Genomic DNA, 114,901 nt, shown 5'->3' with positions numbered 1-114,901 from the left:
AGCGCCGCGCGACCCGGTACGCGCGCATGTTCGGCAACGAGCCGGGCATCGATCCATACACTCGCACCGTATCGGACGTGTATCAGGACCTGTTCGGCGAAGGCTCCTTCGTCGGCAAGGGCATCTACGACGTGGATGCGTTCGAAGCGGCGCTGGCGGACCGGCTTCCGGACAACCGCATCCTCAGCCACGACCTGTTGGAAGGCTGCTATGCCCGCGCTGGGCTGGCCAGCGACGTGCGCCTGTTCGAGGACTATCCCTCGCGCTACGCCGCCGATGCCAAGCGGCGCTACCGCTGGATACGCGGCGACTGGCAATTGGTGCCCTGGCTGCTGCCGTGGGTGCCGCGCGCGCAAGGCGGCTACGAACGCAATCCGCTGACTTGGCTCTCGCGCGGCAAGCTGCTGGACAACCTGCGCCGCAGCCTGGTGCCGCCGGCGGCGACCGCCTTGCTGCTGATCGGCTGGTTGGCATCGCCCAATCCGCTGGCCTGGACCGCCTGGCTGCTGTGCCTGTGGTTCCTGCCGGTGCTGCTGCCGGCGCTGCGCGATGTGTTGGCGGTGCCACCGGACGTGCCGCTGGAAACGCATGCGGTACGGGTTGGCAAAGCCGCCGTGCGCCAATTGCAACGCGCCGCGGTCGGCTTGGCCTGCCTGCCTTACGAAGCCGTTCTCAGCCTGGGCGCGATCTCGCGCACGCTGTGGCGGTTGACGGTCAGTCGCCGCCATCTGTTGCAATGGAATCCTTCCAGCGAAGTCGAGCGCAGCCTGGGCCGGGTTGCCGACGCCGAACTGCGCAGCATGTGGGCCGCGCCGGTGTTCGCGCTGGCGGTGGCGGCGCTGTTGGCCGCGCTGCGGCCGCAGTCGCTGTGGGTTGCGGCAGGCTTGCTGGGCCTGTGGCTGGTCTCGCCGGCGCTGATGGCGTGGCTCGGTCGGCCGCCGGCGCAGCGTGACGCGGATCTGTCCGCCGCGCAATTGGCCTTCCTCGGCCGGCTGGCGCGCCGCACCTGGAATTTCTTCGAAGTCCACGTGAGTGCGCAGGACCACTGGCTGCCGCCGGACAACGTGCAGGAACACCCCAGCCTGGTGGTGGCGCGGCGCACTTCACCGACCAACATCGGCCTGTCGCTGCTGGCCAATCTGTCGGCGCACGATTTCGGCTACGCGCAGACGGATGCGGTGATGGAACGCACCCACACGACCTTCACCACCCTGGACCAGCTGGCGCGCCATCGCGGGCATTTCCACAACTGGTACGACACCGAGACCTTGCAGCCGCTGCCGCCACGCTACATTTCGACGGTCGACAGCGGCAACCTCGCTGGGCATCTGCTGACCTTGCGCCAGGGCCTGCTCGGCCTCATCGACGCGCCGGTGCTAGCGCCGAGCACGTTCGCGGGTTTGGCCGACACCTTGGGCGTGCTCGAAGAAGTCCGCCGCGGCGCCAGCCGCGTCGACGACGCCCTGGACGAAGCGGTGAGCGAATTTCGCGCCGCGCTCGAGCCGGCATCGGCGCAATCGCCTGGCAGTGTGCGCGATGCGGGGCGAGTCTTGCGGAAACTGACCGAACGCGCCGACGCGGTGTCGGCGGCATGGCCGCAGGCCTCGTCCGCCGACGACGGCCGCTGGGCGGTCGCGCTGGTCGACGCCTGTCGGTCCGCGCTCGCCGAACTGCAGTTCTTCGCGCCCGATTCGGACGCGCGAGCCGAGGGTGCCGACGGCGCCGAGCCACCGATCCCCACGCTGCGCGAACTCGCGACGCGGCCCGCCAGCGCGCAGGTGCAGGCCAGGGCACGCGAACGCATCGAGCGGCTTGAACGCCTCGCGCACGTGGCCGGGCAGTTCTCGCTGATGGAGTACGAGTTCCTGTACGACCGCCCGCGCCGGCTGCTGTCGATCGGCTACAACGTTGACGAACACCGCCTGGACGCCGGTTATTACGATCTGCTGGCCTCGGAAGTGCGGCTGTGCAACTTCGTCGCCATCGCCCAGGGCCAGCTCCCGCAGGAGAGCTGGTTCGCGTTGGGCCGGCTACTGACCGAGGTCAACGGCGACGTTGCGCTGTTGTCGTGGAGTGGTTCGATGTTTGAGTACCTGATGCCGCAGCTGGTGATGCCCAGCTATCCGGACACGCTGCTCGACCAGACTTCGCGCCACGTGGTGGACGCGCAAATCGCCCACGGTGCCGAGCGCGCGGTGCCGTGGGGCGTATCCGAATCGGGCTACAACGCCGTCGATGTGCGCATGAACTATCAGTACCGCGCGTTCGGCATCCCCGGGCTGGGGCTCAAGCGCGGGCTCGACCAGGACCTGGTGATCGCGCCCTACGCCAGCATGCTGGCGTTGATGGTGGCGCCGGAAGCCGCTTGCCAGAACCTGCAACGGCTGACGGAAGCGGGTTTCGCCGGAGAATACGGCCTGTACGAGGCCATCGACTACACCGCCACGCGGGTGCCGCCCGGCCAGGACTGCGTAGTGGTGCGCTCGTTCATGGCCCATCACCAGGGCATGGGGCTGCTGGCGCTGGATCATCTGCTGCGCCAGCAACCCATGCAGCGGCGTTTCGTCGCTGATGCCGAGTTCCAGGCCACGCTGCTGCTATTGCAGGAGCGCATCCCGCATACCGGCGTGTTCCATCCGCACGAATCCGAAAGCACGGGCGCGCGCACCGCCAGCGCCGAGACCGAAACCCAGCTGCGCATCCTGCGCAACCCCAGCGCCGCGCGACCGTCGGTGCAACTGCTGTCCAACGGGCGCTACCACGGCCTGTTGACCAGCGCCGGCGGCGGCTACAGCCGGCACCAGGAGATGGCGGTGACGCGCTGGCGCGAAGACGCGACCCGCGACCACTGGGGCAGCTTCTGTTATTTGCGCGATGTCGCCAGCGGCGAGTTCTGGTCAGCCGCACTGCAGCCCACCTGCGTGCCGGTGGAGCACTACGAGGCGATCTTCTCCGACGCTAAGGCCGAGTTCCGTGGACGCAAGCGCGGCTACGACAGCCATATGGAAATCGCGATATCGGCCGAGGACGACATCGAGTTGCGCCGGCTTCGCCTGACCAACCGCAGCCGGCATGCGCGCACCATCGAAATCACCACCTACGCCGAAGTCGTATTGGCGCCGGCCATCGCCGACGAATTGCATCCGGCCTTCAGCAATCTGTTCGTGCAATCGCAGATCCTGCGGCAAAAGCAGGCGCTACTGTGCACGCGGCGGCCGCGCTCGCACGACGAGACGCCACCGTGGATGTTCCATCTGGTCGCCGTTCATGATGCCGAGATTGGCGCGATCTCCTACGAAACCGACCGCGCGCGCTTCCTCGGCCGCGGCAATACCCCGCGCGCGCCGCGCGCGCTGACCCTCGACGAAGCCTTGTCGGACACTGAAGGTTCGGTGCTGGACCCGATCGTCGCGATCCGCTGCCGGATTGAACTGGCGCCGGGACAGACCGCGATGATCGACATCATCCAGGGCGTGGCCGCGGACCGCGCCGCCTGCGAGGAACTGGTCGACAAATACCGCGACCGCCGCCTGGCCGACCGCGTATTCGACCTGGCCTGGACCCACAGCCAGGTAGTCCGCCGTCAGATCAACGCGTCCCAGGCCGATGCCCAGTTGTACGAGCGTCTGGCGGGCTTGATCGTGTACGCCAATCCCTTGCTGCGCGCCGATCCCGGCGTGCTGTTGCAGAACCAGCGCAGCCAGTCGGGCCTGTGGGGGCATGCGATCTCCGGCGACCTGCCGATCGTGCTGCTGCAGATCGCCGATGCCGACAATATCGAACTGGTGCGGCAGATGGTGCAGGCGCATGCGTACTGGCGGCTCAAGGGGCTGCGCGCCGATCTGGTGATCTGGAACGAGAGCACCGCCGGTTACCGGCAGCAGCTGCAGGACCAGATCTTGGGCATGGTCTCAGCCGATCCGGAGGCCAACATCCTCGAACGACCCGGCGGCATCTTCGTGCGGCCGGCGCAGCAGATCTCGCAGGAAGACCGCATGCTGTTGCAATCGGTGGCGCGGGTGATCGTCAGCGACCAGCGCGGCACCTTGGCCGCGCAGATCGGCCGCCATGTGCCGACTGAGCAGGTCCCGCCTGCGCTGGCGTTCGCCGGCGAAGCCGAGGCGGCGCCGGACCCACAGGACGCGACGGCGATGTGCGGCCTGCCGCCGCCGCGCGAGGATCGCGACGAAGACGATGCGTGGCCGTTCGGCGCGGTTGCCGACGAATTCGTGTTCGACAACGGTATCGGCGCCTTCTCCGCCGATGGCCGCGAGTATGTGATCGTCTCGCGCGAGGGCGCGCCAACGCCGGCGCCCTGGTCGAATGTGCTGGCCAACGCCAAGCTCGGCACCGTGGTCAGCGAGAGTTCGCCGGGCTACACCTGGTTCGAGAACGCGCACGAGTTCCGGCTCACGCCCTGGCACAACGACCCGGTCGCCGACGTCGGCGGCGAGGCGTTTTACCTGCGCGACGAAGACACCGGCCGGACGTGGTCGCCGATGCCGCTGCCGTGCCGGGGCCGCGGCAGCTACCGCACCCGCCACGGTTTCGGCTACACCGTTTACGAGCACGTCGAAGACGGCATCGCCAGCGAGCTGTGGGTGTATGTCGCGGTCGAGGATGCGGTGAAGTACTCGGTGCTCAAGCTACGCAACCTGTCCGGGCGCGCGCGGCGGCTGTCGGCGGTCGCCTACGTGGAATGGGTGCTGGGCGACCTGAGGGCGAAATCCCAGTTGCATGTGGTCAGCGAGCTGCACGTGGACAGCGGGGTGCTGACCGCGCGCAATCCCTACAATACCGAGTTCAACGGCTGCGTCGCCTTCTTCGACACCGACGCCGACGGTTACAGCTATACCGCCGACCGCACCGAATTCCTCGGGCGCAACGGCAGCCTCGGCGATCCTGCGGCCCTGCGCCGCGAACGCCTGTCGGGCCGTCTGGGCGCCGGACTGGACCCGTGCGCGGCGATTCAGGTGCCGATCGCCCTGGCCGATGGCGAGCAGGGTGAAACTGTGTTCCGCCTCGGCGCGGGCAGAAGCTACGCCGAAGCAACGGAACTGGCGGGCAGGGTGCGCGGCACGCTGCACGCGCACGATGCGCTCGATGCCGTGCGCATCCACTGGCACGGCCTGCTCTCGGCCGTGCAGGTGAAAACGCCGGATCCAAGCGTCGATGTGCTGGCCAACGGCTGGTTGCTGTATCAGACCCTGGCCTGCCGTTACCTGGCGCGTAGCGGCTATTACCAGTCCGGTGGCGCCTTCGGCTTCCGCGACCAGTTGCAGGACAGCATGGCGGCGGTGCATGCCGCTGCGGCTTTGAGCCGCGAACATCTGCTGCTATGCGCGGCGCATCAGTTCCCGCACGGCGACGTGCTGCACTGGTGGCATCCGCCGCAGGGCCGCGGTGTGCGCACGCGCTGTTCCGACGATTATCTGTGGTTGCCGATGGCGGCCTGCCGCTACTTGGAAGCGACTGGCGATGCCGGCGTGCTGGACGAGGGGGTGGGCTTCATCGAGGGGCGCCCGGTCAATCCGGACGAAGAGTCGTATTACGACTTGCCGGTCGCGTCCTATCTGCGGCAATCGTTCTACGAGCATTGCGCGCTGGCGGTGCGGCGCGGCTGCGACCTGCTGGGCGAACGCGGACTGCCGCTGATCGGCACTGGCGACTGGAACGACGGCATGAATCGGGTCGGCCACGCCGGGCGCGGCGAAAGCGTCTGGCTGGGTTTCTTCCTGTTCGATGTCTTGCAGCGTTTCGGCGAAGTGGCGCGCTCGCGCGGCGACGACGACTTCGCGCAATACTGCCGAACCCATGCGCAGCGCCTGCGCGAGAACATCGAAGCCCATGCCTGGGACGGGCAGTGGTACCGCCGCGCTTGGTTCGACGACGGGACCCCATTGGGCTCGTCGGCGAACGGCGAGTGCCGGATCGACTCGATCTCGCAGAGCTGGTCGGTGCTGTCCGGCGCGGCCAATCCGGCGCGGGCCTGGCAGGCGATGGACTCGCTCGACCGCCATCTGGTTCGGCGCGATGCGGGCCTGGTGCAACTGCTCGATCCGCCGTTCGACCGCCTCGACCAGAATCCCGGCTACATCCGCGGCTACGTGCCCGGCGTGCGCGAGAACGGCGGGCAGTACACGCATGCCGCGGTGTGGGCGGCGATGGCCTTCGCCGAGCAGGGCGACACCGCGCGCGCCTGGGAACTGGCGCGCATGATCAATCCCATCGGTCATGCGTTGAATGCCGAGGACACCGCGCGCTACAAGGTGGAGCCCTATGTACTGGCCGCCGACGTATACGCCGTGGCGCCGCATGTAGGGCGCGGCGGCTGGACCTGGTACACCGGCTCGGCGGGCTGGATGTACCGTTTGCTGACCGAATCGTTGCTCGGCCTGCAGCGCAGCGGCGGCCGCCTGCGCCTGCGGCCCTGTCTGCCCGCCGATTGGCCCGAGTACCGGATGCTATACCGCTACGGCGCCAGCTTGTATTCGATCCTGGTGCGTCAGGACGGGGCGGCAAACAAGAGCTTGACCCTGGACGGCGTGGAACAGCCGGGGTTCGAATTCGCGCTGGTCGACGATGGCGGCGTCCATCGGGTCGAGGCGCATTGGCCGGGCGCGCCGGCGTGATGACGACGGCGCAACTGGACGCAAGGCTTGATCGTCTGGCGCGGATGCTGCCGCACTGGCTCGAGAACGCGCGGCATCGCGTGCAGTTCTGGCCTCAGTTTCATGCTTTAGCCATGGACATCCTGACGCAGGCCGACGATGGTGACCGCGTGCATGTCTTGCACCGTCTAGACGCGATGCTTCTGGCTAACGGCGTACTCAGGAGGAACGCCGAGTGCAACGAACGAGTGCCGCCGTGCTTGCTATAGACATCAGGTGCGTGCGCTCAATGATCAATAAGCACAGAGCACGAACGACAAGCCTAAGACCGCAGTAGGACTCTACTGCGACTCAGCGTTTAGCCTATCGATGCCAAATGATGGTGGCTACCTAAGACCTGTGTACGATCGTCTCGTCGCATCGAGTGCCCGGAAATTTGCGCAATTTAAGAGCCGCGGTGGCATTTGCCGCCAGTATATGGGGCTGTGCACAGGCGTTTCGAATGCATGTGTTTCCGCTTTACGAGCAGGAATGCTGGGGCAACGATTTTGGTGGAAAAGTTGATGGGGCCATAGTTCTTGCCGCCGGTTTGGCTGCGCGGTGCATACCAATCTTGCGACTGCGAACTTCGTGAGTCACCACATTTAGACTTCGCTCTGACCATGCTTCTCGGCTTTGTTCCAGATGTGCTTGAGCTCTGGGGGATCTGCACGCTTTCAGCAGTTCAGCGGCGAGCCGTCTTGCGGCGGCGCTGACAGCCACCGTTTGGGCGGGCTCGGCTTGCAATGCGGTCGTCACGCTCACCTAACTCCAATAAGAGGATAGTCATAGAGCTGCGGTGCAATGCCGCAATGGCTACTCAAGCCGCGTCGCGCTTTCACCCAGTCTCCGCATTGAGCTCGCGCCTCTGGCAATCAGGGGCTATTGGCTACGGCCATCTCGGATTTGCACCAGCAGGTCCAGCTTAGGAAATTCTCATGAACGCGAATCAAGACTCCAGCCGCCCGGCGCTCAATCTTGCGGATACAGCCGCTACCAACGGTACCTTCAACATCTTCCTGCAGGCCGTCGACAAGGCCGGATTGAAGGAAGTGTTGAGTGGAGTTGGCCCCCACACCGTCCTCGCTCCCACCGATGCGGCATTCGACAAGCTGCCGGTCGGTAGGCTGGACGAGTTGTATCAGCCGGATAACCAAGCGGAACTGGCGGACATCATCAACTACCACGTAATCAGGGGACGCCGTACTTCGTCGGAACTGGGCAAGTGGTCGACGGCGCGGACAGCCCATGGCCAGGAGGCCCCCATCAGTCGAGATGGCGGGAAGGTGACGATCGACGGCGCCAACATCACCATGCAGGATATGGATTCGACTAACGGCATCCTCCATGGTATCGACAAGGTCAATATCCCGGACTCCAAGTCCAACGCATCGATCTAGGTGCGCGGAGTGGCGACGACATCATTGTCGCCGCCACGCGAGCCTGGTTTACAAAAAAGCCGGTGGGCCGAAACAGTCCATATTGGTTGCATCTTCGGTGGCAACGCTCATGAAGACGCACTTCATCCAGCCGCTAGAAGGAGGCGCGCGCACCGACGCCGAAGCGCGAGTCGCTCAAGCGGAGGCCGCCGAGCAAGTAGCGGAGAACGAGGGTTGGCCTTCTGTAGAATCTTGTCAGCCCGATTTGCCTGCGTCGGCCACTCCGTGGCGATAGCGCTGTTAACGCGAGTTTGAGGCGGAGAATAGTGCCAAATGAATGCTATTACAGTAATTTCATTGGTAGGCTTTGTCCTGGCTCTTTCCGCTGAATCAGTGATTCAATTTCGATTCTGGCGGATGATGCAGGACAATCACCCGGCCCAGCTGAAACACTTCAACGAAAGCTTAGGGAATGGATCTGGATACAGGGCGGCGAGGGTGGCCATGTTGTATTTACGAGACCGAAGCTTCCGGCTTAGCTTGAATGGCGCCGGGTCGGGCTATTGCAACGACAATCGGAGGTCGATGATCTTCTCCTACTGGGCCACAGCCATTACGGGGTGCATACTCCTCGTTGCACTGATCGTGTACGGCTGGTAGAGCACCGAATCGCACAAACTGCTGTGGGCCGCCGCCGCCCCCTTTTTTTGTGCATGCCGCTTTATGTAAGCAGCATGCATCAGAAAGACCCGATGTAGATCGAGATCCGCAATCACAGGGCGTCCGCCGCACTAAGTCCAGCAGTGGCGGCGCTGGGTTCAGCGGTTATAGAGCAGTCCCACCGAATGATTAATCCGCGCGAACGTCGGTGAGGTCTCCTTGCATGCCGTATCAGGTCCAGCAGATGGGAGCGCAGCCCGCGCGGTACGCGCGCGACTAGCACGGCCCAATGGCGCTCGAAGTTGGACGCGCGCTCGGCGTCGTGGGCGTCCAAGGTCTCACCGACCTCGAGGACGTCGAGCAGGGCGCCGGTGCGCGCCTTGGCGCGGCGGATCGAGAGGGGGCATGCGGACGGCTCAGGCGTGTGGGATGCGCGGTGACTGGGCATCGAGCGCGGCCGGCGGGGGCGTTGTGGCCTTGGGGACCGGTCCAGCTCGGCCAGGCCGGTGGGACGACCGCGGCGGTAGGGCCGCGGGACGGCCCGGTGTAGGCCAAGCGCGCGTCGACGGACGTGGCCGCAACATTGCGGCCTCAGGATGCGGACATGCCCATCGCTGAAGGGCCGTGTGTAGGGCGCAATGATTGGAGTCGCACTGTGGCGCTTAGACTGCGACCGTTAACGCACGACGTCCGCGCAAACGTCGCCTTCGGTGAGGTAAGAAAAAACCTTATACGCACGGGTAAAGACGGCCACCTTGCAGGAATGCTCCACGCCGCTCTTGCTGCGATAACCCTTCTCGTAGGTCAGTCGCGATTCGCCCTGCATAATGTCGGTGGTGGCTGACGGGGAGCCCCAATGGGCGCGGAACTCGGCCTCGGTACGGCCAACCCAAGCTTCGAGCAGCGCCGCGCCGGCTTGACGACTGCGCGAACTATCGGCCTTTGCGCCGGCGTGGATGCGCGCATAGTCGTAGTCGAAATATGCACGCCCGGAGCAATTTGGCGACGACACCAAGCAACCGGCGCCGTTCGCCGCGGCACACTGGGTCAGCGCGTCCACCCGCGCTGCTTCCGGATAGGGGCTTTCAGCCACGAACGGCGCGCCGCCTTTCTTCGGCCACGCCGCCACCAGACAGCTGTTGCTGTGCGCGGCGATCAGTTTGCACGCCGGCCCGGTGCAGCGCTCTTTTGCGGATTTCTCTGCATCGGCCTGCGACAGTGCATTCGCCGCCGAATACACGATCTTACCGTTGCCGGCCAGCGCGCCGAAGTACTGTCGATCATCGCCAGCAATTTCGAACAAATGCGTACGCTGCTGCGTGCTCATGCCGCCGGTTTGAAGCAAGCCGCCCGCGACGCCCGAGCACAGCGGCTCGCCGCGCAGATTGCAGATCTTGTCAGGGCTTTTGGCATTGCAACCGCTCAGCGCGCCGCGACTGGCGGCGATCTCGTCTTGGCCCACCGCGCTGGCGAACTGCGTGTCGGCATTGAATGCCAGCGCGATGCAGGCGTTGTTCGCGCTCGCCATCAGCGTGCAGCCTTGCCCACCCTGATCGGCGCACTGCTTCAGGGCCGCGCTTTCGGCTTTGCGTTGATTCCCAAGATCGCCGGCGAGGCCAACCTGCGCCAGTCCCGGCGACGCTGCGACAGCGCCCCAACCCTTGCGCGCTTGGGCGCCGGCCTTGGCCTGCATCAATTCCATCGGACTGTCCGGAGGCGGTAACGGCTGATTCTGCGCCGTGGCTTGCATTGCTTGCTGATAGGGGACGACCACGTTCTGCACGAAATTCTGCATGCACTGCTGCTGTTGTTGGCCGCCGGACACCGAGCATTGCGCGCTCGCCTGGACGCTCCAGCCTAGAAAGAGCAAGGCCGGCAGAAGGATTTTTCTCATCGAGTTCATGGGAAGGCCTTTGGGTGGGATAGTTCCATTTATGGTCACGAGCGATTTTCCTGATTGCATCGTCAAGAAAATCGCATGCATCTCGCCATGAACTACGGCATAAGTGATGCGATAACACGCCCGTGCCACTCTGGGTAGGCGCTCTTACCTTCTTAGCTGGAGGTAGGAAATATGGCGAATATACAGAACGTCTGCTATCCGCGCAGCCCTCTGTGCTTAGGCTTCAACTGCGTGACCTGCTCGGCTCATAGTAGCGGCGGATAGATCGCCCATCGCTGCGCCGCCACCTAGACCGCGGCTTCGCCGCATTTGGCGATAGCTCGGAGGCATTGCTCAGCGAATCCGGGGTAATTCCATCAAGAGATGGAGACGCGCGAACGTTGGCGAGGTGTCCCGCGCGTCCCGTTCCACCTGCAGCAGCTGAGCATGCAACCCTGGCGGCGCCCGGGCCACCAGCGCGGCCCAGTGGCGCTCGAATTTGAACGCGCGCTCGGCGTCGTGGGCGTCCCAGGTCTCCGACCTCGACGACGTAAGTAGAGCGGCGGCGCGCGCTTTGGCGCGGCGGACCGAGAGCGGCATCGCGGCGAGCTCAGGGCTGGGGGCTGGGGGCCGCGGGGCGACCGGGCGCGCGTCGCGGCCGGTGGCGGCGGGGCAGCCTCCGCGTGCAGGCGGTCCAGCGCGGCCAGGCCGGCGGGGCGGTCGCGGCGGTAGGGGCGCGGCGTCGGCCAGGCGCACCTCAACCGCGGCCGCGCGCAGGGTCCGCAGCAAGGCGAGGGCGGTGTCGATTCGGGCGAAGCGACGACGAACGCTGCTGCGCTCGGCGGTCAGCACGGCATCGCGCAGGGCTCACTGCACCCACAGAATGTAGCCGTCGAAGCGGCTAGGCAAGATGTAGCCGCGCACGGCGCCGGCAGTTCGATCAGGATGGCCTGGGACAGCGCTTTCATCGTCGCGGGTCCCGACACTCGGCGGTTTGGGAGACGCTACTTCCGACTCTGGCCGCCGGTCGCCGGCTCGGCGAATGCGGGGTGGCTAACGTGGCGGCTGTTGTCGCCGCCGACCTCGTCGGCCACGGGCATTGCCGATTCCTGTGGCTCGACCCCGCCAAAATCCACCCCGTGCTGGCAGGGCGGTAGCCTGCATCGTGCGACTCGGCCCCTTCGTTTCGTCCCTTTTGTTCGGCAATCGGGCGACTACGACGCTCTCAAGGAGTACTTGCTGCAGCGATGAGAACGTCGTGGAAACACAGCTCCTTCGGCGTAGTCGCGTTGATGCTTGCGTAGGCTAGCGGGGTGAGATGCGCGAGTACCATCTTCTATCTACGGCGAGAGCCCTTTTCCGCCGCAATGTTCATACAAGCTTCGTTTCATACAGTGCGGCGTATCCTCCGCGCCCCGTCGCGACGAAGAAGTGCGACCATGAGTGCCGGACATTTGATCGAACTCGGGAACGACATCACTCAGTTGTTGAGGCGCGCTCATCGTTCCGACTGTCGTCGCTTCGCTCATGGCGCGATCGCTCTGTGTGGCGAGCCCGATTTGGGGCTCAACTTCGTCGTGCTTCGCTCGGGCGCCACGCCCGACGAGCTATCGCAAATCATGGATATCGTTCTCGCCCCGTCGATCAGGGTCCTGGTTGTCGTTGAAGAAGACGCGGTGGATGTGCTGGGCTACCTAGCTAAGATTAAGATCTTTTCGACCGGAAGGCTGCCTCTTATGGAGCGCCGCGCTACGCCCGTTAAACATCCATTGGCAACTGAGGTGCGCATCGCTTCATATGAAGAGTGGCCCGCGCTAGCGCCACTAATTGCTGCTTCGTTCGTGCTGAATTCGGCATCGTGTGATTCGGCATTTCCTCCAACGCTCGCGGCGGAGGAGGGGGTCGAGCCGTGGGTATTCGAGCGCTTCGGCAAATTGCTGTCCTGCGCGGTGTTCGTTCGCGACGGCGATCGGGCCGGTCTATATGCGATGGCAACGCATCCGGCGTGGCAGCGTCAGGGTATCGGTCGCGCGTTGCTCAACGCCGCGATGCAGAGCCTTACGCTACGCGGCGTTCAAAGATTCACCGTGGCATCAACACAAAAGGGGCTGCCTTCATATCTGAGCGAGAAGTTCGCGATCGTCGCTAGGCCCCATGTCTTGGCTATTGATTCCAGGAGTCCCATGACTCAAATCCGCCATGGCCGCTATTTCCGCTGATCAGGCCGATGAGCCGGCTGCGACATCGGCTCGATCAAGTCGGCGACGGTGGTCTCGCGTCAAAAATGTATTGCAGACCGGCCAAAACGCGCAGAGGCGGTGCCGACAAGGTTTGCGTTGGCCGGCTACAGGCGATAGACGCGGCTCATCGGATGCAGAATCGCCAGCAGCGCTGCCCGTACATAGACTCCGATGATGACTACAGCGGGCAAGGTTCCGGAGAGGTTAAACAACGACATCGATGGCGTGGTGAATTCTACAAGGATAAGCAGAAGGCAGCCGGCCACGGCGGACAGCGCGGCGGCGGCAGAAATTAGCCAGGAGGCGAACAAGAGCAAGGAAATTCGTCCGTTCTGGCTGATGAGCCGATTCACGATCAATCCGCCCAGGTCTGCCAGTACTTGTTGGCTGAGCCAGAGAAGCAGGCAAGACATGACGGTCCATAGAGCGATCAATGCGGCTTGGCCCCAAGTCGGCGACACAAACTCATTTGCTGCCTCTGTGCCGTGATTGGATTGAAGCGATTCGGCGAACGAAAAGATTCCGATGCTGGTCGCTGGAGCGAGCGGCTTGTTGTCGATCAAGGGATTGCTATCGCGTGCCGTGTCGGTAGCCAGTAGGAAACGCTCAATATTCTCAATCTCCGCTACGTTAAGTTGATTGATGGGCAGGAGGGGCGTCGAGGCGGCCGGCGAAGGGATGGCGCCGCAAAGAGCCAGAAGTAAGCCGCAGATGTGCTTCATGCGATCGCCTTGATAGTCGGTGGTGCGGCAAGTTCGATCCCGCGCGAGATCGAAGACGCCTTGGCCAGCGACTGTGGGGGAAGAATGGATGTGAAGTGTGGGATAGGTAGCCGGGGAACCTGATCGGTGCGACACGCTGGTGCTTGCAAGATCTAGACCGGATCGTTCGAACGACTTGGCCGGATGCATAGCCTGATTCATCCTTCCTCGTGGGTGCGGCCGGCCACGGCGCACTGACGATACGAACATCGGTGTTTCTAGGCTCAAGCTCGCACGCCGTGCGATGCGGCGGCGCAGTGACCGATCAGGCAGGGGCTTCGGATTCTTTTTTGGCATGGCCGGCTCCGACGACTTACCGCGACGCCCAAGCCGTCCTAAGCATGACAACTGGCGTCCGGCGTGTTTTTTGGAGTGGCGTACTTACCGGTTTAACCGCCACCGTGTAATGGTATGGGGTCGCGACCACCCATACATTGCGTAGAGGCAAGCATTGTTAAGCAGGGCGTCGTGTTCGATCCAGTTGAGGCTGGTCAAGCGTTGATAGTGATAAATCCCGGTTCTGCGGTATCCCCGTGAACATAAGATGCACGCTGAGTTTTGTGCCGCCCACCTCTCAGAACTATTGTTCATGATCACCGCAGCCGCAAAGCATGCTGGTCTATTCGGCCGCTTCGGCGTGATGGAAGTGCTGACGTGATAGCACGCCGTGCGAGAGGGTGGTTGCCTTTGTCTGTAGCGGATTAATCGGCGTTAGCTTCGGCTCCCTGCCCGCATGCCGTGCCCCACGATTGGACACAGTGGAGGCATTAGTTTGCTGAATGCCATACAAAAACGCACTGATAACTACAGGTTCGCGCAATGTCCGCATGGTGTACTTCAGCCACCAACCACTGGACGCGTAGGAGCGGAACAATGATTCTGAAGACAGGGCGCATGGCCCTGCTGTGTGCATCGGCGCTATTGCTGATGCTGATGGCGTACGCGGGCGGCGTATGTGCTCAAGGACAGGACGGGTACTGGGAACGTCAACGCGATGAGGATGAGGACGCCAGGCGCGCTGCGGCGGCTGTAGTAGGTGTTGCCGTAACCGCGGGCGTGATCGCCGAAGCGGCGAAGCAGGATGAGTGGGAACGTCGCGAGCGGGAGCGCCGCGAGCGGGATGATGCCAAGAAAGTCGCGGCGGGCGCGGTAGGCATCGCCGTGGTGGCAGGCGTGATCGCCGCCTCAGCCAAACGGGAACGCGAAAACCGCGAGCGTGCCGACTACTGCGCAAGCCGCTACGGGAATTACGACCGCCGCAACGACACCTATCGCGGTTCGGACGGCTATACCTACAACTGCCGCTGACCTAGCCAGCTCATTTAGGGAAACTCATCCCATGAACAAGAAGATTATTCTGGTTGCCCTGTGCGCCGCGCCGCTGCTGGCTCTCGCCGTCAGTTCCGACCCTAAAAAGGCCTATATCGATTTCACCTTCGTTGCGATGGACAGTAACGGTGATGGCCTTATCGACAAGCCCGAGTACGCGAAGTACCAGCAGGCGCGCTTCAGCAAGCAGGCAGATTCTATCGACGCTGCGTTCAAAGAAATGGACAAGGATAAAGACGGAAAAATAAACGAGGATGAGGCGAAGGTGGTGCCTGAGATTGCAAAGTACTTCGCGGGTCTGGACACCGATGGTGATGGATTTCTGTCGCTGAAAGAAATGCAGCAAGCAATGGTCGCTGCGCAAACAGCCGATGCCGCGAAGAACTGAGCAACTCGCCTCGGTCCCCGGCGCATAGCTCTAACAAGGGAGTCCGATTAGATCAAGTAAGTGACCACCTCATCTCTTGCTCCGATCCCGCCGTTGACTTAGGACCACGATACGGAGGATGGGCGGTCATCATCGCGGAGTCTAATGGACCAAGAAGGCGCAGGAAGAAAGAGACGACTGGACTGCCAGCTATGGGGCAGCTTCTAACCCCCCAAGCACTAGAGGGTTCTTGATCGCTGCGACCAGTTGGCCTTTGTAATCGGCCGTTTTATGATGGTGTCAAATGATCGGTCGACTGGGGGCGCTAGGGTTTCGTAGGCCCACGGTTGATGTTCACACCAATAGCGGAACGGCACTCGTGTCTGCGCGCAGGATTCGCCTGCGCGCAGCACTCAAGGCCAAGCTAAGCGCGCCTTCAAGATATAAGTGCTTCATGTTGTGCGTGGCGTTCAATTGGCACCTGGGATCCAGAGCGTCGTGGGGATGCCACGATTTCTTGGCCGCCTGATCTTCAGGCAAGGCTTAATCGCCCAGGTTTGTTAGACGCTCGTCAGTCGGTTAGTACGAACGGCTCTGCGTCAACGCCCTACATCAGCGAGACCGGATCGAGGTTGAGCCCTACAGCCGCATGGGGCGCCGTCCCCCCACGTCCTGATGACTAAGGGGCCGTGCTCAGCGAGCCCGGGGAAGTCCCTGCGAGCGATGGAGCCGCGAGAACGTTGGTGGGGTATGCCGCGCTGCCGTTCCAGCTGCTGCAGATGGGCGCGCAGCCGACGCGGCGCACGGACAACCAACGCGGCCCAATGACCCTCGAAGTTGAAGACGCGCTTGGCGTCGACTCCGTCCCAGGTCTCGCCGAACTCGAGGGCGTCGAGTAGGGCGGCGGCGCGCGCCTTGGCGCGGCAGATCGGCAGGGGCATGTGGGCGGCTCAGGTAGGAATCGCGCGGCGGCCGGGCGTGCGGCGCGGCCGGCGGAGGGGCGGCCTTGGCCAAGCGCACTTCGAGCGCGCACACGCGCGCGATGCGCGGCAAGGTAGGCGGTGTAAGCGGCGTTATCGACGGTGAACGTGCTCGGCGCAAAACTGATACCAGAATCCTCCGGCGTAGCCGGAGGATTTCCCTAGACATTAATCTCAGGGCAACCGGATCGGGCCGAAATCTAAATTAATAAAGGTTTCTACGTGCCCTTCGATGACAACATGAAATCCATCGGAGAAGTCGAGGGTGAACTTCGTGTGCACCTTTACAGGGCCTACCTTAATATCCTCTGTTCTCGATAGCACCCCGTCCTTGAACCGAATTACGACCTTGTCGGGTTCATAGCTTAAAGCTGTAAAGGTAGCTGTCAGGACGTACTCACCATCACTAGGATTGGTCACCTTCACATGCAACGATGTTTTTAACGGTAAGTCTATGTCGAAGTCTAAAGGAAACACGGATTTACCGGTCGATGAATTAGGCGTCGCATCAGAAACTTCGGCCTGAATCTGGGCCGGAATTGAAAGCGTGCCTTTTTCGCGGCGATATTGATCTACGAGTGCTTTTGCAAAAACATCCTCGACCTCTGCGCCTCTCGGGAAATCAGAGTATTCCTCGCGATATTTTTCAATCGCGCCAGTAGAAACGAACCGGGCAAAATCCAATATCGAGTCATTCGAAACGGAGCGATCATCCATTTTGATCTCCAGGCCTTGGGGTTGAGGTTGCGCGCCATCTTGGCCAATCTTTGTGCGCATAGTGATGATATAGCGCGCGTTTATTCAAAGAAGGGCTTCCGATCACATCAAAAGGTGGTAAACACGCGCCTTCAGATCTATGGCGCTATCCATATACTTCCGAGAAAAGAGAATAGTAGTCGCGCACGCGTGATAACTTGCCCGGCATGTCAAGCTTTTCAGGTGCCTGTAAAAATCTTCCACGCGCGCAACATCTTCAGGCGATGGCCCTGTTTCGAGGTCAGGCTCACAGTGCAGTGGGTACTATTTCCCTATCCGACAATCGTATTTCCTTGCACTGAATCGTCCGGGGTTCCATAACTATTCCGCGGGCCGTAAAACGGTGACTCCATTTCGACGTCTAATTCGTCTGGGATGGCGCGTCGCGCGGAGTCGCAGCTTCGCGCCGTCTGACGATGGTTAGTGCGGTGTTCATCGATTGGGCAGCCCCATCGAACGAAGGAGTCGCCCGAACGTCGGTGAGGTGTCCCTTGCCTGCCGTCCCAGGTCCAGCAGATGACCGCGCAACCCGCGCGGCGCCTGGGCCACCAGCACAGCCCAGTGGCGGTCGAAATTGAAGGCACGCTCGGCGTCGGAAACGTCCCAGGTTTCACCCACTTCGAGGGCATCGAGCAGGGCGGCGGCGCGGGCCTTGGCGCGGCGGATCGACAGGGACATCACGGCGGCTCAGGGCTGAGGGCCGCGGAGCGACCTGGCGCGCGGTGGGGGCGGAGCGGCCTCGGCGTGCAGGCGGTCCAGCGCGGCCAGGCCGGCGGGGCGCCCGCGGCGGTAGGGGCGCGCGGGCGGCGCGGCGTCGGCCAGGCGCACCTCGACCGCGGCCGCACGCAGGGTCCGCAGCAGGGCGAGGGCGGTGTCGATGCGGGCGAAGCGGCGGGCGCCGCCGCGTTTGGCGGTCAAGACGGCCTCGTGCAGGCCGTACTGCACCGACAGGACGTAGCCGTCGGTGCGGCCGTGCAGGATATAACCGCGCACAGCGCCGGCGTGGGCGAGTTCGATTAGCGTGGCCTGGGACAGCGCTTTCATCGCCGCGGGCGCCCGACACGATGGGATTCGGGAGACGCTACGCCCGGCTCTGGCCGCAGGCAAGCATGGTCTCGGGGGGGGCGTGGGCGGACATAACGTCAGACTCCGCGCACAGGCGCCGGCGGCGCCCGCGCCGCGCAACCCGGGGCCGGCACCGCGCGATCGCCGATCCACGCACCCACGCCGCGTGGTAGGGGAGTACGAACATCGCGCGGCGCAGCGCGGGTTCAGGCCGCGGGACCGCAGGCGAGTGTGCGGCGCAGCCGGCTAGCCGAGCAGGCTCGCCATCGTCGTTGCGACGACACACCCCACCACAATCCACAACCCCGAGCATCGAGCCGTGGCCATTAACGTCAGCCCGATCGCTGCGATGGCGATATCTACGGGGCCTCGCACGCCCTGTGTCCAGAGCGGATCGTAGAGTGCGGCCGCCAGCAGGCCCACGACCACCGCATTTACGCCGGCCATGGCGCGTGCGGCCCAGGGGCGCCGCGCCAGGCGGGCCCACAGGGGCAGCACGGCCAGAAGCAGCAGAAACCCCGGAAGAAACAGAGACAGCAGCGCAATGGCGGCTGCCACCGGCGTCGGAAGTCCCACCGGGATTTGCGCACCAAGAAAGGCCGACAGCGAGAACATGGGCCCCGGCACCGCCTGCGCGGCACCGTAGCCGGTCAGAAATCGCTCGGAGGCGACCCAGTGGGTGTCGACCAGCGATTGTTGCAGCAACGGCAATACGACGTGGCCGCCTCCGAACACCAAGGCGCCTGCTCGATAAAACGCCGCCGCCACGCCGGGAGCCGTTGGGCCGTGGTCGGCAGGAAGCAGCAAGGCCCCCATCAACCCGGCCGTGAACGTCGCCAGGGCCACGCCTGCCGCGCCATAGCCATAGCGCACGGGAAACACCGCCGTTGTCGGGGCGATCACGTGCCGGCACAGCCACGGCCCCAGCACCCCTCCTAGCGCAATCGCGGCCAGTTGTGCCCAAGCGCTGCCCGTCAGCACGATCAGCGCCACTGCACCGGCCGCCAGCAGCGCTCTCGGCACGTCGGGCGTCAGGTGCCGCACCATGCCGATCAGGCCGTGCGCGACCACGACCACGGCGACCAGCTTCAGGCCGTGGACCGCCGCCCGACCCATGCCCTGGTCGAAATGCGGCGTCAGCGTGGCGAAGCCGAACATCAGCAGTGCGGACGGGAGGGTGAAGGCGAGAAAGGCCGCCAGCGCGCCGGCCCAGCCGGCACGGAACAAGCCGATGGCGAAGCCCATCTGGCTGCTCGCCGGACCCGGCAGGAACTGGCATACCGCGAGCAGTTGCGCAAATTGAGCCTCATCCAACCAGCGCCGACGCTCAACGAACTCCGTGCGAAAGTAGCCCAGGTGCGCGATAGGCCCGCCGAACGAGGTCAGCCCTAGCCGCAGGAACACCTGGAATACGCGCCATGCGCTGTCGTGCTTGTGGGAATCTTCCACCAACGTCAAATAGCCCCTTGTTGCATGCGCCGGGCCAGTGCCTCGGCGCTCTCCTTGCGCTCGCTATACCGGTCCACGAGATAGGGGGCCGATTCGCGTGTGAGCAAGGTGAACTTCACCAGCTCTTCCATTACGTCCACGATGCGGTCGTAGTAGGGCGACGGTTTCATTCGCCCGGCGTCATCGAACTCTTGATAGGCCTTCGCCACCGAAGACTGGTTGGGGATCGTCAGCATCCGCATCCAACGCCCCAGCAAGCGCATCTGGTTGACCGCATTGAAGGATTGGGAACCACCGCAGACCTGCATCACCGCGAGCGTCTTGCCCTGAGTCGGTCGTACCGCCCCGACCGACAGCGGAATCCAATCGATCTGCGTCTTCATCAGGCCGGTCATGGCGCCGTGGCGTTCCGGCGAACTCCACACCATGCCCTCGGCCCATTGCACGAGTTCGTGCAGTTCTTGGACCTTAGGGTGATCGCTGGGCGCATCGTCTACGAGCGGCAAGCCCGAGGGATTGAACATCCGTGTTTCGCCGCCGAGCGCGCGCAGGATGCGGGCTGCTTCCTCGGCCACTAGGCGGCTGTAGGAGCGTTCGCGCAACGAGCCGTAGAGCAGCAGGAAGCGCGGCGCATGGATGGCGCGTACAAGCGAGAACAGGCGTTCGAGATCCGGCTGTGGAAACAGCGTGGCGTCGATGTTCGGCAGATCGATGCGCGCCTCAGACACGACGGCCCTCCGCGTTCACCACGGCCTCGCCGTCTTCCTTATTGAACGCGCCGCGCTGCGGTTGCGGCAGGATATCGAGCACGGCTTCCGACGGCCGGCACAAGCGCGTGCCCAACGGCGTGACCACGATGGGGCGGTTGATGAGGATGGGATGCTGGAGCATGGCGTCGATCAGTTGCTCGTCGCTCCATGTCCGATCGTCCAGGCCGAGTTCGAGATAAGGCGTGCCTTTCTCGCGCAGAACCGCTCGCACCGGAATGCCCATCGCAGCGACCAGGGCTTCCAGCGTGCCGCGGTCGGGTGGCGTTTTCAGGTACTCGACGATGGTCGGCTCGTCGCCACTGTTGCGGATCAACCCCAGGGCATTGCGCGAGGTCCCGCAGTCGGGATTGTGGTAGATGGTGATGTCGCTCATAAGTGCCGAAGTCCGGTTAGGTTGCGGAGCGGCGGCGGTCGTACCAGCCGCGCGATCGGTTGACCACGCGCACCACCAGCAGCATGACCGGCACTTCGATCAGTACGCCGACCACGGTGGCCAAGGCTGCGCCGGAGTGGAAGCCGAACAGGCTGATGGCCGCGGCCACGGCCAGTTCGAAGAAATTGCTTGCGCCGATCAATGCCGAAGGGCCGGCGACACTGTGCTGTTCGCCGGCTTGACGATTGAGCCAGTAGGCCAGGCCGGAATTGAAGAGCACCTGGATCAGGATCGGCACCGCCAGCAGGGCGATCACCAGCGGCTGTCGAAGGATCGCTTCGCCCTGGAACGCGAACAGCAAGACCAGCGTCAGCAACAGCGCCGCAATGGACAGCGGACCGATGCGTGCCAGCGCCCGGTCGAAGGCAGCCTGGCCTCGGCGCAACAGCGCCCGCCGCCAGAGCTGTGCGAAGATCACCGGGACGACGATGTAGAGCAGGACCGAGGTCAGCAGCGTGTCCCACGGTACCGTGATCGACGAAAGGCCCAGCAGCAGGCCGACGATGGGCGCAAAGGCGATCACCATGATGGTGTCGTTGAGCGCCACCTGTGACAGCGTGAACATCGGGTCGCCGCCGGTGAGCCGACTCCAGACGAAGACCATCGCCGTGCACGGGGCCGCGGCCAGGAGGATCAGCCCGGCGATGTAGCTATCGAGTTGGCCGGCCGGCAGCCAGCCGGCGAAGAGGTGGCGGATGAAGATCCACGCCAGCAGCGCCATCGAAAACGGCTTCACCGCCCAATTGACGAACAGCGTGATGCCCATTCCTCGCCAGTGCTGGCGCACCTGGCCCAATGCAGCGAAATCCACCTTGAGCAGCATGGGCACGATCATCACCCAGATCAAAGCGCCCACTGGGAGATTGACCCTGGCGATTTCCAGTCGGCCTATGGCCTGGAACATCGCCGGTGCGAGCTGGCCGGCGGCGATGCCGACGACGATGCACAGGGCGACCCACACGCTCAGGTACCGCTCGAAGCCGCTCATGGCCGGGGCGGGCGAGGCATGGCCGGTGGCTTCGCTGATCGTGGTCATGAGGGATTCCTTATCGATGGCCGATGTCGCGCAGTTCGTGCTGCAGCGACATTGCGTCCAGGTGGTGCAACGGCAGCGACAAGAACAGCTCGATGCGGCGTTTGAGCGTCAGCGCCGCATCCATAAAGGCCTTGCGCCGCCTCTCCTCACTGCCTTCGACGCTGGCCGGATCGGGTACACCCCAGTGCGCCGACACCGGCTTGCCCGGCCACAGCGGGCAGGCTTCGCCCGCGGCGTTGTCGCAGACGGTGATGATGAAATCCATGGCCGGGGCGTCGGCGCCGGCGAACGCGTCCCAAGTCTTGCTCGAGAATCCTTCGGTCGCGCAGCCGAAATTGCGCAGCGTTTCGAGCGCGAGCGGATTCACGCGTCCGGTGGGCTGGCTGCCGGCGCTGTAGCCTTGGATGCGTCCGTTGGAAAGATGGGTTACCAGGCCTTCGGCGAGGATGCTGCGGGCGCTGTTGCCGGTGCACAGGAACAAGAGGTTGTAGGGACGAGGGCTCATGGCGGGCCGAGGTGTTTGCTCCAGCAGGAGGCGGTGGCGGGGCACAGCGAACGGAATTGCGCTGTGGACTGGATCTGCGCCGGCATGTCGCCGCGCTCGGCCGGGACGTAGCCGCGTCGCGAGAAGAACGCCGCCGCGGTTTCGGTCAGCAGGACCAAGCGCAGCAGGACCAAGCGCAGCAGGCCGCGGGCGCGGGCATGCGCCTCCGCGCGCTCGACCAGCGCTTGGCCCAGACCGCGGCCGCGGCCGTTCGCGTCGACGGTCAGGGAGCGCAGCAAGCCGATGTCGCCGCAGGCTTGCACTGCAACCACACCCAATAGCGCTCCATCCAGCTCGGCCACGAGAAAATCGATCGTGTCGACTGCGATGTCTTCGACCGGGAGCGACGAGGCGGCGAGCAGCGCCCGCAGGGCTGGGTGGTCCGCCGCGGTTGCGGGTCGGATCGGGATCACGCGCTGCAGCCCAGGCTGGAGACGCGTACGCGCAAGCGGTTCATCGGCGACTCCTTATCGCTTAGAGGGAGCGCAGGCCGACGCCGTGGCGTCGCACGGTGAACCCGCACAGCAGTTCTCGGTGAGGAAGGACAGTAGGCCGTTCATTGCTTCGTAGTGGGCGGAATAAATGACGAAACGCCCTTCCTGCCGCGACAGCGTCAGTCCGGCGTGAGTCAGTTCCTTCAGATGGAACGACAGCGTGGCCGGACTGATGTCCAACCGTTCGGCGATCTGTCCAGCGGGCAGGCCGTCGTCACCTTGTTCGACCAGTAGGCGGAACACCGAAAGCCGGGTTTCCTGGGCGAGGGCGGCGAGGAGGGTGGCTGCGGATCTAATTTCCATATTCAAACAATAATCAAAATAATAGGTCTGCGCAAGGAAGATGATCGTTTGGCGAGCCGGGGCATAGAGTTCGAATGCCGCCGCTCAACCCTATGGCTGCGTCCTCGCGCCTTTCCGCGACGCTACTCGGCCTCGCCGCCGTGATCCTGGCGGCGGTGGCCTGGAAACCGTGGCACTTGCCACGTCTGTCGGCACCCTCGGAGCTCGTCGACGAGGGGGCGCTCGGCGCGACACTGGGGGCGCAGGGCGCGGACGTCCCGACGGTCAGCGGCTAGGACCGCTTCGGCCTCTACCGGCAGGCACCCAACTATGTCAGCTGCCATGTCGACGGCACCGGCGGCGCCCAGTTGGAAATGCGCCTGGAGGGCCCGCAGGGCGCCGGCATAGCATCGAAGCTCGCTCGTGCGTGATGCCGCAATCGTGCCAGTGGTTAAAGCGGCCCTGCGGCAGCGTGCGTGGGCTAGCATGACGCGAGGCCCCGCGCATCGATGCGCAGGGCGGTGAAACCCCTGACACTCGCTCCGGGACCACCAGTGCGAGGCGCGCTACGGAGTATGCGATGTACGCCAAACGCCGTCAGGTATCGCTGCCTCTTGGGTGGCTAAGGTCAGCGGACCACGAGCACAGGGAGCACGCCAGCGGTAATGACCTTGCTGGTGACCGACCCTAGCAGCAAGCTCTTCAGCGCGGAACGCCCATGTGAGCCCATAACCGCCATGTCGCACTGCTCGCTGCGCGCGAACTTGGAGATGATCGCGGCCGGATCGCCCACCGCGGAACGCTCATCGAACTCGACCTTGGCCCGCTTGAGTGCCGCCCTGGCCTTGCTCAGCGCGTGACGAGCGTTCTCCGCGTGATAGCGCTCGACCTCCTTCGCGCCCAGGCTGACCGCGACGCTGCGCATCAGCGGCGGATCCGCATACAGCAACAGCAGTGGCGGGGGCGTGTCGAATTGAGCGGAAATTTTTGCCGCGTAGCGCACGGCACGCAGCGCGTTGTCGCTGCCATCCACGGCGACCAGGATTTTCATCTGTGTGCTCCGTTTCATGAAAGTAATGCGGATGTGGTTTCAGCGAACCCGCACGCGGTTGTCCACCGACCGAACCCCCGCCGTTAACCACGCCGCGTCCTCCACAGCATTGCGTGCGCGCCAGTCGGCGACTTTGCCCTTTAAGACGACCTGACCACTCTCGTCCACGGCCACGCGGATCCGCGCGGAGTCCATGTCGGCGCGGCGCCGCATTGCATCCTTGATTGCACGCTCTATATCCTGACGCCGGCCGACCTTGCGGATCTCGATCCGGTTATCGATTCCAGACACCCCGGCGAGCCGGCGTAGATCCTGTTCGACCCGGCTGCGCTGATACTGCCAATCCACGTCGCCGATCAGCGCCAAACGACCGTGCTCGACCGTGACCTTGATCGCGTCGCGCGGCAAGGTCGCATCCCAAGCCAAGACGTCCGTCGCGCGCTTGGCCAGCACTTCATCCTCGACACAGGCGGCGCTATCGCAGCGTACCTGAACGTCGACGATTACCCCGCGCACGCCTTTGACGCGCGCGGCGGCGTCCACCAGCGCATGCTTGTCGGCCAGGCTGTGCACGTGGCCGGTGAGGTGGACGATGCGGTCTTCCACGTGGACGCCGATACCACTGGCATCCACCCGCGGATCGAAGCTCATCTCTTGAATGACGTATCGACGCAGTTTCTCGCTGTTCACCGTCGTTCTCCCAGGGAGGTTCGGGACCATTGCGCGCCCACGTTGGGCATCGCGGCTTGATCCAGATCAAGTCGGGGAACGGCAGCAGGTACCTCATCAGCGCGTTTATTGATCCAGATCATGCTGGCTGGCCCCCGCAGGCGTGCAATGCGCTCGAACCGACCGCAGGAGAACCCGCCCATGTACAAGAGCTTGCTGCTTCCGCTGAGCGGCCACGACGGCGACGCCGATGCGCTGTATGTGGCCACCCGCTTGGCCGCCCTGCATGGCGCGCACCTGCAGGTGCTGGAGATGGTCGACCTGCCGCCGCCAATGGTGCATCCGTGGGGCATGATGCCGGACTTGGCCACGGTGCAATCGCACACCGAGTTACGCGAACATGGGCAGAGCCGCCTGGCCGCGTTGCGCGAGCGCTTGTCGATCGAGACCATCCGTTGGGATGCTCGGGTCACCGAAGCTCTCCACCTTAGCGCTCCACGCGTTGCTGCGCATGAGGCATTCGACTGCGATCTGGTCGTGCTCGGCGGTGCGATTGGCGACACTCTTGAGGCGGCGGCGCCGCGCGAGTACTTCGCCGCGGCGCTATTCGAATCCGGCTGTCCGGTGCTGGTGGTGCCGCCGCGGTGTGACCCGGTGGTACCCATGCGCCGCGTCGTGATCGCCTGGCAGCCTACCCGCGAGGCGGCGCGCGCGGTGCGCGACGCGCTGCCCCTGCTGGCGACGGCCAAGTCAGTGGACGTACTGGCGATCGATGATGGCCGCGGTGTCGACGTCGAGCCGTCCGGCCGGCGCCTGATGGAGCATCTACGCCGCCACGGCGTGGATGCCTCGTGGGTCGCGCGCGCCGCGGGCGAGGACAGCGTCGCCTGCCGTGTGTTGGAGTTCGCACGGCTCAACGGAGCGCACTTAGTGATCGCCGGTGGCTACGGCCATTCGCGCCTACGCGAATGGGCGCTGGGCGGCGCCACGCGCGAGCTGTTGATCGCCGCCGACCTTCCGGTGTTGTACGCGCATTGAAATTGAACCGACCGTTGTTTCATCGCCGGAGCCTTGCCATGACGCATTGCCGCCCTAATCGCCCACAGGAATCGCCCGAACTCGCGCTACGCCGGCAATTGCGGTGGATCGAAGACGACGTGGTGTTTTCATTGTTCGACGTCCCGCCGGCGCCTGTCGTGGCCCAGGCCAACGCATCCCACGAACCGGGTCGTGGTGGGCGATGGCTTGCACGCTGCCGCGATTGGTGGCGGCGCCAGCGCCAAGCCCGGACCGACTCCCATCGATTCGAACGTGCTTCCGCGCCGCGCCGGAGACCGACATGACCGCCACTATGCTAGCCGCCGTTGCCTATACGCTGGGCGCACCTTTGCACCTGTCTGAACTGCCCGTGCCCACGCCCGGACGCGGCGAAGTGCTGGTGGAGATCCGCGCCAGCGGCGTGTGCCATACCGACTTGCACGCAGTGCGCGGCGATTGGCCGGTCAAGCCATCGCTCCCGTTTATCCCAGGCCACGAAGGTGCTGGCATTGTGGTTGCGCTCGGCCCGGGCGTGGAACACCTGCGGGTCGGCGATGCGGTCGGCATCGCCTGGCTGCACGATGCCTGCGGTCGCTGCGAGCACTGCATCGCAGGCTGGGAAAGTCTGTGCGAACGCCAGCGCAATAGCGGCTACAGCGTCAACGGCACGTTCGCTCAATATGCGCTGGCCCACGCCGATTACGTCGCGCGTCTGCCGCGCGACTGCGACTTCGCCGCGATCGCCCCGATCCTGTGCGCCGGCGTCACCAGCTACAAGGGCATTCGCGAGACCGACACGCGTCCGGGCCAGTGGTTGCTGGTGTCCGGTATCGGAGGCCTAGGCCATTTGGCGCTGCAGTACGGTCAGGCGATGGGCCTGCGTACGCTGGCCGTTGATGTGAGTGCGGCTAAGCTCGAACTGGCGCATTCGCTCGGCGCTGAAGCCGCGATTGACGCCGCCGCGCCCGACGCGGTGCAGACAGTGCTAGACATCACCGGAGGCGGCGTACACGGCGCGCTGGTCACCGCGATCGCGCCGCCGGCGTTCTCGCAAGCCTTGCGCATGGTGCGCAGGCGCGGCACGGTTAGTTTGGTCGGGCTACCGCCGGGCGAGTTTGCCTCTCCGATCTTCGATGTCGTGCTCAAGCGGATCACCCTGCGCGGCTCCATCGTCGGTGGGCGCCAGGATCTGGCCGAAGCGGTCGCCTTCGCGGTCGACGGCAAGGTCAGAGCCAGCATCGAGCGCTTCCGTCTGAGCGAGGTCAATGCCGTGCTCGGGCGCTTGCAGACCGGCGGCATCGAAGGCCGCGCGGTGCTAGAGCTGGGGGGCTGAGCCCGCGCCATGGCGCCGGTCGCGCTGCCGTCGTTCGTCGGCCTGGGGGTGGCGCTCGCGGTCGGCCTGCTGGTCGGATTGGAGCGCGAGCGCGCCCATCGCGGCCGCTCCGCGCGTCAACTCGCGGGCATACGCAGCTTCGCCCTGAGCGCGTTGATCGGGGCCACTGCGGTGCAACTGGGTCAAGTGGGTTTGCTGGTGGCCGGCGCGACCCTGGGGGCGCTGGTGGTCGCCGGCTACCTCGGCACCCGTCGGCGCGATCCCGGCCTGACCACCGAGGCGGCATGGCTGCTGACGTTCCTGATCGGCGCGCTAGCCATGCGCGAGGCTGCGGTGTCCGCCGCGCTCGGCGTGGCACTGGCGATCTTGCTGGCCGCGCGTGAGCACCTGCACCGCTTCAGCCGCCACTGGATCGGTCACGAGGAACTGCGTGGCCTGCTGCTGTTGGCCGCATGCGCGTTCATCGTCCTACCGCTGTTGCCGGATCGGGCGCTCGATCCGTGGGGCGCGATCAACCCCCATCAGCTGTGGACACTGGCGGTCGGGGTGATGATCGTCAGCGCGGCTGGCTATCTGGCGACGCGCGTGCTCGGCGCGCGCGCGGGGCTGCCGATCGCCGGCCTGGCGGGGGGATTCGTGTCCAGCACCGCCACGGTCGCGGCAATGGCGGAACGCGCGCGCATTCAGCCATCGCTTGCGCCCTTGGCGGCGAGTGCGGCGCTGATGTCCAACATCGCGACCGTGCTGCAACTGGCCCTGGTGCTGGGGCTGTTTTCGCCCGCCCTTCTGGCCTGGGCGGTACCGGCGCTGGCCGGCGCCGGCCTGGGTGCCCTGGCCGCCGCGTGGCTGGCCGCGCGCGCGGTTGCCCCCGACGCCGGTACCGGTGAGGCGGCGGCGGAGCGCCCGTACGATCCCTTGTCAGCGCTGCGGCTGTCGGCGTTGCTGGCCGGGGTTTTGATAGCCGCGTCATTGGCGCGCGCTTGGCTCGGCGCAGAAAGCCTGCCTTGGGTGCTGACCCTGGCCGGTCTGGCCGACGTGCACGCAGCCGCGGCGGCTGCGGCGCAAACGGTCGCGCAGGGCGGCCCGGCCGGTCCGGCTCAGTACGGACTACTCGGCGCGTTCGCGGTCAACGGCGCGGTGAAATGCCTAGTCGCGGTCACGCGCGGCAGCCGCGACTACGCGTGGCGAGTCGCCGTGGGCGTGGCGGCGATGCAAGTGGCGTTCGTCCTGGGCGCCGTCTTGGCAAGTCATTGAAGGCTTAGCTTTTGCGCGAGCGTGCGGCGAGCTCTTCGTAGCGGCGGCGGAATGCGTCAAGGCTCTCCTCATCGAGCTCCTCGATGTCCATGAGCGCGTTGTTGGCCTGTTCGGTCGCGCGGATGAGTTCGTCCAACTTGATCTGGATCGCCTCGGTATCCCGGCTCTGGGTGTTCTGGATTAAGAACACCATTAGGAAGGTGACGATGGTTGTGGCGGTATTGATCACCAGTTGCCATGTATCGGAAAAGCCGAATAGGGGGCCCGATGCCAACCAGGCGGCGATCGTGAGGGCCGCTAGACTGAATGCCGCTGGACGTCCCGCGAACCGCGAGGACAACTTGGCGAGGCGATCGAAAGTGTGGGCGACGGACATGGGAATGCTCCGACTGCGCGTTAGAGATCGATGCGGCGACGGCTAAAGTGGCAATTCGTACACAACCAGGGATGCGTCGCCTGGTTCGGCGCGGACACGAAACCCGAGGTACATCGCCAGTTCCCGCATGTCGGCGTTCTCGGCCATGTCGACCGAGTACATACGTTCGATCCCGCGAGCGCGCGCGATATCGATCAAGTGCCGCATCAGGGCGGTGCCCAGGCCTTGGCCTTGCCACTGATCGGCGACCACCACCGCGCATTCGCAGTTGACCGCGTCCGGATCCGAGCTGAAGCGCGCCGCGCCGACAATGCGCTCCGCATCGGCTTCGCAGGTCACAGCGACCAGCGCCGCGTCGTGGATGGGGTCGATATTCACCAGGCAATCGAGCATCCGCTCGCTGGGCGCGCTTATCTGTCCCAAGAACCGGTGGCGTCGCGACTCATCGGACAGGCCTGCAATGAAAGCGCGTTCGCTCTCTCGGTCCGCCGAAGCAATGGGGCGGATACGCACCTGGCTGCCGTCGCGAAGCGTCTGGCTCCATTGCGGCATCGATGTCGGAACAACGCCATGGACCTCGTTCATGACTGCTTCTCGAAAGGAGGGTGAAAGAAGCTTGATCCCTCTGGGCGCTCAGTTATTGACATGGATCAAGCCCGCCGACGCATGGGTCTGATCCAAGTCAATAAAGTGCCCGGGCGACGAGAATAAGTTCGGCCTGAGTCCGACTGAGGCGACGCCGATGTACAAAGATCTTTTGCTGCCCATGATGTCTGGAAGAATTCCGGACCCCGCGCTACAAGCCGCGCGCACCTTGTGCAAGCAGTGGAACGCCCGCTTGACCGTGCTGGTCGGCGTCAGCCACGCGCAACCCGAACCGATGGCCTGGGAATACTTTTCCGGCAGCTTAGGATTGACGATGCAGGAATGCGCTGAGACTACCGTGCGCGCGATGGCTGAAGCAGCCGACGCCCGGCTGCGCGAAGCCGGTATCGAATACGAAATCTGTCGAACGTCCCTGTCGTGGGCAACCCCTGCGCAAATGTGCATGGAGCACGCACGCTTGGCCGACGTAATCCTGCTCGAAGCCGACCCGCCCGGCGCATTGCACCCACACCGCTTGTTCGGGGAACTGGCCGCCAGCGGCGGCCGCCCGATCCTGTCGTTACCGACCGGTTCGGGAGCGATTGCAATGGAGCGAGCGCTAATTGCTTGGAACGCTACCCGGGAGGCTACGCGCGCGATCCACGACGCGATCCCTTGGCTGCAGCGCATGCGCGCGGTGGAGATTTTGGTGGTCGAAGACGGTCGCTTCCAGGCACACGCCCAGGATGCGCTGATCTGCGCGCACTTGCGAAGGCACGGCGTCGAAACCCAGATCGTTCGCCGCAGCTCATCTGGAGGCGACGCAGGCCAAACAATCCGTGTCTATGCTGCGGAGAGCCGCACCGATCTGATCGTGGCCGGAGCTTACGGACATCCGCGCGTCATGGAAATGGTGTTTGGTGGGGCAACTCGGAGTCTCTTGGCGAATTCGCCAGCGCCCGTCTTCTTCTCCCGCTGACTGCCTGTTGGTACGTTAAATGAAGTCGATATTAGACTGCCGAGAGCTTGTTGGTCGCTTTGAGGTCGTACGGTGCCTGAATGCTTTCGGCCCTGCGTCTTGGCCGTCCTAGCAAGGGGACCTCGGTGATCGGCGTCCGCCTGCTTAGGCCGGCTCTCGGCCCCGGTGCCACCCTGACGCGTCAGCCGGGGCGGGGCGCGGTCATTGGCCAGTCGTAGCCTGGGTCTGCCGTAGGGGGCTGCGGAGGCGGGCCATCATGATCTAAGATATCTGTGGATGATCGTAGGCAACCCTGGGTAATCAAGAGAGTTGGATTCCGGTTGCCCACGCTCCACTAACTCCAAATGGCCCTCATTGACCCTCAATAACCCCCCCACTAGCTCTCGCAGTCGGCGGGGTCGGCGCGAATGGTCGTGGACAGACGCTGGCGCCTGTGGAGTGGCCCCGTCCAGAGCGTCCACAAACCCATGGGCGATTCAGTAGGCGGAGACCAGATTAAGGACACTCTGGAAGGCTTAGGAGATTGTTGGGCTCGTCTCCGTCGTTCTGGGTCTTCAGATACTTTCGCCCATTACGGATGGCTACGATCACCCAGACACTCTGGCCGCCAACAGAGACATAGAACCTCCAACGACCGGCTTCTATTTCGTCGATGGCGTGCTCAAGCGTCCACTTCCAGTTTCCGCCTCCCTCCGCGGGATATCCCCCTATGTGGGTGATACGTTCGTGCGGATTGTGATGTTCGCGTTTATTTATGCACTTGATCTGAGCATCCGTCATTTCGTCCCCCTGTCGGTGCCAAGTGTGGCAATACAGACAACGGCACAGCATGTGGTTATCGGCCATGAGCCTGAACGGTGCGGATCGACGATGCCGTGCGGCAGCAGCAACTCCAGTTCCACCGCGCCGCAACGGCAGGTGGCGCGGTGGACCGGCCCGATCGCCGTGCCGCCGACGGATCGAATGCGTGTCGCGCTCACAGGGCTTTTCCTCGGCCGTGGGAGCGTCGGTTACACGCGCGACGCGTGGCTGCAACGGCCCTGGCATCAGCGCGTCCGCGAGGCCTTGGTCCGCCCCTTGCGTTCGCAACTGTGAGGCGGGCGTACGGTGGCTCGGTGATCGGCTTGCGAGCGCGGTGGATGAGATGCACGCATCGGTCGAAATGCCGATAGTCACTCACCGGTCGCCCATTCCAGGAGTCGCGGCCCGTTACGAAGGCGGCGCCGCGGCAGTCGAGTCTCCGCCGGCGCAACCTGTCATGGATGCAGCGAACGCGACTGCGCGCAGCGCGCATGCACCGACTGCTTGAGTACCGCGAGGGCCACCGCAGTGCGGCGCCGGCTCGGTGCGGCGACGCAATCGGCGGGTATCCGCACCGTCAGGTCGCGCATGTGCGCATCGATCGCGGTGGCTGCGATGCACACATCGGTCGAAATGCCGGTGATGGCCACTTCGCGGCAGCCGCAATGCTCAAGAAGCACCGCCAGCGGCGTGGAATGAAAGGCAGACTGTTTGGGCTTGAGCACGTAGAAGTCGTCCGCCTCCGGCGCCAGCAAGTCCGCTATCGGCGCGCCGCGGCAAGACTCGTGGCGGCAGACCGCGACCAGTTCGCGGAAATCGGCGTGCCACTGGCCGAAGTTGTCGTTGGCGTAGATCACCGGCGCGCCGACGCGGCGGAAGCGACGCTTCAGCGCGGCGATCCGGCGCGCGGCCGGCAGCGCCTGCTTGAGCAGCGCCTGTCCGTCCGCGAAATCGAGGAAGTTGAACATGTCGACGATCAGCAGGGCGATCTGGGGCGGGGCGGCGTTCGTCATCGGTCATCGATTCCGCGACGGCTCGGGCGTTGGCGAAAGCAAGCTTTTGGAAAAGCTGCCTCCGGACAGGTTAGCGCGCCGCGAAGAGTGGGGCGACGGCGCTGGATTCACGCGATCGGAAGAAGTACGGCGTTATTTTCGATGCCCTGTCCATTGGGAGCAATTGACGATGGCCAAGAAACCTACCCGTTCCAAAGGCGGTGCATCGGATCACCTCGTCCAGGCCAGTGCCACTTCGCAGCGGCAGCAGGCCATTCAGGCCGACGTGGAGCGCAAGGACGCCAGGAAGGCGGCGAGCTCGGGCAAGCGGGCGCCGGTCCAGGCCGGGCCTCGGCAACATCCCGAAAACCCGCTGCCCAAGCAGCATCAATCCAAGCCCGGCCACGAGCACCTGCTCAAGCCCGCGCCGGAATTCCTCGCGCGCGACTATCGCGGCAGCGGCAAGCTCGATGGGAAGGTCGCTCTGGTGACGGGCGGCGACTCGGGCATCGGCCGCGCGGTCGCGGTGCTGTACGCGCGCGAAGGCGCGGACGTGGCGATCGTCTACCTGAGCGAGCACCAGGACGCACACGACACCCGCGCCTGCATTGAGGACGAAGGCCGGCGGAGCCTGGCCATCAGCGGCGATGTACGCGATTCGCGGTTCTGCGCGGATGCGGTCGCGCAGGTCGTCGATGCCCTCGGCCGGCTCGACATTCTGGTCAACAACGCCGCGTTCCAGGAGCACAGCGACACCCTCGAGGAGCTCACCGACGCACATCTGCAGGAAACGTTGCAGACCAACATCGCCGGCTACTTTTACATGGCGCGCGCCGCCTTGGCGCACCTGCCGCGCGGCGGCGCCATCATCAACACCGGTTCGGAAACCGGCCTTTTCGGCAACGCGCGTTTACTGGATTACTCGGCCACCAAGGGCGCGATCCACGCCTTCACCAAGTCGCTGGCCAGTCAATTGCTGCCTCGCGGTATCCGAGTCAACGCCGTCGCGCCAGGACCGGTATGGACGCCGCTCAATCCTGCCGACCGCTCGGCGGAAGAAATCGCCAAGTTCGGTCGCGACAGCGACATGGGACGCCCGGCTCAGCCCGAGGAGATTTCGCCCGCCTATGTCTTCCTCGCGTCGGCGGTGATGTCGTCGTATATCAATGGCTTGGTCTTGCCGGTCATGGGAGGACCGAATGGGTAACGACGCGGTCGCGAACAAAGGCGTGTCGACGGGATGCCATTGCTCAGGCAGCCCTCCGCGTAGTCCGATGGCCTGAGCCGGAATGTTCCAGCTCGTTCGCTACCCGCTTCACTTCGGCATTCCAGGTGAACACTTCAGGTTCGATGCGAGACGGCGTCCGTCGAGGTGACGAAAACCTTCGCGTCGCAGCGCGCCAGGTTAAGAACCCTTCGCTCCGTCGCGACGCGCGCTACATGAGCGTTCGACGAATCTTCGCCTCGTGCGGACAATTTGGATCCGCCTGGAGAAAAGCGATGACGAGCAGCAAAGAAGCGCGCGATTTGAATCGCGACCCCATCACCGGCACTCCGGGATCTCATCCGATCGGAGTGGGGGTGGGCGGCGTAGGCGGCGCTGCCGCGGGTATGGTGCTGGGTGCGCTGGGAGGCCCGATCGGTATGCTGATCGGTGGCGGCATCGGCGCGATCGCCGGTGCTTCGGCCGGCAAGGGCGTGGCCGAGAAGATCGACCCCACTGGAGAGGCCGGCTATTGGCGGGACGAGTACACCCGACGTCCTTATTACGATCCCAAGTACGATTACGACCGGGACTACGGCCCGGCCTATGCTTATGGCGCGACCGCGCGCTCGAACCTGGGCGATCGTTCCTGGGACCCGTCTACCGAAGTCGAGCTCGAGCGCGAATGGGCCAAGGCGCGAGGAGACTCCAGGCTCGAATGGAGCGATGCGCGCGCGGCGGTGCAGGACTCCTGGGGCCGGGCCGACCGCACCTACCGCACCTACGAGGCCACGGACCGGTACCACGAGTCCCGTTTCGATCAAGCGCCGTACCGCGACGAAGGCGCGCAATACAGCGACTACCGCCCGGCGTATCGCCTCGGCACGCAGGCGCGGCACCAGTACGCCGATCGCGAATGGGACGATCGTTTGGAGTCCGAACTCGGCGAGCGCTGGAACAACGTCAAAGGCGAATCGCGGCTGGGCTGGGACAAGGCCAAGTCCGCGGCCAAGGATGCGTGGCACAGCGTCGAGCGGGCTCTTCCCGGCGACGCCGACAAAGACGGTCGCTGAGAGCGACTATTAAGCGCCTTCCTTGTCCAGGAAGAGGGCGATGGATGACTGAGCAGGCCCAAGGCGGCATACCGCTTGGGCCTGCTCGCTTTGTGGTCTCTGCATGGGCTCATGGCTGGCCTGCGTTGGGGCGCATGCACGGCTTGTCGGGGCGGCAGCGAATGCAGGGCCCAAGCGAACCATGCGGTTGCTCCACAGCGGTGAAGCGCGAGTACAGCAGTCGATCCATTACAAATGTCAGGCGGGATCGAGGTGCGCATGGATAGGGAGTCGGCAACAATCGGCTTGTCGATTTCAGTCATTACGGTTCAGACGTCGCATGGCTACGATCGGAGGACGAAATGACCAAGCCATCAATCGATATACGCAGCGCCACTCTCGATGAGATGCCACACGCGGTAGCGACGATCGTGGCTGCATTTGTCGCAGACCCGCCCGCGCGATTCGCTTGGCCTTCGGCACACGACTACCTCCAGACCATGCCGTTGGCCACCCGCGAATTCGCGGGCAGTTGTTTCAAGCACGGCACAGCTTACGTATCCCGGGACTTCTGCGGAACCGCGCTCTGGTTGCCTCCGGGAGTTGAGCCCGACGGCGAGACCCTGGAAAAAATGTTCCGCGACACGGCAAAGCGCGAGCACCTCGACGACCTGCTCGCGACGTTCGAGAAGATGGGACAGGCGCATCCTCGAGAAGCTCATTGGTATTTGCCGCAAATCGGCGTCGACCCGCATGCGCAAGGCAAGGGCATTGGAGCGGCGTTGATGCGTCATGCCCTGGCCCGCTGCGACCAGGATCGAGCGTTGGCGTACCTTGAGGCATCGAGACCGCGGAATATCCCGTTCTATCAGCACTACGGTTTCGAGCCGTTGCGCGAAATCCAGGTCGGCGCGGCGCCGCCCGTCACGCCGATGCTTCGCAGACCTCGCCGTTAAGAGGGCCGGCTGGCGCGCTTAGCTGCCGACTGCGCCGAAGCCGCCCAATCATCCGTGCAAGGTGTCGTCGCGTCAGGCGCATGGGCGCATGGAACATACCGCGGCTTCCAGTGAGCGCCCCGAAAATTTCGGAAACCTCATGACGGGCGATCACTCTTTGGCGACGCCGGGTTTCGCGATGTTGGTCTGTGGCCCGTTGTCGGTTCGCAGAGAGCACAAGGCGCATCGCCCAGCGCTGCCGCATCGCTTCCATGAATGATCGACAACAGTCGCCAATGAAGCCGTCGACGCTCCAGGTTGGCGCAAGCTTGCTCGTGCCTACTTCCCCGGGTTGGCAGACTCTACTCAAGGAGCAACGATCATGTTTCTAAAGGCTGGGCGAATGGCGCTGCTGCTGGGCGTGGCGGCTCATCTGTTCATTCTCGCGCCGTACCCGGGCATCGCCCGCGCGCAATGGGACGACGGCGATCGCCGCGATTGGAATCGCGACCGCTATGACTATCCGCGCGAAGACTGGCGCCAGCGAGACAGGGAGCGCAAACGTCGGGAAGAGGCGCAGGCCAACGGCGTCGTGGCAGGCGTTGTCGGAGCGGCAGTGCTGGCGACCGTTATCGCTGCCGCAGCCAAGCGCGACAAGGAGAACCGTTCGCGCGCGGACTATTGCATCAGTCGCTATGGGAACTACAACCGCGCGAACGATACCTATCGGGCGGCGGATGGCTACACCTATCGCTGCGAGTGAATCGGAGGTATGCCGTATGACGGCACGCTGCGATCCACCATTCGCCGCTCCAATCAAAGGAATACACAGAAAATGAAAAATGCAATCGTTCTGGTCGCTCTTTCCACGGTCGCCGCGGTCGCCAATGCCGCGCCTTCCGATCCGAAGCAGGCGTACATCGACGCGACGTTCTCCGCCATGGATGCGAACAAAGATGGCCGCGTCGACAAGAACGAGTACGCGAAGTTCCAGAACTCTCGCTTCAACCAGCAGGCCGAATCCGTCGATGCCGCTTTCAAGGAGATGGACAAGGACGGCGACGGGAAGGTCAGCAAGAAGGAAGCCGCCATCGTGCCGGAGATCGCGAAGTACTTCGATGGCCTGGATAGCGACCGCGATGGGTTCCTTTCGCTGAAGGAAATGCAGCAGGCCATGGTCGCGGCGCAGACTGCCGACGCTTCGAAGAAGTGATCGGCAGGGTTTGAATGGGTGCAGGCATCTCCTGCGAAGGCAACTAGACGCGCGGCCCTTGCAAGCACTCACCGTACATGCGGTCGGCCCGCGATACAGGCTCTTGATCGGCGTTTTCGTCGTTTGCCGACTCTAAAGGTCAGGCGGGGAGCGATCGCATTCATGCGGCAGCGGCCTGAGACCAGGCCGCTGCCAGGTAGGGCGTTTGAATCAAGGCGCGCTCGTCAGCTCCGCCTTATTGGTTTTCTTGTCGTAGATGCAGATCCTCTGGCTCTTCTGCTTTCCGGCGCTGACGGTCACCAGCGCGGCGCCGTAACTCTCGGTGCCGAAGGGGTCGACTATGACGGTTACCTGCGCACTTTCCGGCTGCGGCCCGAGCAAGACGCGGCAGGCCTTGTCGACGTCCTTGCGGAACTCGGCCCATGCGTCGTTGCTGGATGCCGAGGCGTTGGTCGCGAAGAATGCACAGAAGAAGCCTGCGATCAGTAAAGCCTTGTTCATTTCTAATATTCGCTCGTGGGAGTGGGTATGAAGTCGCGAGTCCCCCCATCTGGGAGGCTTGCGTCTGCATTGGGGCGGAAAGCGCGTGGATTGTAGGTGCGACAAGCTGCGATACACATTGCAGGCGACCTTGCTTGTCATCGAGTATTTAGACGTCGTTTACGAAACGGCCCTGTTGGAAAATTGGCCTCAGCGCGTCTGCCCGCACCCGGCTTCGCGTCAAGAGATGAGCGCGCGCTGGCCAGCGGCGACGGCCAGTCCGCGAAGCAGGAACGGCACGCTCGCCCAAGTCGCATTCGCGGGCGACAGAGCAGGCGGTCAGCCGAATTGAACATGGCTGGAGCCGGATCCGGGCCAAATGCAGAAGCTTCACGGCCCCCTGGATGACCCGGGCGGCTGTACTACAAAAAACCCTTCACGCCGCGCGATCCCTTGCGCGTACGGTCCGCTGCGGAACACTGGTGTGGGTGTATCGACACAATGCCGCATCGTGACTGTCGTCACGATTCGATGGGCGCGGAGCCCGATTCTGGCCGTAGCCAAGTCGCTTGAGCGTTAGTCGGTGATGCTTCGCGCGAACTGCGCGAATTCACTCGCGATCACGTTTGGAGGTAGGCATGGGGCAGGGCGGAAGTACGGGACGGCTGACTTTGGATCAGCGTTTGTTGACGTATTCGCATCAGTCGACGGATGCGAGTCCGGAGAAGATCACGCTCTCGGGAATAAAGGACTACATGGGCTCGAACGATGCGTTGAGCGCTGGCCACTACAGCAATCGTAGCGACAAAGTGGAGGCCTACAACACCTTGTCGAGGATCACCGCCGCGTCCGCGATGAGCGATGAGCGCCGATATGACCTGCGCACGCAGGCCTATCGGGATTTCAACCGCAACGGAGCGATGCTGGAAAAAGCGGGGATAGAGCCGCCGCAGCCGCCGCAGAAGGAGCAGGCCGCGACGTCCTCGCAGACGGCGAGCAAACTGCCGGAGGACATTCAGCGCGATCTCAAGACGCTGCTCGCCAACCCGCACAGTTTTCTGTCCTTGAGCGGCAAGGGAATCGAAGCCTACGAGAATTGCCAGCACAAGGACCTGCGCAACGCCATCCATGCCGATCAGACCTTCGTGGAGAAAGGCGCGAAGTACTGGACTCTGCCCGACGACGGCAAGCGCGCGGGAATCGCTGAAAGCTGGTCCGGTCACCTGCAATCGGCCGACGCTCACAACTCGGTCGGCGTCCATGCGACCAACCGCACGCCGATCGACGCGATCCGCGGCGCGCAGGCCCAGCTGACCACGGCGATCAACGGCGGCTACGACATCACCCAGCAGGGTGCGCAGAACGCCTTCTCGCAGGTGGCGCTGGGCGTGAACCTGGCGTTGAACTCAGCGCAGACGCTCGCTGGACGCGGCGCCGATACCGTGACCGAGCAAACCATGCTGCAAAGTCCCGACGGGCACTCCAATCAAGGGCCGACGCGAGGCAAGTAGTCGAATTGCCCCGGAGTTTCGCACTGCGCCGGCGCGGGCGTGCGAAGGAAACGGTCGGCCTTCGTCGGTGGCCGCGGAACGCCTCTCGCCTGTCGGCGGACTCGCGGCCACCCCGATCGCTTCGGGCTCGCGTTACCGATCAGATGCCGCACCGATTGGATGCCGTCCTCGACGCCGCCCTTCGTGTTGTAGCGTTCGCCAGCGAGATCGGTCTCGTGGTTGCCTGTCGCCAACGCAAATCGACTACCTCTGCTGAGCGTCAGCGCCGATTCGATTGTTTCACTCACGGAACTTCACACCCGCTGGTTATGGATGATTTTGCGGGTGAATTCCCGTCGGCGCGAAATAAACGCCGAATTTTGTGAGCGCAATCAAGCACCGATCAAAAAAGTTGGCCGCCGCGTGCGCTCGACAGCGTAGTAGCAGGCGATGAGCCAAGACGCAGATGCTTTCGCCTGAAGCGACGGCGCTTGCGTTGAATCGCGCAGGCGGCCCATCGCCAAAAACGGCAGCGCCCATTCGGGGAGTCCTCGCAATAGTCCTGCACCGCCACGCACGGCGAGGTCGTGCGCGGACCGGTGGAAGAAAACTTTCGTGATCCACAAACCGCTCGACGGCACCGCTCCGGTGAGCATGTGTCATGCGACGCCGTTTCCGCGCAGCTATCGGCATGACCGCCGGTGACGGCTGCAACGGCGCCTCACCCAGTTCGGAAGCCCATCAATACTAAGGAGATTCCATCGTGGCAGGCATCCAATGGTCGGCCCCGCAGTCCCTGGCCTACATCCCCACCGGCAAGCTGGTGACGTTCACGGCGATGCACCAGGCGGAGTACACGCAATACGTCCAGATCATCGACGCCAACAACCGGCCGATCAGTTTCTATTGCCTGGACGGCAGTCAGGCGACGTTTCCGATCTCGGGCAGCGGCGTCAACGTCGGCTTCCTCCAGAACGGCGCCGGCAGGTTCACCATGGCGGCCGGGTTGCAGGTCCAGTTCGGCAGCAGCGGGTCGAAAGTTCCGCTGGTCTCGGCGGGCAATCCGGTCCAGTTCTTCATCAATGGCTCCGTATTCGGCGGGGGCACCTTGTACGTGACCGAAGACGGTGGCGACATGGATTACAACGACACCAGCTTCGTCATCCAGTGGTACGCGTACGTGGGCTGACTGCCTCCATCCCGTTCCCCACCGAGTTGGGAGCGGCCCGATCGCTCATGAATTCCTATGGCTGCCGCGATGGATCGCGTGGATTCGTCACGCGGCGCACCAATGACGGAGTGCGGCAATGAAGACCAGGATCGTTATGTTCGGCGCGCTCGCCAGCGCGCTGGCGATGTCCGCGGCATGCACGAAGACAGAACCCGTAGTCGCCGCTTCATCGATCTCCAAGGACCAGGCAACGCCGTTTCCGGGCGGCACACCGATCACGGCGGCCGACCTGACCGCGACGCCGGCGGCGTTGCCCGCGGCCCCGCCGGCGTACAACTACGACCCCTACAACCCCAACATCACCCACGCGCAATATGCGCGCTTCGCCTGGCGACAGTTCATCCACTTCAATTCCCCGGCGCAGAAGAACGGCGTCGATGCCGCCGGCAAGTCTCCGGTGGTGCGCGGGAGCATCGATCCGACCCGCAACTTCGCCGCGTCCGGCGCCAGCGACTTCTATCAGAGCGGCACGACCGCCGCTTCCAACTTCAGCAGCAACCAGCTGGTCTGGGAAACCTTCGCTCACCGGTCCGAGCTGTTCCCCGCGGGCGCAGCGCCCAGAGGGAACCTGGCCACCCTGGATCCCGAGTACGTTTTCCAAGCGAATCTGAAGGTGGCGTCGACCGATGCCCGCTTCAACAATCTCGACGAAAACAGCCAGATCGGCCAGAACCAGATCTTCTTCCCGAAAAACGGCAACACGCCGTCGGCCGATCCGCAGGACGATCACATCATCCTGTTCCAGGCCAAGGTCAATCCGGTCGAGTACGACTACATAAAATCCATCTACAACGCCGGCAATCCTCCGGCTTCGCTGGAACTGCCGCCCAACGCGACGAACCAGGCGGAGTCCGTGGAGGTCAAGTCGGCCTGGCGGGAAATGACGCCCGCCTTGATCGCATCCGGCCGCTATCACACGGCCGAGGCCTTGTACTACTACAAGGAAAATGGCGTGACCCAGGCGCGGGTGGCGACCTTCGGTCTGGTCGGCCTGCACATCCTGCGCAAGATGGAAAACTACCCGACGTTCGTCTACACCACCTTCGAACAGGTGGACAGCCTGACCACGCCGGACAACAAAGACACCGGGTTGTACCTCATCAACCTCTACAACACGATGCAATACGATTCGTCGGTGCCGTCGGGGACCCGGCCGACCGCCATCCTCAATTCCGGATCCAACCGGACCGCGGTAACGCTGCCGTTGGCGGGCCCGGTGGACAGCGCCCACGGCTACGCCGTCGTTCCCGGGCAATACACCATCCCCGACGGGTTCTCGGGTCCGATCAAGGTCCAGAATCCCCCGGTGGCGACCAGCGCGGTCTATGACGTCAACAACGAAGTCCAGCAAGCCATGGCCGGCTCGCCCGCGTTCAAGGACTCGGTGTGGCGCTACTACCGTCTCGTCGGGCTGCAGGTGTTGCCCACCAACGAGGACAGCTCGGTCACGCCGGCCAAGCCCGATCCGCTGACCCAGGACTTTTACCTGGCGAACATCGTGATCGAGAGCAGCCAGCCCGGCATCCAGTTGTTCAAGGGCGGCGTCAAGGATCCCGATCCCGAACAGAAGCAATTCACCTTGCTGGCCAAGCGCGGGCTGCCGAGCATCCTGGGCGTGAAGAAGCTGCCTCCGAACTCCGACAAGTTGGTGATGGGCGGATGCATGGGCTGCCACGGCAACGCGCAATATCCCAGGAACAGCCAAGGCCAGGGGCCGAGCATCTTCAGCTTCCTGATCAACCAGGACACCCTGACGGGGCAGGGCTTCAGTGCCGACGTGCGCAACGAATCGGCTGTGGAGTTGAGCGCGAAACGTCTGGAATATCTGGTGTATTAGCCAAGGCGCCAGCCCGGAAGCGTTCTCGCTTCCGGGCGATGCGCGGCGATCGCGCGGGGCCCACGCCCCCGGGGCCGCGCAATCTTTCCAGACCGAGAATCCCCGGTCGTCGCGTCGATCACAGAAAGCGCCGCTCGATCCCCTTCAAGGCGGGGTCCTTGCGGCACGCCGACAGCGGCCGCGCCTTGGACGAGAAGATCTCCAGGATGTTCTTTTCCTCGGCGTCGACCCGCACGTTGAAGCACGCGCAGCCATAGCCATGGCGGCCGGCGTTCGTCGCGCGCCACTGTCCCGGCGGATACTCCGGCGGCCAGTCGCCCTTGGCTTGATAGCCGCCCTGGATGGCGATCGTCCATTCGCCGTCGCGATCGTGCAGGGAGGCGTTGCCCGGGGTCGGATTGTCGAACCAGCCGCAACGCAGCTCGGCGCCGGAAGGCGGCGCGGCGGCGACGACGGTGCCGAACGCCAGGAGCAGCGCGGTGGTGGCGGCGATGTTCGTTCGAAGGCTCATGCGGATCGGTCCTGATTGCAGGCGCGATGCCGCGGAGCGGCCGCGCAGACTTCGACGGTCACGGGCCGTCCGAGTACACCGCGGGCAACGTGCGCTTGGCGCCGTCGAGGCGGAGGGTCACGGTCACTTCCTGTTCGATGCCGATGGGCTCGCCGTCTTCCACGCGCTGCTGGATCACCCGTCCGGGCTTCACCTGCATGCGCAAGCCGTCGCCGGCGAACGTTCCCGCCAGCCGCGGCGCGCCCGCGGCGGGCTCCGCGCCGATGCGGCGCAGCCGATACGAGCGTCCGCCCAGGGCCACCTCCACCGGCTCGTCAAGCGATCCGCAGTGATCGGTCACGAACGGGATCGAGTCAAGCTCCCTGGCCGATTCGCCGCAACGCGCACGATAGGCCGGTTGCACCTGCGCTTCGCACAGGCGGACGTGGAGCCGGCGCATCGGTTCGTCCGGCGCGACGCCGATGCGCGCATCCGCGGCGCAGTCGTCGCCGGACACTTCGTTCGGTACCAGCCGGTCGCTGTCGGCCGCGGGAGCCGATGCGCTGCTGTCGGCCGCGTCGGCCTTGCGATCCTTGGCATCGGGCCGCTCCTGCGCGGCGTAGCCGGGTGCGGCGACCGCCAATAACGCCAGTACGGCGATGTGCGCGAAATGCTTCATCGTTGCTTCCTTTCGATGCGGCTTATGACAGCATGGTTCCGCGGCGAAGACCAGGGGACTGGCCGTCGGTTCCGCCTCCGCCGCGAGCGGCACGCCAGCATTCGAGGCAGAGCCTGGGTAGCATCGGCGCTGCCGAAGCGTCCTGCGACCTTCGCCTGGCGCGAGTGCGTCGGCTGTATCGAACCCATTCCCTCCATTGTCGCCCTTCACGATGACTCTATCCGCCGACGCCCGCCAGCGCATCGAAACCCTGTTGCGCGCCCATCGACTCGTCGTTTTCATGAACGCGACGCCCGATGCGCCGGAGCGTTTCTTCTCGCACAAGATCTGCCATCTGCTCGACGGCCTCGGGCTCGACTATGCGCACATCGACGTGTCCCGCGACGCGACGCTTCGCGAACAGATCAAGGCCTACGGCGGCTTGGAGGCCATACCGCAGCTGTATCTCGACGGAAAGCCGCTCGGCGACAGCGACGCGGTCGAGCGCATGGCCGGCACCGACGAACTGCACGCCGCGCTGGGGCTGCCCGCGCCGGATCGCACGCCGCCCACGGTGCGTTTGACCGCGGCCGCCGCCGAGTTCCTACGTGGTGTCGTTCGCGGCAAAGGCGAGGGCACGGTGGTGGACATCGAGGTCGATCCGCAGTTCCGCGGCAGCCTGCGTTTCGGTCCGCGCAGGAAGCACGCCATCGCCGCCGAAGTGGATGGCGTCGCGTTGCAGTTCGATCTCGCCAGCGCGCGCCGCGCCGACGGGCTGTCCATCGACTGGCAGGATGTCGAACGCGGCCCCAGTTTGCTGCTCAGCCATCCGCGCGCGCCCGTGCCCAAGCCGGTGCGCTGGATCTCGCCGGCCGAGGCGGATGCCCGCGTTCGCGCGGGAACGCTGACCGTCGTCGATCTGCGCCGCGAGGACGAACGCGCCCTGGCTCGGCTGTCCTTGCCGTTCCTGTCTCTGGACGAAGGCACGCACGCGATCCGCAACCTACCGCCGCAGGCGCCGCTGGCGGTCCTGTGCCACCGCGGCGACCGGTGCTGGCATGGCGCCCAGCACCTCGTCCAGCTGGGTCATCGCGACGTCTACGCTGTCGAAGGCGGCATCGATGCCTGGGCCGCGGGCGTGGATGCGTCGATACCGCGCTACTGAGCCGGCGGCCGCTTGCCCCTGGCCCGTTGGCGATGCGTTCTCAGCGCATATTTCGCAGCGTGACGGTCGCCGCATTAATCGAAAGTGGGACAACTTGACACCCGGATCGCCGCGCACCACAGTCGGCAGCGTCCAATAGCGCCGCACACGCATGCGGCGCACCGCGCGCATCGGCAACCGACCGCGCGACTGTCGTCATTGTTCTCTGGGGGGAAGGCCGCGCCGCAGCAGGTTTGCCGCGTGGCATGAAAAGGCTGGTGCGTCCGCACCGGCCTCCTTCCCTATCCACCAGGCACCTGGAGAACCAATCTAATGAGCATCAGAGTGGCAGGATTCCTGCTGTCCGGCGTTTTGCTGACGGCCGGGCTGTCGCCCGCGCACGCGCAGAGCGCCAGCTGCACGGGAATCGCCGAATGGAACGCGTCGACCATCTATAGCGCGGGCAACAAGCTGGTCTATCAGGGGCGGCTGTATCAGGCGACCACGTCGATCTGGAACACGCCGCCCACGCACTGTCCCAGTTGCGGCTACTACCAGGACCTGGGCGCCTGCAGCGCGGGCGGCAATACGCCGCCGACAGTGGCGTTGACCGCGCCGGCGAACGGCGCGAGCTTCACCGCGGGCGCCACCATCGCCATCACGGCGAATGCGGCCGACGCCAACGGCAGCGTCGCCCAGGTGCAGTTCTTCCGCGGCGGCACCTCGCTGGGCGTCGATACCACCGCGCCCTACAGCGCGAGCTGGGCCAACGCAGCCGCGGGCAGCTACGCGATCACCGCGGTCGCCACCGACAACGAGGGCGCCACCACCACCTCCGCGGCGGCCAACATCACCGTCAATGCCGGGACGCCCGACACCACCCCGCCCAGCGTGCCGGCCGGACTGGCCGCGGCTTCGGTGACCTCGTCCAGCGTCAATCTGAGCTGGAACGCTTCCACCGACAACGCGGGCGGCAGCGGCGTCGCCGGCTACGACGTCTATCGCAACGGCACGCTGGTCGGCTCGCCCGCCGGCACGTCTTTCAGCGACACCGGCCTGACCGCATCCACGGCCTACAACTACCGCGTGCGCGCGCGCGACAACGCCGGCAACGCCTCGGCGCAAGGCGCGCAGATCAGCGCGACCACCGGCGCCGGCGGCGGCGACAACACGCTGCCGCGGCATGCGCTGGTCGGGTACTGGCACAACTTCACCAATCCGTCCGGTCCCACGATCCCGATCAGCCAGGTCTCCAACGACTTCGACGTCATCGTGGTCGCGTTCGGCGACGACGCGGGCAATGGCGCGGTCAGCTTTACGGTCGATCCGGGCGCCGGCAGCGAGGCGCAGTTCAAGGCCGACGTCGCCGCGGCGCGCGCGAAGGGCAAGAAGGTCGTGCTGTCGCTCGGCGGCCAGAACGGCACGGTGACCTTGAACAACGCGACCCAGGTGGCCAACTTCGTCAACAGCATGGAGGACCTGATCCGCTACTACGGTTTCGATGGCGTCGACATCGACCTGGAAAGCGGCGCGGGCGTCTACCATGGCGCGGCCGTGCAGACCAACCTGGTCACCGCGATCAAGCAGCTCAACACGCGCATCGGCCCGTCGTTCTATCTGTCGATGGCGCCCGAGCACCCGTATGTGCAGGGCGGCTTTACCGCGTACAGCGGGATCTGGGGCGCCTATCTGCCGATCATCGACGGGCTGCGCCAGGAGCTGGACCTGATCCACGTGCAGTACTACAACAACGGCGCGCTCTATACGCCGTACAGCCAGAACGGCTTGGCCGAAGGTTCGGTCGACATGCTGGTCGGCGCCAGCCTGATGCTGATCGAGGGCTTCAGGACCAACAACAACACCGGCGTCGTCTTCAACGGCCTGCGGCCGGACCAGGTCGCGCTCGGACTGCCCTCGGGCCCGTCCTCGGCCAACAGCGGACAGGCGTCGTCGGCCACGATCGCCAATGCCCTGAACTGCCTGACGCGCTTGCAGAACTGCGGAACCATCCGGCCGCAGCAGGCCTATCCGACCTTCCGCGGCGTCATGACCTGGTCGATCAACTGGGACCGGCGCGATGGCTTCAACTTCTCCAAGCCGGTGCGGGCGACGTTGAATACCTTGCCCTGAGGGGCAGCGAAAAGCCGCGAGGCTGCTCGCTTGCCCCGCGACTCCTTACTACCCGGCGCCCTTGATGGGCGCCGGTTTTTTTCGACTCCGCCGACGGCCGTTCCTGCTGGGCGGGTTCGAGACGAGGGCGTTGGGCCATGCGGTCGCGGCCGAGGTGGGGATTGCCGTGGCGATGTCGCTGCTGATCGTGCCCGGTGGTCGCGTTCGCCGCCTTGACGGATGTAACCGCGCCGGATCGCAGTGCGGGCCGCGGCTGAAGCCGAGCCGGCCGCATCGCCGAGAACGCGAACACGCGCAAACTCCGCGGTCCGGTGAGCGGTCAGCGGCATCCGCGTTCGCGCCGGGTTCGCGCCGGCGCGAACGCGCGCGAGGCGGCTACTGCAGCAGCGAATCCTCCCACTGCCGGTCCGTCGCCGACACGGTCGCGGCGTAGGTGCGGTAGTAGCTGCCGTCCCAGGGATCGTTGAAGTAGACGTAGTTGCCGGAGTAGCCGGTCACCACCACGTCGTGGGCGCCGCCGCTGCTCCAGCGCCAGGACATGATGAAGGGCTTGTTCGCGTCGATGCGCGCCTTCAGGTTGGCTTGGCTCAGGTAGCCGTTCTGCTGGTAGAAGCGCTGACTGCCCCAGAAGTAGTTCATCGCATCGTCGACGTCGTAGTTCCAGTTGCCCTGGTTGGCGTAGCTGTTCCAGTAGAAGGTGTTGTTGCCGCAGGCGTAGTTGATGCCGAAGGAATAGTTCGCCATCGAGCACTGGGTGACCCACTTGCCGTGGTAGCTCATGATCATCGAGGCCGACGCCGCCCAGCACCAGTTGCTGTGTTCCTGCTTGTACAGCGGAACGTTGAGCACGCCGGCCGAGGCGGTGCCGAGCGCGGCCAGCGCCAGCAGCGCGGCGGTGGACAGTTTGTTCTTGAGGTTCATCGAAGGACTCCGCAGTTCGGTTCGGTCGGTCAGCGCTGGCCGCGCTGCAGGTTGCCGCGCACGGCCGCTTGCAGCGCCGGCAGCAGGTCTTCGCTGCTCAGCGCCTGCTCGGCGCCGGCCGCGCTCTTGGCGTCGGCGGACAGTGCGAGCGAGCGCCGCGCCGAGGGCATCGGCACGAACCGCGAGCGCTCGCCGGCGCTGCGCACTTCGATCAGGTCGGAGGTGGCTTGGTAGATGCGCACGAAGCGGAACGAGCCGTCGCCGGTGGCCGGCGCGGCCGCGACCAGGTCGGCGGCGAGCGTGGACGCGCCCGCGCCGACGGCCTGCCAGCGGCCGTCGATCCGGTTCATGTCGAGCAGGCCGACCGGCTTTCCGGCGGACAGGATCACGAACTTCCAGGTGTCGGTGCTGCGCGCGAAGCGGCTCAGGTCGGCGTTGCCGTTGGCGTACATCAGCGCGGCCGGATCGACCGTATTGACCTCGAAGCCAGCGCCGAGCGAGAGCGCGCGCAGGTCGCCGTAGGTCGCCGCGGCGATCGGGAAGCCATCGGGCAGCTTGGCGTTGGCGGCATGGCCGCTGCTCATCTCCCGCATCATCGTGCGCAGGCCCTGTTCGGCCGCCACGCGCAGGCCGAGGCTGGACTGGTCGCGCAACGCGACCTTGCCCGCGCCGATGTTTTGCGCGGCCGCCGGCAGCGCCGCCGCCGCGCACAGGCCAAGCGCCACGGCCGGCGCCCACAGCGCCGTCCTCATGTAACCGACTTTCATCATTCGTTCTCCGCCAGGGTTGGGTTTTGTGCGATGCGACAGCGCATCGCCGACGTTCGCCGGCCGCGGCGGCCGAAAGCGTTTCGGCCGCGCGACGGCGTGTCGTAGTCAATTCACCCGGTGCGGAGCGAATTCCCGCCACCGATCGGCGCTTGCTGCATCGCATCAAGAAAATCTGCGATGAACGTTTGCCTTTTGGCTATTCCGACCGCAAAAATCATGCAGCGTGGATTGCGGCCGATGGCACTTTGATCCTCGCGATGCGAAGGCGGGCGACGGCCGCAGGGGGCGGCCGCCGCGGCGCGGGCAACCGCACCAGCCGCCGCGCAGAATCCAACGAGGCGCTTCAACCATGGGCGAAATCACCGTCCTGCTCGGACAGGCGCGCGGTGGCGACGGCGATGCCTGGGACCGGGTGGTGCATCTGCTGTACGCCGATCTCAAGCGGTTGGCGCGGCGCGCCAGCGCGGGTTCGCACGGGCAGGAGGTCACCGCGCTGGTGCACGATTGCTATCTGCGCCTGGACCGCGGCGGCGCCGACGGCATCGAGAGCCGCGCCCACTTCCTGTCGGTCGCGGCGACGGCGATGCGCCAGCTGCTGATCAACCATGCGCGCGACCGCATCGCCGACAAGCGCGGCGGCGCGCACGCGCACACCACCTTGGGCAAGGCCGATCTCGACGCCGCGCGCGCGGCGTACTCGGAGGCCGAGGAAATGGTGATGATCGACGCCGCGCTCAAGCGTCTCGGCGACGCCGACGAGCGCCTGGTGCGGGTACTGGAATGCCGCTTGTTCGCCGGGCTCAGCGAAGAGGAGACGGCGCTCGCGCTGGGCCTGCCGCTGCGCTCGTCGCAACGGCTGTGGCAACAGGCGCGCGAACGCCTGCGTGCGCTGCTCGATGCCTGAACGCAGCGGCATGTCGTTGCGCGACCGGCTGCTGCAACCGCAGGGACCGTTGCGCGGCGCATTGTTCGACGAACTGCTGCGCACGCGTTTCGGCGCCTGCGAACTGCAGCCCGGCGACCGCATCGGCGCGTGGCGGATCGTGCGCGAGCTGGGGCGCGGCGGCATGGGGCTGGTATGCCTGGCCGAGCGCGACGACGGCGAGTTCGATCAGCGCGTCGCGCTGAAACTGCTGCCGGACGCGGCGACCGCGCCGGACAGCGAGGCCTTGTTCCGGCGCGAGCGCCAGTTCCTGGCCGGGTTGTCGCACCCCAACATCGCCCGCCTCGTCGATGGCGGGCATACCGACGACGGCCACCTGTGGTTCGCGATGGAGTACGTCGAAGGCCTGCCGGTAGACCGCCACGCCTGCGCCCACGCGCTGGACGAACGCGCGCGCGTGACCTTGCTGCTGCCGGCGCTGGAAGCGGTCGAGTTCGCCCACGCCAGGCTGCTGATCCATCGCGACATCAAGCCCGGCAACGTGCTGGTCGACGCGCGCGGGCAGGCCCGGCTGCTGGACTTCGGCATCGCCGGGTTGGCCCAGGACAGCGATCCGGCCGCTGCGTTCACCCCCGATTTCGCCAGTCCCGAGCAGCGCGGCCGGCGTGCGGTCGGCACCGCTTCGGACGTGTGGCAGCTCGGGCGCCTGCTCGATGCGGTATTGCGCGCGGGCGATGCCGCGCCGCCATCGCGAGACCTGCAGGCCATCGTCGCGACAGCGATGCGCGAGCGCCCCGAGCGGCGCTATCCGACGGTCGTCGCGCTGAAGAACGAACTGCTGCGCTACCTGCAGCGCCGTCCGGTGCGCGCGCGCGGCGGCGGTCCGGCGTACCGGTTGCGGCGGCTGGCGCAGCGCCATCCGTACGGCACCGCCGGCACCGCGCTGTCCGCGCTGGCGTTGCTCGCGCTGGCGGCCGCGTTCGCCCTGCAGTCCGCGGCCGAACAGCGGCGCCTGCTGCAGGCGCGCGACGAGACCGCGGCGATCAACCGCTTCCTGAGCGAGGACATCCTCGGCGCCAGCGATCCGTTCGAAGGCGACGGAGACAAACGGCCGATCGCGGCGCAACTCGAGGACGGCGTGCAACGCGCGCAGGCGCGCTTTCGCGGCCATCCCGCGGTGGCCGGGCGGGTCGTGCTCGCGCTCGGCAAGAGCCTGCTCGCCCGCGGCCGCTACGATGCGGCCGAGGACGCCGCCGAGCGCGCGGCCGCGTTGCTGGCGTCGGACGCCGATGCGCACAGCGCCGCGGACGCGCAGTTGTTGCGCGCGACCGTGGACATGTACCGCGGACGGCCGCTGCGCGCGCAGCGGCGCCTGGAGCGCCTGCAGGCGAGCTTTCCGTACCGCGCCGGCGCCGATTCGCCATTGGAGTGGCATATCCAGGTCGCGCGCGGCTGGAACGCGATGCTGCGTAGCCGCTTCGGCGAATGCGTGGCGATCTACACCGCCCTGCTGGCGCATCCGGGTGCGATCGGCGAGGGCGACCTGGGCGATGCCTACAACAGCCTGAGCCTGTGCCAGGTCGCCGTCGGCGCGGCCGCACAAGGATTGCGCAGCGGCGAACGCGCCGAGCGCCTGGCCGCCGCCGCCAACGGGCCGCGCAGCGGCAACGCCGCGATCGCCCGCATCCGCATCGCCGTGGCCCTGAGCGCGTTGGGCCGCCATCATGAGGCGACCGCGCGGTTTCGCGACGAGGTCGACGCCTTGATCGGATTGCTCGGCGAGAACCACGGCACCACCGCGACCTATATGGATCACCTGGGCCTGCTTTACCTGTGCGCGGGCGACAACGAGGCCGCGGTCGAGTGGACCGGGCGCGGATTGCGCGCGCGCCAGCGCGTGTTCGGCCCGCAGCATCCATGGACCATCGGCGTGCAGGCGCAATACGCGGTGGCACTGCTGCGCAGCGGCCGGATCGATGCCGCTCGCGGGATCGTGGCGGAGGTGGAGCGCATGCAGGACGCGGTCGACGAGCCGGGATCGCAAGTGGCGATGCATCACGGGCTGGGCGAATGGTATTTGCGCGAGGGCCGGATCGACGCGTCGATCCGCCATTACCGCGCCGCGCGCGAGCTGGCCTCGCGGCCGGGGATGCAGTACCGATGGAACCTGCATGCCATCGATGCGGGCCTGGGCCTGGCGGCCTCGCGCGCGGGCCGCAGCGCGCAGGCGCGGCAGGCGTACCTTCGCTACGACCAGAGTGGGATCTACGACAACCGCTGCGACGGCGGCTTGCGTGCGGAGGCGGACGCCGACCGCCTGAGCTATCCGCGCCGCGACTGAGGTGCAGGATGTTGCGTGATGCCTGAAGCGGTTTCGCATCCGGCGCGGCCGCCTGCCGCGCGCAACTTGTCAGAATGACGCACGAGCCACCGGCTCCAGGCGACCGACGCCGCATCGATCTACGCAGTGCCCCTGATGACGGCGCCGTTGCCTGCCGCCGCGAACATCCGACATCACTGGCGGCAAGCGCCGTGTCGCGTTCGCGGTTGCTTTCCTCGCCGCGGCGGCCGTGGTGTCGCCGGCCGCCGCAACCGCCGCTTCACCAAACAGAGCCGATTCACCCAACAGAGCCCAACCCCATGAAGATCAGCACCCCGGAACGCCGCAATCGTTCGAGCCGCCTGAGCCTGGTCGCGATGCTCGCCTTCGCGTTCGCCGCATCGTTCTCGGCGACCGCCGTCGAACCCGACTGCGAGGACTGCAAGATCACCTACCTGGTCTGCCTGCGCAACGCGCCGCCGCTCGGCCATCTGGTCTGCTCCATCCAGTACAGTCAGTGTTTGGCGGCGCACAATTGCCCGGCGTCGAGTCCCTGAGGCGACCCCGTGCATGCGCGGCGACGGCATCGCGCTGTCGCCGCGCGAACCGGGCGGCAAGATCGGTTGGACGCGGCCCATCCGAATCGGTGGGGCGCACGTACGATCTTCACCAGGCAAGCGTCCTGGCGGCGCCGGCGCCGCACCGGCGCCGATCAGCCCGACGTCATCACAATGGGGGCATGGCATTCGCTGCCGAAATTCGCCGACTTCTTGTCGAGCATCAGGCGCAGTTTCGGGATCTTCAATACCTTGCCGCGCATGCTCGCGATCGGAATGACGCCTTTGGCGGGCGCCTGCGTCGCGCCGAATTGATCGGGCGCGGTGCGTATGTTCCAGACCAGCGTATCGAAGCCGGTACCGAAGGCGAGCAAGTGGTCGAGGGGGACGATCGCCCTGGTGCTGAGATCGCCGTTGTCGAATTTGTCCCAGAACATGATGCTGGTCAGGCTGGAGGTCGAAACCGAAAACCGCTCTTCCGGGTCGGTCGACCGGTAGAAATGGATCCAGCTGCGCTCGGGCTTCTTCAGCGGTTTGCCTATGGCCTGCGCGTCGAACCGGAAGTGAAGGATCGCGGCGACCCTGTCTTCGCGGACGGTTTTCCGCGCGGCCTCGTCGCGCGGCCAGTCGTAGTCGAGCTCCCATTTCAGTGTCATCCCGGGGCCGAACGAAAGGCGCTTTGCGGAGCGCCATTCGTAGCGGTCGCGGGTAGCGGTGGCAGTCCCGTCGCTTACGCTCAGGTCCCGCGTGGCGATCCACTCGCCCTCGGCGTCTTTCTCTGCGGCGATGCAACTGAGCCGCACGCCGGCGTTGGAACCTTGGGCGTGAACCCCGCAGGAAACGGCCGAGATCAGGATGGCGAGAACGGCGGGCTTGAAGCGAGCGGCGGTCATTGTGCGGACGTAGTGGGCCCCGGGTCGGACAAGCCCGGGCCGGACAAGAATGCCCGACCGGATCGCTTCCGCGCCAGACCCGGACGTCCCGACGCAGGCCTGGACGGGCGCTGCGGCATGCAGCCGCGCTTGCGCGCGCTCAGCCGTCGACCGCAGGAAACTGCGTCAGCACCGCGTCGAGCAAGCCCATCCGCAGCCGCACCATATCCTCGTCCACCGCCAACACCTTGGCTCGCCGATGCGGCCGGCGCAGGTGGCGGTAGAGTTCGACCGGGTCGAGATCGATGCGCACGCGCAGCCGGTTGGTCAGGCAGACCTCTTGGGTCTCGCCGTCGCCGATCTGGGCGAAGCACTGGCGGATGCGGCCGCGATACGCTTCGCGGTCGAGCTCCAGCTGGAATTCCACTGGTTCGGCGCGCGCGCCGTGCGTCAGCGCGGGCGCTTCGGGCGTCGCCCGCAACAGCGCCGCCATGCGCTCCAGCCACGCGCCGCCGTCGGCCCGCGCCGACAGCGGCCCGGTCGCCACCGCATGCCAGCAGCGCTCCAGGTGATCGTAGGCGAGGAAGCGGCGGAGGTAGCGCACCACCTCGAACGACGGCGGGATATGCGCGAACAACGCGCTGCCGTCGTGTTCGGCCGTGCTCAGGCGGCCGTGCATCGGCTGCGGCGCGTGCGCGATGGTTCCGCTGAAGACGTGCGCCTAGGCCTGATGGCCGAGGCAGATGCCCAGCACCGGCACGCCGGCGCGGGCGATCGCTTCGTTGCCCACGCCCATGTCCGCCGCGCGCTCGGGGCGCCCGGGTCCGGGCGAGATAACGATCGCGCCGTATGCGCCGGTAACGCGAGCACGGTTGGGTTCTGCCGACGATGGCTGGAAAGACAGCGACGCGATTCGCGCTATCGATTCGCGGTGTTCATCGCATTGGAAGACGCGGCGCGCGTGGAATGCGTCCAGCGTGCGCGCCCGCGACGAATGCGGCGCGCGCCGTCGCTCAATCGAATGTCTGATGGACAGATCGCTTCGTCATCGGGCTGAGCGCCGAGCGAGAAAGCCGAGGGCAGCCGTCGTTTCGGCGACAACGCGATGCCGGAGTGGGCGTCGTGCCGCTCGGGTATCCTGCCGCTCGGGCGACGGCCGGTTCGCGGTGTCGACGCGGCTCGCATCGGCGATCCAGTGTCCCGAAGCGCGGCGGATCGAGATCGCCGGCTTCGACGACCGTTCGCGGGTGGCGGATCGCGCCGCGGCGCCGACGCCCGCATCCGGCGACGGGGCGTTTCGCAAACCGCGGCCGGCGCGACGCGGCCGGCCGCGATCGAACTCAATACACCGGCAGCGCGATCGAACTGGCGGTGTCGGGCGAATGCCAGACCCGTTGCGTCGCCTTGCGATAGTCGCCCGGGCGGGCGAAGTAGACGTTCGGCACGAAGGTCTGCGGGTTGCGGTCGTACAACGGGAACAGCGTCGACTGCACCTGCACCATCACCCGGTGGCCGCGCTGGAACACGTGGTTGGCCTGCGGCAGCGCGAAGCGGTACGGCAGCGGCCGGTCCTGCGCGATGGCCTTGGCGTGCTCGAAGCTCTCGCGATAGCGCCCGCGGAAGATCGCCAGCGCGATGGGCAACTCGTAGCCGCCCATCTCCGGCGCCGAGGCGACCTGATCGGGATAGACATCGATCAGCTTGACCACCCAGTCGCTGTCGCTGCCGCTGGTGGATGCCTGCAGATTTACCTGCGGCGTACCGGCGATGCGCAGCGGCTCGCTCAAGGGCTCGGTGACGAAGGTGAGCACGTCGGGACGGCCGTCGACGAAGCGCTGGTCCTTGACCAGCCAGCTCGTCCACATGTCGCGGTCGCCGAACCGCACCGGTCGCGGCGCGAACGGCACCGGCTTGGCCGGGTCGGAAACGTATTCCTCGAACGCGTCGTCGCCGGCGCGCGGCGGCTGGAACGACAGCTGTCCGCCGGCGCGCAGGTACAAGGCCTTCGCGGTGGATGCGCAGCCCTGCGCGCAACTGCGCGGCCAGTTCGGCAAGCGGTCCCAACGGTCTTCGCCGGTGTTGTAGACCAGCACCGGTGGCGTATCGGCCTTGGGCGCGCCTGCGACCAGGTACTGGTCGAAGAACGGCTTGAGCACGTCGCGGCGGAACTGCAGCGCGGTGTCGCCGTCGAACTTGATCGCGCCGAGGTTGCGCGCGTCGTAGTTGACCTGGCTGTGCCGCCACGGGCCCATCACCAGATAGTTGCGGTCGTTGCCGGTGTCGCGCGGCTCCATCGCCTGGTAAGCGTGGTTCGCGCCCCACATGTCCTCCTGATCCCACAGGCCCTGCAACCACATCGTCGGCACTTTCACCGGCGTAGAGGCGAGCGTGCGGTCGAGCGCCTGTTCCTGCCAGAACGCGTCGTAGGCCGGGTGCTCGGTCAGCTTGCGCCACCACGGCAGCTGTTCCAGGCCGTTGGCGCGGGCGTAGTCGCCGGCCGAGCCGGCGCGCAGGAAGGTGGTGTAGTCGTCGTAGCCGGTGCTGGCGATCGAACCGCCCTTGCCGCGCTTGCTCAGCTGGCCGACGAAGTAGCCGAAGTTGACCTGGCGGAACGCGCCGTAGTTGAGCCAGTCGTCGCCCATCCAGCCGTCGATCATCGGGCTTTGCGGCGCGGCCACTTTCAGCGCCGGATGCGGATCGGTCAGCGCCATCGCCACGGTGAATCCTTCGTACGACGAGCCGAGCATGCCGACGCGGCCGTTGGATTCGGGCACGTGCTTGACCAGCCAGTCGATGGTGTCCCAGGCGTCGGTGGCGTGATCGACCTTGGTCGGGTTCAGCGGGCCGCGCAGCGGCCGCGTCATCACATAGTCGCCGTGCGAGCCGTACTTGCCGCGCACGTCCTGGAACACGCGGATATAGCCGGCCTGGACGAACACTTCGTCGCCCTGCGGCAGAATGTCGAGCATGCGCGGCGAATCCAGGCGCTTGGCGCGACCGGCCGCGTCGTAGGGCGTGCGGGTCAGCAGCATCGGGGCTTTCTTAGCCCCCTTCGGCACCACGATGACCGTATACAGCTGGGTGCCGTCGCGCATCGGGATCATCGCCACGCGCTTGTCGTAGTCCGCGTCCTGGGCGGGCGCGACGAATGGCTTGCCGGTGATGTCGGGCGTCATCGGCGCGGTCTGCGCCTGCGCCTGCGTCGCCATCAGCAAGGTCAGCAGCATCGATGCGGCGAGCGCGCCGCGCTGCGTGGAGAGCCGGTTCTGCATGAAGGTCACCGAGGGTCGGGTGCGTACCGGTCGATTGAACCGGCTGCGCCATCGGCTCACAAGTGCAGGGTCGGGCGGCTTGCGCGGATTGCGTACCGGTAGCCGCCTTCCCGGCCGGCGCGGACGCCGCCACGTGCCGCGCGGCGGCGTCCGGACGCACGCCTCAGACCCCGCCGGCGACTTCGCAGTTGTACATGCAGATGCCGTAGAACTTCTCGCACTTCGCTTCGGTGCCGCCGTTGCGATAGCAGTTGTACAGGCCCCGGGCGCAATCGTTCTCGCAGGTGGAGGCGAACGCCACCGAGCTGAAAGACAGGCCGAACGAAAACACGCACAGGGCGACGAGCCGGATTTTGACGTTCATCGTTGCATTCCTCCATGGCCGCATGGGCGGGCGTTTAACCGCTGCGGTCGGCGATGTCGCGCCGTACCGCCGTGGATCGGAGGCATCGCCTCCGGGATTCGGGGCCTTGCGGTCCCCTTTCCTCAACTCGCAGGAATCCGCGGAAACGGCTCATTCGCTCGCGTCCGCGCCTCGGACGGCTGGCCGAGGCCCCACAGCGCCCGCGCCTCGTCGGCGAGCAGGTCGGGACGCTCCTCGGGCCAGAACAGGCGGCCGCCCTCGACCCGGCGGACGCCGCGCGAGCCGGGCAGGGTGCGGTCGAGCCACTGCGCCCAGCGCATCGGGAACAGCGGGTCGGCATCGCCCCAGAGCATGCGGGTCGGCACGCGGCAGCGGCGCAGCGCCGGTTCGATGGCCAGCAGCGGATTCGGCTCGAACGCGGCCAGGTGACGGTTCAACTGCTGCCTGCGCAGCGGCGAGGCGAGCAGCGGGGCGAGGTAGTACTCGATCGCTTCGTCGCTGAAGCTCGCCGGGTCCGCGTACGCCGATCCGCCGATGCCTTGCGCGGAGCGCGCATAGGCGCGGTCTTGCAGATGGCGTTCCAGTTTCTGGTCGTAGACGCCGTCGCGGGCTTTCTGGATCGAGTTGCGCATCTGCGGCGGCGGGCTGTTCTCGTGCACGTCGCAATTGGTCAGGATGAGGCTGCGCACCCGGCCGGGATGCCGCACCAGCAAGAGCTGGGCGACGGTTCCGCCGCTGTCGTTGGCGATGAGGTCGACCTCGCTCACGGCCAGCTCGTCGAGCAGCGCGGCGAGCATGTCGGACTGCGCCTGGGGCGAGAGATCCTGCTGCGCCGATGCCTCGCTATAGCCCAGGCCGAGCAGGTCCGGGGCGATGCAGCGCCGATGCGGCGACAGCCGCTGCAACGCGCCGCGCCACTGGAAGCCGTTCAACGGGAAGCCGTGGACGAACAGCGCCGCCGGGCCGCTGCCGCGCTCCACGCAGGCGATCCGTCCGAACCGCGTCGGCACCAGGCGCCGCGAGGCATGGAAGGCTGCCGCGTCCAGCTGCGGCGCCCGCTCGCCGCCGCTGCCGTCGCCACCGATGGTCCGGCACCCAGGCAACAGCGCCCACCCGGCCGCCGCGGCGCAGGCGGACAAAAGCGCTCTTCGCTTCATGCCTGTCCTCCGCTCGACGACGATGCCGCGCGCGTGCGGCGCGGCGATCGCGCCACGGTTTTGAACAAGCGCACCGGCTTGCCGGGCGCGCGCGCGATCGTGCCCTTGGCTTCGAGATCGAGCTGCACCGCCTTCAGCCACCACCCGGCCTTGGCGCCGCCGGGGAACAGGGCCTCGGGCAATCGCGCCAGCAAGGCCTCCTTGGCCTCGGCGACGCTCAGGCCCGGCGCCGCCGCGGGCAGCACGGCGAGCAGCGCATCGCGCATCGCCGTGTACTTGGCCCGGTCCACGCGCTGGCGATGGCCGGGAGAGACCGCGTTCTCGATCTCGATCTTGTCGTCGCGCTCAGACATGGAGGTCTCCCGCGACGACGATCTGGGGGACGCGAAAGCCCATCGCGATCCACGCCTTCATCAGTCTGGCGTAGAACGACAGCGATTGGCGCCGCAGGTTGGGGACGTCGTCCGGCAACGCCGACGGGTCTTCCAGGTCGCCGGTCATGGTGCGCATCTGCAGTGGCGGCAGCGCGCCGTCGCGCCACAGGCCGCCGTACAGGCTCAGCCAGTGTCCGCCTTTGAACTCCATGAACACCGGCGTGTTGCAGCACGCGGCGACGACGCGGCGGGTGCCGGCGCCGGGCGCGAGGCGGAATTGCCTGAGCTGCTGCGCGCCGCGCACGAAGCGGACGCGGTCCTTGCGCTGCAGGACGAAGCGGGTCGCGCCGTGCGCGCCGAGCACCGGACGGGCGCCCGGCAGCCGCGCCAGCCGCGCGCCGGCCTCGCGGCAGCTGTCGCAACAGCATTCCACGCTGGCGATGGGAGGGCCTTCGACCTCCACGGCGAATTGGCCGCAGGCGCAGGCGAGGCAGCGGATCGATGACATGGCGGGCCTTTCGTCGTGGGTTCACTGCTTCGACGAACGGGCCCGCGCCATTTCGACACGCCCGGCGCGGAATTTCGCCGCGGCGCGTTTCAGGCGTCGGCCGGCAGCGCGCGCTCGCCGGCGCCGGCCTCGGTGCGGCGGAGCTTGCGCAGGAACGCCTGTCCGCGTCGGCCCGGCGCCATCGCCACGCCGGTGGTGACCAGGAAGAACCGCTCCAGCTCCGGCGACAGGCTGCTGACCACGCAGAAATCGTCGCCTTCGCGGTGGTTGATCGCGTAATACAACGGCAGCCCGCGCGCGCGCAGGTCGGCCACGACCGTGGGCAATAACTGCCGCGGCGCGACCCGCGCCGGTTCGGCGAAATCCCAGGACGCGCGGTGCAGGCGGCGCGGATCGATCTCGCCCCTCGCGCAGTCGCGCAGCCGCGGGTACGGGGCCAGCAGTTCCAGGCTGAGCCGGTCGAGGTCGGCCAGGTGCTCGGTGTCGCGCTTGATGTCCACGCACTGGACCAATTCGCTGAGCGCGCGTAGGGCTGCGTGGCGCGGGTAGGGCGACGCGCCGCAGCCGTGCGAGTACACGACCTCGTCTTCGAGCCGGCGCTCGGCCACGGCGATGAACGCCGGATAGGCCAGGTCGGTGGTGATGTCGATCAGGCGCAGCGCGCAGCCGATCCGCGCTTCGGCGATGCGGTGGGCGCGCGCGAGTTCGTCGGGCAGCGACGCCGGTTCGATCCAGCGTCCGTAGCGGGCGTCGCCGCCGAGATGGTGGGCGATCAGGAATAGCGACCAGGCGTCGCGTTCGACGATCTCGCCGATGCCGTGCAGCGCCGCCTCCTCGAAACTGCCGCCGATCGCGGTGCCGCTGTTGGAGCCGAAACGCAACGCGCTGGCGTAGTCGAAATCGTCGCGAGGATCGGTCGCGCGCGGGCTGCCCGGATAGTCGGGAAAGCTCAGGAACAAGGGCACGGGCAGGGTGTCGTCGCCCCAGTACGCGGTATAGGAACGGCAGGCCAGGCGCCGCTGCGGCTGTTCGGCGAGCGCGGACAGGAACGGCAGCGCGGCGTAGCGCGGGTCTTCGGCGATCGATCCCGCGCTCGGATAGTCCCACTGCTGCGGCAGCGTCGCGGCCTTGCAGTAGTGATGCTCGACCGCTTCGTACACCGCGCCGGTGTAGGCCGCGTCCGGCTCGCCCTTGCCGCCGCCGAACGCGAGCACGCGGCCGTCGCCGTCGAGCAGGAAGCACTTGGCGGTGACCAAGCCATCGCCGAGCCGGTCGGTGTCGATGCACCAGCCGCGGCGCGCGATGCTCGCGCGGATGATGCGGTCGGCGTCCTCGAGGCTGCGCTCGCGTTCGTAGGGAATCATTGCGCGTTCTCCGCTTCGATGCCGACGCGCGTGCGGCGCGCATGCGCGCCGCACGCGCGCGGCGGGCCGCTTACTTGGCGAACTCGTCGAGGAAGGCGCGTTCGTGCGACGTCGGCGTATTGAGCTCGATCATCGCGGCCTTGAACTCGGCGGCCGAGGCGCTGTTGGCGCGCAAGGCCTCGCTGGACGGAATGGCCGATCCCTTCTGCAACACGGTCTTGATTACCGCGGGACGCTCGTTACCCATGGTGCAACTCCCTTTGGTCGAAGGAGACCCAAGGGCGCGCCGCCGGACCCGGCGGCGCCGAGGTTGCGGTTCGTCCTTGTGCCGCAGCCTGCGGCTGCGCATCCAGGCTCCGGTCGCGGCGGGCAATCGTCAGTGATGGCTATCACAAATGCTTCGGCGACCCGCGAATGAGGCGACCGGTGGAGGCGCAGCGTCGTTCGGGCCATCGCGACTCAATGCGGTTCCGCGGCGCGGATCGCGCCGATGATCCGCGCCCGCCGGTTTTTGCGAGTACCGCCATGCCCGCTGCAGCGACAGCCGGGCCGCCGGTGCGACGCAGGCGATGCCAACGGCAACGCGCACGCGGGCGATCGCGCCACCTACCGCATGTTCCACCACAGGAGCGAGCAGCATGAAATGGTTTTCGGCCCCCACCCTGGTCCTGCTGGCGGCGATCGGACTGATCCAGTTGTCCGGCGCCACCGCGCAGGCGGTCACGCCGCCCTTCGTCTTGAATCCGGCGTTGTGCGCGCCGGTCTGCGGCGCCTCGCAACTGGCCGACCGCTCCTGGATCAAGCCGGGGCGCGCGATATATGAAGAGCAGAGCGTCGACGTCGACATCGACGCCGCGGATCTGCTGCAGGCCGGCCAGGAAAGCGTGTTCGTCAGCACCCTGTCCGGCGACCAGGCCTTCACGCCGGCGGGCCAGTTCACCGCCAACGCGACCGGCGGCGGCATCGGCATCGTGCTCGGATCGGCGCAGCCGCCGTACCATCCCAACTGCGTCGGCGCGACCGCGCAGAACCGCCAGTTCGGCATCTTCGGCTACACCTGGGCCGATCCCTGGGCTTCGACGCCGGGCGTGATGGACTGCAAGAACATCCCCAAGGCGGCGCTGTCCCGAGGCACGACGGTGCGCGTGTCCATCGACACCTACTGCGGCCGCGGCCTGGCGCCGGTGTGTTCGGTGACGGCCACGCTGACCAACAAGGCGACCGGCGCGGTGCTGGCGCAGTCGAGCGTGTCCGGCGTCAGGATCAAGAACCCGCTCAACGCGCGAAAGGTCTGGTACGGCGTCAGCAACTTCTATGCCGACGCGCCGAACTATCCGGTGAGCTTCGCTCCGAAAGTGGAGACCTACTACGCGGAGATCGAACCGCAGTGCAATCCGATCTGCCCGTAAGCTCGGTTCCTCCGCGACCGGCGCCGCGCCGCGTCGGCGTCGCGCACGCGGGTTGAACCTCCGCAGCCGGGCCGCGCTGCGCGCGCGCCCCGGCTTCTTCGCTGGCGACGCCGCCTGTCCGGCGCGGGCGCCGCTGCGCTACGACGCCCGCTGCGCTGCGGCGCCGGCCGCGCCGCGGATCACGCCGGCGACGCGCCTTCGGCAGCGGCCTGGGATTGCTCGAACACCTCGCGTTGCGCCGCGAACGCGCGCTGGTAGGCCGGCCGCGCCGTCGCCCGCGCGACGTAGCCGGCGAGGTTGGGATAGGCCTCGACCGTGCCGAAGCGCGCCAGCCGCAGCAGCACGGTGGTCATCAACAGGTCGCCCGCGCTGAAGCCGCCGTCGAGCCAGTCGGCGTCGCCCAGGTGCCGCGACAACTCGCCGAGCCGGCGGTGCACGCGCTCGTCGAGCATCGCCGCGCGCTCCGCGTACCAGCTGCGCTCGCGTTCGAGCACCTCGGTCATCGCGCGTTCGAAGATCGGCGGCTCCACGGTGTTGAGCGCGGCGAACATCCAGGCGATGGCGCGCATGCGCGCGTCCGCGTCGGCCGGCAGCAGGCCGGGGTGGCGCTCGGCCAGGTGCAGCACGATCGCGCCGGATTCGAACAGGGCGAGCCCGCCGTCCTCGTAGGTGGGAATCTGTCCGAACGGATGCAGCGCCAGATGCGCCGGTTGTTTCATCGCGGCGAAGGAGAGCAGGCGCACCCGATAGGGCTGGCCGAGTTCCTCCAGCGCCCAGCGCACGCGCATGTCGCGCGCCAATCCCTTGCCGCGGTCGGGCGAGGTTTCGAAAGCGGTGATGGTCGGGGTCATCTGTGGGCTCCGGTGAGTGCTCGAGGACGGCCGCGCGGTGCGCGGATCATGGGCAGAACGCGGCCAGCCACCGGGTGCCGCGCCGGCCGGCGCGGTGCGCCACGGTCGCAACGGCTGGTTTCGAGGCGCGGCTGTCGGCGGCCATTCGCTATAGCGACGAACGGCGTGCGGCGCAATCGACAACGCACGGCGCCGCGGCCGATGCGCGCCGTCACACCGATCCCTTACCCTGCGGCGATGCAGAACCTCGCCGCGCACGACTACGCCGACGGCCACGTCATCCACCTCGTATCCAAGCTGGAGCCGGCGCCCGGTCAGGCGCCCGCGGCGTTGGGCTTGCCGCGCCGCCTGGGACCGGCGGGGCGGGCGTGGTTCGCGCTCGCCAACACGGTGGTCTCCGCCGCGGCGGCGGGAGCGCTGTTCCTGCTGTGGACGCAACCGACGCCCGGCCTGTGGTTCGAACTGCTGTTCACCGTCATGCTCGTCGGCCTCGCGACCGCGCCGTGGGCGATCCTGGCGGGCTCGATCCGGCAGGCGGACTTCGAGCGCGGCCTGCAGGCGGCCTGGCGCGACATCGCGGGCCGCGCGAGCGCAGTGGAGGCACGGGTGATCGAGCGCGACTGGACGCTGAGCGAGGACGGCTCGGTGGCGTCCTTCGCCCTGACCGTGCGCACCGCCGACGCGGCCTCGCTGCGCGGCCGCTGGCGGCCCGCGGACGCGAGCCACGGCCTGCTGCAGGCGCAGGTGCCCGGCGTCGGCGCCGTGGTGCGGGTGTGGTGGGTCGCGGATGCGCCGGCCGGCGCGCCGCGGGTGATCGAAGCGGCCGATCCTTCGGTCGTGGCCTGAGCGATCCGCCTGCGAGGCCCGCGCCGAAGCGTCGGCATGGATCGGCGGCACGGGTAGGGAGGAAGGCATCTCGATACGTTTGGTTTTCATACAGGGCCGTCTCCGCGCCAGGGGCCGTATTCGATTTCGTGGCGCTGGGATGCTCGCGCCGACGGCTGCAGACCGGGTCGCGCTGGTTGCGACCAGCGCGGCTGCGCGGTCGCGACCGGACTCCGTGGACCTCCACGGACGCCGGTCCGGCAATCAAGCGTGCGCGGGCCCTGGCTCCCGTATCGACGTTCACTCCGATCCAACCGTAGTTCCGCCCCGCAACTTGCGCGCGATCCCGGATCGGCCGGCGCGAAACGCCGACCGCGACGGACGCGGCGCATCCGACGAACCAAAGGAGTTGGTGGCATGCGACAGATCTTCAAAAAGCGCACGGCGTTGAGCCTGGCGACCTTGGCCGTACTGGCCAGCGCGACCGCGCAGGCGCAGCAAGGCGATCCGCTGTACCGGTACCAGTGGCATCTGATGAACTACGGCCAGCAGGTGCTGGGCGACACCCGGCCCGTCTCCGGCATCGACCTGGGCATCGACGACCTGCACGACTACAACATCCGCGGCAAGGGCGTGATCGTCGGCGTGCTCGACGAGGGCACCGAGATCCGCCATCCCGATCTGGCCGCGAACGTGGTGCCGAACGGTTCGTGGAACTTCAACGACGGCAGCCACGACCCGACCCCGACCAACCCCGACGCCGCCCACGGCACCTCGGTCTCCGGCATCATCGCCGCGGTCGGCTGGAACGGCATCGGCGTGCGCGGCGTGGCGCCGAGCGCGCGCCTGAAGAGCTTCAACTTCCTCGACTCCGACGCCAACAACGAGCAGATCCAGTACGCCTGGTGGGACGGCCCGGAATCCAAGGACGTCGCCGTCTCCAACAACAGCTGGGGCAGTACGATCCCGCTGTTCCTGACGGTGGTCTCCGAAAACGAGCTCGCCGCCTGGGAAAACCCGATGTCGGCCACTCGCGGCGGACTCGGTACGGTCTACGTCAAGGCCGCCGGCAACAGCTTCGCCAGCGTGCCGCATCCGCTGTTCGGCGAGCTGTGTCCGGCCAGCGCCGCCCAGGTCGGTTGCAGCCAGTCGATCAACGACACCGAGGCGAACTACTTCAACGTCATCACCGTCGCCGCGGCCAACGCCGCCGGCAAGCGTTCCAGCTACTCCACGCCGGGCGCCTCGGTGTGGGTGTCGGGCCTGGGCGGCGAGTACGGCTGGGAGCGCGCGTCGGTATCGGTCAACGCGCCGGCCGGTTTCGCCGACCGCCAACCGGCGGTGCGCTTCGATCCGGCGATCGTGACCACCGACCTGAGCGGCTGCGTCAACGGCTACAACGCCAACGCGGTGGTGCCGCCGGAGTTCGTGTCCGACCTCAACCTCAACCGCCTGGAGTCGGACCAGTCCGCGATCGACGGCACCTGCAACTACGGCGGCACCATGAACGGCACCTCGGCCGCCGCGCCGACCGTGTCGGGCGTGGTCGCGCTGATGCTGCAGGCCAATCCCAAGCTGAGCTTCCGCGACGTCAAGTACATCCTGGCGACCACCTCGCGGCGCATCGATCCGAACCAGGCGGCGGTGACCAACGCCGACGGCACCGTGCTGTCGGCCGGCTGGACCGTCAACGCCGCCGGCCGCGCCTTCAGCAACTGGTACGGCTACGGCCTGGTCGACGCGACCATGGCGGTGACCCGCGCGACCGGCTTCAAGTCGCTCGGCCGCCTGGTCGACAGCGGTTGGCAGCCGGCACAGGTGGCCGCGGCCCAGCCGATCGGCAACGTCGCCGCGCCCGCGCGCGCCACCGTGCGCATCGCCGGCGGCGCCGGCCGCGTCGAGGCGGTGCAGATCGGCATGGCCTCGGACTACCCGCTGGACTTCCTGGAATCGACGACGCTGCGCGTCAGCCTGATCTCGCCCAGCGGCACCCGCGCCATCGTCGTCCCCGCGGGCGCCGCGTTCGCCGTCGACACCATGACCTTCGACCTCGCCGCGGTCAACGCCTTCATCGACGAAACCGGCAACGGCGACTGGACCCTGGAAGTGGTCGACACCGCGCTCGCGGCCGGCGCCGAAACCAAGGGCAATCTCACCTCGTTCAAGATCCGCGTCCTGGGGCACTGAGCATGAAAATCCAATTCCTTCCGTTGTGCGCCGGCTTGCTGGCGATGAGCGCGATGCCGGCGGCGCTGGCGCAGTCCTACACCAAGCAGGCCGAACTCGACCTGGCCGCGACCGGCGAGACCTTCTCCATCGGCCAGACCCAGTACCGCATCGCGCCCGCGGCCGAGGTCAAGCGCGCCGATGCCGCCACCGATCCGCGTCGCGACGTGATCGTCGGCGAGTACGTGGTCGAGCCCAAGGCCGCCGCGGCCAACGCCCGCAGCAAGCGCGCCGTCGATGCGGTCGCCGGCAACGGCCTGGGCGCCGCGGTCTCGGCCAACGGCCGCGCCGTGGTGGTCGCGCCCGAGCTCAACGTCTACTTCAGCAACGCGAGCGTGGTGGATGCGCTGGTGCGCGAGACCGGCGGCACCTTGCTGTATTCCTCCGCGGCCGGCGGCAAGGCGACGATCGGCTACGCCTCGCTGGCCGAGGCGATGAAGGCGCGCCAGCGCATTCTCGGCAAGGCCGGGGTCAAGGAAGTCAGCCCGCGCCTGGTGCAGCAGCGCAGGGTGGCCTGGTAAGGCACGGGCGCAACGTCCGCGCAGGCCAGGCCTGCGCGGGCCGCCGCAGGGCACGTGATGCGACGGGCGGGACGCAAGCTTCGCGTCGCGCTCGAACAGCGTCGGCGTCGCGTGTCGTTGTTGCGCAAGGCTCCGCGTGCGAACGCGGAGCCTTTTCGTTTGCGCTCGCCGCGCCGGCCGCGGCCAGCGAGCCCGGTCGCGTCCGCGGTCCGATCGCGCGCGCCGTCGTCGCTCAACGCCCCAGTTCGACCAGCAGCGAGCGCAGCAGGCGCGCGTCCGGCATGCGCGCCACGTCGATGCCGGCCGCCTCGAACCACGACGCGTCCGCTTCCGGATGCGGACCGCTCAACACCACCACGCCCCGGCCGAACGAATAGCGCGCCGCGGCGAGATCGCCGTTGGCGTACGTCGCGATCGGCTTGAAGCCCGGGTCCTCGGCCGCGCGCAGCAGATAAGGGCCGTCCTGATAGAAGACCGTTTGCTCGCGGCCTTGCCAGCGCACCGCGACGACCGCGTCGTCGCTGTCGACGACGGCGAAGCCGGGGCGGCCGACTTCCGAATCCAACTCGTGCGGGATCAGGCCGAGGCCGGAGCCGCTGGCCAGATACGCGCCCATGCACAGGCCCAGATAGCGGCCGCCGCGCGCGACGTAATCGTGGATCGCGTCGATGCGCTCGTCGCCGAGGCTGGCGAGCGCGCCGGCGATGTCCTGGCCGCCACCGGGCTGCGCATAGACGTCGTAGCTGGCGAGGTTGCGCGCGGTGATGTCGATGGGTTCGTCCGCGCCGACGAAATCGACGCGGTACTTCGGCCCCAGCCGTTCGATCGCGCGCTTCAGCGTTTCCGAGCAGTTCTCGCACGAGGCCGGCCCGCGATAGACGGCGACCCGGACCGTGCCGCTGTCGGTGCGGTTGGACGCGTCGCCGCGGCCGGCGGCTAACGACGGCAGGGCCAGCGTGCCGGACAAGGCGAGCGCTGCGATCTTCAGGACCAGACCATTCATGCGGTGGCGACACGGCGGGGCGATGGCTCGCATCCTGGCGCTTCGCGGAGCCGTTGCCCGTGCCTGTGGGTACTGGCGTGTATCCGTGTGTAATCGCGCCCGGTCCGGCCGGCCGTGGCGACGCGACAGCCCGCCCAAGCCGCTCGCGCGTGGCGGTCGAAGCCCACGTGGCGCCCGCTCTTTCGCGAACTGGCTCACAGTTATCGATGCATATCGGCATCACGGCCTGATGCATGCCGTTTGCGCGTTTGTTGTGAGTATTGCCGGGCGATAGCATGGCCGTCCCGAGGCCCGGCCGTGTCGCGCCGGGCGCCGCGGCGACCGTGCGCGGCCGCTCGGCCCATTGCGGAGATGCAGTCATGACCAAGTCTTTCGTCGACGAGATCGGCGCCGAACGCGCCCAGGCGCTGGCCAGCAAGGCGGTCGCCGAGGCGATCGCCGAGGCCGATGCGCTGGGCCTGCCGCAGGTGGTGAAGATCGACGGCGTGTGGTGCCGCCGCTACCCGGACGGCCGCATCGAACCGGTCGAGGCGGGGCGCTGAGATGCCCGGCGACGATCTGCCGCGGATGATCGTGTTCGCCGGGCCGAACGGCTCGGGCAAGAGCACCATCACCAAGAGCTGGAGCGAGGAGCCCGGCTTCCCGAAGGACGGGTACATCAACGCCGACGAAATCGCCAAGGGCATGGAGAAGCAGTACCCGGACTACCACGAACGCAATTTCCGCGCCGCCAACATCGCCGAAGAACACCGCAAGCTCGCGCTGGAAAGCGGCAAGCCGTTCGCGTTCGAGACGGTGATGTCGACGCCGGGCAAGCTCGCGCAGTTCGACGAAGCGCGCAACAAGGGCTTCAGCGTCGACCTGGTGTTCGTGACCACCGAGCATTCGGAGATCAACAAGCAGCGCGTGGGCAACCGCGTCGCCGGCGGTGGCCACGGCGTCGACGCGGCCAAGATCGTCGAGCGCTACGAGCGCGCGATGGACCTGTTGCCGGCGGCGGTGGAGAAGGCCAACACCGCGACCATCTACGACAATTCCGGACGCGAGCCGATCGTGGTCGCGAAGAAGCTGGAAAACGGCAAGATGGTGTATCCGCAGGGCGAAAACACCCCGGATTGGGTCAAGGACCGCCTGCAGAAGCCGCTGGAAGCGCGCGACGCCTCGCGCGCCGATCTCGACAAGGAACTGCGCGGACGCGTGCCCGGCGCCGACGTGCGCCCGGCCGACATCAGCGCCGGCCACGAGTACCGCGGCCGCGTCGCCCTGATGACTTCGCAGCACGTGCTGCAGCATGTGTCCGGCACGAACTACGTCCTGCACGACCGCTCGCTGACGCCGGCGGTGGACTTCGCCAAGGCGCAAAAAGATCCCGGCTATCCGGAGATCAATGTCTCCTACAAGTTCGGCGCGGACGGCAAGCATCCGCCGCAGGCGCCCGAGGCGACGCAGGCGCAGGGCCAGCAACAGGCGCAGCAGCAGGCGCCTTCGGGGCAGGAACCGCCGCAGTTGCCGCGTTCGAAGCTGTGACGCATTCGAAGCGGTGAGCCGCCGCGGCGAGCGATGAGCAACGATGAAGCCCCGCGCTGCGGGGCTTCATCGCATTCGCCGGTATTGCCGGGTTGCGCCGGCGGTCGCATGCGCAGAGCTGCACCCTGCGAACGTGATGCGCGACGACAGCGGCGGGCAGCGCCGGCGCGTTACGCGCCGGATGCCTCAGTTCAGCTCGCCGCCCGGCGGCGCGATCCGGAAGCAGGTGCCGCGCTGGATGGTGAAGGAGCCCGACCACAGGCCCCAGCCGACCGGCTGCGGATCGGTGCAGCCGCGGCTGATGTATTGCACGCCGCGCACGTTGCCGGCCGAGTCGGCGTAGGTGCGTATCTCCACGTACGCGCCGGGTTGCGACAACGCGGGTGCCGCGACGCCGGCGATCGCCAGTGCCGCCGCGGCTGCGGCGAACGTCCAATGTTTGTTGCGCTTGCGCATGTGCCTCTCCTTGATGGGCGCCGCGCGAACGAGCGCGGTCGCGGTGGCGGCTCCGGCGCCGCGACGCGGCTGCGTCGCGGCGCGAGGGCCGAAAGCGGGGCGGTACTTGCTGGTTGCGAGGCGTTCGCCGTGTCCGTGCGGCCCGATGCACAGGGCCCGGCCGAGCTTGGTCTGCGCCAGGCGCGCGCTGTCCCGGACTTGCGGATTGGGGCGGAAAACATCGATGCGGCATCCTTGCGGCGAAAGTCGACGACGGCTCGAACGGTCTGGGACGAAGCGCCGTCGCCGAGCGCAGCGGGCGCGATTCGAGCCGGTCGCAACGAATGGACTGCGCGCGACTCGGTGAAGTTCGCGCCGATAGTGCGAACCTGGGGTGCGATCACGTTTTCGTCGTTCAGAGAATTTTGTCGTGATCGGATAACGCCTCGCGACGCGATCGCACATATCGCAAGCGAGCGATGCGATTTGCCGCTGCGCGCGGCGATGGCTCAGGCGTGTTGCGTCGGATGGCGGCGTTCGCCCCGACAGACGTGACGAAGGATGCCTCCGTCGCTCGCGCCTGCAGAATCCAGGCGACCTCGCGCCGAGGAACTACGCTCGGCTCAGCGCCGCGGCGATGCGCGCAGCAGCGGTCGACGCAGCGCGGCGGTCACTGCGCCGGGCATGCGGGATCCTGCCCCGCGTACTTCGCGCAGATCTTCTGCCGGCATTGCAGACCCCTGGCGGTGTTCGCCTTCGGGCATTTGCGCAGGCTCGCCTGCACCGGATTGGCCGGCGCCGCGGGCGCGGCGGTTTCGGCGGCCTTGGCCGACTTGGCGCCGCTCTTGGCGTTGCCGGCGGCGACCGGCTTGGCCGCGGTCTTGCCTGCGGCCGCGGCGCTTTTCGCGGCCACCGCAGAGGCCGCCGCGTTCTTCTTCGCCTCGGCCGCGCTGTCGGCGTTGACCTTGCGGATCAGTTGTTCGAGCGCGTCCTGGTCTTCCTTGGCGTTGCGGTTGCGCGCCTTCGCCTTGCGCTTGCCGCCGGATTCGGCGTCGGTGTCGATGTTGCCCAGCAGCACCGCCATCAGGCCGTCGTCGTTGTTCTTGGTTGCGCCGCGGCGCTTGCCGGCGGCCGACGCAGTACGCGCGGTCGCGACCGGCGGCTTCGCGCCGGCCTTGGGCGGCGTCGCCGATGCGACCTGCCTGGGCGCGTCGGCGGCGGGTTTGGCGGTAGGTTTGGTCGCCGGCTCGCCGGGATCGAAGGGATTGTCGTCGTCGAGCACGATCTTGGCCGGCTCGACGATCGCGGCGGTGCCGGTCGCCGGCAACGCGGGAGCGGGCATCGTCGGGGCGGGGACGGTCGATGCCGATGTCGCGAGCGGCGGCGTCGCCGCTGCGACCGGTCGCGCCGGAGCCGCGCTCGCGGCGGCCGGCTTGTCCGCGCTCGCGACCGTCGGAGCGGAGTCGAACGGTGGGTCTTCGCCGCGCAACAACAGATAGCCGCTGGCGACGAACACCGCGACCAACCCGAAGATCAGCGCCAACCGCTTGCCGCGACGCAGCGGCGCGGGCGCAACGGGCCGCTCTTTGCGGCTTTCCATGTCTGCTAGGATTCGCCCGGTCGGCAACGGCTCGGCGGAGCGGTTTTCCGCTCCCGAGATCAGGCTCGGACGACTCGGCTTACCCTGTTGCCGATCCACATGGACTCCTTTCCATACTCGGCCTGGTCGAAACCGGCTCGCGGGCATTCTCAGCGAACGCCAACGCGGCCGTCAATTCGAGCGCAAACCGGCGCGACGCACCGGCGCTCGCCCCACAATCTCAGGACGAGGCGCGGCGCGTGGTCTGGTTGGCGGTAACAGTTTCGTTCCTGGTTTTCGCGGTCGTCGCGTGGTTGGCGATGTTTCCCGGCGCGCGCGACGAGGCCGGCGGACGCGCCGGGCGGATGCTGCAGCGCGGCAGCGCATTCATCGAACGCCTGCGCCGGCGCGCGTCGCAGCAGACCCGCGAGTCCGGCCAGGAATTGCGCACGAAAAGTGCCGGTTATGCGCGCCGCGTTTCGCGCAGCAAGTACTTCCTGATCGCCGCGGCGGTCATGGTGATCGTGCCGGTGAGCCTGATCCTGGGCCTGCGGCAGAAAGTGATCCTCGATGGCGGCACCGATCCGGTGCCGGTAGCCACCAGTTCGCAGATCCGCGAATTGCTGGAAGGCGAGAATCTGGTGCCGCCGGAACCGCCGCCGCCGGAGGTGTTCGTCGAGGCCGAACGCGAACTCGCGCAGCTTTCGCCGAGCGCGCGCCTGAGCATCGCCGCGCCGGAGGAGATCGTCAGCGCCGACCGCCGCTGGGAGCAGATCGACCGCGATTTCAGGCAGCGCGTGCTGGCGATCTACAAGGTCATGGAAGGGCGCGGCATCAAGATGGTGCTGGTCGAAGGGTTCCGCAGCGCAAAACGCCAAGCCGAACTGGCCGCCGCCGGCAAGGCCACCCGCGCCGGCGCCGGACAGAGTTGCCATCAATACGGCCTGGCCGTGGACAGCGCGCCGATCCGCAACGGCAAGTTGCAGTGGGACATGAACGATCCTTGGACGCGCGATGCGTATCACCTGTACGGCCAACTCGCGCAGGAGGCCGGCCTGGAGTGGGGCGGCAGCTGGCGCAGCATCAAGGACTACGTCCACCTGGAGCAGAAGGACCGTTGCCGCGCCGCCCGGCGCGCGGCCGGGGCGGGCTGAACCGCGCCGACGCCGCGCCTGCGCCGTTGCGCCGGCGCGGACGCCGGGAGGCCGTCCTGGCCGGGGTGTTAAGCCGCTCCACTCCTGCTATCGTCCTCCCTGACATCCGGATCGTCACTCGCCAACAAGGAGCATGGCCATGACCCTCCCCTTCATTCGCGTCGGCGATCGCAGCGATCACCGCGGCTTCGGCGTGGGCGACGGTCGCGGCCTGAACGCGGACGAATCCGCGCTCGCGCGACGTGAAGATGTGATCGTTCGCACAGTGCGGCTTGTCGCCGCGCACGCGCGCGCGGCGACGACCGGCTGATGGGCGCGCCGACACCTTAAGACAGCGGACGGGAGCCTCAAGGATGAGATTCGTGTGCGGCACCGGCTGCGTCGCAAGCGTCGACGGCCCCGGCATCGCCGGCGCCCGGAGCGCGGCGGCATGAAGGCCTTCAAGCTCGTGCTGTGGCTGGCCTTGCTGACCGGCGGGATCTGGTTCGCGGTGGTGCTGGCCTGGCAGGTCAACGACGTGCAGCCGAGCGGATCGGCGCTGGTGCTTTATATGGTCGGCTTGCCCTTGCTCGCGATCGGCGCGGTGCTGGCGGTCGGCTACGGCCTGCGCCGGCGCAAGCAGCGCGCGCAGGATGCGCAAGCCGATGCGGCCACGCCGGCCGCGCGCGCGTCCGCCGACGACGGCGAGCACGCGTCGCGCGCGTACGCGCTGCACCTGCACGCTACGGCCGTGAATCTGATCGTCGGCGCCAGCGCGGAAGCCGCGGCGGCCGCGTTGGTCGAGCCCGAGCGGCCCGGTTTGCATCCGAATCTCAAGGACGACAACGGACTGCCGGTGATGGCGGCGCAGGTGAACGAACTGGACACCGACGCGGTGGCCGAAGCGCTGCAGGCCTTGGCCGGAAGCGAAGCCATCGAGCACGTGTTCGCGCAAGAACATCTGCGCGCGATCGCGCTGCTGGAACCGGTGCTGGAAGAACTGCTGGGCCTGGAGGCCGCGATCGTGGCCGGCGCGGCGCCCGCGGACGCGTCGCCCGCGCTCGTCGCCGGCCGCCGCAGCGAGGCCGCCGCGGCGCCGAAATCGCGCTTGCGCACGCTGATCCTGGTCGCCGACGCGTGGCCGCAGGCGGCGCGCCAGCGGCTCGGCGACTGGGCGCTGGCCAAGGCCGCGGCGCTGGACTTGCCCGAGGAACGGATCGCGGTCGAGGTGGTGCCGGTCGAGCAGGCGATCGATGCCTGGGCGCTGATCGATCGCATCGGCCAGCGGTATCGCGACGAAGTCACGCCCGACCGCCATCTGCTGCTGGCCTGCGCCTCGCAACTGAGCGAGGGCGCGGTCGAAGCGTTGCAAGCCGCGCGCCGGCTGATCGGCCACGACCGCCCGGAAGGGCTGGTCCCCGGCGAAGGCGCGGTGGGCCTGTGGCTCAGCGGTCCGCCGGAGCCCGGCCAGCCGGCTTCGCCCGATGCGCTGGAACTGCGTGCGCTGCAGCGTGGCCATGTCGCCGCCGGCACCTCCAGCCGCAACGCGACCCGGCAGACCTCCGAACTGATGGCGCGCGCGATCGCCGCGGCCGGCCAGGACGCCGACAGCGTCAAGGCGGTGGTCAGCGATGCCGACCAGCGCCCGAGCCGGGCGATCGAGATCGCCAGCGCGATCGCCGCGACCTGTCCCGAACTCGATCCGATCGGCCACAACCTCAGCCTCGGCGTCGCTTGCGGGCATCTGGGCCCGGTCGCGCCGTGGGCGGCGATCGCCGTCGCCGCGGCGCAGGCGCGCAGCGAAGGCGGGCCGGTGCTGGCGATCGGACTGGCCGACGGCGAGGCGCGCGCCGCGCTCGCGGTGATGCCGGTGCCGCCACCAGCGCCATCGCTACCCGCTGAGGCCGAGCGGGCCGGGTAAGCAGTCGACGATACGCAAGCAGTCATTAAACGGACGAAGCATTTGATGAGCAGGCTCAGATATTTCCTCACCGACTATCGGGTGATCGCGGCGCTCGGCGTGTTCAGCGTCGGCGCGGTGGCCTATTTCGGCGCCGACAAGCTCAAGACCATCGGCGGCTGGATCCTGGTGCTGGCCGCGCTCGCGCTGCTGGTGTGGCTGGCGGTCTGGATCGTCCGCCGCGTGCTGGCCGCGCGCGCGGCCAAACAGCTCGACGCGATGGTGCAGCAGCAGGCCGACCAGGCCGTGGCCGCGTCCAAGCCCGCCGCGCGCGCCGACGTGGAGCAACTGCGCGAACGCATGGCCGAGGCGGTCAAGGCGATCAAGTCGTCCAAGCTCGGCCTGCTCAAGGGCAGCGCGGCGCTGTACGAACTGCCGTGGTACACGATCATCGGCAACCCGGCCGCCGGCAAGAGCACCGCGATCCTCAACTCCGGCCTGCGCTTCCCGTTCGAGGACAACCGCAGCAACGTCATCCAGGGCCTGGGCGGCACCCGCAACTGCGATTGGTACTTCACCACCGAAGGCATCGTGCTCGACACCGCCGGCCGCTACACGGTCAGCGCCGAGGACCGGCTGGAGTGGCTGACCTTCCTCGACCTGCTGAAGAAGCACCGCCCGCGCGCGCCGCTCAACGGCGTGATCATCGCCGCCTCGATCGCCGAGCTGTCCGGCAGCAAGCCCGAGTTCGCGATCGAACTGGCCAAGAACCTGCGCCAGCGCGTGCAGGAACTGACCGAACGGCTGGAAGTGTTCGTGCCGGTCTACGTGGTGTTCACCAAGGCCGACCTGATCGCCGGCTTCGCCGATTTCTTCCAGGGCCTGGACCCGGCCGAGCGCGAGAACACCTGGGGCGCGACCCTGCCCTACGATCCCAAGGGCGAGACCGACGCGCTGGCGGCGTTCGACACGCACTTCGACGAATTGTCCGAAGGGCTCAAGGAAATGAGCCTGTCGCAGATGGCGATGCGGCGCGGGCGCGAAGTCGGCCCGGGCCTGCTGACCCTGCCGATGGAGTTCACCGCGATCAAGCCGGCGCTGCGCACCTTCATCGCCACCTTGTTCGAAGAGAACCCTTACCAGTTCAAGCCGGTGTTCCGCGGCTTCTACTTCACCAGCGCGCTGCAGGAAGGCGTGTCGGTGCAGCACGCGTCCGAGCGCATCGCGCGGCAGTTCTCGCTGCGCCCGCGCGCCGGCGCGTCCGAACGCGCGCCGATGTCGGACAACGGGCACTTCCTGCTCGGCCTGTTCCGCAAGGTGATCTTCGCCGACAAGCAACTGGTCAAGCAGTACTCCAGCCCGGGCCGCAACCGCCTGCGCCAGGTCATGTTCCTGGCCTCGTTCGCGCTGCTGGGCCTGTGCCTGGCCGGCTGGGGCTGGTCGTACACCAGCAACAAGCAGCTGGTGGCCAATTCGGTGCAGGACCTGCGTCAGGCCAAGACCTTGCAGGAAGGCCGCTTCGACGTGCAGTCGCGGATCCAGGCACTGCTGGTGTTGCAGACGCGGCTGGAAGAGCTGCGCAGCTATCGCGACAAGCATCCGCTGTCGATGGGGCTGGGCCTGTACCAGGGCGACCGCATCGAGAAGAAGGTGCGCGAGGAGTATTTCCACGGCATGCGCCAGCTGATGCTGGCGCCGGTGCAGGGCAAGCTGGAGGCCTATCTCAACGAGGTGCTGGCCAACCGCGCCAAGCTCAAGGTGGCCGACGCCGCCGGCGCCGCGCCGCAAGTCGCGGCGCAGGTCAACGCCGGGCAGACGCTGTACCAGGACGCCTCGCCGACCGACGCCAACGACGCCTACAACGCGCTCAAGACCTATCTGATGCTGGCCGACCGCAGCAAGGTCGAGAGCAGCCACCTCAGCGACCAGCTGACCCGGTTCTGGCGGCGCTGGCTCGACGACAACCGCGGCACCATGTCGCGCGAGGAACTGGCGCGTTCGGCCGAGCGGCTGATGGCGTTCTACGTGAGCCAGTACGAACAGCCGAACTGGCCGACCATCGACGAGAAGTTCGCCCTGGTCAGCGACAGCCGCAACGTGATCAAGGGGGTCATGAAGGGCACCCCGGCGCGCGACCGCGTCTACGACCAGATCAAGCAGCGCGCCTCGGTGCGCTTCGCGCAGATCACCGTGGCCTCGCTGATCGGCGAGGAGAACGCGCGCGCCGGCGTCGCCGGCAGCTACCGCGTGTCCGGCGCGTTCTCGCGCAAGGCTTACGAGGACTACGTCAAGGACGCGATCAAGCAGGCCGCCAACGAGCAGCTCAGCGCGACCGACTGGGTGCTGGCCGACACCGTGCAGGGCGACCTCACCCTCAGCGGTAGCCCCGAGCACATCGCGCGCGAACTCAACCAGATGTACAAGGCCGAGTACGCGCAGGAATGGCGCAAGTTCATGCAGGGCGTGACGGTCACCGACTTCGGCAACTTCGACCAGGCCGTGACCCGCATGAACGCGATCGGCGACCCGCAGAACTCGCCGTTGCGCAAGGTCCTGGAAGCGGTCAACAACGAGACCATCTGGGACAACCCGGAGGCGGCCAACAAGGCCTTGGGCGTGGCCAAGAAGGGCATCGTCGAGTGGTTCAACCGCACCATCCTGCGGCGCCAGCCCAGCGGCATGAACGTGCAGGTCGATCCCAACACCGGCAAGCAGGTGGCGATCCAGATGGGCCCGGTCGGCGCCGAATTCGCCGGCCTGTCGCGCCTGTTCGCCCAGCGCGACGGCGGCGCGCCGATGATCAACGGCTACTTCGAGGCGATGGGCAAGCTGCGGTCGCGCCTGAACGGAATCAAGACCCAGGGCGATCCCGGCCCGGGCGCGCGCAAGCTGATGCAGGAGACGCTGGAGCGCGGTTCGGGCTCGGAGATCTTCGAGATCGAAAAGATCATCGACGAGCAGATGCTCAACGGCCTCAACGAGAGCCAGCGCGATGCGCTGCGTCCGTTGCTGGTGCGTCCGCTGATGCAGACCTTCGCCGCGCTGATCCGGCCGACCGAGGGCGAGATCAACCGCACCTGGGTCGAGCAGGTCTACCAGCCGTTCGAGGACGGCATCGGCAAGCTGTATCCGTACAACCCCGGCTCCAGCGCCGAGGCCACCCAGGCCGATCGCGACGCGGTGTTCGGCGCCAGCGGCTCGATCTCCAAGTTCGGCAGCGAAGCGCTCGGCGCGCTGGTGATCCGTCGCGGCTCGGTGATGACGCCGCAGCAGTGGGCCAACATGGGCGTCAGCCTGCGGCCGGAATTCACCAGCAACTACTCGGGCTGGGTCGGCGGCGCCAGCGGCGGCGGCCGCGGCGACGCCAACGCCGGGATGGTGATCGAGATCCTGCCGGGCGCGGCGACCGGGCGCGAGTACACCATCACCATCGACGGCCAGGCCCTGCGCTACCGCAACGAGCCGCCGCAGTGGAAGACGATCGAACTGGTCAATTCCAGCAGCGTGCGGATCGACGCGGTGACTCTGGACGGCCGCACCGTCGAGGTGTTCAACGAACCCGGCTCGAAGGGCCTGAACCGCTTGTTCTCGGTGGCCAACAAGGGCCGGGGCGCGGGCGACAAGCACTTCCTGATGTCGGTGAACAAGGACGACGCGACGGTCGACTTCGAACTGCGGATCATCCGCGTGCCGGTCCGCTCCGATGCCCAGACCGAGACCGCCAAGCCCGCGCTGCGCCTGCCGCGCGAAGTCGCCGGCGCGCCGCCGGCGGCCGTGGCGCCCGCGGCTACGGGCACGGGCACGGGCACCGCGCCGGCCGCGCCGGCAGCGACTCCGGCGGCTGCGCCGGCAGGAGGCGTGTGATGGCGGCGGCCGAAACCTTGGCGTCGATGAGTTACTTCGGCAAGCTGCCTTCGCGCGGCGACTTCGTGCGCACCGCCGAAAGCCACCAGCTGATGGTGTTGTTGGACCGCTGGGCCGGCTCCGGGGTCGAACTGCTGGCCCAGGACCCGGGCTGGAAGCAGCTCTACGACACCGCGCCGCCGATGCATTTCGCCTTCCTCGGCTCGCGCAGCCGGCTGGCGATCGGCGGCCACTTCCTGCCCAGCCGCGACGCCACCGAACGGCGCTTCCCGTTCCTGTCGGCGACCTACCTCGACATCAGCCAGCCGCTGGCCTTCATCGGCCGCAGCCCGCTGGTGCTGGCGCGGATCTGGGGCGGCCTCGCCCGGCTGTGCGGCCAGGCCGTGCGCGCGGAGGACGCCGCCGACAGCCTGCGCGAACTGTCGGAGAACAAGGTCGCGGTGACCACCGACCCCGGCGTCTACGACGCGCCGTTCGCCGACTTCCTCGACATGCAGGACGTCGGCGCGCTGCAATCGCTGCTGCACCAGTCCGGCCATGCCCACGTGCAACTGCGCTGGGTGTTGCCGGCGCTGGGCCTGCTGCTGCAGCCGGTGCTGACCGGCGCGGCGTCGCAGATCGACAAGGCGCTGTCGCTGCCGCTGCCGCGCGACGCGCTGTACCGGCCGATGGTCGCCGCGTTCTGGCTCGACCTGGTCAGCGGCTTCCTCAGCCGCGCCGATTTCGAACTGGCGGTGATGATCCAGGAGACGGCCGCGCCGCGCCTGGTGATCGGCTTCAACGGCGCCGACGGGCGCACCCTGCAGGCGGTGTTGGACCCGCACGTCGGCGGCGAGCAGATCATCCGCGTCGACGATGCCGAATGGGTGGACAACCACGTCGCCGGCGACTACGCCCTCAACAAGCTGGTCAGCTACATCGGACGCGACGATCTCTCGCTGCGCGTGGCCCGCAAGGCCTTCGGCGAAACCTTTCTCGGAGCGTGAGCATGCGCGGTAGAACCTTTTTCCCGTCCCCGGCGCGTGCGCTGCCGGCGATCGTGCTGGCCGCGGCGCTGGCGTCGCTGGCCTGCGCCGCGTCCGCGCAGGACGCCGTGCCCGCCGCCGCGCCTGCGCCGGCCTCCGCGTCCGCGGCCGCCAAGCCGGTGATCGCCTCGGGCAAGGTGCCCGACGAAAGCAGCAAGCAGGCGGTGCTGGCCAAGCTGCGCGAGCTGTACGGCAACGAGCGGGTGATCGACCGGATCGAAGTCAGCTCGGGCATCGTCACCCCGCCGAACTGGCGCCAGAACGTGGTCAACATGCTGGGCCCGGACCTGCAGCAGGTCAGCGACGGCAAGCTGGAAGTCAACGGCAACGCGGTGCGGGTCAGCGGCAACGTCGCCAACGAACTGCAGCGGCAGCAGATCGTCAGCGGCCTGTCGACGCGGATCAACAACCCGACCTATTCGGTCGACGGCCGCCTGCTGCGCGTCGCCGGCGGCGCCCAGCAGAGCCTGCTCGACAACGTGCTGGCCAACCGCATCGTCGAATTCGAGAGCGGCAGCGCGACGCTGACGCCCAAGGGCGAGCTGATCCTCGACGAGATGGCCGCGGCGATGAAGCGCATCGGCAACAAGCGCGTGCTCATCGTCGGCCACACCGACGCCGCCGGCCGCCGCGAATCCAACCTCGCACTGAGCCTGGCGCGCGCCGATTCGGTCAAGCGCTACCTGCAGGCGCACGGCGTCAACGGCGCGCTGCTCGGCGTGCAGGGCGCCGGCCCCGATCAACCGGTCGCCGACAACGCCACCGCCGAGGGGCGCGCGCGCAATCGGCGGATCGCGTTCAAGGTGCTGTAAGCGCGGGTCGTCGAGTCACCGTGGCTGCGCAGGCCGCGGCGGTGTTCCGATCGGTTGCGCGGCGGGTTTTGTACTCGTCAGCGCGCCTGCCGCGGTCCCGTCGTTCAGCTGGTGCGCTTCGGCCGAGTCGGCCGGCGATCCATCGGCATGCGCCCGCCGGGCTGGCGGGCGGTGGGTCATGACCAACTCAAGGGATCGCCCAACGAAGCTTGAATCGGTCCCGGTCGATCCGTGCCCGAGCGCGCGGCGCAGTCGAACCAATATTGCTGCTGTTTCTGTGCGCTGTATGCATATGAATCCGCAACGGCGGTACAGCGTTTCGGCCGGTCGATGTCGCAGTTCGCGCGTCGCCGGGCGTATACGCTGAACCCGTCGATGGCGACGCCCCAGGGGTGAACCGGGCTCGCCGCGGCGCGGGAATCGTAGGACGCGATCGCAATGCGGCCACGCCTTCGGCGCAGACCCATGCGGATGTCCGCAATCCCCGCCTGCAGTCGTATTGAACACAGGTATAGACGCCGTTTTCGATCCCGCCGTTGCGTCGGCCCTGGTCGGGCCGTCCCCACGAACGCAGTCGCCAACAACAGGATTTCGCCGTGTACGGATACACACCCGCCTCCCTGGCCCAATTGGTCCGGCTCAATCAGGACACGCGCCTGATCCGGGTCAAATCGCCGCTCGATCCCGAAGCCTTCGTCATACGCCGCATGCGCGGCGTCGAATACGTCTCGCGTCCGTTCGCGTTCACCGTCGAACTGCTGTCGCTGGACGCGCACCTGGAACTCAAGCAGGTGATCGGCCAGCCGATGCGCCTGAGCCTGCGCACGCAAGCCGGCGAGGAACGCCATTTCCACGGCTATGTACGGGAGTTCGGCCGCACCGGCGCCGAGGGCGGCATGGCCGTCTATCAGGCCGAGCTGCAGCCGTGGTTCGCTTTCCTCGACTGCACCAGCAACTGCCGGATCTTCCAGGACCGGACCGTGCTGGAGATCGTCGAAGAAGTGTTCGCCGGCTACGGCGACCTGGCCAAGTGCAAATACGACGTGCAGGCGGCCCGATACCCGAAGCTGCCGTACTGCGTGCAGTACAACGAATCCGACTTCGCCTTCGTCTCGCGCTTGCTCGAGGATGCCGGTGTCCACTACAGCTTCGAACACGCCGAGGACGAACACCTGATGTTCATCGCCGACGACTCGACTCAGGCCCGGGCCATCGACGGCGCGGGGCGGGTGAACTTCGTCGCCGACGACGCGGTGCGCGACGACTACGGCCTCGACCGCTGGACCACGCGCCGCCGAGTCGGCACCAGCGTGCAGGCGCTCAAGAGCTTCGACTTCAAGCAGCCCAAGAGTCCGCTCGCGGTCGACCGGCCGCTCGACATTCCACTCGGCCGCCTGCCGCAACTGGAGTCCTATCGCTACGACGGCGCGGCGCGCTACGTCGACAGCGCGATCGGCGACGCCCTGGCCAGCCTGCGCGGAGAAGAATCGGCCTGGCAGACCAAGCTGTTCGAAGGCGCCGGCAACCACGGCCTGCTGCAGGCCGGCCGCCACTTCGTGTTGCACGGTCATTACGAACACAGTGAAGGCGAAGAGGAAGAGCGCAAGTTCTTGCTGCTGCAGGTCGCGCACGAGATCCGCAACAACTTCAACGAAGACTTCAGCGTGGCCGAAGGCGCGAGCTACCGCTGCGAAGTCGCCTGCCTGCGGCGCAAGATCCCGTTCCGCCCGCTGCGCGCCACGCCGCAGCCGCGCATGCCCGGTCCGCAGACCGCGACCGTGGTCGGCCCGGCCGGCGAGGAAATCCATGCCGACAAGTACGGCCGGGTCAAGGTGCAGTTCCATTGGGACCGGCTCGGCAGCTTCGACGAGCGCAGCTCGTGCTGGGTGCGGGTGGCCAGCCCCTGGGCCGGCAGCGACATGGGCGGCGTGTCGCCGCCGCGCATCGACCAGGAGGTCGTGGTCGATTTCCTCGACGGCGATCCGGACCGTCCGCTGATCGTCAACCGCGTCTACAACGAGCTCAACATGCCACCGTTCGGCAACGAGGTCAGCGGCATCAAGTCCAAGACCGTCAAGGGCGCGGGCTACAACGAACTGAGCATGCACGACGCCGACGGCAAGCAGATGCTCAACATGCACGCCCAGCGCGACATGAGCACCACGGTGCTCAACGACCAGACCGCGGCGATCACCAGCAACAAGGCGACCACGGTCGGGCAGAACCAGACCCTCAGTGTCGGCGTCGACCAGACCATCTCGGTCGGCGGCAACCGCGCCATCGCCGTCACCGGCGACGACACCCACGACGTCGCCGGCGCGCGCACCAGCACCGTCAGCGGCGCGGTGGCCGAGACCTACAAGACCGGCCAGACCCTGACCATTCCCGCGGTCGGCTATACCGAAACCATCGTCGGTCCGCTGTCGACCACGCTGACCGGCGACTTCACCAGCCAACGCACCGGCGCGTGGAAGGAAACCGTCGTCGGTACCTCCGATCGCATCGTCACCGCGGCGCTGACCGAGCAGTACGGCGCCGGTCGCACCACCTCGATCACCGGCACCGACCTGCGCGCGGTGATGGGCGCGGTCGAGGACGCCAACGAAGGCCCGCGCACGGTCTCGGTGACCGGCAACCTCGAGCATGGCGTCAGCGGCACCCACACGGCGTTCTCCGGCGGCGACATGAGCATGGGCTCGGGCTCGCGCATCGCCCTGGGCGTGGGCGAGGTCTCGGGCATCACCATCACCGGCGGCGAGATCGTGATCGCCTCGGCCGGCTCGACCATCGTCATCAATGCCTCGGGCGTGACCGTCAACGGCGCCAAGATCAACCTCAACTGAGCCGGTGGATCATGAGCGCCGCCAAGACCGCCGTCGAAAGACGCATCGACGAACTCGCCGTGTTGTGGCTGCAGGCGTGCGAATCGCCCGACGTGCGCCTGGTCGTATGGCGCACGCCGGGCAATGCCGCACGGATGATGGCCGCGTTCTTCGAAGCTCAGAAACACCTGCAGCCAGCGCCGACGCCGGACCTGTTCCAGGACTTCGACGCGCCGTTCGAAACCGGCTTCGGCTACAGCCGGGCGCTGATGGATGCGCTGCGCGACGGCTACGCCACCAGCCGCGCCGAGCTCAAGAAGCAGGGGCTGCCGATCGACTGGCGCAGCGCCCACGCCGGCTATGCCGACAGCGCCAGCGGCGCGCTGGCCATGTTCCAGTCGTTCGCCGAACACTATCGCGAGCAGATGCGCTACTTCGCGCCGGTGCTGTCGCCTGCGCGGGTCGCGTCCGACGCGGACCTGGAGCAATGGCTGGACGCCGCGTTGCGCGCGCCGGTTCCCGATCGCCTGCGCCTGTGCATCGTCGACCACGCCGAGGACAAGCGCTGGCAGGCGCTGGCCGAACGCCACGGCAAGGCGGTGCGGGTGATCGACGCGCCGGTCGACATGTTCGACATCGCCCGCCAGACGGCCGCCCAGGCCAGCGGCGGCGCCGGACCGGGCATGGCCTATCGGGCCCTGCTCGCCGATGTCATGACCCTGTTGGAAAAAGGCGACGCCGCGCAGACCGCCGCGCGCGCCGACAAGGCGATGAAGCTGGCAGAGCGCGAACGCTGGCCCGATCAGCAGGTAGTGCTGCACATGGCTGTCGCCGGCGCGCATCTCAAGCAAGCGCAACATCCCGAGGCGATCCATCGCTACCGCGCCGCGCGCGAATGTGCGATCACCGCCGAAGCCGCCGCGAATCCCGCCGGCACTAGTCTTGTCATGCAGACCTGGTTCGGCGAAGCCGGCGTGTGGCTGTCGGCGCGGCAGCCGCTGCGCGCGTCGGAGGCGTACGCGCAGGCCGCGCAGGCCGCGCGGTGCGTGCCGAACGCGATGTTCGCGCTGGAAGGCCTGCGCATGGCCGGTTATTGCCTTGCCCAGGACGGCCGGATCGAGCCGGCGCGGGAGCGCTACCTCGCCGCGATCGGCGAAGCCAGGGCGATGCCGCCGGGAGACCGGCCCATGACCACGTTGCCGCTGCTGCTGCAGGACATGCTGCGCCTGCAGGACGCGCCGCGTGCGGAGCGCATCGCCCAATGCGCGCCGGCTTACCAGAAGCAGGTCGTACAGGCGCTGCAGCAAGCCGAAGCGCAATCGGCCAAGCTCGGCCCGCAACCCCCGCCGGCGGTGCTGGAGCGGATCGAGACCGAGTTGCTGGCGCGCTACGAACAGGCCTTCCGCACGTTGTGCGACGAACGCGAGCGGCTGATCGGCGGCGGCGACGTGTTTTTCCGCAAGGTCGTCGCGATCGGCCGCGACTACCTGCACCCGGCCTGGAACGGCGTGCCGGAGGTCAAGCACCCGCTGGACAAGGAACTGCCCGAGTGGAGCCAGCCGCCGCAGTTCGCGCAATTGCCCGAACCCGGCGATCTGCTCGACGGCCCGGCGCCAGCCGCGGCCGCGGAAGCGACGCTTTGAATCCGCGCCGGTGGCTGCTGTTGGCCGGGTTCGCGCTGCTCGCCATGGCGGCGGTGTGGTGGTTCGGCCAGCAGTACGGCGACGAAGCCCGCGCGTTCCTGCGCGGACTGCGCCGCATCGTGTAGGCATCGGCGCCGACGTCGCGTCGCGAACGAGGAAGGAACCCCGTCATGACCATCGCCGCGAAGCATTTCGATCCGCAGCTAGGAATCGACATCCACACCTATCTGATTCCGCCCTCGCCGATTCCGATCCCGTTGCCGACCCCGCACATCGGCATCGTCCTGGACCCGTTCGATTACCTGCCGATCATCGGCGGCACCGTCCACGTCAACGGCATCAAGCGCGCCACCGCGGGCACCATGGGTCTGGACGTGCATATTCCGGTCGGCGGCGTGTGGATGCCGCCGCTGAAGATCGCCGCCGGCCCGCAATGGGACGACGAGCTGTTCATGGGCAGCAAGACCGTGCTCGCCGACGGCGATCCGTTCTCGAAGATCACCATGCCGGTGCTCGCCTGCAACGTGGTCGGAATGGTCGCGCCGTTCCGGATCCGCAAGCCGAAGAAGCCGCACTTGTCGTTGCTGTTGCCGACCACGCTCAACGTGGCGATACCGACCAACGTCTATGTCGGCGGCCCGCCGACGGTATCGTGGACCGCGCTGCTGATGACCTTCGGCCTTCCGGCCCTGGGCAAGCTGCTGAAGAAGACCGGCGTTGCCGGCGCCGCCGGGGCGGCGTTCAAGGAGCTGCGGCAGAAACTGTTCGCCAACATGAAGCCCGGCGTGCTGAAGTGCAACATCCTGCGCGCCGAGCCGGTCGACATTCGCGACGGCAGCGTGTCGGTGATCCACGAAGACTTCGCCGTCCCCGGGCGCCTGCCGCTAGCGTGGCGGCGCGAGTACCATTCCAACGACGCCCACGCCGGCCAGTGCGGCCGCGGCTGGCATACGCCGGCCGATGTGCGCCTGGAATTCGACACCGACGGCAGCGTGCTGTTCCTTGGACCGGAACTGCCCGCCTTGTTCGCGCACCTGCCGCAGGGCGAGGGAATCGAACATGCCGTGCGCGAGTACGTCAACGGCGCGCGCCTGATCCGCGAAGGCGCGCAATGGTGGGTGCGGACCAAGGACGGCCTGCGCTACGGCTTCGCGGCCGTTGCGGCGGACGCAGCCGGACCGCAGGCGCGTTCGCTGCCGATCCAGCGCATCGAGGACCTGTGCGGAAACCACTGGCGCTTCGAACGCAGCGACGGGCAACTGACGCGCATCGTCGAAAGCGGAGTCGACGGCCTGCAGGGCCGCTTCATCGACGTCGAATCGCGCCAGGGCCGGATCGAGCGCATGCAACTGCACGACCCGGCGACCGGCCTGAACCATCCGCTGGTCGGCTACCGCTACCAGGACGGCGACCTGGTCGCCGCCGTGGACGCGCTCGATGCCGCGCGTCGCTTCGAATACCGCCAGCACCGCATGGTCCGCCACACCGACCGCGTCGGCCTGTCGTTCCACTACGCCTACGACGCCCGCTGGCGCGTCGTGCGCGCCTGGGGCGACGGCGGCCTGCACGATTACAAGTTCCGCTACGACGAATTGCTGGGCGAAACCGAAATCACCGACTCGCTCGGCCACGTCTCCCTCGTCAAGTTCGACGAGAACGGCCTGCCGCTGTGCGAGATCGACCCGCTCGACGGGGTCACCGCGTTCGAGTACGACGAAGTGGGGCGAACCACCGCCGTGGTCGATCCGATGGGGTTGCGGACCGAGTTCGAGTACGACGGGCGTGGGAATCTGCTGACGTTGACGCGGGCGGATGGCGGCGTTCTGCGGACCGCGTACGACGCCGACGACCGGCCGGTGGCGTTGACCGATCCGGCCGGCGCCGAATGGACGCAGATATGGGATCGGCGTGGCCTGTTGATAGGCCAACGAACGCCGACCGGCGCCGAGTCGCATTATGAGTACAGCGACGCGGGACAGATCGCGACCTACATCGACCCGCTCGGCGCTGCGATGCAGGCGGTATTCGACCGACACGGCCAACTGCATCGCGCGACCGATCCGCTCGGCTCGGTGGATCGCTTCGAACACGACGCGATGGGCCGGCTGTTGACCCATGTCGATCCGGCGGGACGTACGACGCGGTACAGCCACGATGGCAAAGGACGCCTGAGCCGGGTCGTCGCCGAAGGCGGCGGCCGCGTGCAGTGCGAGTACGACGGCGAGGACAGGCTGATCGAACATCGCGACAGCAACGGCGCGATCACCCGCCTGGAGTACTCCGGCATCGGGCAGGTGGCCCGGCGCATCCAGCCCGACGGTCATGCCGTCGGTTACGCCTACGACAGCGAGGAGCGCTTGGTCGCGGTCGTCAACCAGCGCGGGGAGCGATACGAACTTCGGCGCGATGCCTTGGGCCGCGTGGTTGAAGAGATCGATTACTGGGGGCAGAGCCGTCGCTATCGGTTCGACGCCGGCGGCGGCTTGGTCGGTTGCGTCGACGCGCTGGGTCAATCCGTGGCCTATCGGACCGATCCGCTCGGGCGCGTCGTCCACAAGTCCGCGCCCGACCTCGAGCGTCCGGGCCGACGGTTCGAGGAGACGTTCAAGTACGACAAGCGCGGCCAATTCGTCGAGCTGAAGAATCGTCATTGCCATGTGCTGCGCAAGTACGATGCCGACGGCCGCCTGACGGAAGAAACCCAGAACGGCTTTCGCGTCGCCAACGACTACGACGCGGCCGGCAACCGCATCTTGCGCGAGACCAGCGCCGGAAACCGCGTGGCATGCGAGTTCGATTCGCGCGGCCAGCCGCGCAGGATCGCCATCAACGATGAAGCGCCGGTCGAGATCGAACGCGATGCGACGGGACGCGCGACGGCAGAACGGATGGGTGCGCATATCCGGCGGGACCTGAGCTATGACAGGGAGGGCCGCCTGGCCGCTCAGTCGGTGATGTGCGGGCAGCAGCGGCTGTTCGAGACCCGCTACGGCTACGATCCGTCCGACAACCTGATCGAGCGCGGCGACAGCGAGCATGGCGTGGATCAGTACGCGTACGATCCGATGGGGCGATTGCTGGCGCATACCGACCCTCGCGGCAGGATCCAGCACTTCCTCAACGATCCCGCGGGCGATCGTTTGCACGCGCGTGTTCGCGAGACCCGAATGCTGCAGGCGGTCGGCGACCAAGCGCAGCCTTCGCATTGGGCCCGCGAAGGCGACTACGAAGGAAGGCGCTACGTATTCGATCGCGCCGGAGACCTGGTTCAGCGCAGCGATGCGCGGACGCTGCCGACCGCATCGGAAGACGACTCCGGATTGCGGTTGCGCTGGGATGCGCATCACCGCCTGGTCGAAAGCCGAAAGGACGGCCAGGTCACCCGTTACGGTTACGACCCGTTGGGGCGGCGCGTGTTCAAGCGCAATCCGACCCAGACGACCTGGTTTTTCTGGGACGGCGATGCGCTGGTGGGCGAGGTGCGGCAGGACAACGACGCAGCCGGCGCTCCGGATCCGTCCGCCGACGCGAACGTCCTGGATTTCTTCGCGGCGCGTGCGCGAAAGAGCGCCTTCCAGGGGTTGTATCCGAAGGTCAGGGAGTTCGTTTACTACCCTGGCGGCTTCGTTCCGCTGGCATTGATCGACAAGCGCAGCGCTGTTTCCGCGCCTGCGGCGGCGGAAAACACAGGAGCGAACAGCTCGGCGCGTTCGTCTTCGCAGACGAGCGGGCCATCGCCGCTGCGGGACGCGCGCCGGCCGGTAGCGGCACGTGCTTCCGGAACTGCTGCAGGCGCCGCGGTGGAGCCGCGGTTGGAAAGATCGCGGGCTCCTGGCTATGGCGCCTTGACGGCCTTGTCGTTGGGGCCCGATCGGGGCAATGCGGCGAGCGCGCCGCAAGGCAGTGGCGCGAACGCGGTTTCGCCGCTCGCGCGCGAATCGGCCGCGGAAGGCGGTGCCGCCGCGGGCGCGGCACGGCCAGGGTATGGCAACCTGGCCGGTTCGCCCTCGGGGGCGAACCGGGATGCGGCGGTCGAGGCGTCGTCGCATGGGGTGGAGCCGGAGCGCACCGCGTCAGTCGTACCGTCGTCTCCTGTCGCGGGAGCGCTCGCCGCGCATGCGGACGTCGCCGATGTCGGGGACCTCGGAGCCGCGCAGGTCGATGCCGCGAGCCGCGTGGCGATCGAAACGCTGTCCGCGGTGGTGCTGTACTACCACGCGGACCCGAACGGGTGCTCGACGCGAATGACCTGGCAAGACGGTCGCGTGGCCTGGGCGGCGACCTACAGCCCGTCAGGCAAGGCGCTGCGCATCGTCGCCGATGCGGTGGACAATCCGATCCGGTTGCAGGGTCAATACTTCGATCCGGAAACGGAACTGCACTACAACCGCTATCGCTACTACGACAGCGACCTGGCCCAGTACGTCGGACAGGATCCCATCCGCCTGACGGGCGGCGAAGGGTTGTACTCGTATGGTTTCAATCCGGTCGGTTGGATCGATCCGAGAGGTTTGACCTGCACGCCCGCCCAGGTCGCCAGGATGAAGGAGCTGGTGCAAAAAGCGTACGACGACATGGTCGCGCAAGGTGTCGGCAAGGCCAAACGGGGGCCGTGCTTTTCCATCGCCATGGACATGCGGACCGGCAGGATGAGCGCGGTCTACAACAACCACGTCGACGGCGCCGTTCCGGGCAATCTGCATCCGGATATCGAGAGCAGGCTGCCTGGCGTTCCCCCGTATGTCACGGAAAACGGTCTGCCGTTGAGCAAGGGCGCCGGTTCGCATTCGGAGGTTTACGCTGTGAACGAGTTGCTCAACAATGGCACCGGAGCAAAGCTGGACGATATCGCGGTGTGGTCGATGGAGTCGTTCGGAAACAAGCACGCGCCGGTCGGCGCGGTCAAGGACCCCTGCCCGCATTGCGGCCATTTGCTGGATGGAGTGACCTATGTCCAATGAGCCCGCTGCCGCCGTTCGCGTTACCGAGGATCAACTCGATTTCGGCCTGGGCGACCAACTGCTGTACCAGGATCAGCCGCTCACCGGGATTGTCTACGAGCTCTATCCCGACGGCTCGCTCAAGGAAGAGCGGTCCTACGAAGACGGCATGCCGAAGGGGCTGTGCCGCGAGTGGTACGACAATGGCCAGCTGAGCCGGGAGTGGATCGCGCAGCACGGCTTTGCGCCGGACGAGACGACCGAGTGGCATCGCAATGGTCAGATGAAATCGGTGATGCGGCGCGAGCTGGGTATCGATGTCGCGTACAGCGAATGGGATGCGTCGGGACAGCTCGTGATCGAGCGTCGCCTGCAGGAGGACTCGCCCACGTACGCAGTGCTGGAAAAACTGCGCGAGCGCTATCGCCGCCCAGGGCCTCAGCGCCACCCCTGAGGCGGCGCTGACGCAAGTCCGAACCCGCCCGGACTCAATCGTCCTGACGATCGTTGCTGTCGAGCAACTCCTCGATCTGACTCAACGTGCTCTCGTCCTTGATCACCCGCTTGAGCCACACGTGCAGCGGCATCTCGCCCCAGCGCGCGGCTTTGTCGGCGAGGTAGGCGACCGGGCTGTGCGGCTCGGTGCGGCGGAAGAACTCGGCGACGCGGCGAAGTTGCGCGATCGCTTCGCGGCGCGAATCGATAACGCCCGGGGCCGATGGCGCCGGGCGCGCGGCCGGCGCGGAATCGTCGGCCGCCAGGGCGCTGTCGACGATCTCGCCCGGCGCGCCCGGATCGGCGGCGACGCCGTCGACCAGCACGCCGGCGTCGCGGGCGAAGCGGCGGGTGGTCTCGACCAGATGGTCGAGTTGGTCGCGCGCCTGGGCGAAGCTGGGCCCTTCGTGGCCCAGCCGCGCATCGATGACGAGTTCGAGCTCGCGCAGCGCCTCGCGGCAGTCCGGCACGGCGTCGATTAGCTTCTGGTAGTACTCGCGCGGCGTGGCGCGCCGCGCCGTGTCGATCTGCTCGACGGTCGGGCCGGGATTGTGTTCGGCGTTGCGGCGCGCATGCGCCAGTTCGATGTCGGCGATGCTGAAGCGCTCTTGCGCCGACTGGATCAGCGGCAGGCGCCGCGACCACTTGGTCGAATGCTCCAGCAGCCACACCAGGTTGCCGATGCGCTGTTCCTGGTCGCCGTCCTCGGCTTGCGGATGGATGTCGTCCCAGAAGCGCTCGCACAGCGCGGCGGTGAGCCGGTAGCCCTGGGCGAGGCCGGCGAAGCCGTGGATCTGGGTCTGGCTTTCGGTCCACCACGACGCCAGGCGCAAGTCCTTGCTGCGGGTCTTCAGCAATTCGTTGGAGCGCGTCGCCACCGTTTGCCAGTCGGCGACCTTGAGGTCGGTGATCCACTCGCCCTGTTCCAGCGAGGGGTCGTCGGCGCGACGGGCTTCCTGGATGGCGTCGTAGTCGACCGAGAACGAGAGGTCGGCGCCGGAGGGCGCCTCATCGGAGATAGGCGCGAGCAGCTGTTCCAGATCCTGCATGGCAGTCCATTGAGTGCGGGAAAGGGCGTTGTGGCCTACAGAATGCCACTTCGGTCGCTGTGGCGGGGTGTCGGCCGCCGCGATGCCGTCGCGACGAAGCTTAACGGGGCGCAATACCGCAGCCGGTCGCGATTCCAGCGTTTTCGTGCGACGCGCCGGGCCGCCCCGCGGGACTTCACCGCCGCCCCGGTTTGGATACACTGGACCCTGCGGAAAAGGCCGCCATGGAGGCGGCCTGCGAGGCTGGCACGGATCGTCACGGGACGTGCGCGCGCAAGGAGGAACGGGCGTGAGCAGCGAAGGAATGCAACAGATTCTGGCGGGCCTGTCCCGCTTCATCGGCGCGCAGCGCTTGTACACGCTGGACTTGCCGCAAGACCAGGGCATCGGCGAAGACTGGGCGGTGGAACGCTGGCAGGGCTGGGAAGCCTTGTCGGGCGGCTTCGAATGGTGGATCGACGTGTTGTCGGTCGATGCGCACCGATCCCTTGAAGCGTTTCTCGGGCGTCGCGCGACGCTCGCCACCCGGCTGGCCGACGGCGGCCGCGCGCTGCGCTCGGGCTTGGTCCGCGAAGCGCAGTGCCTGGGCAGCGAAGGCGGCCTGGCGCGCTATCGTTTGTGCCTGGTGCCGTGGACCTGGCTGCTGAGCCAGGGCCGGCACAGCCGCGTGTACCAGGACAAGACGGTCGCCCAAATCGTCGAGGCAGTGTTCGCCGCGTATGCGCCGCTGGCGGCCTGGCAGTGGAGCGATGAAGCCGGCCCGTTCCTGGCCGCCGCGCGCGCGCGCAGCTACTGCGTGCAGTACCGCGAGACCGACGCCGCCTTCGTCGACCGCCTGCTGGCCGAGGAAGGCCTGGGCTGGCGCATCGAAGAGGCGCAGGACGCGCCCGGCGGCCATCGCATGGTGCTGTTCGCGCAGAGCGGGCAGAGCCCGCAGGAAGCCAGCGACGCCGCCTACGGCGCGACCCGCTTCCACCGCAGCGACACCACCGAGGACAGCGACACCGTGCAGAGCTTCGGCGCGGTGCGGCGCATCGCCTCGACCGAACTGACCGTGCTCAGCGGCGACTACAAGGGCCTGCAGACCCAACTCGCGAACGTGCCGCTGGGCGCGGGCGGCGAGTCGGCGGCGCGGCTGGAGGTCTACGATCCGGTCGGCCTGTACGCCTTCGCCGACCGCACCGAAGCCGAGCGCTACGCCGGCCTGCTGGCGCAGGCGCGGGCGTCCGAACGCACGCTGTGGCTGGGCCGCGGCACCGTGCGCACCTTCCGCAGCGGCACCTGGTTCGCGCTCACCGGCGCGCCGCAGGCCGAGGCCGACGCGCCCGCCGAGGCGCTGCTGGTGGCGGTGCAGCACGCCGGCGTCAACAACCTGCCCAAGAGCATCGGCGAGGCCGTCAGCGCGCGTTTCGGCGCCGCCCCGCAGGTGCCGCTGCGCGGCTTGCCGGGCGCGTCCGACGCGGCCTGGGACGCGGTGCTGGCGCGCGCCGAGAGCGTCGGCTACGCCAACGGCTTCGTCGCCGTCCCGCGCGACCAGGCCTGGCGGCCGGTGCTGCACGACGGCACCGGCGCGCGCCTGAACCCGCGCCCGACCGCGCCGGGCTACCAGACCGCGATCGTGGTCGGCCCGGACGGCGCGACCCAGGCGCAGGGCACGCACGAGTTGCATTGCGATGCGTTGGGGCGGTTGCGGGTCAAGTTCCACTTCCAGCAGGCCGGCGGCGACGCCGAATCCAACCACAGCTGCTGGCTGCGCGTGGCCCAGCGCTACGCCGGCCCCGGCGTGGGCACCCAGTTCCTGCCGCGGATCGGCCAGGAAGTGCTGGTGGCGTTCCTCGACGGCGACATCGACCGGCCGCTGATCGTCGGCGCGCTCTACAACGGCCAGGGCGACGCCGGCGTGCTGGCCACCCCGGGCGCGGGCACCCAGGACGCCGACGGCGCCGCCTACGCGCAAGCCAGCGACCACGGCCCCAGCGCCCAGGCCAACCGCGTCGGCGGCCACGCGCCGGCCTGGCACGGCATGAGCCAGGACGCCGCCGGCCACCGCAACGCGGCGGCGCTGGTCGGCATCAAGTCCAAGGAATTCGGCGGCGGCGGCCACAACCGCCTGGTGTTCGACGACAGCGACCGGCAACTGCGCCTGCAACTGGCGACCACCCAGGCCGCGACCCAGCTCAACCTCGGCCACCTGATCCACCAGGCCGACAACTACCGCGGCAGCTTCCGCGGCGAGGGCTTCGAGTTGCGTACCGACCAGTGGGGCGCGGTGCGCGCGCAGGCCGGCCTGTGGATCAGCGCCTACGACATCAACGGCGAGAAGCCGGCCGGCGAAACCATCGCGGCGACCGCGCTGCTCAAGCAGGCCAGCCAACTCGGCGAAGTCCTGTCCAAGGTCGCCGGCACCCACCAGACGGTGAAGCTGGCCGCTCACGAGGGCGTGATCAAGGCGGACCAATCGGGCCTGATCGGCGACCAGCCGCCGCTGCGCGCGCTGCTGACCAGCGCCAAGACCACGGTTGCCGGCGCAGCCTTCGACGACGCGCTGAGCCAGGCGCCGCAGCGTAAATCCGATGCCGGCGAGGGCAAGGTCCCGCACAGCGGCGACGCCCTGCTCGGCCTGGCCGCGCCGGCCGGGATCGGCTACATCGCCGGCCAGAGCCTGCAGTGGGCCTCCGGCGAAACCCTGACCCTGGCCAGCGGCGGCTCCACCAACGCCGCGATCGCCAAGGACCTGCGCATCCACACCGGCCAGGCGATCGGCTGGCTGGCCAACGCGGTCGAAGGCGCCAGCGCCGGCAACGACCCCGCGCTGAGCCTGGTCGCCGCCACCGGCAAACTGGAGTTCGAAGCCCAGCACGACCGCTTCGAACTGCAGTCGCGCGACCAGCTCAAGATCGTCTCGGCCAACGCCGAAGTCGAGCTGGCCGCCGGCAAGACCGTGCACCTGGCCACCGCCGGCGGCGCCAGCCTGACCATCGAAGGCGGCGACATCGTGATCAATTGCCCCGGGACGATCACGGTACATGCGGCGAAGAAGTCGTTCGTGGGGCCGGCGCAGTTGTCGCGCGAGCTCAACCGCTGGCCAGAAGCGAAATTTGACGAACGCATTCGCTTGGTCAAGCGCGATCGCAAGACTCCAGCCGCCAACTATCGATACGAGATCCTTCGGGCCGACGGGGCGGTCATCCGAGGTGTCACAGACAACGAAGGGTGGGCCGATATGCAGAATGCGATCGGCATCGAGAGCTTAAAGATCAAGCTGCTCGGCCCGGCGAAGGAGGACGTATGAGCGATCCTACCCGGCGAGTTCCTAAAAGCATCGGGGCCGACGGAGTTCCGGTCGGTACGACTATCACCTCGCCGACCGAAAACAAGGTCCGTGCCGAGCTGAGCGTCGTCCCCCATTCGGTAGTGCCGATCATTCTGTTGCCCGGAATCATGGGTAGCAACCTGTTTAACACCAGGTACGGCGAAGCGGCCTGGACCGTCAATTCGAAGATCGGCCTAGCCATGCAATGGATCTTCCGCTCTTCGGCCAAGCGGCAGCGCTGGCTCAATCCCGACGACATCGAGGTCGATCTCGACGGTAAGTTCCCGGGAAAAAGCGCGAGCGTACCGAACAGCAAGGTCGGCAGGGAGCGAGGTTGGGGGGGCGTCGCAAAGGCAGCGTATGGCGATTTCCTTGTTTGGCTCGACAACGCGTTGAACAAGGATCTGCTCGATGCCGATGGCGAAGACCCGTCGCCGTGGCAGAGCTACATCGACAATACCGACGTGGGTAAGCAATGGGGGGCCGAGAAGCCCGGAGAAGCGGGAGGCTTCGATCCGATCACACAAGGCGAGTCGGATCACGCGCTCAACTTCTATTGCCCGGTACATGCCGTTGGATACAACTGGCTGCAAAGCAACATCGATTCCGGCGTGGAACTCGCCGCTGAGCTGAAAAAGATCATCGAAGCTTGGAACAGTTTCGAACGTGGCGGAGAGAAGCCATTCAAGTGCGAAAAGGTCATCTTGGTTACTCATTCGATGGGGGGGCTGGTGGCGCGCGCTGCGGTCAGTCCGGCGCATGGAGGCGCGGCCGACCTTGTGCTGGGCGTGGTTCACGGTGTGATGCCCGCTAACGGCGCCGCTGCCACGTACCACCATTGTCGAACCGGCTACGATGGAATCGCGCGTTTCGTCCTAGGACGCAATGCAGCGCAAGTAACGGCGATTATTGGCAACGCCGCCGGGCCCTTGGAGTTGCTGCCGAATCAGGCGTATCGGACGGACTGGCTGCGCGCGCGGACGCAGGCGAATCCGACGCCGTTGATGGGGCTACCCGCTGGTATAGAGGCCGCTGCGGCCACCGGCGATCCGTACATCGACATCTATCTTGAAAAGGAACGCTGGTGGCGATTGATCGATCCGGGTTTGATCGATCCGGACGAACGTTATGCGGGCGCGAAGCCGCCGGCCGACCCTTGGGTTGATGGTTACGCCAGCCAGTTGAAGAAGGCGCGGACTTACCATAAGGAGTTGGTCGACAAGTACCATCCCCTGAGTTACGTGCATTTCGGCGATGATCCTCAGCAGCCCAGCTACAATAATCTATGGTGGCGGTCGAAGACTCCGGTCGGGATGTCCGGTAGCAGTCTGGTGAATGCACGTATCCAGGTCGGTAGCGACAGTGATCCGGTGACGCTCGACGTTCCGGGCGGTATCGAGTTCGAGATAATGCCGGACAAGGAAGCCGGAGAGCCAGGCGACAATACCGTGCCGGTCATCTCGGGCGAGGCGCCTTTGAAGACTGGTGGCGCGGTCCAGGGGTTCCGGATGAAGAATGTTTCGCATGGAGACAGTTACGACGACAAGCATACGCATACGCGCGAGTCGGTAGTCTGGTCCATCGGGAAATTGCTTTCGCAGGCGAAAGAGCTATGAACAGGAGCCCGTTGTATGAAGCTGTGCTTCCGTTGGGTGTCGCTGGTTTGCGTATCGGCTTCGCTTTTGTTGTCACCTCATGCGAAGGCGGACGCCGCCGTGGCTGAGAACAAATCCGTCGAATTCGCGCCGACTAAAACGCTATGCATAGGGCGGCTTCTGGTCGATTTGCCGCGCGATGCCCAAGTCTCGGTACGCGGCAGCTATCATGCAGCCGAATTGGTGGGCGTGAGTTCGGCCAGCAGTTTCGCCGATGTCGAGCGCGACGCGCGTGTTCAAGCGGAGCGTCTGGGGCTTCGGGCCAGCAAGCGGCAGGATGCGAGTGACGACACGTTCGACCGTCGTGCGGGCATCGACAGCCGACAGGATCGTTCTGCAACTCGATTGATCGGGATCGATAGTTATCCGAAGAGCGAGCAGGTCGCAATTGGATCGCATGTGGACGACGCGGCCACCAAGTTTCAGGTCGATCTTTATCGCTTTGTCGACCGGAAGCGTTATGCGTTTCGCACGATCAACTACCGCGCAAGCCGCTATCCACAGGCGCGCGACTTCCTTATGGAGTCGGCCGGACGATATCGGCCATTGAGCGCGGGGCGCATTCCGGGCGAACGCGGATTTTGCCTGAATGACGGTATTTTCATCGACTCCGGAACGCCGGAAATCAACGAATCGTTCGTCCTGGTGGTGAAGTTCCCAAAGCATCCAGGACTGCAGTTTCATCTCGACGGCGAGGCGTTGCGCAAGGCCGATCGCGATGAGCCTTCCTTGGCTCGTCGTGCTGATCGGGAATTGGCCACGCTCGCAGAGCATGGCGACGCTGTAAGAGTGCTTAAGCGAGGCGAAGCGCGCTATGCCGACCAGGGGGGCTTCGAGATCGCGATCGCGGTGAATCATCCCGATCTGCCGGGCGGTGGCGGGCTGAAGTACACGTGGATGGCCGAGGGCCGCGTCGGCGATGTTGTGCATCCGACTCTCGAAGCCGAATTGATGACGGGGCAGGGAGCGTCGACTGGGCTCGACGAAGCCGAAGTTGCCGCACTTTGGAAGCGGCTCATGGAAAGCTTGCGCATACGTCCAAGCGGATGATTGTGGCGAGTAGCCGTGCCTGGTGATGCGAGGAATAGACGCTGCTTAGGTCTGGGGTAGTTGATGCCAACAACGGCGGCGAACAGCGTGTTTGTATTCGCGTAGGGGTCAGAAAGCATCGGTGCTTCAGCAAGCTATCGTTCCGCTTTCGCGTCGGCGTCCGGCAACCCTTGGCTGCCCTCAGCGGACGAGCCAATACGCCCTTGCCTAGCTCGATGCCGCGGACGACGCAGGCTTTGCTGCGGCCGACTGAGGGATCGTATGCGCTCCCACAGGGAAAAAGCCGTTCTGCAACGTCAGAGCGGTAGCGGCCTCGGGTTTGCTCTGCTGGCGGTGCGCCCGTGCTGTTGCTTGATCGCCGGCATATCCGACATGCCGGTCTTCATGTTCGCGCGGAACAGCGGCGAGCGCTCCTGCTTCAGTTCGGACGACGACACGCTCCACGCGTGGAGCCCGCCGACTCGACTGCCGGGCTGATCCCGATCAGGACTTGGTCGTTTTCGACAGGCTCAGGCGCATCGCATCCAACTCTTCCGGGAACGTTTGCTTCGATCTCGACGCCCATTCGCGCTCGTGGTCGAGCGCCTGCAGGGCCCGCGACGCGTCGATCTGGCGCAACGAAAGCCTCTGCAGACCTTCGAAACTGCCTGGAACCGGGGACTCGAGGTTGATGCGGATCAGTACCTCGGGCTCGCTGACGGGATGTGAGTAGAAGTACAGGTTCACTCCACCGACAAGGTGCGGGTCCGCGGGACGCATCAGCGCGCGCAGCAGCGCGTACTCCTGGGTGGTCCGCTTGTTTCCCTCGCGATGGATGTATCCGGAAAGTTCAGTCTCGGGTTTCCAGCCTACGGCAGTGCGCGAGGCCTTAGCCTCGGTGGCCTGAAGGCCGCCTTCGACGAAGCGATCGAACGCCGTGTATTCCGGAATGGGGTGGGTGGCCCAGGCGTGCAGAGTTCTGGCGATGAATCCCACGACGCGATCGGGGTCGTCGAAACGCTGAGGAAGGTAGGCCACCGCGTCGGGACTTGAGAAAAACCGTAGGCGCCTGAGTTCGTATTCGTCGTTGCGCGACTGGATCAACTGATCGAACTGCTGTTGAGGGGTCATGGCCTTGACTGCCTGTGCGGGTAGTGCCTGGGGGGTGGAAGACTCGGGTCGGGCCGCGTAGGCGGTGCCGGCCGTGCCGGTAAGCAGCGCTGCGATCATGCCGAGGAACGCGGGGGCCAAGAGGCCTTTGAGTTTGCCGTTCAATGTTCGAACTCCCACCACTTTTTGGAGGCGTCGGGCTTTCGCAGCGTATTGGAGCCGCAATGAACCTCGCCCTTCAGCAGGTGATACGTATTCCAATCGTCAATGAAAGTCACAGAAAGCCCGCAGGCCGCCAGCGTAGCCCGATAGTCCTCCTCGAACAGGTCTTTGCCGCCGTCCACGGGGCCGAACGGCTTAGGAGCGATGCATTGCTTGCCCAGGACCAGCATATTGACCATTCCCGCGGTTAAGGCATCGGCCTCGGTGGCGCCCGCCGCGGGCTCTGCGGGCAGGTAGATGCTCGGCACATAGGCGATGTCGCCGGATTTGAGCCCCAGCTCCTTCTTGAAGATCTTTTCCGCCGAATCGATATGGGTTTGGCACTGGTCGTTGTAGTCGGAAATTTCCTTGGCGCTTTGCTTGAACGTTCCCCAATCGACGCCGTTGGCGAGGAAATCCTTCACCGACATTTCGGCGGAATAGCCCGGACGGTATTCGCGGCCAGAGAGCATCTTGCCCGCCGACGGCGCGGATTTCAGGATCTTGCGACCCTGGCGCGGGCTCGCGAGCAACAACTTGAAACCGAGTTTCCCGCTCGCGGGGACGAAGGTGATGATCTCGTCTACGTGTCCTACATTAAGCCAGCCCGCATCGATTTCGATGGGCTCCTGCACGATCTGGCGTTGCAGGAACTCCTGGTAGCCGGGGGCCAGCCGGTCGCGGGGGTTGAGCTGCCTGTGCGGACAGTAATAGATCCGTCCGAACGGATACTTTTTCCCGCTGGGCGCGGTAAACGGCGGAGTGCTTTCGAGATTGCCGCCCGAGTTCAGAGACGAGGACGACGCCGGAACCGGGGCCGGCCTGAGGTAACCCAGGTCGTTGGTCAACAGCGTCTTCGGGAAGTTCTCTAGTTCCCGCCCGCGCGGCGTTTCCAGGACATTGCGCAACGCCTTCTGCCCCGGCAGTTCGCTGAATCCGAACTCCATGATGTCCTGCATCCAGCGATCGCTCGACCAGGGCGCGCCGTCGACCTGCTCCAACGCGACGCCGGCTGCGGATGCGGCCGCGCTCAAGGCCGCGACGAAGGAAGCGTTGTGCCCGGGATTGGTGGCGGACAGGACCGTCTTGAGCACGAAAACCTTTTCCGGCTCATCGAAGTGGTTGAACATGATCCAGGGCGCCACGCGGAGTTGCGCCGAACGCGTCGCCGTCGATCCGCCGGCTTTCTCCACCGTCAGCGTCAGCTTCACCAGTCCATCGAAATCCTTGTTCGCCGGGTCTTTGCCCGCATAGCAGATCGCTTCGATGCCGAGTTCCTTCTTGGTGAAGCTCAAGTCGGGGAATTCGTAGCTCGCCTGGGTGCCGGGGCCGATGATCTCGTTGCCGCTCGCGCCGCGACTGTCGAAGATGCGGATGCGTTGTTGGTCGTCGGCGGAAACCGACAGGGTCACTTTCCAACCCGCGGGCGGAGCGGCGCCTACGCGCCGGATGTCGAGCGGCGCGATGTCGGCCACATCGGCAGCGCCATTGACGGTCTTGTCGTCGTGATCGATCTTGACGTCCACCGCCGAGCCGAGGCCGACGGCTCTGATTCCCGTCATCGTGCCGTTGTTGTTGACCAGCACCACGGCGCCCTTCTTGCCTTTGCCCCAGTGCCAGGCGTCGATGCCCGCGGTCGTGTCGTCCACCTTGCCGTCGCGATCGGCATCGACATGGATGAAGAAATCGGGCGCGACCTCGATCGGGACTTTCTTGAACTTGCTTTGGTCCAGAGAGGTGGTCGAGGTTTTTCCTACTTCCTTGAAGGTCTTGCCCACGAGTCAGTCCTCGATCTCGATTCTCAGTATCTCTTCGGCGGCGGTCATGACGAGATGGGTCTGGCCCTTCTCGTTGGTGACGCCTTCCTCGATGTCGCCGTTGGCCAGAACGATCCGGTATGCGCGATTGACCAGCGGGTCGCCGGTCTGGCGATCGTGCAGCAAGAAGCCTTCGCTGAAGCGCTTGGGCCGCGAATCCGGCAGCTTGGCCAACTCCGCCGCATCGCTGCCGCCGCCCTTGAACGGATGCATCCCCGCCTTGACCGTGAAGTTCCCCGGGCACTCGAAAGTGATGTCGCCGCCCTCGAGCGTGACCCGCGTCTGTCCCGCCTGCAGCACGATCTTCTGCTTGGCCAGTACGTCGATGCGTTCGTCGGTGGCGGTGACGGTGACGGACTGGTCGGCGAGCAGTTCCAGCGTGCCGACGTGGGCGCGCACGCTGACCGGGCCTGCGGCGGCGATCGCGCGCAGCGGGCCTTGTTGCGCGTACAGGGCGCTGTGGGCGCCGCTGACCGCGGCGAAGGTCTGGCCGGCGGCGAAGTGGGCGTCGTCCTGTGCGGTCAAGTGGCTGTGGCCGCCGGCGTAGGCCAGCGCGCTGGCCGGGGTGGTCGCGGCCAGGCTGTCGGGCGACTCGGCGACAAGCATCGCCGCGGCGAAGCGCTCGACCGGGTCGCCGCCGTCGCGGCCCTCGCCGCTGGGCTTGCTGGCCGGCTGGCCGGCGACATCGCCGTCGTACTTGCCGTCCTGCTGCGCGTCGACGGCGGCGAGGAAGGCGGCTTGTTCGGGATTGCCGCGCAGCGCGGGCACCTGGTTCTGGGCGGCGGCGTCGTTGAGCGCCTGCGCGGTGTTCTGCGCGCCCTTGAGCTGGGCCACCGCCTCGGCGATGTCGAACTGGGTGGAGCGTGCGTTGGCGCGCGCGGTGGTCGACAGCAGCACGCCTTGCGCGGCGTGCAGGTTGCCCCAGCCCAGCGTGGCCAGGTCGAAGCCTTGCCCGCGCAGCGCGCCGCGCTGGGCGTCGCCGTGCTGGATCAGGTAGCCCAGTTCCAGGCGGCTGTCGGCCAGGGTGGTGTGCAGGCGCTGGCGCAGTTGCCCCGGGGCGTCGTCGACCACCCACTGCTGGCGGCCGCTGCCGTCCAGCGACTGGGTGTGCAGGCCGCTGAGGGTGCCGATGTGGTTGGCCGGCGAGTCCTGGCCGGCCGCGAACGGCGGCGCGACTTCGCCGTTGAACAATTGGCCGGTGACCAGCGGCTGGTCGATGTCGGCGTGCAGGAACTCGACCAGGACTTCGGCACCGATGCGCGGCAGCGCGTGGCTGCCCCAGTTCGGGCCGGCCAGCCACTCGGCGACGCGGACCCAGGTGCCGGAGGTTTCGTCGCCCGGGGCGTGGCCGTCGGGATAGGCGCCGGAGCCGGTTTCGTTGGCGCCGCCGTAGGTCGGCGCGGCGCCGCGCTGCCAGGCGAACTGGATGCGCACCTGGTGGTCGCGGGTGACGGTGTTGGCGGCATCGGCCAGGCCGACCACGCGCGCGGTCTGGGCGCCCGGCGCGATCGGCTTGGGGCGCGGCAGCGGCACGATCGCAGTGCCCAGCGGCACGGCGAGGAAGCGGTTGCGGTAGCTGCCGCGCTCCAGCCCCGACGCGTCGAGGATCGCGACCGCGTTCGAGGTCAGGTTGTTGGCGGCGAGGTGCTCGACCCGCAGCGGCACGAACGCCTGCCCCGACAGGTCGGCGTGCTGGCTCAGGGTGAACGCGCGCCCGGCATCGACGCCGCGGCCGCTGCCGCTGCCGGCGTGCAGGCGCTGCGGCAGGCGCAGCGCGTCCAGGCGCAGCTCGGCGGTGGTCTGGGCGTGGTCGCGCTCGGCGTAGCGGCTGCTGCGCGGCACGCTGTAGACCTCGCGCCGCGGCAGGTTCGGCCCGGCCGGATCGCCCAGGGCGCTGGCCGACAGCGCCTCGACCTGCTCGGCCTGCCAGCTGGCGGTGCCGACCGCGTCGGGCGTGGTCTGGCGCAGTTCGCTGAAGTGGCCGATCGCGTCTTCGTTTTCGGTGCTGGCGGTGCGGTGGAAGCGCAGCGTGCCGGGCGAGGCCGCGGGCACTTCGGCCTGGCTGTCGAAGATCACCAATGTGTGGCCGCCGTCGCCCTGCGCCGATGCCGCGTTTTCCTCGTCTTCGCCCTGGGCGTGATCGAAGCGCCAGGCCAGGCCGGCGTCGGCGAGCAGGCGCAGCGCGAAGTCGTAGTCGCTCTCGCGGTACTGGGTGGTGATCGCGGGCTTGGGCAGGCTGCGGGCGACGTCGAAGCGCCACGCGGCCTGCGGATAGTCGGCGAACACGCGTTCGAGCACTTCCAGCGCGTCGCGGTCCTGGAAGATCAGCGCGTTGCGGCGCAGCTTCAGCAGCGCCAGCCACGGTTCCAGGGTCAGCCGGTGGCGCGAATAGCCGCCGTCGCCGCCCAGCGGCGCGGCCTGGCTGCACAGGCCGCGCCAGTGCCGGTACGAGCCGTCGGCGCGCTGCAGGCGCAGCGTCAGCGGCTCGCCGACCAGGGCTGCGGTGTCGAGCGCGGACGCGGTGGAAATGCAGTCGATCTCGAAGCGGAAGCTGTCGCAGACCGCCTCCTGGCCGTGGAAGCGTTCGACCAGGAACGCGCCGGGCAGGGCGGTCTCGATCTCGACCAGGTGCTGGCCGCCGACGAAGCGCGACGCCAGCGCGCGCGCGGCTTGCGGCGTGGAACGCAGCAGCGATTCGGCCTGGCGCGCGAGCGGCGCGTCGTGCGCGGGAACGGACAGCGGCAGGTCGGACGGGACGTAGCGCGCGAGATCGGATGCGACGTCGCCGGGGTCGAAGGACTGCGGCGACAGCGCCTGTGCCGCGACGCCGGCGGCGCGGCCCGGCAGCCCGCCCTGCGCGGGGAGGGCGACATCGGCCATGTCCGCGAGCGAGGTCGGCACGCCCATCGCCTGCAAGGCGCGCGGCGCGAGCTGTTTGGCGACGGTCTCGCGGCTGGCGCCGCGCTGCAGCGATTGCAGCACCATCGCCGCGACCGGCGCGGCGGCGGCGAGCTTGCCGAGCAGGCCTTCGGTCTCGATCGCCGACGCGGCGACTTCGACCGCCGGCATGTCGCGGGTGATGTCCGGCAGCGCGGAACGCGCCATCGTGATCAGCTCGTCCGACAGCGCGGTGGTGTCGCCGCCGGAGCGCGCCATCGAGATCAGCTCGTCGGCCAGCGCCGAGGTCTCGGCGAACCGCGCCAGTTCTGGCGCCGCGGCCGCGGCGGCGGTGCCGCCCAGGGCGAAGGGGCTGTAGGGATCAGTCATGGCGGGCGGCTCCCGCGATGGCGTCGCGGCCGCCGCTCAGGCGGCGAGCGGGCGCGACGGCGACCGCCACCGGCGCGTGCGCACGCCGCGGGCGCGAGCCCCGCGTGCGGATCGGTTCGAGCGTGGGGATATCCATATCCGTAGCACCTGGGGGTTGGACGTCAGGGCAGGGTGATCGTCAACTGCGCTGTATCGGCCGGCATCTGCACCACGTCGTTGTACTGGGCCAGTTGCCGGTTGGTATCGCGTGCGGCGAGCGTGCTGAAGGCGAGGAAGGCGAGCACCGCGCCGATGCCGACGACCGCGACCGGCGCCCAGATCGGCGTGACCCGGCGCAAGGCGTGCTGGATCCGGTCCGGCGGCGCCCAATGCGGCGCGAACGGCGCGCGCTTGCCCTTGAGGTAGGCGATCTCGTCGCCCAGGCGCGCGGTCAGGTAGCCGAGCTTCTCCGGACCTTCCAGGCGGTACTTGCCTTCGAAGCCTAGCAGCAGGCAGTAGTAGTAGACCTCCAGCGACGGCAGCCGCGGCGCGCCCTGCGCGCGCAGCTGTTCGAGCCGGTCGAAGAAGTGTTCGCCGGCGAGATGTTCGCCGAACAGACGCAGCTGCAGCGGATTGCGTTCCCATTCCTCGCGCAGGTCCGAGGGCTGCGACAGGATCGCTTCGTCGAGCGCGGCGCAGAACGCGTACTTGGCCGCGTAGACGTCTTCCGTGCCGATGCCGAGCTTGACCGCGCCGCGCTCGGTGCCGTCGAGGAAACGCTTGATCGATTCCACGAACGGCGCTTCCGCGCTCGGCAGCTGGCCGCGCTTGAGCAGCATCAGCAGGTAGAAGCCGTCGGACATCAGGTCGAGCAGGCTGCGCGCGGGCGCGCTGGCGGGCGCCGGCGCGGACTGGCTCGGGCCCAGCGACGGCATGCCTTGGGGAATCGGGGGCTGGGGATAGTTCATGGCATCAGGGCGATGAGTTCGAGTTTGAGATCGCGCACGCCGGCCGGCACGTAGATCATCAGCGATTGCGACTTGATCATGCGCTCGTACAGCGGGCCGCGCGGTTCCACCGCGAAGTAGTAGCTGCCCGGACGCACCGGGATCGCCGCCGGCACCTGCCCGGCATGGGTGAGCTTGACTCCGGGCAGCGCCGACAGCACGCACTTCTCGACGTCGTCCGGCGCGCCGACCTTGAACCGCACCGGCACGGTCTGGATCAGTTCAGGGCCGGGGATGTCCGCGGCCACGCCGAGATAGAACACCGACTTCTCGTCGATGCGCTGCGAATCCAGCCGGCCCAGGTGGAACGAGGGCTTGACCTCGGTCAGCGCGATCTGGAAGTAGCGCGCGGAGATCACCGTGTCGAGCAGTTCGCGGATCATCTCGAACAAACGCTCGAACCCGGCTTCGGGATCGGCGTGCGAGTACGCGGGCAGATCGCCCAGGCCGTAGATCTTGGAGAAGGTCAGCAGCGAGCCGGCCAGCCGCGACAGTTCCTGGTGCAGGCGCTCGGGGTGCAGGCCGGGATGGCGGAACAGGTGCGAAAGCGCGGCGAAGGAGCTGTTGACGGTGTGCAGCAGCCAGAACGACGCGATGTCGCCGGAGCGGAACTCGATGATGTGCTGCGACGGTTCGCGGTGCAGGCCATACAGCGCATCGGTCTTGGCCTGCAGCGAATCGAGCAGGCGGCGCAGCTGCGTGTGCAATTGCGCGGACGCGGACACGCTGATCGACGGCGCCATGAACGCCTCGTCGAGTTCGAACCCGCCGGTCGGCGTGCGCCGCACCCGCGCGACCGGCACGGTCACGTAGGGATCGCGCGGTTCGTCGTCGGTGAGCAGGCGCACGCTCTTGCGCAGGTAGGCCAGCTCGGCTTCGGCCGCGTCGGTATACAGATCGAGCGTGACTTGGTTGTGCTGGGTGAAGCGCGCCGCGGCCGCGCTTTCGGCGCAGTTGCCGCCGTGCTCCTTGAGCAGCGGCAGGGCCAGGTGGATGGTGGTCGACTGCACGCCGGCCGGCAGGTCGGCGAGGCTGACCGCCTCGGGTAGTTCGTCGTCGCCCGGCGCGGCATAACTCTCGCCGTCGGGAAAAATCGCCGACAGCTGCAGCGCGCGCAGCGTGCCGCTGGCCAGGCTCTGCACGTCGAAGCGCGCCTGGCGCAGGCCCCATGCGTACGGGTGCAGCGCCGAGGACATCTCGCGCACCTGGCCTTCGTGGTACGCATCCTGGCGCTGGAAGTGTTGCGGGCGCAGGAACAGGCCTTCACCCCAGAAGATCTTGGACATCCGACTCATGCGCGCCTCTTGCAATCCATTGATGACGACTGTCGGGACGAACCGCGCCCACGACCCGCGACCGGCGGGTGGAGCGGCCGCCGCGGCGCGGTTGCGCAGCGGACGGCGCTGGTTCGTCAACGCCCGCCGCCTTCCATCCAGAAGGCGGGCCAGCCGAGGTTACTACAACTCATCCGAGCCCGGTTTCGACCGTCGCCGGCCGTCGCGGAGCCCCGTTCAGCGACCGGGTTTGGTGCAGTTGGTCGAGGACAGCGAATTGGCCGGCGACGACAGCACCGTGGTCAGCGCGGCGGTGTCGGTCGCGGTCATCGCACAGGCGTGCAGGCCGATGGTGATCCCGTCCTTGACCGCCTTGCGGCCGTCGAAGGAAAACCGCCAGCGGCTCATCGCCGGACTGCGGAACAACGCGACCACGCCCAGGTGGCTGGCCGCGCCGGGCATCTTCTGCTGCACCTCGTGGCGCTGGCCCGGCGTCATCAGGATTTCGTTGACTTCGATCAGGTCGCCGCCCAGTGCTTCTTTTTCGCGCTTCTCGTCGAGGAAGGCCTCGAACGGCGCCTGTTCGAAACGCTGGATGTCCTTGAGCTGATAAATGCGCACGACCAGCGCCAGCGATTTCTTCTCGGCGCCGGCGTTCAGGTTTTCGCCCGCGTACAGCCGCAGCGGAACCGCGTATTCGACGTTGGGATCGGGCGCGGCGGGCTTCTTCAGGCCGAAGGCTTCCATGCTCTTGCCCATGGCTTGCTTGACGCCGCCCGGCGCCGAACAACCGCCGGCCGCGAGCGCGAACCCTAGAGCGAAGACGAGGAGAAACCGTGACGGGCGACCATGCTGAATGCGCGAAAGGCGGGGGGTGTCCATAAGCGTCCTGCTCCATATCGTCTTGCACAGGGGCCATCCCCAACCCGCCGTCCCCTGCCGCCAGCGTGAAGGCCTTCATGAAGAAAGATACTAATGCCACGGCCAGCTTGACGACCGTGATAAAGGCTACTATACCGGGCGAAGGTGCATCGATAGGACTCGCCAGCGACTGGAATCGGGCGACGTCTGCACCTTGCACCATGCGCGCCGACAAGGAGAGTACAGCCCCATGAGACACCTGTCCCCCACCTCCGCGAACCGATGGCTGATGGCCATTTTTTTTGCGACTGCGTTGGCATCTTGCGCCAGCGGCGGAGGCACCAAGAAATCGCCCAACGACTACAACGCGTTGCTCCGTAACGCCGAAGCCGAATTGTCGGCCGGCCGCATGGAACAGGCGCTGGTCGGCTTCAACGCGGCCGCCCAGGCCGATCCGACGCGCAAGGAACCGTGGCTGCGCAGCGCGCAATTGCAGTTCGACGCCGGCAACTACGGCCGCGCGATCGTCGCCGCCGAAGAGGCGCTCAAGCGCGATCCCAACGACAAGATCGCCGACAGCGTGCTCACCGTGAGCGGGCTGCGGGTGGCGTCGAAGTCGCTGAACCGCCTGCAGAGCAGCGGCGCGCTGGTGTCCGACGCCGCGCAGAAGGAAGCCCGCGATCTCGCCACGACCATGCGCAACACCATGGGCCGCGACTTCGTCCTCGGCGAAGAGTCCAAGCCGACGCCGCGCCCGCAGCCCAAGCCGGCGTCGTCGCGTCCGTCCAAGAAGCCCGCCAAGCCCGCGGCCGCTCAGCCCAAGGACGACAACCCGTTCAACTGACCCGGCCGCGACGGTCGCGGGTGCAGTCGAAAACGGTCGGGCGCTACATGTCACGGAGAAGATGTGATGGCCAAGAAGGAAAGCATTCAGAAGCGGCTGCAGAAGATCCGGCCGCCGCGGGTCCAGTTGACCTACGACGTCGAGAAGGGCGACGCGATCGAACAGAAGGAGATTCCGTTCGTGGTCGGCGTGCTCGGCGATTTCAGCGGCAAGCAGGAAGGCCCGCAGCCGAAGATCAAGGACCGTAAGTTCGTCAACGTCGACATGGACAACTTCGACGAAGTGCTCGAAGGCATGGCGCCGCGCGCGGTCTACCGCGTCCCCAACAAGATCAGCGACGCCGGCGGCGAGTTCGGCGTCGAGCTGAACTTCAAGTCGATGGAAGACTTCCGCCCCGAAGCGGTGGTGCAGCAGGTCGATCCGCTGCGCAAGCTGCTGGAGGCGCGCACCAAGCTCGCCGACCTGCGCAACAAGCTGGCCGGCAACGAGAAGCTGGAAGACCTGCTCAACGAGGTGTTGAACAACACCGAGCAACTCAAGAAGCTCGGCGCCCAGCCGGAAGGGCAGGAGTGAGCATGAACGCTACGCAAGCCGCCGGCGCCAGCGCCGCCGCCGCCGGTACCGAGGAACTCGGCCTGCTCGACCAGATCGTCGAGAAGAGCAAGGTCGCCAAGTCCGCCGCCGAGCACGAGCGCGCCAAGGACATCATTTCCGAGCTCGCGCGCGAGGTGCTGGAAGGCACGGTCGTCGTCTCCGACAACCTCAACCTGACCCTCGACGCGCGCGTGGCCGAGCTGGACCGGCTGATCTCCGACCAGCTCAACGCGATCATGCACGCGCCGCAGTTCCAGCAGCTGGAAAGCTCCTGGCGCGGCCTGCACTACCTGTGCTCGCAGACCTCCACCGGCACCCAGCTCAAGATCAAGGTGTTCAACGCGCCCAAGCGCGAGCTGGTGAAGGACTTCAAGTCGGCGATCGACTTCGACCAGAGCTCGCTGTTCAAGAAGGTCTACGAGGAAGAGTTCGGCACCTTCGGCGGCTCGCCGTTCGGCGCCCTGCTCGGCGACTACTACATCGGCCGCCAGGCCGAGGACATGTACTTCGTCGAGCAGATGTCGCACGTCGCCGCCGCCGCGCACGCGCCGTTCATCTCGGCCGCGTCGGAAGAAATGTTCGGCCTGGAGACCTTCACCGACCTGGGCAAGCCGCGCGACATGGCCAAGGTGTTCGACACCGTCGAATACGCCAAGTGGAAGTCGTTCCGCGACTCCGAGGACAGCCGCTACGTCGGCCTGACCCTGCCGCGCTTCCTCGGCCGCCTGCCGTACAACCCCAAGGACGGCACGGTGGTGGAGGGCTTCAACTTCGTCGAGGAAGTCGACGGCCAGGACCACAGCAAGTACCTGTGGTGCAACACCGCCTACGCGTTCGGCGCGCGCCTGACCAAGGCCTTCGAAGACTACGCCTGGTGCGCGGCGATCCGCGGCGTGGAAGGCGGCGGCCTGGTCGAGGACCTGCCGACCCACACCTTCCGTACCGACGACGGCGAGGTCGCGCTGAAGTGCCCGACCGAGGTCGCCATCACCGACCGCCGCGAGAAGGAGCTCAGCGACCTGGGCTTCATCCCGCTGGTGCATTGCAAGAACACCGATTACGCCGCGTTCTTCGGCGCGCAGTCGTCGCAGAAGGCGAAGAAGTACAACACCGACTCGGCGAACGCCAACGCGTCGCTATCGGCGCAGTTGCAGTACATGTTCGCGGTGTCGCGCATCGCCCATTACCTCAAGGCGATGATGCGCGAGAAGATCGGCAGCTTCGCTTCGGCCGGCAACGTCGAGGACTTCCTCAATCGCTGGATCGCGCAGTACGTGCTGCTCGACGACAACGCGACCCAGGACGCCAAGGCCGAGCACCCGTTGCGCGAAGCGGCGATCCAGGTATCGGAGGTGCCGGGCCGTCCCGGCGTCTACCGCGCGGTGGCGTTCCTGCGGCCGCACTTCCAGCTCGACGAGCTGTCGGTGTCCTTGCGTCTGGTCGCGGAACTTCCGGCGGGGGCCAAGAAGGGTTAGAGCATCGCCCCCGGCGAGTGGTAAAGGGCAGGGAGCCCTAATAGCCGTACTTATCCGCAGTTGGCAACACACCTGGCTGTTATTCCAAACCAATGCCGAAAGCCTTCGGCACCATCAACTGTCTCACGGAAGATAAGGAACCTATTTATGTCTAATGGCAACCAAGAACTGAAGCAGAAGCCCAGCATTTTCCTCAAGATCGGTCCGTTCAAGGGCGAGTCCCGCGACAACGATCACAAGGACTGGATCGAGCTGCTCGATTTCCACTTCGAGGTCGTCCAGCCGCGCTCTGCGACCGGCTCCTCGACCGGCGGCCACACCGCCGCGCGTTCGGAGATCTCCACGATCAACATCGTCAAGGAAGCCGATCTGTCCTCGACTGCGTTCCTGCAGGCCGCGGCCAACGGTTCGACCCTCGACAAGATGACGGTCAACGTCCGCCGCGCCGACGGCAAGGACGGCAAGGCGATCAACTACCGCGTGTTCGAGGCGATGAACATCGTCGTCAGCAAGGTGCGCACCTACGTCGGCAGCAACGGCCTGCTGATGGAGGACATCCAGCTGTCGATCGCGACGATGAAGGACACCTACACCGCGCAGGGCATCGAAGGCGGCCCGAAGGGCAACAGCACCTTCCAGTACAGCTGGTCGAAGAACACCCCTCAGTACACCGCGAGCTGAGGTTCGAGGTTGTCGGAGGTGCGGCGTCCTTGCGGATGCCGCGCCTTTGGACGATGCAAACCGGCCGGCGGCGGAGTTTCCGCTGCCGGTTCTACGTTGGACCCGCCGCAAGGCGCGGCTTCGGCTTCGAAGCCGGCCCTGGGCGAGGCGAGCGACGGGCGTTGCCGGCGCGTGTGGCCGGCGGCGAGCGGATCGGGACCGGATCGTGCCGCCTCGACCGGCGAGCTACCGGGCCGCGGCGCGACCACCGCGCAGCCGCTCCCGGCACGACCCGCGCCGTACCGCTCGCCCGAAGCGATGCAATGGATGCACGGCCGCGGCTTTCTCCCGGGCAGGCGCCGGCCGACGACAGGAAACGCGAGATGAAGGGATTCGAACCCAGCCTGCTGGAAAAGTTGTTCGACGACGAGCCCAAGTCGCCCTCGGCCGGACGCATCTTCAAGTCGATCTCGGTCGACCAGTACAAGGAATCGGTCGCCCGCGACCTGGAAGGCCTGCTCAACAGCCGCGCCGCCTTCACCGAAGACGAACTCAAGTCCTTCCCGCAGTGCCAGCGCTCGCTGATGACCTTCGGCCTGCGCGACTTCTCCGCCCTGAGCCTGGCCAACGCGTTCGACCGCGCGGCCATCTGCCGCTCGCTGGAGCAGTCCATCGCCCGCCACGAGCCGCGCCTGCACAGCGTCCGGGTCGCGCTGGAGAACCACGCGCGCAGCGCCGGCGGCCTGCGCTTCGCGATCCACGCCCTGCTCGACCTGCAGCCGGCGCGCGAGCCGATCAGCTTCGACGCGATGCTGCAGCCCAACACCCTGCAGTACTCCGTCGTGCGCCAGCGACGGGTCGCGGCGGTCTGAACGGAGCGGGACGATGGAAGACCTGCTGCCATTCTACGAACGCGAACTGGCCTTCCTGCGCCGCTACGGGCGCGATTTCGCCGAGCGCTATCCCAAGATCGCCAGCCGCCTGCTGCTGTCCTCCGACGGCAGCCAGGACCCGCACGTCGAGCGCCTGATCGAGTCCTTCGCGCTGCTCAGCGCGCGGGTGTCGAAGAAGATCGAGGACGACTACCCCGAGTTCACCGAAGCGCTGCTGGAAGTGCTGTATCCGCACTACCTGCGGCCGTTTCCGTCGTGCTCGATCGCGCGCTTCGACGCCGGCTCGGGCCTGGCCAAGCTCAGCGCGCCGGCCACGATCGCGCGCGGCACCTTGCTGCATTCGCGCCAGGTGCGCGGGGTGAGCTGCAAGTTCCGCACCGCCTACGACGTGGTGCTGGCGCCGATCCGGGTGGCCAAGGCGGGCTTTCGCAGCATCGCCGAGGCGCCGATGGCGGTGAGCCTGCCGCAGGGCAGCGGCGGGCAGATTTCGATCTCGTTCGAACTGCTCGGCGACCAGCCCTCGCTGACCAAGCTCGGCCTCGACAAACTGCGCCTGTTCGTCGACGGCGAGCCCTCGTTCTGCGCGGCCTTGCGCGACACGCTGACGATGAACCTGCGCGCGGCCTACATCGAGCCGACCGGCAGCAACCGCTGGCACGCGCTGCCGCGGATTCCGCTCGACGAAGTCGGCTTCGGCGAGGACGAATCGCTGATCGACTACCCCGAGCGCTCGCATCCGGCCTATCGCCTGTTGACCGAGCTGTTCGCGTTCCCGGAGAAGTTCGGCTTCTTCGACCTCGACCTGAAGGCGCTGCGCGCCCAGGCCGGCGCCGCGTTCACCCTGCACCTGATCGTCAAGAGCGCGCCGCTGGATTCGCCGGTGTCGCGAGTGCTGGAAGCGCTGGGCGCGGACAACATCGCGCTGGGCTGCGCGCCGGTGGTCAATCTGTTCGAACAGCACGGCGAGCCGATCCGCACCACCCACCGCACCGCGTCCTATCCGGTGGTCGCCGACGCGCGCCGCGCGTTCGCGTTCGAAGTGCATTCGATCGACTCGGTCAAGCGCGTGCGGCAGACCCCGCAGGGCGAGAAGATCACCGAGTTCCGGCCGTTCTATTCGCTGCACCACGGCGAAACCCCGGACAAGACCGGGCAGTACTGGCTCGCCCACCGCGACGAGCAGGTCGCGCGGATGAGCCCTGGCTACGAGACCGAGCTGTCCTTCGTCGACCTGGACTTCAACCCGGTGCTGCCGCAGACCGACATCGTCAGCCTGGAGCTGACCTGCAGCAACCGCGACCTGCCGACCCACCTGGCCTACAACGTGCAGGGCGGCGACCTGACCATGGAAGGCGGCGGCATCGCGCGCGCGATCAGCCTGTTGCGCAAGCCCAGCCAGCCGCGCCGCTTCGAGCGCGGCCGCGGCGCGCAGTGGCGGCTGATCTCGCACCTGAGCCTCAATCATCTGTCCCTGACCCAGAGCGGCCTGCCGGCGCTGAAGGAGATGCTGCGGCTGTACGACACCACGCGCTCGGCGGTGACCGCGCGCCAGATCGAGGGCATCGTCGGGCTCGAACACAAGCCCGCCACCGCGTGGATGCCGGGCCGGCATTTCACCAGCGTGGTGCGCGGGGTCGAGATCCGCATGACCATCGACGAGCACAATTTCGTCGGCACCGGCGTGGCCGCGTTCGCCAAGGTGCTCGACCACTTCTTCGGCCTGTATGTGCACGCCAACAGCTTCACGCAGCTGACGCTGCTGTCGAGCCACGGCGGCGAGGTACTGATCCAATGCCAACCGCGAAGCGGCGAATCGATCCTGGTGTAGCCCAGCAGGTCCTGGCCGAGCCGCATCGCTTCCAGTTCTTCCAGGCGATGCGGATCTTCGAGCACCTGTTCGCGCGCCAGGGCGTGCCCCTGCGCGACGTGCTGCCGTTCCGGCTGCGCTTCGCCAACTCGCTGTCGCTGGGCTTTCCCGCCAGCGAGATCGAGCAGGCGGTGGCCTGCGACCAGCAGGGCGTCGAGCTTGAAACGGCCGAGGCGATCGAGGCCGCGGTGGCGGCGCAGGACATCGCCGAGGTCCGGGTCGTGCCGGGCTTCATCGGCCTGCTCGGCGGCGCCGGGGTGATGCCGCTGCACTACACCGAAACCATCGCCCAGCGCGAGATCTACCTGCGCGACCGCACCGCGCGCGCGTTCCTGGACATGTTCGCCAACCGCGCGGTGGCCCAGCACTATGCGGCGTGGAAGAAGTACCGCCTGCACTTGCAGTACGAACTCGACCGGCGCGAACGCTTCCTGCCGTTGCTGCTGTCGCTGGCCGGCGTCGGCCTGCACGCCTTGCGCGACCGGATGGTCGACGGCGAGGGCGACGTGTTCGACCAGGCGGTCGCGCATTACGCCGGCGGCATCCGCCAACACCCGATGTCGGCGACGTTCATGCAGCGCATCCTGTCGGATTATTTCCAGGCGCCGCTGCGGGTCGAGCAGTTCGTCGGCGCCTGGTACGCGGTGCCCGAGCAGCAGCGCTCGCGCCTGGGCATGGCCAACGCGCGGCTGGGTTCGACCGCGCTGGCGGGCGACCGGGTCTGGCAGCGCGACCTGCGCCTGCGGCTGTGGATCGGGCCGCTGGACCGCGAGAATTTCCAGCGCTTCCTGCCCGGCGGCAGCGCCGCGCGCGCGCTGGCCAAGTGGCTGAACCTGCTGGCCGGTTCGACCCTGGAGTACGAAGTGCGCCTGGTGCTGCGCGCGCAGGATGTGCAGGGCGTGCGCATGGACGAGCAGGGCGGCGCGCGGCTGGGCTGGGACAGCTACCTGTGCTCGCGGCCGTCCGAGGTCGATCGCGCCGACACCCGTTATCACCTTCAGACTTTGCAGTAACGCCCTATACGCGTTCAAAGGAGTTTCGCCGCATGGACCGCCCGAGCTTTTCCCCGACCTTGTCGCCGCACCGCCTTCGCGGCCGCGTCGCCCGCTGCGCCCCCGCCCACTACGAATCGCGGACCCTCGACGCATGAGCATCAACCTCAAGACCCTGATCGGAAAGCTCGACGACACCTGCCGGCGCTCGGCCGAGCGCGCCGCCAACCTGTGCATGGCGCGCGGCCACTACGAGGTCGACATCGAGCATCTGCTGCTGGCCCTGCTCGAACATCCGCAGTGCGACGTCGCGCTGATCGCGCAGCGCAGCGGGCTCTCGCTCGACGGCCTGCGCCGCGACCTGGAAACCGAGATCGGCCGGTTCAAGAACGGCAACAGCCGCACGCCGGTGTTCTCGCCGCACCTGCCGACCCTGTTCGAACACGCCTGGCTGATCGCCTCGCTGGATTCGCAGACCACGCGCATCCGCAGCGGCCACCTGCTGCTGGCGCTGCTGACCGAGCCGGGCCTGGCGCAGTTGGCGCTGCGCGGTTCGGCCCAGTTCGTGCGGATCAACCGCGACGAGCTCAAGCACAACTTCGCCAAGCTCACCGAGGGCTCGTCGGAAGCCGCCGAGGGCGTGCGCTTCGCCGATGCCGGGCAGGCGCCGGCCGAAGGCGCGCAGGGCGACGCCGCGACCGCGGCCGAGGCGGCCCAGGGCGGGCTGTCGAAGACGCCGGCGCTGGACCAGTTCACCACCAACCTGACCCAGCGCGCGCGCGACGGGCACCTGGACCCGGTGGTGGGACGCGAGGGCGAGATCCGCCAGGTCGTCGACATCCTGCTGCGGCGGCGCCAGAACAACCCGATCCTCACCGGCGAGGCCGGCGTCGGCAAGACCGCGGTGGTCGAGGGCCTGGCCTTGCGCATCGCCGCCAAGGACGTGCCCGAGGTGTTGCAGGGCGTCGAGCTGCACACGCTCGACATGGGCCTGCTGCAGGCCGGCGCCAGCGTCAAGGGCGAGTTCGAGAACCGGCTCAAGAACGTCATCGACGAGGTCAAGAAGAGCCCGCATCCGATCGTGCTGTTCATCGACGAGGCCCACACCATGATCGGCGCCGGCGGCCAGGCCGGGCAGAGCGACGCGGCCAACCTGCTCAAGCCGGCGCTCGCGCGCGGCGAGCTGCGCACGATCGCCGCGACCACCTGGGGCGAGTACAAGAAGTACTTCGAGAAGGACGCCGCGCTGGCGCGGCGCTTCCAGGTGGTCAAGGTCGAGGAGCCCAGCGAGACCATCGCCGCGGCGATGCTGCGCGGGCTGGTGCCGCTGATGGAGAAGCACTTCGGCATCCGCGTGCTGGACGAGGCCATCACCGAGGCGGTGCGGCTGTCGCACCGCTACATCAGCGGGCGCCAGCTGCCGGACAAGGCGGTCAGCGTGCTCGACACCGCCTGCGCCAAGGTCGCGCTGGGGCGCAGCGCGACGCCGGCGATCATCGAGGACACGCGCAAGCACATCGAGCGGCTCGAAGCCGAACTCGGCGCGCTGCGGCGCGAAGCCGCGGCCGGGACGGCCAGTGAGGAGCGCCTGGGCGAACTCGACGCGCAGCTGGAGCGATCGCGCAAGGTGCTGGCCGACAACGAAGCGCGGCTGGTCGAGGAAACCGCGCTGGCGCAGCAGGTCCAGGCGCTGCGCGAGGAACTCGAAGCCGCGGCTGCCGCCGCGCCGGCCGTGGCCGCGCCGCCCGCGGCTGATGCGGCTGATGCGGCTGCGGCTGATGCGGCGGAGACGCCGCCGCAGACCAAGCCCGCCAAGGGCAAGGCCAAGGCCGCCGCGAAGCAAGCCGATTCGAAACAGGTCGATTCGAAACAGGCCGATTCGAAACACACCGATCCGAAGCAGGCCCGCCTCGCCGACCTGCTCGCGCAACTGCGCGCGCTGCAGGGCGAGACCCCGATGGTGCCGCTGCAGGTCGACGGCACCGTCGTCGCCGAGATCGTCTCGGCCTGGACCGGCGTGCCGCTGGGCCGGATGATCAAGGACGAGATCCGCACCGTGCGCAACCTCGCGCCGATGCTGTCCGAGCGCGTGATCGGCCAGGACCACGCGCTCGAAGCGGTGGCCCAGCGCGTGCGCACCGCCAGCGCCAAGCTCGAAGACCCGAACAAGCCGCGCGGCGTGTTCCTGTTCGTCGGCCCCTCCGGCGTCGGCAAGACCGAGACCGCGCTGGCCCTGGCCGACATCCTCTACGGCGGCGAGCGCAAGCTGGTCACCATCAACATGAGCGAATACCAGGAAGCGCACAGCGTGTCCGGCCTGAAGGGCTCGCCGCCGGGCTATGTCGGCTACGGCGAGGGCGGCGTGCTGACCGAGGCGGTGCGCCGCCAGCCGTACAGCGTGGTGCTGCTCGACGAAGTCGAGAAGGCCCATCCGGACGTGCTGGAAATGTTCTTCCAGGTGTTCGACAAGGGCATGATGGACGACGCCGAGGGGCGCGAGATCGACTTCCGCAACACCCTCATCATCCTGACCTCGAACGTCGGCTCCGCGCAGATCATGCAGGCGGCGTTGAACAAGCCGGCCGAAGAGATCCCCAAGGCCGACGAACTCGCCGATGCGCTG

General features: G+C 67.0%; 98 protein-coding genes (2 of these 98 running past the window's edge). 52 read left to right on the top strand and 46 right to left on the bottom strand.

What is annotated here, in order from left to right; all coding sequences use genetic code 11:
• Positions 1-6,632: the 3' portion of a glycoside hydrolase family 94 protein gene (locus RDV84_RS04565; protein ID WP_425606312.1), read on the top strand. 2,071 nt of this gene lie to the left of the window's left edge; only the last 6,632 of its 8,703 coding nucleotides appear in the window; its start codon lies off the left edge, out of view; its stop codon occupies positions 6,630-6,632.
• 956 nt (positions 6,633-7,588) lie between these two features.
• A complete protein-coding gene (locus RDV84_RS04560) occupies positions 7,589-8,050 on the top strand; it encodes a fasciclin domain-containing protein (RefSeq protein ID WP_057948726.1) in 462 nt (153 codons plus the stop codon).
• 1,315 nt (positions 8,051-9,365) lie between these two features.
• Here the strand turns inward: RDV84_RS04560 and RDV84_RS04555 are convergent.
• Complete coding sequence (locus RDV84_RS04555) at positions 9,366-10,592, bottom strand: DUF4189 domain-containing protein (protein ID WP_158229740.1); 1,227 nt, start codon at positions 10,590-10,592, stop codon at positions 9,366-9,368.
• Positions 10,593-12,010: 1,418 nt separating this feature from the next.
• On the opposite strand from RDV84_RS04555, the gene RDV84_RS04550 reads away from it, so the two are divergent.
• Entirely contained in the window at positions 12,011-12,790 is a 780-nt protein-coding gene (locus tag RDV84_RS04550) for a GNAT family N-acetyltransferase (protein WP_309152620.1), read from the top strand.
• 125 nt (positions 12,791-12,915) lie between these two features.
• Here RDV84_RS04550 and RDV84_RS04545 read toward each other — a convergent pair whose 3' ends face one another.
• Positions 12,916-13,734, bottom strand: coding sequence for a hypothetical protein (locus RDV84_RS04545; RefSeq protein ID WP_309152619.1), 819 nt, complete (start codon positions 13,732-13,734; stop codon positions 12,916-12,918).
• A gap of 711 nt (positions 13,735-14,445) precedes the next feature.
• Between RDV84_RS04545 and RDV84_RS04540 the strand changes: the two genes are divergently transcribed.
• Complete coding sequence (locus RDV84_RS04540) at positions 14,446-14,880, top strand: hypothetical protein (protein ID WP_057948722.1); 435 nt, start codon at positions 14,446-14,448, stop codon at positions 14,878-14,880.
• 31 nt (positions 14,881-14,911) lie between these two features.
• Entirely contained in the window at positions 14,912-15,289 is a 378-nt protein-coding gene (locus tag RDV84_RS04535) for an EF-hand domain-containing protein (protein WP_057948721.1), read from the top strand.
• A 1,133-nt stretch (positions 15,290-16,422) separates the two neighbouring features.
• On the opposite strand, the gene RDV84_RS04530 is transcribed toward RDV84_RS04535, so the two are convergent.
• The 12 genes from RDV84_RS04530 to RDV84_RS04475 all read right to left on the bottom strand — a co-directional run bounded on the left by RDV84_RS04530 (position 16,423) and on the right by RDV84_RS04475 (position 24,818).
• The gene (locus RDV84_RS04530) at positions 16,423-16,965 is read right to left on the bottom strand and encodes a hypothetical protein (RefSeq protein WP_139381727.1); all 543 of its coding nucleotides are present in this window, start codon (positions 16,963-16,965) and stop codon (positions 16,423-16,425) included.
• A 471-nt stretch (positions 16,966-17,436) separates the two neighbouring features.
• Positions 17,437-17,682: a hypothetical protein gene (locus RDV84_RS04525; protein WP_057948720.1), complete on the bottom strand. Its 246-nt coding sequence runs from the start codon at positions 17,680-17,682 to the stop codon at positions 17,437-17,439.
• A gap of 9 nt (positions 17,683-17,691) precedes the next feature.
• Positions 17,692-18,048 (bottom strand): hypothetical protein, encoded by a 357-nt coding sequence (locus RDV84_RS04520; protein ID WP_057948719.1) that lies wholly within the window; start codon positions 18,046-18,048, stop codon positions 17,692-17,694.
• A gap of 267 nt (positions 18,049-18,315) precedes the next feature.
• Complete coding sequence (gene chrA, locus RDV84_RS04515) at positions 18,316-19,518, bottom strand: chromate efflux transporter (protein ID WP_309153683.1); 1,203 nt, start codon at positions 19,516-19,518, stop codon at positions 18,316-18,318.
• Between the two features lie 5 nt (positions 19,519-19,523).
• Positions 19,524-20,246: an arsenical resistance protein ArsH gene (gene arsH / locus RDV84_RS04510; protein ID WP_309152618.1), complete on the bottom strand. Its 723-nt coding sequence runs from the start codon at positions 20,244-20,246 to the stop codon at positions 19,524-19,526.
• A complete protein-coding gene (gene arsC, locus RDV84_RS04505) occupies positions 20,239-20,661 on the bottom strand; it encodes an arsenate reductase (glutaredoxin) (RefSeq protein ID WP_309152617.1) in 423 nt (140 codons plus the stop codon). Before arsC ends, arsH begins: the two co-directional genes overlap by 8 nt.
• A gap of 16 nt (positions 20,662-20,677) precedes the next feature.
• Positions 20,678-21,709, bottom strand: a complete 1,032-nt coding sequence (arsB, locus tag RDV84_RS04500) for an ACR3 family arsenite efflux transporter (RefSeq protein WP_138885577.1) — start codon at positions 21,707-21,709, stop codon at positions 20,678-20,680.
• Between the two features lie 58 nt (positions 21,710-21,767).
• Positions 21,768-22,262, bottom strand: coding sequence for an arsenate reductase ArsC (locus RDV84_RS04495; RefSeq protein ID WP_309152616.1), 495 nt, complete (start codon positions 22,260-22,262; stop codon positions 21,768-21,770).
• Positions 22,259-22,714, bottom strand: a complete 456-nt coding sequence (gene arsN2 / locus RDV84_RS04490; protein ID WP_309152615.1) for an arsenic resistance N-acetyltransferase ArsN2 — start codon at positions 22,712-22,714, stop codon at positions 22,259-22,261. The genes RDV84_RS04495 and arsN2 overlap by 4 nt, the downstream gene beginning before the upstream one ends.
• 54 nt (positions 22,715-22,768) lie before the next feature.
• Positions 22,769-23,098 carry an ArsR/SmtB family transcription factor gene (locus RDV84_RS04485; RefSeq protein ID WP_309153682.1) on the bottom strand — a complete coding sequence of 110 codons (330 nt, stop codon included), beginning with the start codon at positions 23,096-23,098 and terminating at the stop codon, positions 22,769-22,771.
• 607 nt (positions 23,099-23,705) lie between these two features.
• Positions 23,706-24,128 carry a universal stress protein gene (locus RDV84_RS04480; RefSeq protein WP_309152614.1) on the bottom strand — a complete coding sequence of 141 codons (423 nt, stop codon included), beginning with the start codon at positions 24,126-24,128 and terminating at the stop codon, positions 23,706-23,708.
• A 39-nt stretch (positions 24,129-24,167) separates the two neighbouring features.
• Positions 24,168-24,818: a BON domain-containing protein gene (locus RDV84_RS04475; protein WP_175429286.1), complete on the bottom strand. Its 651-nt coding sequence runs from the start codon at positions 24,816-24,818 to the stop codon at positions 24,168-24,170.
• A gap of 180 nt (positions 24,819-24,998) precedes the next feature.
• Between RDV84_RS04475 and RDV84_RS04470 the strand changes: the two genes are divergently transcribed.
• The 3 genes from RDV84_RS04470 (at position 24,999) to RDV84_RS04460 (ending at position 28,422) form a co-directional block, all read left to right on the top strand.
• Positions 24,999-25,835 carry a universal stress protein gene (locus RDV84_RS04470; RefSeq protein WP_309152613.1) on the top strand — a complete coding sequence of 279 codons (837 nt, stop codon included), beginning with the start codon at positions 24,999-25,001 and terminating at the stop codon, positions 25,833-25,835.
• A gap of 301 nt (positions 25,836-26,136) precedes the next feature.
• Entirely contained in the window at positions 26,137-27,168 is a 1,032-nt protein-coding gene (locus RDV84_RS04465) for a zinc-dependent alcohol dehydrogenase (protein WP_250447616.1), read from the top strand.
• Positions 27,169-27,177: 9 nt separating this feature from the next.
• Positions 27,178-28,422, top strand: coding sequence for an MgtC/SapB family protein (locus RDV84_RS04460; protein ID WP_309152612.1), 1,245 nt, complete (start codon positions 27,178-27,180; stop codon positions 28,420-28,422).
• A 4-nt stretch (positions 28,423-28,426) separates the two neighbouring features.
• Here the strand turns inward: RDV84_RS04460 and RDV84_RS04455 are convergent, their stop codons facing one another.
• Both RDV84_RS04455 and RDV84_RS04450 read right to left on the bottom strand, forming a co-directional pair.
• Complete coding sequence (locus RDV84_RS04455) at positions 28,427-28,798, bottom strand: low affinity iron permease family protein (RefSeq protein WP_057948708.1); 372 nt, start codon at positions 28,796-28,798, stop codon at positions 28,427-28,429.
• Positions 28,799-28,840: 42 nt separating this feature from the next.
• Positions 28,841-29,383: a GNAT family N-acetyltransferase gene (locus tag RDV84_RS04450; RefSeq protein ID WP_309152611.1), complete on the bottom strand. Its 543-nt coding sequence runs from the start codon at positions 29,381-29,383 to the stop codon at positions 28,841-28,843.
• 157 nt (positions 29,384-29,540) lie between these two features.
• On the opposite strand from RDV84_RS04450, the gene RDV84_RS04445 reads away from it, so the two are divergent.
• Entirely contained in the window at positions 29,541-30,362 is an 822-nt protein-coding gene (locus RDV84_RS04445) for a universal stress protein (protein ID WP_309152610.1), read from the top strand.
• Positions 30,363-30,857: 495 nt separating this feature from the next.
• Here RDV84_RS04445 and RDV84_RS04440 read toward each other — a convergent pair whose 3' ends face one another.
• Positions 30,858-31,142 (bottom strand): DUF3892 domain-containing protein, encoded by a 285-nt coding sequence (locus tag RDV84_RS04440; RefSeq protein ID WP_309153681.1) that lies wholly within the window; start codon positions 31,140-31,142, stop codon positions 30,858-30,860.
• On the opposite strand from RDV84_RS04440, the gene RDV84_RS04435 reads away from it, so the two are divergent.
• On the top strand, positions 31,074-31,457 hold the full coding sequence (locus tag RDV84_RS04435; RefSeq protein ID WP_309153780.1) for a hypothetical protein: 384 nt from the start codon (positions 31,074-31,076) through the stop codon (positions 31,455-31,457). The two genes, RDV84_RS04440 and RDV84_RS04435, sit on opposite strands and share 69 nt — an antisense overlap.
• A gap of 161 nt (positions 31,458-31,618) precedes the next feature.
• On the opposite strand, the gene RDV84_RS04430 is transcribed toward RDV84_RS04435, so the two are convergent.
• Positions 31,619-32,176 carry a cysteine hydrolase family protein gene (locus tag RDV84_RS04430; protein ID WP_250447581.1) on the bottom strand — a complete coding sequence of 186 codons (558 nt, stop codon included), beginning with the start codon at positions 32,174-32,176 and terminating at the stop codon, positions 31,619-31,621.
• A 169-nt stretch (positions 32,177-32,345) separates the two neighbouring features.
• Here RDV84_RS04430 and RDV84_RS04425 point away from each other — a divergent pair, with 169 nt between their 5' ends.
• From RDV84_RS04425 to RDV84_RS04405, 5 genes are all read left to right on the top strand, one after another.
• The gene (locus RDV84_RS04425) at positions 32,346-33,362 is read left to right on the top strand and encodes an SDR family oxidoreductase (RefSeq protein ID WP_309153680.1); all 1,017 of its coding nucleotides are present in this window, start codon (positions 32,346-32,348) and stop codon (positions 33,360-33,362) included.
• Positions 33,363-33,655: 293 nt separating this feature from the next.
• Positions 33,656-34,432 (top strand): hypothetical protein, encoded by a 777-nt coding sequence (locus RDV84_RS04420; RefSeq protein WP_309152609.1) that lies wholly within the window; start codon positions 33,656-33,658, stop codon positions 34,430-34,432.
• Positions 34,433-34,773: 341 nt separating this feature from the next.
• Positions 34,774-35,367 carry a GNAT family N-acetyltransferase gene (locus RDV84_RS04415; protein WP_309152608.1) on the top strand — a complete coding sequence of 198 codons (594 nt, stop codon included), beginning with the start codon at positions 34,774-34,776 and terminating at the stop codon, positions 35,365-35,367.
• 382 nt (positions 35,368-35,749) lie between these two features.
• The gene (locus tag RDV84_RS04410) at positions 35,750-36,109 is read left to right on the top strand and encodes a hypothetical protein (protein ID WP_309152607.1); all 360 of its coding nucleotides are present in this window, start codon (positions 35,750-35,752) and stop codon (positions 36,107-36,109) included.
• A 72-nt stretch (positions 36,110-36,181) separates the two neighbouring features.
• Positions 36,182-36,559, top strand: coding sequence for an EF-hand domain-containing protein (locus tag RDV84_RS04405; protein ID WP_309152606.1), 378 nt, complete (start codon positions 36,182-36,184; stop codon positions 36,557-36,559).
• Between the two features lie 210 nt (positions 36,560-36,769).
• Here RDV84_RS04405 and RDV84_RS04400 read toward each other — a convergent pair whose 3' ends face one another.
• Positions 36,770-37,060, bottom strand: coding sequence for a hypothetical protein (locus RDV84_RS04400; RefSeq protein WP_309152605.1), 291 nt, complete (start codon positions 37,058-37,060; stop codon positions 36,770-36,772).
• Between the two features lie 665 nt (positions 37,061-37,725).
• Between RDV84_RS04400 and RDV84_RS04395 the strand changes: the two genes are divergently transcribed.
• Positions 37,726-38,550, top strand: coding sequence for a hypothetical protein (locus RDV84_RS04395; protein ID WP_309152604.1), 825 nt, complete (start codon positions 37,726-37,728; stop codon positions 38,548-38,550).
• On the opposite strand, the gene RDV84_RS25830 is transcribed toward RDV84_RS04395, so the two are convergent.
• Positions 38,526-38,837, bottom strand: a complete 312-nt coding sequence (locus RDV84_RS25830) for a YegP family protein (protein WP_425606313.1) — start codon at positions 38,835-38,837, stop codon at positions 38,526-38,528. The two genes, RDV84_RS04395 and RDV84_RS25830, sit on opposite strands and share 25 nt — an antisense overlap.
• A gap of 84 nt (positions 38,838-38,921) precedes the next feature.
• Positions 38,922-39,185: a hypothetical protein gene (locus tag RDV84_RS04390; protein ID WP_139381874.1), complete on the bottom strand. Its 264-nt coding sequence runs from the start codon at positions 39,183-39,185 to the stop codon at positions 38,922-38,924.
• A gap of 107 nt (positions 39,186-39,292) precedes the next feature.
• On the opposite strand from RDV84_RS04390, the gene RDV84_RS04385 reads away from it, so the two are divergent.
• Positions 39,293-39,718, top strand: a complete 426-nt coding sequence (locus RDV84_RS04385) for a hypothetical protein (RefSeq protein WP_057946002.1) — start codon at positions 39,293-39,295, stop codon at positions 39,716-39,718.
• Positions 39,719-39,836: 118 nt separating this feature from the next.
• Entirely contained in the window at positions 39,837-41,597 is a 1,761-nt protein-coding gene (locus RDV84_RS04380) for a hypothetical protein (RefSeq protein WP_309152603.1), read from the top strand.
• Positions 41,598-41,715: 118 nt separating this feature from the next.
• Here the strand turns inward: RDV84_RS04380 and RDV84_RS04375 are convergent, their stop codons facing one another.
• Positions 41,716-42,108 (bottom strand): DUF4087 domain-containing protein, encoded by a 393-nt coding sequence (locus RDV84_RS04375; protein ID WP_309152602.1) that lies wholly within the window; start codon positions 42,106-42,108, stop codon positions 41,716-41,718.
• Positions 42,109-42,166: 58 nt separating this feature from the next.
• Positions 42,167-42,859 (bottom strand): hypothetical protein, encoded by a 693-nt coding sequence (locus tag RDV84_RS04370; RefSeq protein ID WP_139381875.1) that lies wholly within the window; start codon positions 42,857-42,859, stop codon positions 42,167-42,169.
• A gap of 118 nt (positions 42,860-42,977) precedes the next feature.
• Between RDV84_RS04370 and RDV84_RS04365 the strand changes: the two genes are divergently transcribed.
• Positions 42,978-43,910: a glutaredoxin domain-containing protein gene (locus RDV84_RS04365; protein WP_309152601.1), complete on the top strand. Its 933-nt coding sequence runs from the start codon at positions 42,978-42,980 to the stop codon at positions 43,908-43,910.
• Positions 43,911-44,234: 324 nt separating this feature from the next.
• Complete coding sequence (locus RDV84_RS04360) at positions 44,235-46,019, top strand: Ig-like domain-containing protein (RefSeq protein WP_309152600.1); 1,785 nt, start codon at positions 44,235-44,237, stop codon at positions 46,017-46,019.
• Positions 46,020-46,394: 375 nt separating this feature from the next.
• On the opposite strand, the gene RDV84_RS04355 is transcribed toward RDV84_RS04360, so the two are convergent.
• Together RDV84_RS04355 and RDV84_RS04350 are read right to left on the bottom strand one after the other, a co-directional pair.
• Positions 46,395-46,940 (bottom strand): C39 family peptidase, encoded by a 546-nt coding sequence (locus RDV84_RS04355; RefSeq protein ID WP_057946008.1) that lies wholly within the window; start codon positions 46,938-46,940, stop codon positions 46,395-46,397.
• Between the two features lie 29 nt (positions 46,941-46,969).
• Positions 46,970-47,692 (bottom strand): hypothetical protein, encoded by a 723-nt coding sequence (locus tag RDV84_RS04350; protein WP_309152599.1) that lies wholly within the window; start codon positions 47,690-47,692, stop codon positions 46,970-46,972.
• A 367-nt stretch (positions 47,693-48,059) separates the two neighbouring features.
• Between RDV84_RS04350 and RDV84_RS04345 the strand changes: the two genes are divergently transcribed.
• The 3 genes from RDV84_RS04345 (at position 48,060) to RDV84_RS04335 (ending at position 51,470) form a co-directional block, all read left to right on the top strand.
• Entirely contained in the window at positions 48,060-48,614 is a 555-nt protein-coding gene (locus RDV84_RS04345) for an ECF-type sigma factor (protein ID WP_309152598.1), read from the top strand.
• Complete coding sequence (locus tag RDV84_RS04340) at positions 48,607-50,934, top strand: serine/threonine protein kinase (RefSeq protein ID WP_309152597.1); 2,328 nt, start codon at positions 48,607-48,609, stop codon at positions 50,932-50,934. Before RDV84_RS04345 ends, RDV84_RS04340 begins: the two co-directional genes overlap by 8 nt.
• 299 nt (positions 50,935-51,233) lie before the next feature.
• On the top strand, positions 51,234-51,470 hold the full coding sequence (locus tag RDV84_RS04335) for a hypothetical protein (RefSeq protein ID WP_057946012.1): 237 nt from the start codon (positions 51,234-51,236) through the stop codon (positions 51,468-51,470).
• Positions 51,471-51,625: 155 nt separating this feature from the next.
• On the opposite strand, the gene RDV84_RS04330 is transcribed toward RDV84_RS04335, so the two are convergent.
• Both RDV84_RS04330 and RDV84_RS04325 read right to left on the bottom strand, forming a co-directional pair.
• Positions 51,626-52,363, bottom strand: coding sequence for a hypothetical protein (locus tag RDV84_RS04330; protein WP_309152596.1), 738 nt, complete (start codon positions 52,361-52,363; stop codon positions 51,626-51,628).
• A 139-nt stretch (positions 52,364-52,502) separates the two neighbouring features.
• Complete coding sequence (locus RDV84_RS04325; protein ID WP_309152595.1) at positions 52,503-52,979, bottom strand: hypothetical protein; 477 nt, start codon at positions 52,977-52,979, stop codon at positions 52,503-52,505.
• Between RDV84_RS04325 and RDV84_RS04320 the strand changes: the two genes are divergently transcribed.
• Positions 52,968-53,399, top strand: a complete 432-nt coding sequence (locus tag RDV84_RS04320) for a hypothetical protein (protein WP_309152594.1) — start codon at positions 52,968-52,970, stop codon at positions 53,397-53,399. The genes RDV84_RS04325 and RDV84_RS04320 overlap by 12 nt on opposite strands.
• A 283-nt stretch (positions 53,400-53,682) precedes the next feature.
• Here RDV84_RS04320 and RDV84_RS04315 read toward each other — a convergent pair whose 3' ends face one another.
• From RDV84_RS04315 to RDV84_RS04285, 7 genes are all read right to left on the bottom strand, one after another.
• Positions 53,683-55,569 (bottom strand): CocE/NonD family hydrolase, encoded by a 1,887-nt coding sequence (locus RDV84_RS04315; RefSeq protein WP_309153679.1) that lies wholly within the window; start codon positions 55,567-55,569, stop codon positions 53,683-53,685.
• A 208-nt stretch (positions 55,570-55,777) separates the two neighbouring features.
• The gene (locus RDV84_RS04310; RefSeq protein ID WP_078996879.1) at positions 55,778-55,978 is read right to left on the bottom strand and encodes a hypothetical protein; all 201 of its coding nucleotides are present in this window, start codon (positions 55,976-55,978) and stop codon (positions 55,778-55,780) included.
• Between the two features lie 122 nt (positions 55,979-56,100).
• The gene (locus RDV84_RS04305; protein ID WP_309152593.1) at positions 56,101-57,135 is read right to left on the bottom strand and encodes an alpha/beta fold hydrolase; all 1,035 of its coding nucleotides are present in this window, start codon (positions 57,133-57,135) and stop codon (positions 56,101-56,103) included.
• On the bottom strand, positions 57,132-57,488 hold the full coding sequence (locus RDV84_RS04300) for a DUF6958 family protein (RefSeq protein ID WP_309152592.1): 357 nt from the start codon (positions 57,486-57,488) through the stop codon (positions 57,132-57,134). The genes RDV84_RS04305 and RDV84_RS04300 overlap by 4 nt, the downstream gene beginning before the upstream one ends.
• Positions 57,481-58,017 carry a GFA family protein gene (locus tag RDV84_RS04295; protein ID WP_309152591.1) on the bottom strand — a complete coding sequence of 179 codons (537 nt, stop codon included), beginning with the start codon at positions 58,015-58,017 and terminating at the stop codon, positions 57,481-57,483. The genes RDV84_RS04300 and RDV84_RS04295 overlap by 8 nt, the downstream gene beginning before the upstream one ends.
• 89 nt (positions 58,018-58,106) lie before the next feature.
• On the bottom strand, positions 58,107-59,381 hold the full coding sequence (locus RDV84_RS04290; protein WP_309152590.1) for a YcaO-like family protein: 1,275 nt from the start codon (positions 59,379-59,381) through the stop codon (positions 58,107-58,109).
• A gap of 70 nt (positions 59,382-59,451) precedes the next feature.
• The gene (locus RDV84_RS04285) at positions 59,452-59,628 is read right to left on the bottom strand and encodes a hypothetical protein (protein WP_157490319.1); all 177 of its coding nucleotides are present in this window, start codon (positions 59,626-59,628) and stop codon (positions 59,452-59,454) included.
• Between the two features lie 391 nt (positions 59,629-60,019).
• Here RDV84_RS04285 and RDV84_RS04280 point away from each other — a divergent pair, with 391 nt between their 5' ends.
• On the top strand, positions 60,020-60,790 hold the full coding sequence (locus RDV84_RS04280; RefSeq protein WP_309152589.1) for a hypothetical protein: 771 nt from the start codon (positions 60,020-60,022) through the stop codon (positions 60,788-60,790).
• 179 nt (positions 60,791-60,969) lie between these two features.
• Here the strand turns inward: RDV84_RS04280 and RDV84_RS04275 are convergent, their stop codons facing one another.
• On the bottom strand, positions 60,970-61,641 hold the full coding sequence (locus RDV84_RS04275; protein WP_309152588.1) for a glutathione S-transferase family protein: 672 nt from the start codon (positions 61,639-61,641) through the stop codon (positions 60,970-60,972).
• A 201-nt stretch (positions 61,642-61,842) separates the two neighbouring features.
• Between RDV84_RS04275 and RDV84_RS04270 the strand changes: the two genes are divergently transcribed.
• The 3 genes from RDV84_RS04270 to RDV84_RS04260 all read left to right on the top strand — a co-directional run bounded on the left by RDV84_RS04270 (position 61,843) and on the right by RDV84_RS04260 (position 65,213).
• Positions 61,843-62,487 (top strand): hypothetical protein, encoded by a 645-nt coding sequence (locus RDV84_RS04270; RefSeq protein ID WP_309152587.1) that lies wholly within the window; start codon positions 61,843-61,845, stop codon positions 62,485-62,487.
• Between the two features lie 396 nt (positions 62,488-62,883).
• The gene (locus RDV84_RS04265; protein WP_309152586.1) at positions 62,884-64,653 is read left to right on the top strand and encodes a S8 family serine peptidase; all 1,770 of its coding nucleotides are present in this window, start codon (positions 62,884-62,886) and stop codon (positions 64,651-64,653) included.
• 2 nt (positions 64,654-64,655) lie between these two features.
• Positions 64,656-65,213 (top strand): hypothetical protein, encoded by a 558-nt coding sequence (locus tag RDV84_RS04260; RefSeq protein ID WP_057946023.1) that lies wholly within the window; start codon positions 64,656-64,658, stop codon positions 65,211-65,213.
• Positions 65,214-65,445: 232 nt separating this feature from the next.
• Here the strand turns inward: RDV84_RS04260 and RDV84_RS04255 are convergent, their stop codons facing one another.
• On the bottom strand, positions 65,446-66,216 hold the full coding sequence (locus tag RDV84_RS04255; RefSeq protein ID WP_309152585.1) for a BPL-N domain-containing protein: 771 nt from the start codon (positions 66,214-66,216) through the stop codon (positions 65,446-65,448).
• A 359-nt stretch (positions 66,217-66,575) separates the two neighbouring features.
• Here RDV84_RS04255 and RDV84_RS04250 point away from each other — a divergent pair, with 359 nt between their 5' ends.
• Positions 66,576-66,758: a hypothetical protein gene (locus RDV84_RS04250; RefSeq protein ID WP_078996889.1), complete on the top strand. Its 183-nt coding sequence runs from the start codon at positions 66,576-66,578 to the stop codon at positions 66,756-66,758.
• A 1-nt stretch (position 66,759) separates the two neighbouring features.
• Positions 66,760-67,743 (top strand): ATPase, encoded by a 984-nt coding sequence (locus tag RDV84_RS04245; protein ID WP_309152584.1) that lies wholly within the window; start codon positions 66,760-66,762, stop codon positions 67,741-67,743.
• A gap of 186 nt (positions 67,744-67,929) precedes the next feature.
• On the opposite strand, the gene RDV84_RS04240 is transcribed toward RDV84_RS04245, so the two are convergent.
• The gene (locus tag RDV84_RS04240) at positions 67,930-68,199 is read right to left on the bottom strand and encodes a hypothetical protein (protein ID WP_078996891.1); all 270 of its coding nucleotides are present in this window, start codon (positions 68,197-68,199) and stop codon (positions 67,930-67,932) included.
• A gap of 649 nt (positions 68,200-68,848) precedes the next feature.
• Positions 68,849-69,520 (bottom strand): hypothetical protein, encoded by a 672-nt coding sequence (locus RDV84_RS04235; protein ID WP_309152583.1) that lies wholly within the window; start codon positions 69,518-69,520, stop codon positions 68,849-68,851.
• A 128-nt stretch (positions 69,521-69,648) separates the two neighbouring features.
• On the opposite strand from RDV84_RS04235, the gene RDV84_RS04230 reads away from it, so the two are divergent.
• The 11 genes from RDV84_RS04230 (at position 69,649) to RDV84_RS04180 (ending at position 88,350) form a co-directional block, all read left to right on the top strand.
• Entirely contained in the window at positions 69,649-70,911 is a 1,263-nt protein-coding gene (locus RDV84_RS04230; protein WP_309152582.1) for a M15 family metallopeptidase, read from the top strand.
• A 139-nt stretch (positions 70,912-71,050) separates the two neighbouring features.
• The gene (locus RDV84_RS04225) at positions 71,051-71,221 is read left to right on the top strand and encodes a hypothetical protein (protein WP_250447495.1); all 171 of its coding nucleotides are present in this window, start codon (positions 71,051-71,053) and stop codon (positions 71,219-71,221) included.
• 120 nt (positions 71,222-71,341) lie between these two features.
• Entirely contained in the window at positions 71,342-72,811 is a 1,470-nt protein-coding gene (locus RDV84_RS04220; protein WP_309152581.1) for a hypothetical protein, read from the top strand.
• 45 nt (positions 72,812-72,856) lie between these two features.
• Positions 72,857-76,654: a type VI secretion system membrane subunit TssM gene (gene tssM / locus RDV84_RS04215; RefSeq protein WP_309152580.1), complete on the top strand. Its 3,798-nt coding sequence runs from the start codon at positions 72,857-72,859 to the stop codon at positions 76,652-76,654.
• Positions 76,654-77,640: a type VI secretion system-associated protein TagF gene (tagF, locus tag RDV84_RS04210; RefSeq protein WP_309152579.1), complete on the top strand. Its 987-nt coding sequence runs from the start codon at positions 76,654-76,656 to the stop codon at positions 77,638-77,640. The genes tssM and tagF overlap by 1 nt, the downstream gene beginning before the upstream one ends.
• A 2-nt stretch (positions 77,641-77,642) precedes the next feature.
• Positions 77,643-78,491, top strand: a complete 849-nt coding sequence (locus RDV84_RS04205; protein WP_309152578.1) for an OmpA family protein — start codon at positions 77,643-77,645, stop codon at positions 78,489-78,491.
• 596 nt (positions 78,492-79,087) lie between these two features.
• On the top strand, positions 79,088-81,334 hold the full coding sequence (locus RDV84_RS04200; RefSeq protein WP_309152577.1) for a type VI secretion system Vgr family protein: 2,247 nt from the start codon (positions 79,088-79,090) through the stop codon (positions 81,332-81,334).
• Between the two features lie 11 nt (positions 81,335-81,345).
• Positions 81,346-82,956, top strand: coding sequence for a hypothetical protein (locus RDV84_RS04195; protein ID WP_309152576.1), 1,611 nt, complete (start codon positions 81,346-81,348; stop codon positions 82,954-82,956).
• Positions 82,953-83,081 (top strand): hypothetical protein, encoded by a 129-nt coding sequence (locus RDV84_RS04190; RefSeq protein ID WP_309152574.1) that lies wholly within the window; start codon positions 82,953-82,955, stop codon positions 83,079-83,081. The genes RDV84_RS04195 and RDV84_RS04190 overlap by 4 nt, the downstream gene beginning before the upstream one ends.
• A 45-nt stretch (positions 83,082-83,126) precedes the next feature.
• A complete protein-coding gene (locus RDV84_RS04185) occupies positions 83,127-87,917 on the top strand; it encodes an RHS repeat-associated core domain-containing protein (protein WP_309152573.1) in 4,791 nt (1,596 codons plus the stop codon).
• Positions 87,907-88,350, top strand: coding sequence for a toxin-antitoxin system YwqK family antitoxin (locus RDV84_RS04180; protein ID WP_309152572.1), 444 nt, complete (start codon positions 87,907-87,909; stop codon positions 88,348-88,350). Before RDV84_RS04185 ends, RDV84_RS04180 begins: the two co-directional genes overlap by 11 nt.
• Before the next feature lie 34 nt (positions 88,351-88,384).
• Here the strand turns inward: RDV84_RS04180 and tssA are convergent, their stop codons facing one another.
• Complete coding sequence (tssA, locus tag RDV84_RS04175) at positions 88,385-89,440, bottom strand: type VI secretion system protein TssA (protein WP_078996896.1); 1,056 nt, start codon at positions 89,438-89,440, stop codon at positions 88,385-88,387.
• A 304-nt stretch (positions 89,441-89,744) separates the two neighbouring features.
• Between tssA and RDV84_RS04170 the strand changes: the two genes are divergently transcribed.
• From RDV84_RS04170 to RDV84_RS04160, 3 genes are read left to right on the top strand one after another with little or no spacing between them, the layout of a single operon-like run.
• Complete coding sequence (locus RDV84_RS04170; protein WP_057946033.1) at positions 89,745-92,732, top strand: type VI secretion system Vgr family protein; 2,988 nt, start codon at positions 89,745-89,747, stop codon at positions 92,730-92,732.
• Positions 92,729-94,369 carry an esterase/lipase family protein gene (locus RDV84_RS04165; RefSeq protein WP_309152571.1) on the top strand — a complete coding sequence of 547 codons (1,641 nt, stop codon included), beginning with the start codon at positions 92,729-92,731 and terminating at the stop codon, positions 94,367-94,369. The genes RDV84_RS04170 and RDV84_RS04165 overlap by 4 nt, the downstream gene beginning before the upstream one ends.
• 15 nt (positions 94,370-94,384) lie before the next feature.
• The gene (locus RDV84_RS04160; RefSeq protein ID WP_138884590.1) at positions 94,385-95,458 is read left to right on the top strand and encodes a T6SS immunity protein Tli4 family protein; all 1,074 of its coding nucleotides are present in this window, start codon (positions 94,385-94,387) and stop codon (positions 95,456-95,458) included.
• 296 nt (positions 95,459-95,754) lie between these two features.
• Here the strand turns inward: RDV84_RS04160 and RDV84_RS04155 are convergent, their stop codons facing one another.
• The 7 genes from RDV84_RS04155 to tssJ form a co-directional block, all read right to left on the bottom strand.
• The gene (locus RDV84_RS04155) at positions 95,755-95,895 is read right to left on the bottom strand and encodes a hypothetical protein (RefSeq protein WP_157490322.1); all 141 of its coding nucleotides are present in this window, start codon (positions 95,893-95,895) and stop codon (positions 95,755-95,757) included.
• A 46-nt stretch (positions 95,896-95,941) separates the two neighbouring features.
• Positions 95,942-96,712: a hypothetical protein gene (locus RDV84_RS04150; protein WP_138884591.1), complete on the bottom strand. Its 771-nt coding sequence runs from the start codon at positions 96,710-96,712 to the stop codon at positions 95,942-95,944.
• Positions 96,709-98,526 (bottom strand): protein-arginine deiminase family protein, encoded by a 1,818-nt coding sequence (locus tag RDV84_RS04145; RefSeq protein ID WP_057946038.1) that lies wholly within the window; start codon positions 98,524-98,526, stop codon positions 96,709-96,711. The genes RDV84_RS04150 and RDV84_RS04145 overlap by 4 nt, the downstream gene beginning before the upstream one ends.
• Positions 98,527-98,529: 3 nt before the next feature.
• A complete protein-coding gene (locus RDV84_RS04140) occupies positions 98,530-101,832 on the bottom strand; it encodes a type VI secretion system Vgr family protein (RefSeq protein ID WP_309152570.1) in 3,303 nt (1,100 codons plus the stop codon).
• 161 nt (positions 101,833-101,993) lie between these two features.
• On the bottom strand, positions 101,994-102,779 hold the full coding sequence (icmH, locus tag RDV84_RS04135; RefSeq protein WP_057946039.1) for a type IVB secretion system protein IcmH/DotU: 786 nt from the start codon (positions 102,777-102,779) through the stop codon (positions 101,994-101,996).
• Complete coding sequence (tssK, locus tag RDV84_RS04130) at positions 102,776-104,104, bottom strand: type VI secretion system baseplate subunit TssK (RefSeq protein ID WP_309153678.1); 1,329 nt, start codon at positions 104,102-104,104, stop codon at positions 102,776-102,778. The genes icmH and tssK overlap by 4 nt, the downstream gene beginning before the upstream one ends.
• A gap of 225 nt (positions 104,105-104,329) precedes the next feature.
• A complete protein-coding gene (gene tssJ / locus RDV84_RS04125; protein ID WP_309152568.1) occupies positions 104,330-104,974 on the bottom strand; it encodes a type VI secretion system lipoprotein TssJ in 645 nt (214 codons plus the stop codon).
• Positions 104,975-105,323: 349 nt separating this feature from the next.
• On the opposite strand from tssJ, the gene RDV84_RS04120 reads away from it, so the two are divergent.
• From RDV84_RS04120 to tssH, 8 genes are all read left to right on the top strand, one after another.
• Positions 105,324-105,797: a tetratricopeptide repeat protein gene (locus RDV84_RS04120; protein WP_241833772.1), complete on the top strand. Its 474-nt coding sequence runs from the start codon at positions 105,324-105,326 to the stop codon at positions 105,795-105,797.
• Positions 105,798-105,863: 66 nt separating this feature from the next.
• Positions 105,864-106,370: a type VI secretion system contractile sheath small subunit gene (gene tssB, locus RDV84_RS04115; protein WP_057946042.1), complete on the top strand. Its 507-nt coding sequence runs from the start codon at positions 105,864-105,866 to the stop codon at positions 106,368-106,370.
• A 2-nt stretch (positions 106,371-106,372) separates the two neighbouring features.
• Positions 106,373-107,866: a type VI secretion system contractile sheath large subunit gene (tssC, locus tag RDV84_RS04110; protein ID WP_078998026.1), complete on the top strand. Its 1,494-nt coding sequence runs from the start codon at positions 106,373-106,375 to the stop codon at positions 107,864-107,866.
• 147 nt (positions 107,867-108,013) lie between these two features.
• Positions 108,014-108,547 carry an Hcp family type VI secretion system effector gene (locus RDV84_RS04105; RefSeq protein ID WP_057946044.1) on the top strand — a complete coding sequence of 178 codons (534 nt, stop codon included), beginning with the start codon at positions 108,014-108,016 and terminating at the stop codon, positions 108,545-108,547.
• A 362-nt stretch (positions 108,548-108,909) separates the two neighbouring features.
• A complete protein-coding gene (gene tssE, locus RDV84_RS04100) occupies positions 108,910-109,398 on the top strand; it encodes a type VI secretion system baseplate subunit TssE (RefSeq protein WP_057946045.1) in 489 nt (162 codons plus the stop codon).
• Positions 109,399-109,411: 13 nt separating this feature from the next.
• Positions 109,412-111,247, top strand: a complete 1,836-nt coding sequence (gene tssF / locus RDV84_RS04095; protein WP_309152567.1) for a type VI secretion system baseplate subunit TssF — start codon at positions 109,412-109,414, stop codon at positions 111,245-111,247.
• Positions 111,211-112,299: a type VI secretion system baseplate subunit TssG gene (gene tssG, locus RDV84_RS04090; protein ID WP_309152566.1), complete on the top strand. Its 1,089-nt coding sequence runs from the start codon at positions 111,211-111,213 to the stop codon at positions 112,297-112,299. The genes tssF and tssG overlap by 37 nt, the downstream gene beginning before the upstream one ends.
• Before the next feature lie 133 nt (positions 112,300-112,432).
• A protein-coding gene (tssH, locus tag RDV84_RS04085; protein ID WP_309152565.1) for a type VI secretion system ATPase TssH crosses the window boundary here: on the top strand, positions 112,433-114,901 show its 5' portion. 363 nt of this gene lie beyond the right edge of the window; the window shows 2,469 of its 2,832 coding nt (coding positions 1-2,469); it begins with the start codon at positions 112,433-112,435; the stop codon falls past the right edge of the window.

The organism is Lysobacter yananisis, from assembly GCF_031199375.1.
Taxonomy (GTDB): Bacteria; Pseudomonadota; Gammaproteobacteria; order Xanthomonadales; family Xanthomonadaceae; genus Lysobacter; species Lysobacter yananisis.
Note: the sequence above shows the minus strand (reverse complement) of the source record. Positions and strands in the feature narration are given on the sequence as shown.

What these genes read in the sequence shown, in the direction of transcription:
- RDV84_RS04205 (WP_309152578.1), top strand. Translation starts at nt 77,643, where the DNA reads ATGCGCGGTAGAACCTTTTTCCCGTCCCCGGCGCGTGCGCTGCCGGCG.
- RDV84_RS04440 (WP_309153681.1), bottom strand. Translation starts at nt 31,142, where the DNA reads ATGACGGATGCTCAGATCAAGTGCATAAATAAACGCGAACATCACAAT.
- RDV84_RS04280 (WP_309152589.1), top strand. Translation starts at nt 60,020, where the DNA reads ATGAAATGGTTTTCGGCCCCCACCCTGGTCCTGCTGGCGGCGATCGGA.
- RDV84_RS04355 (WP_057946008.1), bottom strand. Translation starts at nt 46,940, where the DNA reads ATGAACCTCAAGAACAAACTGTCCACCGCCGCGCTGCTGGCGCTGGCC.
- tssK (WP_309153678.1), bottom strand. Translation starts at nt 104,104, where the DNA reads ATGTCCAAGATCTTCTGGGGTGAAGGCCTGTTCCTGCGCCCGCAACAC.
- RDV84_RS04555 (WP_158229740.1), bottom strand. Translation starts at nt 10,592, where the DNA reads ATGAACTCGATGAGAAAAATCCTTCTGCCGGCCTTGCTCTTTCTAGGC.
- RDV84_RS04195 (WP_309152576.1), top strand. Translation starts at nt 81,346, where the DNA reads ATGAGCGCCGCCAAGACCGCCGTCGAAAGACGCATCGACGAACTCGCC.
- RDV84_RS04525 (WP_057948720.1), bottom strand. Translation starts at nt 17,682, where the DNA reads ATGTCCCTGTCGATCCGCCGCGCCAAGGCCCGCGCCGCCGCCCTGCTC.
- RDV84_RS04250 (WP_078996889.1), top strand. Translation starts at nt 66,576, where the DNA reads ATGACCAAGTCTTTCGTCGACGAGATCGGCGCCGAACGCGCCCAGGCG.
- RDV84_RS04530 (WP_139381727.1), bottom strand. Translation starts at nt 16,965, where the DNA reads ATGGATGATCGCTCCGTTTCGAATGACTCGATATTGGATTTTGCCCGG.
- RDV84_RS04450 (WP_309152611.1), bottom strand. Translation starts at nt 29,383, where the DNA reads ATGAACGAGGTCCATGGCGTTGTTCCGACATCGATGCCGCAATGGAGC.
- RDV84_RS04235 (WP_309152583.1), bottom strand. Translation starts at nt 69,520, where the DNA reads ATGCCCGCTCCCGCGTTGCCGGCGACCGGCACCGCCGCGATCGTCGAG.
- RDV84_RS04265 (WP_309152586.1), top strand. Translation starts at nt 62,884, where the DNA reads ATGCGACAGATCTTCAAAAAGCGCACGGCGTTGAGCCTGGCGACCTTG.
- RDV84_RS04455 (WP_057948708.1), bottom strand. Translation starts at nt 28,798, where the DNA reads ATGTCCGTCGCCCACACTTTCGATCGCCTCGCCAAGTTGTCCTCGCGG.
- RDV84_RS04225 (WP_250447495.1), top strand. Translation starts at nt 71,051, where the DNA reads ATGACCCTCCCCTTCATTCGCGTCGGCGATCGCAGCGATCACCGCGGC.
- RDV84_RS04460 (WP_309152612.1), top strand. Translation starts at nt 27,178, where the DNA reads ATGGCGCCGGTCGCGCTGCCGTCGTTCGTCGGCCTGGGGGTGGCGCTC.
- RDV84_RS04550 (WP_309152620.1), top strand. Translation starts at nt 12,011, where the DNA reads ATGAGTGCCGGACATTTGATCGAACTCGGGAACGACATCACTCAGTTG.
- RDV84_RS04405 (WP_309152606.1), top strand. Translation starts at nt 36,182, where the DNA reads ATGAAAAATGCAATCGTTCTGGTCGCTCTTTCCACGGTCGCCGCGGTC.
- RDV84_RS04380 (WP_309152603.1), top strand. Translation starts at nt 39,837, where the DNA reads ATGAAGACCAGGATCGTTATGTTCGGCGCGCTCGCCAGCGCGCTGGCG.
- RDV84_RS04305 (WP_309152593.1), bottom strand. Translation starts at nt 57,135, where the DNA reads ATGAAGCGAAGAGCGCTTTTGTCCGCCTGCGCCGCGGCGGCCGGGTGG.
- RDV84_RS04535 (WP_057948721.1), top strand. Translation starts at nt 14,912, where the DNA reads ATGAACAAGAAGATTATTCTGGTTGCCCTGTGCGCCGCGCCGCTGCTG.
- RDV84_RS04160 (WP_138884590.1), top strand. Translation starts at nt 94,385, where the DNA reads ATGAAGCTGTGCTTCCGTTGGGTGTCGCTGGTTTGCGTATCGGCTTCG.
- RDV84_RS04105 (WP_057946044.1), top strand. Translation starts at nt 108,014, where the DNA reads ATGTCTAATGGCAACCAAGAACTGAAGCAGAAGCCCAGCATTTTCCTC.
- tssG (WP_309152566.1), top strand. Translation starts at nt 111,211, where the DNA reads ATGCCAACCGCGAAGCGGCGAATCGATCCTGGTGTAGCCCAGCAGGTC.
- RDV84_RS04350 (WP_309152599.1), bottom strand. Translation starts at nt 47,692, where the DNA reads ATGAGGACGGCGCTGTGGGCGCCGGCCGTGGCGCTTGGCCTGTGCGCG.
- RDV84_RS04420 (WP_309152609.1), top strand. Translation starts at nt 33,656, where the DNA reads ATGACGAGCAGCAAAGAAGCGCGCGATTTGAATCGCGACCCCATCACC.
- RDV84_RS04445 (WP_309152610.1), top strand. Translation starts at nt 29,541, where the DNA reads ATGTACAAAGATCTTTTGCTGCCCATGATGTCTGGAAGAATTCCGGAC.
- RDV84_RS04425 (WP_309153680.1), top strand. Translation starts at nt 32,346, where the DNA reads ATGGCCAAGAAACCTACCCGTTCCAAAGGCGGTGCATCGGATCACCTC.
- RDV84_RS04220 (WP_309152581.1), top strand. Translation starts at nt 71,342, where the DNA reads ATGAAGGCCTTCAAGCTCGTGCTGTGGCTGGCCTTGCTGACCGGCGGG.
- RDV84_RS04340 (WP_309152597.1), top strand. Translation starts at nt 48,607, where the DNA reads ATGCCTGAACGCAGCGGCATGTCGTTGCGCGACCGGCTGCTGCAACCG.
- RDV84_RS04330 (WP_309152596.1), bottom strand. Translation starts at nt 52,363, where the DNA reads ATGACCGCCGCTCGCTTCAAGCCCGCCGTTCTCGCCATCCTGATCTCG.
- RDV84_RS04540 (WP_057948722.1), top strand. Translation starts at nt 14,446, where the DNA reads ATGATTCTGAAGACAGGGCGCATGGCCCTGCTGTGTGCATCGGCGCTA.
- RDV84_RS04180 (WP_309152572.1), top strand. Translation starts at nt 87,907, where the DNA reads ATGTCCAATGAGCCCGCTGCCGCCGTTCGCGTTACCGAGGATCAACTC.
- tssE (WP_057946045.1), top strand. Translation starts at nt 108,910, where the DNA reads ATGAAGGGATTCGAACCCAGCCTGCTGGAAAAGTTGTTCGACGACGAG.
- tssA (WP_078996896.1), bottom strand. Translation starts at nt 89,440, where the DNA reads ATGCAGGATCTGGAACAGCTGCTCGCGCCTATCTCCGATGAGGCGCCC.
- RDV84_RS04300 (WP_309152592.1), bottom strand. Translation starts at nt 57,488, where the DNA reads ATGTCTGAGCGCGACGACAAGATCGAGATCGAGAACGCGGTCTCTCCC.
- RDV84_RS04365 (WP_309152601.1), top strand. Translation starts at nt 42,978, where the DNA reads ATGACTCTATCCGCCGACGCCCGCCAGCGCATCGAAACCCTGTTGCGC.
- RDV84_RS04415 (WP_309152608.1), top strand. Translation starts at nt 34,774, where the DNA reads ATGACCAAGCCATCAATCGATATACGCAGCGCCACTCTCGATGAGATG.
- RDV84_RS04315 (WP_309153679.1), bottom strand. Translation starts at nt 55,569, where the DNA reads ATGCTGCTGACCTTGCTGATGGCGACGCAGGCGCAGGCGCAGACCGCG.
- RDV84_RS04480 (WP_309152614.1), bottom strand. Translation starts at nt 24,128, where the DNA reads ATGAAAATCCTGGTCGCCGTGGATGGCAGCGACAACGCGCTGCGTGCC.
- arsB (WP_138885577.1), bottom strand. Translation starts at nt 21,709, where the DNA reads ATGAGCGGCTTCGAGCGGTACCTGAGCGTGTGGGTCGCCCTGTGCATC.
- RDV84_RS04465 (WP_250447616.1), top strand. Translation starts at nt 26,137, where the DNA reads ATGACCGCCACTATGCTAGCCGCCGTTGCCTATACGCTGGGCGCACCT.
- RDV84_RS04185 (WP_309152573.1), top strand. Translation starts at nt 83,127, where the DNA reads ATGACCATCGCCGCGAAGCATTTCGATCCGCAGCTAGGAATCGACATC.
- icmH (WP_057946039.1), bottom strand. Translation starts at nt 102,779, where the DNA reads ATGAACTATCCCCAGCCCCCGATTCCCCAAGGCATGCCGTCGCTGGGC.
- tssJ (WP_309152568.1), bottom strand. Translation starts at nt 104,974, where the DNA reads ATGGACACCCCCCGCCTTTCGCGCATTCAGCATGGTCGCCCGTCACGG.
- RDV84_RS04260 (WP_057946023.1), top strand. Translation starts at nt 64,656, where the DNA reads ATGAAAATCCAATTCCTTCCGTTGTGCGCCGGCTTGCTGGCGATGAGC.
- RDV84_RS04320 (WP_309152594.1), top strand. Translation starts at nt 52,968, where the DNA reads ATGCGCGAACAACGCGCTGCCGTCGTGTTCGGCCGTGCTCAGGCGGCC.
- RDV84_RS04275 (WP_309152588.1), bottom strand. Translation starts at nt 61,641, where the DNA reads ATGACCCCGACCATCACCGCTTTCGAAACCTCGCCCGACCGCGGCAAG.
- RDV84_RS04255 (WP_309152585.1), bottom strand. Translation starts at nt 66,216, where the DNA reads ATGAATGGTCTGGTCCTGAAGATCGCAGCGCTCGCCTTGTCCGGCACG.
- RDV84_RS04335 (WP_057946012.1), top strand. Translation starts at nt 51,234, where the DNA reads ATGAAGATCAGCACCCCGGAACGCCGCAATCGTTCGAGCCGCCTGAGC.
- RDV84_RS04140 (WP_309152570.1), bottom strand. Translation starts at nt 101,832, where the DNA reads ATGACTGATCCCTACAGCCCCTTCGCCCTGGGCGGCACCGCCGCCGCG.
- RDV84_RS04240 (WP_078996891.1), bottom strand. Translation starts at nt 68,199, where the DNA reads ATGCGCAAGCGCAACAAACATTGGACGTTCGCCGCAGCCGCGGCGGCA.
- tssM (WP_309152580.1), top strand. Translation starts at nt 72,857, where the DNA reads ATGAGCAGGCTCAGATATTTCCTCACCGACTATCGGGTGATCGCGGCG.
- RDV84_RS04295 (WP_309152591.1), bottom strand. Translation starts at nt 58,017, where the DNA reads ATGTCATCGATCCGCTGCCTCGCCTGCGCCTGCGGCCAATTCGCCGTG.
- RDV84_RS04270 (WP_309152587.1), top strand. Translation starts at nt 61,843, where the DNA reads ATGCGCGCCGTCACACCGATCCCTTACCCTGCGGCGATGCAGAACCTC.
- RDV84_RS04495 (WP_309152616.1), bottom strand. Translation starts at nt 22,262, where the DNA reads ATGAGCCCTCGTCCCTACAACCTCTTGTTCCTGTGCACCGGCAACAGC.
- RDV84_RS04310 (WP_078996879.1), bottom strand. Translation starts at nt 55,978, where the DNA reads ATGAACGTCAAAATCCGGCTCGTCGCCCTGTGCGTGTTTTCGTTCGGC.
- RDV84_RS04170 (WP_057946033.1), top strand. Translation starts at nt 89,745, where the DNA reads ATGCAACAGATTCTGGCGGGCCTGTCCCGCTTCATCGGCGCGCAGCGC.
- RDV84_RS04520 (WP_057948719.1), bottom strand. Translation starts at nt 18,048, where the DNA reads ATGAAAGCGCTGTCCCAGGCCACGCTAATCGAACTCGCCCACGCCGGC.
- RDV84_RS04560 (WP_057948726.1), top strand. Translation starts at nt 7,589, where the DNA reads ATGAACGCGAATCAAGACTCCAGCCGCCCGGCGCTCAATCTTGCGGAT.
- RDV84_RS04375 (WP_309152602.1), bottom strand. Translation starts at nt 42,108, where the DNA reads ATGAGCCTTCGAACGAACATCGCCGCCACCACCGCGCTGCTCCTGGCG.
- tssC (WP_078998026.1), top strand. Translation starts at nt 106,373, where the DNA reads ATGAACGCTACGCAAGCCGCCGGCGCCAGCGCCGCCGCCGCCGGTACC.
- RDV84_RS04345 (WP_309152598.1), top strand. Translation starts at nt 48,060, where the DNA reads ATGGGCGAAATCACCGTCCTGCTCGGACAGGCGCGCGGTGGCGACGGC.
- RDV84_RS04245 (WP_309152584.1), top strand. Translation starts at nt 66,760, where the DNA reads ATGCCCGGCGACGATCTGCCGCGGATGATCGTGTTCGCCGGGCCGAAC.
- RDV84_RS04165 (WP_309152571.1), top strand. Translation starts at nt 92,729, where the DNA reads ATGAGCGATCCTACCCGGCGAGTTCCTAAAAGCATCGGGGCCGACGGA.
- RDV84_RS04470 (WP_309152613.1), top strand. Translation starts at nt 24,999, where the DNA reads ATGTACAAGAGCTTGCTGCTTCCGCTGAGCGGCCACGACGGCGACGCC.
- RDV84_RS04545 (WP_309152619.1), bottom strand. Translation starts at nt 13,734, where the DNA reads ATGAATCAGGCTATGCATCCGGCCAAGTCGTTCGAACGATCCGGTCTA.
- tssB (WP_057946042.1), top strand. Translation starts at nt 105,864, where the DNA reads ATGGCCAAGAAGGAAAGCATTCAGAAGCGGCTGCAGAAGATCCGGCCG.
- RDV84_RS04485 (WP_309153682.1), bottom strand. Translation starts at nt 23,098, where the DNA reads ATGGAAATTAGATCCGCAGCCACCCTCCTCGCCGCCCTCGCCCAGGAA.
- tagF (WP_309152579.1), top strand. Translation starts at nt 76,654, where the DNA reads ATGGCGGCGGCCGAAACCTTGGCGTCGATGAGTTACTTCGGCAAGCTG.
- tssF (WP_309152567.1), top strand. Translation starts at nt 109,412, where the DNA reads ATGGAAGACCTGCTGCCATTCTACGAACGCGAACTGGCCTTCCTGCGC.
- arsC (WP_309152617.1), bottom strand. Translation starts at nt 20,661, where the DNA reads ATGAGCGACATCACCATCTACCACAATCCCGACTGCGGGACCTCGCGC.
- RDV84_RS04285 (WP_157490319.1), bottom strand. Translation starts at nt 59,628, where the DNA reads ATGGGTAACGAGCGTCCCGCGGTAATCAAGACCGTGTTGCAGAAGGGA.
- RDV84_RS04400 (WP_309152605.1), bottom strand. Translation starts at nt 37,060, where the DNA reads ATGAACAAGGCTTTACTGATCGCAGGCTTCTTCTGTGCATTCTTCGCG.
- RDV84_RS04410 (WP_309152607.1), top strand. Translation starts at nt 35,750, where the DNA reads ATGGCGCTGCTGCTGGGCGTGGCGGCTCATCTGTTCATTCTCGCGCCG.
- RDV84_RS04430 (WP_250447581.1), bottom strand. Translation starts at nt 32,176, where the DNA reads ATGACGAACGCCGCCCCGCCCCAGATCGCCCTGCTGATCGTCGACATG.
- RDV84_RS04390 (WP_139381874.1), bottom strand. Translation starts at nt 39,185, where the DNA reads ATGCTCACCGGAGCGGTGCCGTCGAGCGGTTTGTGGATCACGAAAGTT.
- RDV84_RS04290 (WP_309152590.1), bottom strand. Translation starts at nt 59,381, where the DNA reads ATGATTCCCTACGAACGCGAGCGCAGCCTCGAGGACGCCGACCGCATC.